Origin of the sequence: Streptomyces sp. AC550_RSS872, assembly GCF_019049285.1 — a bacterium.
Lineage (GTDB): Bacteria > Actinomycetota > Actinomycetes > Streptomycetales > Streptomycetaceae > Streptomyces.
On record NZ_JAGMUL010000169.1, the window covers coordinates 1 to 115,343 of the forward strand.

The window sequence follows — 115,343 nt, forward strand, 5'->3', positions numbered from 1 at the left end:
GGGTCGGGAGGGGGTGGTGCCGGGGGGGGCGGTGGTGCGGGGTGTCGCGCGGGGTGTTACGCCGCTGAGCCGGGAAGGCCGCTCAGCGCCTTGGCGGCCCGTTCGGTGATCTCCTCCGGGCTGCCGGCGACATCCACGGCGACTCCGGCCTCGTCGGCCTGGAGCGGCTGAAGCGTGGCGAACTGCGAGTCCAGCAGCGCGGTCGGCATGAAGTGCCCCTGCCGGTGCGTCATCCGGTCCTCGATGAGCGGCCGGTCACCGGTGAGGTGCACGAACACGACCCCGGGCGCGGCGGCCCGCAACCGGTCACGGTACGACCGCTTCAGCGCCGAGCAGCTGACCACCCCGCCGAGCCCGGCCCGCTCGTGCGCCCAGGCGCCGATGGCGTCGAGCCACGGCCACCTGTCGCCGTCGTCGAGCGGCGTGCCGGCTGACATCTTGGCGATGTTGGCCTGCGGGTGGAAGTCGTCGCCCTCGGCGTACGGGACGCCGAGCCGGGCCGCGAGCAGGGGACCGATGGTGGTCTTGCCGGTGCCCGCGACGCCCATGACCACGACGACATGGAGGGTACTCATCGCTGCCTCACTGTCTGCTGTCTTCGTCGACACGTGATGTCGACGCAACTGAAACTCATTAGGTACGACGAATTCAAGCCCCTGTGACATATAAGTCTGACTTTTTGATCGCGTGATCTGCCCCGTACGCTGAGTGCATGAGCACAACGGGCCGGGGGCTGCACGGCCAAGTACTGGAAACCCTCGGCCCCGCGATCACGGCCGGCGAGTACCCGCCGGGCAGCGTTCTGCGCACCGACGAACTGGCGCAGCGCTTCGACGTCTCCCGCTCGGTGATGCGCGAGGCGGTCCGCGTCCTGGAGTCCATGCACCTGGTGGAGTCCCGCCGCCGCGTGGGTGTGACCGTCCGCCCCGAGGCCGAGTGGAACGTCTACGACCCCCAGGTCATCCGCTGGCGCCTGGCCGGCGCCGACCGCCCCCGGCAACTGCGCTCACTCACGGTGCTGCGCTCGGCGATCGAGCCGGTGGCGGCGGGCCTGGCCGCGAAGCACGCGACGGCCGACCAGTGCGCCGAACTCACCGAGTGCGCCCTCGGCATGGTCGCCCACTCCCGCGGCCACCAACTGGAGGGCTACCTCATCCACGACGTCGCCTTCCACCGCGTCGTCCTCAACGCCTCCGGCAACGAGATGTTCGCCCGCCTCGGCGACGTCGTCGCCGAGGTCCTCGCGGGGCGCACCCACCACGAGGTCATGTTCGAGGATCCCGACCCGGCCGCGGTCACCCTGCACGTCCAGGTCGCCGAGGCGGTCCGCGCCGGCGACGCGGTCCGCGCGGAACACCTGACCCGCGAGATCACCATGGGCGCCCTCCAGGAACTGGACATCCTGGCGCCGTAGACCTACTGGTCGAGGAACTCCCCGTCCACGTACACCCAGGCCCCGTCCACCCGCTCGAACCGGCTCCGCTCATGCAGCGACCCGCCCCGGAACGAGGCCCGGAAGGTCACCGTCCCCGTGGCGTGGAACGCCGAACCGTCCTCCGTCTCCAGGATCTCCAGCCCGGTCCACCGCATCCCCGGATCGAGCTCCAGCCGCGCGGGCCGCGTCCGCGGGTGCCAGGTGCGCAGCAGATACGCCACATCGCCCTTGACGAAGGCGCTGTACCGCGACCGCATGAGCGCCTCGGCGGTGGGCGCGGCCGCTGTGCCACCGTGACAGCGGCCGCAGCAGTCGGCGTACGTCTGGGGCAGCCCGCACGGGCAGGAACGCGAGGTCATGCCCGCCATTCTGCCAAGCGGCTCCGCTAGGGGGTGTTTCGAAAGTCCCGCACAGCACCCACGGCGCCCGGCACGCACCCTCGCCGCACCGGCCAAAGGCCCAAGTACGTCCAGTACGAGGGCCTTCGTCCGGCGCGCCGAGGGCACGCACCGGACACCGCGGGCACCGCGCGGGACTTTCGAAACACCCCCTAGACGGCCGCCCGCGTCTCGGCCCCGGGCAACGGCGGCAGCGCCGCCTCGTGCACCCACGCCCGGAACAGCTCGTCCACCGGCTCGGTCGCGAAGCGGGCCACGTGCGAGGCGAAGGCAGCCGTCGTCACGGTCCCGTTCCGGTGCAGCCCCGCCCAGGCCCGGAGCATCCGGAAGAAGGCGTCGTCCCCGAGCGCGCAGCGCAACGCGTGCACGGTGAGTCCGCCGCGCTCGTACAGCCGGTCGTCGAACATCGACTTGCGCCCCGGATCGGCCAGCCGCAGGTCCTGCGGCAGCGTCGACAGCAACCGGTGTGCTGCGGCGGCGAGTTGCTGCGCGCTACGGCCGCCGGACCGCTCCGACCACAGCCACTCGGCGTACTTCGCGAGCCCTTCGTTCAGCCAGATGTTCCGCCAGTCGGCGATGGAGACGCTGTTACCGAACCACTGGTGGGCGAGCTCGTGCGCGACCAGTCGCTCCGAACCCCGCGCCCCGTCCACGTGGTTGGCGCCGAACAGCGACAACCCCTGTGCCTCGACGGGTACATCGAGCTCCTCCTCGGTCACCACGACCGCGTACTCGTCGAAGGGGTACGGCCCGAACAACTGCTGGAAGAGGTGCATCATCTGGGGCTGCCGAGCGAAGTCCCGCGAGAACTCCGGCAGCAGATGCGCCGGAATGTGCGCGTGCTGCGGCACCCCGCCCAGGCCCGGGTCGGCCAGCACCACGGTCTGGTACTTGCCGATCGCCAACCCCACCAGATAGCTGGAGGTCGGCGCCGACTGCTCGTACACCCAGGTGGTCGTGGACGCCTTCGTCGTCCGGGTCAGCAGGCGCCCGCCCGCCACCACCGCGTACGCCGACGGCGTGGTGATCGAGATCTGGTACGAGGCCTTGTCGGCGGGCCGGTCGTTGCACGGGTACCAGGACGGCGCCCCGATCGGCTGGCTCGCCACCAGCGCCCCGTCCTCCAGCTCCTCCCAACCGAGCCCGCCGAAGGGGCTGTTCACCGGCTTGGGGTTGCCCGACCAGTGCACCTCGACCGTGAAGGCGGCTCCGGCGCGGATCGGCTTGGCGGGGCGCACCCGCAGCCGTCCGCCGCGATGCGTGTAGTGGGGCTGTCGTCCGTCGACCCGGACCCGCCCGATCCTGAAGTCGGCCAGGTTCAGCACGAACTCGGTGAGCGGCGCCCGTCCCGCGATGGCGTTGATCCGGGCCGTCCCCGAGAGCCGGTTCGGGCCCGGCCGGTAGTCCAGGGCGAGCTCGTACCGGTGCACCCGGTAGCGGGGGTCGCCGTGCTCCGGGAAGTACGGGTCCGCGCCCGCCGCCTGCTGAACTGCCACTGCTGTCTGTGCTCCCTGCGCCGTACTGCTGCCACTGAAGTGCCGGCCCTCCGCCTCCGGCCCCGAGTGGGCCGCGCTCAGGGACGCCATGCCTCGATCGGATTGCCGAGCCAACGGGTGTCGTCGGGCACCGACTCCGCCGCCATGACGAGCGACGCGGGACCCAGCGTCGTACGGGCCCCGATCGCGCTGCCGGGCAGGACGATCCCGCCAGGACCCAGCGTCGCGCCCTCACGGAGGACCACAGTATCCGTCCGCAAGATCCGGTCGTGGAAGAGGTGTGTCTGGAGCACACAGCCCCGGTTCACGGTGGCCGCGTCCTGAAGCGTCACCAGATCCGTCTCCGGCAGCCAGTAGCTCTCGACCCACACGCCCTTGCCGATCCGCGCCCCGAGCCCGCGCAGCCAGGCCGTCATGACCGGCGTACCCGGCACGGAACCCGCCAGCCACGGCACCGCGAGCACCTCGACGAAGGTGTCCGCCAGCTCGTTGCGCCATACGAAGGAGGACCACAGCGGGTGCTCCCCGCTGCGGTGCCGCCCCACGAGCAGCCACTTGGCCACGATGGACACCAGCCCCGCCACGGCCCCGGCCCCCAGCAGCACCAGCCCGGACAGCAGCGGCGCCCACACCCCCAGCGCGCACAGCGCGGCGATCGTCAGCACCGCAAGACCCGCCGAGCAGAACACCGGCACGATCCGGCACAGCTCCACCAGAGCGCGCGCCCACAGCAGCCCGGCCGACGGCTCGTACGTCCGGCTCTGGTCACCGTCGGCCGCCGCCCGCGGCAGCTTCACCGGCGGCAGCCCCAGATACGACGTGCCCTTCTTGGCCTTCTTCGGCGTCGCCGACAGCACCCCGACCAGGCCGCCGTCCGGCACGGAACGCCCCGGCGCGGTCATCCCCGAGTTCCCCAGGAAGGCCCGCCGCCCGATCTCCGCCCGCCCGATCCGCATCCAGCCACCGCCGAGCTCGTACGGCGCGGTCAGCGTGTCGTCGGCGAGGAACGCGCCCTCGCCGACCGTCGTCAGACTCGGCAGCGCCAGCACCGTCGACACCTCGGCACCCCGCCCGATCCGCATCCCGAGCAGCCGCAGCCACACCGGCGTGACCAGCCCGGCGTACAGCGGGAACAGCGTCTCGCGCGAGCGGTCCATCAGCTGGGTGACCGTCCAGGCCTGCCAGCCGACCCGGCTGTGCGTCGGGTGCGTGCCCTCGCGCAGACCGAGGCTCAGCAGCCGTACGGCTACCAGGATCAGCACGGCGTACGCCAGCCCGAAGGCGAGCGTCGCCGGTACGAGCGCCAGTGCGGCGCCCGTCAAAGGCGCGTCCGGCGTGAAGAACACCTGGGCCACCAGGAAGGCGGCCGCGCCCGCCAGCACCGGCAGCGCGGTCAGCGCGAATCCCGTGATGCCGTACATGACACGCCAGTACGTCCCACGCCGCGGCCGTTCCTTGGGCCAGTTGCGCTTGGCCTTGCCCAGCTTGACCGCGGGCGCGCCCGCCCAGCGCTGACCGGTGGGAACCTGCCCCGTGACCGCCGAACCGGGCGCCACCTCGGCCCGCTTGCCCACCCGGGCCCCGGGAAAGAGCATGCTGCGCGTACCGACGACGGCATGCGCGCCCACCTTCACCGCGCCGATCTCCAGCCGGTCCCCGTCCAGCCAGTGCCCGGACAGGTCCACCTCGGACTCGACGGCCGCGCCCCGGCCCAGCTTGAGCAGCCCGGTGACCGGCGGCAGCGAGTGCAGGTCGACATCGGGTCCGACCTTGGCGCCCAGCGCCCGCGCGTACCGCTCCAGCCACGCCCCGGTCAGCGAGGTCGCGCCGCTGAACTCGGCCAGCCGCTCTGCCGTCCACAGCCGCACATGCACACTGCCACCGCGCGCGTACCGGCCCGGTTTCACGCCCCTGAGCAGCAGCCGCGCGCCCCCGGCGGCCAGCGCGAGTCGCCCCGGCGGACTGAACAGGACCACGGCTGCGACCGCGATGAGCCACCAAGGCGCTGTCGGCAGCCACCCATGGGCGGGCAGCAGATTCCCGAGCGCGGCCAGCGCGACGGTCCAGCGCAGCCCGAGCAGCGTGAACAGCGGAAGGAGAAGCAGGACCTGGAGCACCTGCGCGCGCCTCGGCACGGGGGCGATCACCCGCTCCGCCCCGTCGTCCTGCGCGGACTCCTCGAGCCGTCGGGCCAGCTTCCGCAGCACCGGCTGCTGGTAGATGTCCAGGACGGCCGAGCTCGGATACCGGGTCCGCAGCCGTGTCGTCAGCTGCGCGGCGGCCAGACTGCTGCCGCCGATCGCGAAGAAATCGTCGGAGGCGCTGGTCACGGGGATGCCGAGCACCTCGGTCCACTGCTCGGCGAGCCAGGCCTCGGTGCCGTAGAGCTGCTCGGCCGGACCACCACCGCCGCTCTCCAGGCCCTCCAGCGGCCACGGCAGAGCATTGCGGTCCACCTTGCCGCTCGTGCGGGTCGGCAGGTCCTCGACCGGCGCGAGCAGCGGCACGAGCGCCGCGGGCAGCTCCGCCCGCAGCTTCTCCACCGCCGCCGCCTGGTCCCAGCCGTCCTGGGTGACGACGTACCCGACGAGCAGCTGATTGCCACTGCGAGCGGTCCGCACGGCGGCGGCCGCCCCGGCCACCCCCGGCAGCGCCTGCAACGCGGCGTCCACCTCACCGAGCTCGATCCGCCGCCCGCCGAGCTTGATCTGCTCGTCCGCCCGCCCGAGGAAGACCAGCCCCTCGGGCTCCGCCTTGACCAGGTCGCCACTGCGGTACGCCCGCTCCCAGCCCAGGGATTCCAGCGGGGCGTACTTCTCCGCGTCCTTCTCGGCGTCGAGATACCGCGCGAGGCCCACCCCGCCGATCACCAGCTGCCCACTGCCGCCCATCGGCACGAGCTCGTCGGCCTCGTCCACGACGGCCAGCTCCCAGCCGTCCAGCGGCAGTCCGATCCGGATCGGCTCCTCGCCGCTCATCAGCGACGCGCAGGCCACGACGGTCGCCTCGGTCGGCCCGTACGTGTTCCAGACCTCGCGCCCCTCGGTCACCAGCCGCTGCGCCAGCTCGGGCGGACAGGCCTCGCCGCCGAAGATCAGCAGGCGTACGTCGCCCAGGGCCTCGGGCTCCCAGAGCGCGGCGAGCGTCGGCACGGTCGACACGACCGTGATCTCCTGCTCGACCAGCCACGGTCCGAGATCGGCACCGCTCCTGACCTGCGAGCGCGGCACCGGCACCAGACAGGCGCCGTACCGCCAGGCCAGCCACATCTCCTCGCAGGACGCGTCGAACGCGACCGAAAGACCCGCCATGACCCGGTCCCCGGGCCCGATCGGCTCCTCGGTGAGGAACAGCGCGGCCTCGGCGTCCACGAACGCGGCGGCACTGCGGTGCGAGACGGCGACGCCCTTCGGCTTCCCGGTGGAGCCGGACGTGAAGATGATCCACGCGTCGTGCTCGACGCCGGGGCGGGCGGCGGCGGCCTCGGACGTGCCGTGCACGGCGATCTCGTGCCCGGCCCCGATCACGGCCCGTACGTCCGCCTCCCCGAACACCAGCTCGGCCCGCTCGTCCGGGTCCTCGGCGTCGACGGGGACGTATGCGGCACCGGCCGCGAGCACGGCGAGGATCGCGATGTAGAGGTCATTGGTCCCGGACGGCACCCGCACGCCCACCCGGTCTCCCAGCCCGACCCCCGCCGCGGCGAGCCTGCGCCGCAGCCGCTGCACCTCGACGGCCAGCGCCCGATAGGTGAGGCTGGTCGTGCCGTCGTCGAGAGCGGGCTCGTCCGGATACGACCGTACGGACGCCTCGAAGACGTCGACGAGGGTGCGCGCAGAGGCCGCCGGACCCCCGGAAAAACGTGCCGTGTCGCCGAACTTCTCGCGGATCTCTTCGTCGAGCAGGCCGAGAGCGCTGCTCTCGTGAATGGCTGCCATCCGGTCCTCGCGTCTCGATCCCGGATGCCTCCGGGGCGCTGGCGGGCCCGCAGGTTCGCCTGGGGTTGTCCGGCTCCAGCTCCGTAACAAGCCGGAAATTTTAGTACGACGCTAGGTTCGCGGCCCCTGGTTCACCACTTGGTAGGCCCGTTCGGGGTGTTCCGATCGGTGGTGGACCTGCGTTGACCTGGTGATCTTCGACGGACGAGACATGCCCCACACAGTGGGTGAGGGTCCGTGAACAGGGCGTCCGGATGGCCCAGTCCGGGGTGCGGTGAAGCTCCTGCTCAGCGGCAATGGACACGAGCCGCACAGGGTGTCGCGGCCGGTGTCCCGATACCGGAGGACGGATGTCGAACCCACCACAGGGCCGTCGTGCGGGCCGGGTGCTGCGGAGCACTGTCTCGGCCGTGCTGATCGTCCTCGCGTGCGTCCTGGCCCCCGTCACCGTGATCACGGTGTGGGTGCACGACATCGCCCTGGACACCGACCGCTACGTCAAGACGATGAAGCCGCTCGCCACCGACCGCGACATCGAGGACGCGGTGCGCCACCGGCTCGTCGACGCGGTGGACGTCCGCGTGAACGGCAAGCAGATCACCACCGACATCGCGAACTGGCTGAAGTCGCAGGGCCTGCCGCCCCGCGCGGCCGACGCCCTCAAGACACTGGCCCCCCAGGTGGACGAAGCCGCCCACGCCGCCGCGGACCGGGTCGCGAAGCGTTTCGTCGAGAGCGACCGGTTCGAACGGCTGTGGGTCACGGCGAACCGGACCGCCCACTCGGCCGTGGTGCATGCCCTCACAGGGAAGGGACGTGGGCCGATCGGCGTCGAGGAGGGCACCGTGACCCTTGACGTCGGAACCGCCGTGGAGCAGGTCAAAAAGGAACTGGAGGACGCCGGCGTGCAACCGGCGGCCAAGATCCCGGATGTCGAGAAGCAGGTGGTCCTGTTCCAGTCCGACGAACTCGACCAGTTCCAGGACGCGGCGCACGCCCTGGACCTGGCCGGCTACTGGATGCCGGTGATCACCGTGCTGCTCGGGGCGGCGGGAGTCCTGCTGGCCCACCGGCGGCGCCGCGCACTGGCCAAGGCGGCCCTGGGAGCGGCGGTGGGCTGTCTGATCGTCGCCATCGGCCTCGTCGTCGCCCGCCGGTACTACCTGGACCATCTCCCGCCGAGCGTCCTGTCCGAACCTGCGGCGGCTGCCGTCTTCGACACCCTTCTGCGCTTCCTGAAGGACACGCTGCGCACGGTCATCGTGCTCGGTGTGATCATCACCCTCGGCGTCTACCTCGTCGGACCGGGCCGGCTGCCGCGCGCGGTGCGCGGCCGGTCCGAACGCGGTGCCGACTCCGCGGCCCGCTGGGCGGACACGCACGGCATCACCACGGGCCGGGCCGGGACCTGGACCGAGGACAACCGGAAGTGGCTCACGATCGGAGCCCTGCTGGTGATCGCGCTGGTGTTCGCGCTCTGGAACGACCCCACGACCCTGACGGTCCTTGTCCTGGCGATCATCCTGCTCGCGGCACTCGCGGTGATCGCCCTGCTGGCGGCGGACGGCCGAAGAAGGGCCGAAACGGCCCCGGAAAAGCAAGAAACCCCTGATTGACAGGGGTTTCGCTGGTGTCCGAGGGGGGACTTGAACCCCCACGCCCGATAAAGGGCACTAGCACCTCAAGCTAGCGCGTCTGCCATTCCGCCACCCGGACAAGGTGTCTGTCGTGCGGGGTTTCCCTCGCGGCGACAGAGAAAACACTACCAGGCTTTCGAGGGTGTCCGATCACCCCCCGTCGCGGCGTTAACGGCGTGTGACGGGACGCGGCCGGTCTTGGGCCGGGGAGCGCGGAGGGGCAGGATGAGGGGGACCACCAGCAGCAACAGCGCGGGAGGAAGCAGCGTGAGCGAGACGGACACGGCCAGGGGCGTCACCGGCGAGGACGAGGTCGTGGACCTCTGCCGCGAGCTGATCCAGATCGACACCAGCAACTACGGCGACCACTCGGGACCCGGTGAGCGCAAGGCGGCCGAGTACGTCGCCGAGAAGCTCGCCGAGGTGGGCCTCGAACCGAAGATCTTCGAGTCCCACCCGGGACGCGCCTCCACGGTGGCCCGGATCGAGGGGGAGGACCCGTCCCGGCCCGCGCTGCTCATCCACGGCCACACCGACGTCGTACCGGCCAACGCGGACGACTGGACCCACCACCCCTTCTCCGGCGAGGTCGCGGACGGATGCGTGTGGGGGCGCGGGGCCGTCGACATGAAGGACATGGACGCGATGACCCTGGCGGTCGTACGCGACCGGCTGCGCAGCGGGCGCAGGCCGCCGCGGGACATCGTGCTCGCGTTCCTCGCCGACGAGGAGGCCGGCGGCAAGTTCGGCGCCCGGTTCCTCGTCGACAAGCACCCGGATCTCTTCGAGGGCGTGACCGAGGCGATCAGTGAGGTGGGCGGGTTCTCGTTCACCGTGAGCGAGCAGCGGCGGCTCTATCTGATCCAGACGGCCGAGAAGGGCATGCACTGGATGAAGCTGACCGTGGCCGGCACGGCGGGGCACGGCTCGATGATCCACCGGGACAACGCCATCACCGAACTGTCGGAGGCCGTCGCCCGGCTGGGCCGGCACAAGTTCCCGGTGCGGGTCACCAAGACCACCCGGGCCTTCCTGGACGAGCTCGGCGACGCCCTCGGCACCGAGCTGGACCCGGAGAACATGGAGGGCACCCTCGCCAGGCTCGGCGGTATCGCCAAGCTCATCGGCGCGACCCTCAGCAACACGGCCAACCCCACCCAGCTCGGCGCCGGCTACAAGGTCAACGTCATCCCGGGCGAGGCCACCGCACACGTCGACGGCCGCTTCCTGCCGGGGTTCGAGGAGGAGTTCCTCGCCGATCTCGACAAGATCCTCGGCCCGAACGTACGGCGCGAGGACGTGCACGCCGACAAGGCCGTCGAGACCGGCTTCGACGGGGCGCTCGTCGCGGCGATGCAGTCCGCGCTGGTCGCCGAGGACCCGGCGGCCAAGGCGATCCCCTACATGCTTTCCGGCGGAACCGACGCCAAGTCCTTCGACGACCTGGGCATCCGGGGCTTCGGCTTCGCTCCGCTGAAGCTGCCGCCGGAGCTGGACTTCGCGGGCATGTTCCACGGTGTCGACGAGCGGGTACCGGTGGACGGGCTGCAATTCGGGGTCCGGGTGCTCGACCGGTTCATCGATGCGTCCTGAATTGGCCCGCTGAAAGCACACTTCGGTATTCGACCAGACGTACTGGCCGTGACCGGGGCGAGTGAACGCGCTCATCAGGTCGTAGCCCTATTAGTTCCTCCTCGTTACAGGTGATGCGATCAGCTACTTGTGATCGCATTGCCAACAAGGAGGAATAATGATCAAGAAGGTCGTCGCTGCTGCGGCTGCCACCAGTGGGCTGGTTCTCGCGGGCGCGGGCCTGGCCGTTGCCGACTCGGGAGCCCAGGGTGCCGCGGTGCACTCCCCGGGCATCCTGTCGGGCAACGTCGTCCAGGCGCCGGTTCACGTCCCCGTGAACGTCTGCGGCAACACGGTCTCCGTGATCGGGCTGCTGAACCCCGCCTTCGGCAACACCTGCATCAACAAGTGACGTTGTGTCTCGCCCTGTGAAAAGGGCTGAGCCCGTCGGCCCCGGAGCGTGCGCCATGCGCTCCGGGGCCGACCGGCCTTTCGGGACGTCGGTCGATTTTCCGGCGTCCTTTCTTCGGATCTTCGGAACAAGGTCGAAGGCAGGTATTCAGCAATGCGACAGGTCACCCGCAAGGGCCTGATGACCGTGGCGGCAGCGACCGGCATCGTCGCAGCCGCGGGCGGCGCCGCCCACGCGACCGGCTCGGCCGCGCACGGCTCCAGCTCGAACTCGCCCGGCGTGCTGTCGGGCAACACGGTGCAGGCACCGGTGCACGTGCCGGTCAACGTCTGCGGCAACACCGTCGACGTCGTCGGAGTGCTCAACCCGGCGAGCGGCAACAGCTGCGCCAACACGGGCGGCGGCCACGGCTTCGGGGGCGGCTCGGGGGCGTCGGCCGACGGACACGCCACTGACTCGCCCGGCGTCGCCTCCGGCAACCACGTCGAGGCGCCGGTCCATGTGCCGGTCAACGTGTGCGGCAACAGCGTCGACATCATCGGCATCGGCAACGCCACCGAGGGCAACGACTGCACCAACAACGGCGGCGGGGGCCACCAGAACCCGCCCGGGTCGCCGGAACAGCCGGGCAACCCCGGCAACCCCGGTAACCCTGGCCATCCCGGCAACCCCGAGCAGCCGGGCAACCCAGGCAACCCGGAGAACCCCGGCAACCCCGGAAACCCGCAGGACCCCGCCGAGCCGAGCCACCCCGGTTCCCCGAGCACGCCGCCCAGCACGGGCGGCGGGACGCCGGGCGGCTCCTCGCACGGCAACCAGCCGGGCGCGCACTTCGTCACCCAGCCCCGGGGTGAAGCGGAGCTCGCCCGCACCGGCAGCGACCTGCCGATGGGCCTCGCCCTGCCGGTCGGCGCGGGCGCGCTGCTGGCGGGCACGGTGCTCTACCGCAAGGCACGGCCTTCGGCGTAGCGCTCTGCCGTCCGGCGGGAAACGGAGCGGGCCCCGCCTCGGCGGGGCCCGCTCCCGTGTGGTCTCTGCTGTTGTCCCCGTCTCGCTGTCTGTCGCCTCAGCTCACCATGTGGCCCGCACCTGGCGGATGATCCGGCGCCGCAGCCGCACCTTGCGGCTGCCGTCGCGCAGCAGGCTCAGGCGGTCCAACTCCCAGTGTCCGTACTCGGCATGGTCCGTCAGCAGGCGTGTGGCGTCCTTGCGGGAGACCCCGCGCGGTACGTACACGTCGACAAATTCGTATTCCGGCATCGCATCTATTGTGCGGGCTGGGGCCCGGTACGGATAGCGTCTGCACTATGTCTGATGCTGTGCAGCCCACCGCTGCCGAGGTACGCGCCGCCGCCGAGGCGGTCAAGACCGCGCTCGACCGCCACCTGGCCGCGGTCGAACGCCGGTCGGGTGAGGACGACCCGGCCGTCTACGAGGCGTTCAACGAGCTGGCCTCGGCCGCCGAGACCTACGACGAGCTGCTCTACGACCGCTACGACGAGGTCACGCCCTTCGAGATCCCCGGTGCGGAGGACGCGCTGCCGCCGTACACCGGCCCCGAGGAACCGAACGCGCTGAGCGTGCTGATCCGCCGCGACTACGCCGTGGCGGAGCCGCAGCGGCTGCTGGCGCAGGCCCAGCGGGTCGAGGCGGCGGACTACGACGAAGGCGCCGACGCGGATGCCTCCGGCACGGTGCACGGGGCGCTGGGCACGCTGTTCGGCGAGTTCGAGCCGGACGAGATCGCCTCCCGGCACAAGGAGTTCGGCCTGGAGGAGGGCGACTCCACGCTGTGGGTGATCGCGTCGGACGACCAGACCGACCCCGGCGAATGGCTGGAGGCGCCCTTCGAGGGGGTCGATCCGCAGCGGGTGGTCTGCCGCTTCGACGTCAGCGCGGTGTTCGACGACGACCTCGACGACGAGTTGGACGACACTGACGACGACAGCGACGCGGAATCCGACGACGACCTCGAAGACGAGCTCGACAGGGATCTGGACGAGGGCGACCTCGAACCGTTGGACGCGGATCGCTGACGCGGATTACGGCTGCTTTCGACGGCGGCGGTCACGGATTGGTTCCGTGAGCGCCGCCGTTGGCATGTGCGGGGCGCGATGGACACGGTCGCGCCTTTGGTGGCCTCGGGGGTGGGGCGGGTGGTGGCCGTGGGGGGCGCAGTTCCCCGCGCCCCTGGGGGTCGGCCGGCGCGCCGTCTCTCCCAGTCCGGGCGTCAGCCGGTCGACGGCAGCAGCGGTCCGAGCAGGAGGGCGAGGCGGGTCGTGCGCGGCTTCGCCGGGACCTCGGCGACCGCTCGGGGCAGGGCCTGCTCCACGCCGTGGACCACGGACAGATGGCGGTCGGCCCGGCCGAACGCCGTGTAGACCCAGGGTCGGTTCAGTGTCTGCGCGGCATCGCCGGGCAGCACCACGACCACGGCGGGCCAGCGGGCGCCCGCCGCCTGGTGCGCGGTCAGGGCCCAGCCGTGCCGTACGGACTGCTCCACCCGTTCCTTCGGTACGACGACGGCCTCGCCCGCGCAGGACAGGTGCAGCCCCTCGCCGTCGGCCTTCACCACCTGGCCCGGCACCGTACGGCCCGGAGCGGGCGAGTACGCGACGCGGTCACCGGGGTCGAAGCCGCCGAAGCGGCCGGGGCCGGGGTTGAGCCGTTCCTTGAGCGCGGCGTTGAGGGCGCGCGTGCCGGCCGCGCCGCCGTGGCCCGGGGTGATCACCTGGGTCTCCTCGGCCGGGATGCCGATCGCCCGCGGCACCGAGTCCGCGACGAGCTGCACGGTGCGGTGCACGGCCTCGCCCGCGTCGCGCACCGGCACGATCACGACCTCCTTGCCGGGCGCCTCGACCTGGTTCAGCTCGCCGACGCCGATACCGGACACCAGCTCGCCCAGCGGGCCGGGATCCGGCAGCCGCGAGGCGATCTGCGGACAGACCCGCGCCGCCAGCAGATCGGCGAAGACCCGCCCGGGCCCCGCCGACCACAGCACCGCGGGATCCCCGGCCAGCACCAGCCGGGCCCCGTCCGGCAGCGACTCCGTGAGCAGGGCCGCCGTCTCCACGTCCAGCTGCGGCGCGTCGAGCAGGACGAGCAGATCGAGGTCGAACGCACCGTCCGCGTCCCGGCCGGGCCCTTCGGCACCGGAGAGCAGACCGGCCACGGTGCCTGCGCCGGGCCCGTCCAGCAGCGTCGAGAAGCGGTCCCGGCCGACCGGGCTGTGCGTGGCCGCCCACGCCCGCAGCCCGAGGGCGTGCGCCGCGTGCAGCAGGGCCGCCGGTTCGGCCTGGGACGCCGGCCCGCCGGTGTGCAGGACCAGTCCATGGGCCGCGGCGGCGCGGATCAGGTCGGCTGCGGAGCCCGCGGCGTTCGCCGCCCGCTCCCACTCCTCGGCCGAACCGTCCTGCTTCGGCGCCGAGTTGATCAGTCGGGCCAGTCCGTCGGCGAGGCTCTCCTCCGCGAGGGCGTACCGCTCCAGGCCGACGAGGACACGGACCGGCCGCTCCTCGTCCTCCTCCGCCTCGTCGTCCCCCCGTGGAGCCGAGGCGCCGGGCTCGGCCAGGGCGTCCTGGAAGGCCAGGGCCTCGCCCTCGGCCAGGGTGTGCTGCACGGCCGCCTCGGCGTCGGGCACACCCCGCTGGGCCAGTGCGGCGGTGAGCGTCGGCATCTCCAGGGCCGTGTGCCCGGCCGCGGCCGCCTGCTCCAGGAGCCAGACGGTGACCGCCCGCCCGCGCCGCTCGTCGTCGGGTCCGCACTCCGCGCCGAGCAGCGCCCGCGCGAAACCGTCGGCCTGCTCGGTCCGTACCCCGGCGACGCGCAGCAACTGCCAGGGATCCGCGCGCAGTTGATCCGCCGCGCCCTCGCCGAGCGCCGCGGCGACCTGCGGGGCGAGCGTCTGGGGGGCACCGCCGTCGGCCAGCACACGCTGCACCGACTCGACGGTCTCCGGTGCGGGGCCCGCGGGCGCTTCGGCCGCCACGGGATGTGGTGGACGCACCGGTCCCGGGGCGGGACGGCGCGGTGGCTCCGGCTCGCTGAACACGGTGGCGACGGGCTTTGCGCCGCTCTCCACGGCCCGGACGGCGGCGAGCAGATCGGCGGCCTTCCCGCTGAGCTTGGTCCCGCTCTCGACGGGCCCCTGCTTCTCGGCCTTCCGCCGCTCGATCCGCTCCCGCTCGACCCGCTGAGCGGCAAGCTCGGCCTCGGCCGCGGACAACTGCGCCGCGGTGTCGCCGTCGCCGTCCTCGGACGTGGCTTCCGCCCCGGCATCCTCAGCAGCGTCAGCAGCCTCAACGCCCTCGCCGCCGCCGGCATCCGCGGCTTCGGCCCCGGCGTCCTCCGTCGCGGCCCCCGGTGTCCCCGGCTCGGTGTTCTCCGTGGTCTCGGGCGGCTCCGTGCTCACAGCGTGCTCCAGTCGTGATCGGGATAGCGGTGCACCGGCGCCGACACGTCGTCGAGCGCCCGGCAGATCTCGTCAGGAAGACTAAGGGCCTCCACTGACAATGCCGCCGTGAGCTGCTGCGCGTTGCGCGGGCCGATGACGGGCGCGGCCACGCCGGGCCGGTCGCGGACCCAGGCCAGGGCCACCTGGAGCGGGGTGACGGCCAGCCCGTCGGCCGCCGTCTGCACGGCGTCCACGATGCGGCTCGCCGTGTCGTCGAGATACGGCGCGACGAAGGGCGCCAGATGCTCCGAGGCGCCGCGGGAGTCGGGGGGAGTGGCATTGCGGTACTTCGCCGTCAGGACGCCCCGGCCGAGGGGTGAGGACGGGAGCAGGCCGATACCCAGGTCCAGCGCGGCCGGCAGCACCTCGCGCTCCACACCGCGCTGGAGCAGTGAGTACTCCAGCTGTGTGCTCGCCAGCCGGGTCCGGGTGCCGGGCGCCGCCAACTGCCAGGTCGCCGCCTTGGCGAGCTGCCAGCCGCAGAAGTTGGAGACGCCGGCATAGCGGGCCCGGCCGCTGCTGACCGCCAGGTCGAGGGCCTGGAGGGTCTCCTCCAGCGGCGTGTCCGGGTCGTAGGCGTGAATGTGCCAGACGTCGACGTAGTCCGTGCCGAGCCGGGCCAGCGAGGCGTCCAGCGCGGAGAGCAGGTGGCCGCGCGAGCCGTCGAACCGGCGGTCCGGGTCGGGCACGCTGCCCGCCTTCGTCGAGATCACCAGGTCCCGACGCGGGACCAGCCCTTCTATGAGCCTGCCGAGCAGGTACTCGGCCTCCCCGTCGCCGTACACGTCGGCCGTGTCGACGAGGCTGCCGCCCGCCTCCCAGAACGTTTTCAACAGGTCCGCGGCATCATGCTCGTCGGTGTCCCTGCCCCAGGTGAGGGTGCCGAGCCCGATCCGGGACACGCGCAGGCCGGTGCGGCCGAGATGCCTCTGCTCCATGAACGCCGAGATTACTGGCCAGAACCTGCCCTGTGGGGGCCTGTGGATAAGCAGTTTTCAGGACGGTCACCGGGGATCCGCACGGCCGTCGGGGCGACGGCCGCCACACCGGCCTCCCCTGGGGACGCCCCCCGCGCTATGGTCAGGCCCACAAGGGACGTTACTGATCGGTAAGGGGATCGGCCATGCAGCTCGGGATCAACCTCGGCTACTGGGGTGCCGGAATGGACGCGGACAACCTCGCCGTCGCGCAGGAGGCCGACCGGCTGGGGTACGCCGTGTGCTGGGCAGCCGAGGCGTACGGCTCGGACGCGGCCACCGTGCTGAGCTGGGTCGCCGCCCAGACCGAGCACATCGACGTCGGCTCCGCCATCTTCCAGATCCCGGCCCGCCAGCCCGCGATGACCGCGATGACGGCCGCGACCCTGGACTCGCTCTCCGGCGGCCGCTTCCGCCTCGGCCTCGGCGTCTCCGGACCGCAGGTCTCCGAGGGCTGGTACGGCGTCAAGTTCGACAAGCCGCTGGCACGCACGCGTGAGTACGTCGAGATCGTCCGCAAGGCCATGACCCGCGAGCGTCTCTCCTACGAGGGTCAGCACTGGACGCTGCCCCTGCCCGGCGGCCCCGGCAAGCCGATCAAGCTGACCGTGCACCCCGAGCGCGAGCACATTCCGCTCTACATCGCCGCCATCGGCCCGAAGAACCTCGAACAGACCGGTGAGATCGCCGACGGCGCCCTGCTGATCTTCCCCTCCGCCGAGCACCTCGAGGACACCACGATCAAGTACCTGCGCGCCGGGCGCGAGAAGGCCGGCAAGACCCTCGACGGATTCGACGTCTGCCCGACCCTGCCGCTCGCCGTCGGCGACGACAAGGACGTGGCCACGCTCGCCGACACCTTCCGTCCCTACACCGCGCTGTACGTCGGCGGGATGGGCAGCCCGAAGCAGAACTTCTACAACCAGCTCGCCCAGCGCATGGGATACGAGAAGGAAGCCGCCGAGATCCAGACCAAGTACCTCTCCGGCGACAAGCAGGGCGCCGCCGCGGCCGTCCCGCAGGACCTGATCGACAAGACGGCGCTGCTGGGTTCCGTCGACCGCATCGCCGACCGGATGAAGGCCTACGCCGCGGCCGGGGTCACCACCCTGTCCCTCGCACCCGCGGGCTTCACCCTCGACGAGCGGCTCGCCTCGCTCCGCGCCGGCACCGAGGCCCTGGAGCGCGCCGGGCTCGCGTAGCACGCGCCGGCACCGGGACGCCGTACGGTCCGGGGGGTTTCAGCGGCCGTGGTGGGGGCTCGGGGGTCTTCCCCGCCACGGCCGTCACGCAGCACAACGCGCGCGTGCCCCACCCGGTTACGCCCCCGTCGTGACCCCGGTGGTCATTCTTTTGGCGGAGTTGTCCGACACAGCTGTTGCAGCACCTCTCTCGCCGCATTTGACTCGTTCTTTGCGGAATCCTGCGGCGTCCTGAAGAGAGGTGCCCCACGATGCTTTCGGCCAAGAGTCTGTTCCAGGAGATCCTCGACAACGACGAGTCCTTCCGGCTGTTCTGCTCCATCGCGGCCAGCGGCGAGTCCCAGGGCGGCTGGGAGAACACGCGGATCGCCGCGCTCGTCCCGGACAGCGAGCGCGCTCTCGCACCCAAGATCACCCGGCACGGGGTGGACGAGGACAAGCACGGGCGGATCTTCAACGCCCTGATGAAGAAACGCGGCCTGAAGTCCGTCCCCGTCCCGCCCGAGACCGACTACACGATGCTGCTGGAGCAGCACGGCATCGGCCTCGCCCACGAGAAGCTCAAGGGCGAGGAGGCGCTCACCGTCCAGGACGTCGTCACCTACCTGTCGCACAGCCGGGTCACCGAACAGCGCGCCTCCGAGCAGATGGACCTGCTGCGCAAGCACTTCGCCGACCACCCCGACCTCGGCCGCGCGGTCAGGATGATCTCGGCCGACGAGGACAACCACCTCGCCTACTGCCACGAGGAACTCCTGCGCTTCGCCGCCCAGGGGCACGGCCGGGCCATCCAGCGGACGCTGCGCGAGTGCGCGCTCGCCGAGATCCGGATCTACCGGGACGTCAGCCTCGCGGTCATGGGCCACATGGGCCGCATCCTCGGCTGGTCCCGTCCCAAGGCGGCCGTGCTCGCCGCGGGCATCCACGCCGTGTACGCCTGGGAGCGGGCGGCCGGCTGGCGGCGCATGGTGTCCCTGAAGATGCCGGAACGCCGGGACGCCCTCGGCGGACCTGCCACCTCGGCACCCGAGTTCGCCTGACCGCATCTACGGACTTACAGCCAGCCCCGGCGTTTGAACAGCCGGTACAACAGCACCTCCAGGGCGGCCATGCCCGCGATCAGCAGCGGATACGACCCCGTCCAGCGCAGCTCGGGCATGTGCTCGAAGTTCATGCCGTAGATCCCCGCGATCATCGTGGGGATCGCGGCCATGGCCGCCCACGCGGAGATCTTCCGCACGTCGTCGTTCTGCCGGACGCTCATCTGCGCCAGATGCGCCGCGAGAATGTCCGAGACCAGCCGGTCCAGACCCTCCACGGCCTCGTTCACGCGCGTGAGGTGGTCGCTGACGTCGCGGAAGAAGGGCTGTGCCTTGTCGTGTACGAAGGGCACGCGCGCGCCGATCATGCCGGTACCGGCGAGCCGGGACAGGGGCTGTGCGAGCGGGCCGGTGGCCCTGCGGAACTCCAGGATCTGCCGCTTGAAGGCGTAGATACGGGACGCGGTGTGCCGTGAGCCGCCGCCGATCGGCGAGAACACCTCGGTCTCCAGCTCCTCCAGGTCCGTGCCCAGTTCGCCCGCCACGTCCACGTAGTGGTCGACCACCGCGTCGGCGATCATGTACAGCACCGCCGTGGGGCCGTGCCGGAGCATCTCCGGCTCGTGTTCGAGACGGCTGCGTACGGCCCCCAGTGGCGCCTCCTCGCCGTGCCGGACGGTCACCACGAACGAGTCGCCGACGAAGACCATGACCTCGCCGGAGGAGACGATGTCGCTCTTCGCCTCGTACCCGACCGGCTTGAGGACCATGAACAGCGAGTCGTCGTAGACCTCCAGCTTGGGCCGCTGGTGCGCCTTCAGGGCGTCCTCCACGGCCAGCGGGTGCAGCCCGAACTCGTCGGTGACCTTGTCGAACTCCTTCTCCGTGGGCTCGTACAGGCCGATCCAGACGAACGCGTCGCCCCGCAGACGGCACAGATCCAGGGCGTCGGAGAAGTCCGCCGGCCCCTGCGTCCGACGCCCGTCCTCGTAGATGGCGCAGTCGACGATCACGGAGCGTATTCTCCCGCCATCCCCTCGCGAGCGCACCCGGTCGTATGCCTACGCTGGGCCGCATGCCCACCCTGATCCTGGTCCGCCACGGACGTTCCACCGCCAACACCGAGGGAATCCTCGCCGGGTGGACGCCCGGTGTCGCCCTCGACGAGCGCGGGGCCGCGCAAGCCGCCGCACTGCCCGGACGGCTCGCCGCGCTGCCGGTCTCCGAGGTCGTCACCAGCCCGCTCCAGCGCTGTCAGGAGACGATCCGGCCGCTGCTGGAGGCCCGGCCGGAACTCACCGCGCACACCGACGAGCGGATCGGGGAGTGCCACTACGGCGACTGGTCCGGACGCAAGCTCGCCGAGCTGGGGGACGAGCCGCTGATGGAGGTCGTCCAGGCGCATCCGTCGGCCGCCGCGTTCCCCGGCGGCGAGTCGATGCGTGCGATGCAGACCCGGGCCGCGGAGGCCGTACGCGAGTGGAACGCGCGCGTGGAGCGCGATCACGGTGCCGACGCCGTGTATCTGATGTGCTCGCACGGCGACGTCATCAAGTCCCTCGTCGCGGACGCACTCGGTCTTCATCTCGACCTCTTCCAGAGGATTTCCGTTGAACCGTGTTCCATCACCGCGATCCGCTACACACGCCTGAGGCCGTTCCTCGTACGCCTCGGGGACACCGGTGATTTCGCGTCCCTCGCCCCGCGCGAGGAGCCGCCGGCCGGCGACGCGACGGTCGGGGGCGGCGCGGGCGCACCGTGATCGTCCGGCGCAGTAGGGTGAAGCGGTCGAAGCAGCGCTGTACTCACGATTCCCATGGAGACAGGACGTGTCCCGTCAGGTGTTCCTCTACGACCCCCCGGACCGCTTCGTGGCCGGTACGGTCGGACTGCCCGGGCGCCGTACGTTCTTCCTTCAGGCCACCGCAGGCTCCCGGGTGACCAGCGTGGCCCTGGAGAAGACCCAGGTCGCCGCCCTCGCCGAGCGCATGGACGAACTGCTCGACGAGGTCGTACGGCGTAGTGGCGGCAGCGCCGCCGTCCCCGCCATGGCACCGAGCGAGGTCGCCGACACCGCCCCGCTGGACTCCCCCGTGGAGGAGGAGTTCCGCGTCGGCACCATGGCGCTCGCCTGGGACGGCGAGGAGCAGCGCATGATCGTCGAGGCGCAGGCCCTCGTGGAACTCGACGCCGACTCCGAGGAGGACCTCGCCGAGGCCGAGGAACGCCTCCTCCAGGACGAGGAGAACGGGCCCCCGATGCTGCGGGTCCGGCTCACCGGCGCGCAGGCGAGGGCCTTTGCCAAACGCGCCCTGGACGTCGTCAACGCGGGGCGGCCGCCGTGTCCGCTGTGCAGCCTCCCGCTCGACCCGGAAGGACACGTATGTCCGCGCCAGAACGGATACCGCCGCGGAGCGTGACCTCGGTGGAACTGCTCACCGAGGGCGAGCTGACCGTGCGCGGACGCATCCGCGAGGCGTCCAACGCGGCGCTGTTCTGCACGGTCGCGTACGAGGGGCAGGAGGCGTCCTGCGTGTACAAGCCGGTCGCCGGTGAGCGGCCGCTGTGGGACTTCCCCGACGGGACGCTCGCACAGCGCGAGGTCGCGGCCTACGAGGTCTCCGAGGCGACCGGCTGGGGGCTCGTGCCGCCCACCGTGCTGCGGGACGGGCCCTACGGCGAGGGCATGGTCCAGCTGTGGATCGAGGCGACGCCCGAGGCCGAGCTGCTCGCCCTGGTCGACGGAGCGGAGCCCGAGCCCGGCTGGAAGGCGATCGCCTTCGCCGAGGTCGGCGAGGGGAAGACCGCTCTGCTGGTGCACGCCGACGACGAGCGGCTGCGGCGCATGGCCGTCCTCGACGCTGTGATCAACAACGCCGACCGCAAGGGCGGGCACTTGCTGCCCACCGAGGGCGGCCGGCTGTACGGCATCGACCACGGCGTCACGTTCAACGTCGAGAACAAGCTGCGGACCCTGCTGTGGGGCTGGGCGGGCGAGCCGCTGGCAGGGGAGGCCGTCGAGGTGCTCGGCGCCCTGCGGGAGGGGCTGAAGGAGGGCGGCGACCTGGCCGTGCGCCTGACCGGGCTGATCACCGCCGCCGAACTGGAGGCCACCCGCGCGCGCGTGGAGGCGCTGGTGACCTCCAGGCAGCATCCGGAGCCGAGCGGGGAGTGGCCGGCCATTCCGTGGCCGCCCGTTTAGCGGGACACTGCATGGAATGCCGTATCGCGCAAGAAGGCCTTACCGGCCATCCGGCCTGGTCCGGTTCGTATCCGGAACATCCGTCCGGTTAGGCTCATGACATGTATGCCTGGCCCGCTTCTGAGGTCCCCGCCCTGCCCGGTCAGGGCCGCGACCTGAGGATCCACGACACAGCGACCGGGGGTCTTGTCACCCTTGACCCCGGTCCCGTCGCCCGTATCTACGTCTGTGGCATCACGCCGTACGACGCCACCCACCTGGGACACGCGGCGACCTACAACGCGTTCGACCTCGTGCAGCGCGTGTGGCTCGACACCAAGCGGCAGGTTCACTACGTCCAGAACGTCACCGACGTCGACGATCCGCTGCTGGAGCGGGCCGAGCGCGACAACATCGACTGGGTCGCCCTCGCCGAGAAGGAGACCGCCCTCTTCCGCGAGGACATGACCGCCCTGCGCATGCTGCCCCCGCGGCACTACATCGGCGCGGTCGAGGCCATACCCGGCATCGTGCCGCTCGTCGAGCGTCTGCGGGACGCCGGCGCCGCCTACGAGCTCGACGGGGACATCTACTTCTCCGTCGAGTCCGACCCGAACTTCGGCAAGGTCTCGAACCTCGACGCCGCCGCGATGCGGCTGCTGTCCGCCGAGCGCGGCGGCGACCCGGAGCGGGCGGGGAAGAAGAACCCCCTCGACCCGATGCTCTGGATGGCCGCACGGCCCGGCGAGCCCAGCTGGGACGGCGGTTCGCTCGGCCGCGGCCGGCCCGGCTGGCACATCGAGTGCGTCGCCATCGCCCTCGACCACCTCGGCATGGGCTTCGACGTCCAGGGCGGCGGCTCCGACCTCGCCTTCCCGCACCACGAGATGGGCGCCTCGCACGCCCAGGTGCTGACCGGCGAGTTCCCCATGGCCAAGGCGTACGTCCACGCCGGCATGGTCGCCCTGCACGGCGAGAAGATGTCCAAGTCCAAGGGGAACCTGGTCTTCGTGTCGCAGCTGCGGCATGAGGGCCTCGACCCGGCAGCCATCCGGCTCGCCCTCCTCGCCCACCACTACCGGGCCGACTGGGAGTGGACCGACCAGGTGCTCCAGGACGCCCTCGCCCGCCTCGACCGCTGGCGTGCCGCCGTGTCCCGGCCCGACGGCCCGTCCGCCGAGGCGCTCGTCGAGGAGATCCGCGAGGCCCTCGCGAACGACCTGGACGCCCCGGCCGCGCTCGCGGCGGTCGACCGCTGGACCGCCGCACAGGAGGAGAGCGGCGGCACGGACACCGGCGCCCCCGGTGTCGTGTCGCGGGCCGTGGACGCGTTGCTGGGCGTCGCCCTCTGACGGCTGGAGCATGAGAGAGGGGCGCTTCCTCCCGGTGGAGGAAGCGCCCCTTTCGTTCACCTGCCGGTCAGAGCTTGCGGATCTGGATGCTCCGCAGGATCTGCGGCGAGCCGCTGTCCCAGACGCCGATCACCTGGTGGCCGAACGCGAAGGCCTCCTGGACCTCGTCGTGGGTCTGCGGGTTCGGGTGGTTGAGGACCCGGAACACGTTGTTCGGGAAGCGCAGGAAGAGCTGCTGCGGCTGCCCCGGCAGCGGCTGCACGATGTCGATGTAGCCGTTCGCCACACCGGCCTGGAAAACCTGGGACTGCACCTGCTGGGAGATCTGCTGGAGCGCGGCCTGGGTGACCTGCTGAAGCAGCTGCATCACCTGCTGCTCGACCTGCTGTTGCTGCTGGTCGCCCTGGTGCTGGCCCAGCTGTTGCAGCAACTGCTGGAACGGCTGCTGCTGGCCGAGCTGCTGGAGCTGCTCCAGGGAGCCGCTCATGTAGCCCTGCTGCTGCCCGAACGGCTGCTGCTGGTACGGAGACGTGCTGGGGAACTGCTGGCCCTGCTGTTGTCCCATGTGACTCATCTGCGGGGTGGTGCTCATGCGGTTGTCACCTTCCCTTGATGTGATGGGTTCCCTTGATGTGATGGGCTGCGTCAGCCGGTGATCACCAGGCCGACGATCTCGTCGTCCGAGAACCACACTCGGACTTCGGGCCGTCCCCCCGCGAAGGCGGTGTGGACCGCCTGGCGGATCTCCGGGGACGGATGGTTGAGGTTCCGCCAGCCACCGGCCACGAACAGCCGGAGCCTGGGCGGAAGTTCGCGGGGGTAGGGCAGGAGCTCGTCCCAGTAGCGTTCGGCGAGGCCGGAGCCGACCGCCTGCGGCACCAGACGGTTGACCGCCGCCTTGATGTCGGGGCGGTTGCCGATCCGCTGGGAGGCGGGCCGGCCCGGCGCGTCCTGCTGCGGGGAACCCGTCGCCCGCAGCACCGCGCGGGCACGTTCCGGGGTCATCGGCGGCTGGCCCGCGGCGTTGAGCATGCCTTGCAGCGCGGCCAGCGCGCCGACCACGACCGGGGCGGCGGACGACGTCCCCGAGAACGTGTCGGTGTACCAGGCGATCTCCTCGGGCCCGCCCTGAAGATCGCCGGGCCGGTCCCAGAAGCCGCCGGTCGTCGTCACCTCGCGCCCCCAGCCCTGGGCGTCCACGCGGGCGCCGTAGTTGGAGAACCCGAGCCGTGAGCGGTCCGGGCCGTGGTCGCGGCCGTGGGTGCCGGGCGGCGGGGCGCCCGCGCCGACCAGGACGGCACCGGAGGTCGGATTGGACGGGTTGAAGGGGTTGCGCCACGACTCGGGGAACCCGTCCGGGCGGCGCTCGTAGACGGCGTCGTCCAGCGACTCGGCGCCGTTGCCCGCGGCGGCCACCACGAGGACGCCCTTGGCGGTGGCGTAGCGGACGGCGGCGAGGTCGTCCGGCCACCACTCGAGAGCGATGTAGCCGCGCTGGTCGTCGCGCTCGGCGTACTCGAACCGGGGCCCCGGGCGGTGCAGTTCGATCAGCACGATGTCGCCGGGGCCCAGCCGCTCGGCCGCCGCGTGGATCGCGGGCGCCGTGCCGATGCCCTGGAAGGAGGCGGCGGCCGTCACCGTGTCGGGAACGATGCCGGTGATGCCGCACCCGCCCCGGTCGCCGCCGATCACCCCGATCACGGCGGTGCCGTGGTTGCGCCAGGCGAGGTCGGCCAGCGGGGTGCCGACGACGACGCCGGCCAGCTTGGCGGCCAGATCCTCGTGGCCCAGCTGCCAGGAGCCCTCCACGTCGATCACGGTGACGCCCTGACCGGTGCCGCCGGGCCGCTGCCAGGCCCAGTGCGCGTCGACGCCCTCGGGCGCGGGCCGCAGATAGCCCTGCCGGCCGCTGTAGTCGGGGGTGAGCGGCGAGCCCTCCTTCAGACGCCCGCTCTCCTCCCCGACCTGCCCGATCGAGGCCGGCACCGCACCCGGCTTCACATACGCCGTGTCGATCCCCGGCAGCGCGGCGATACGGGCCCGCAGCTCCTCGGCCCGGCTCTCCCCGCCGCGCACCCGGTAGAACAGCGCCAGGTCCGGCACGTACTCGGCGGCGGCCTGCGGGGCGGCGGCCTGCATCAGCCGCTCCTCGCTGCCGAACAGCGGCTCCAGCGCGAGTTGTTCGTCGCTGAGGAACATGTCGAGGGCCGACACGTCGGCGCCCGCCGCCGACCGGACGCCTTCGGCCCGGGCCCGCAGCCGGGCCTCCGGCCGGGCGACGACGATCAGCTCCTGCTCGGCTCCTCGATAGGTGAATCCCGCTCCGTCGGGCCCCGGCCCGGACGCTCCCGGGCCCTGCGCCGGCTCTGCCTGATCGGTCATCGTCTGCCGCTCCCTTCGGTTCCAGCGGATACCAAGTGCGGGTGGTGCGGCGCGCCTTCGGGGGACAACCAAGCACGCCCGGCCCGGTCCGTCCAGACCTGTTTCGCCAAGTCGGTTTGGAACAAGTTGAATTGGGCAACGTGTGCAATCCGGCGTGAAAGAGATGTCACGGCCCAATCGGGCCAGATGTGTTCAGTCGTTGTCGAGAGGCTGTCTGCGGCTGCGGGGGAGCACGGCGTGTGGTGGGGTGGAGGAGTCAGTTGACCGTTGGACCAGCTGCTGGCCGGTCCTGTCCGCGGAAGGACGCACAGTGGCCCCCGAACACCGCTCCTTCGCACCTCACCTCAGCCGCCGGAGACTCCTCACGGCAGGCGCCGCCACAGCCGGTGCCGTGCTCGTCGGATCGGCCGGCGCCCCCGCCACCGCGGCCGGAAGGACCCGGCCCGCCGTGATCCACCTCCCGGACGGCTTCCGCCCGGAGGGCATCACCATCGGCGGCGGACCCTACGCCTACCTCGGCTCGCTCGGCGACGGCTCGATCTACCGCGCCGACCTGCGCACCGGCGAGGGCGGCATCATCTCGGCCGGACCCGGCACACCCTCGGTCGGCCTCAAACTCGATCACCGGGGACGCCTGTTCGTCGCCGGACGCGGCCAGGGCGCCCGCGTCGTGGACGCCCGCACCGGCGAGATCCTCGCCTCCTACGTCCTCACCTCGGCCACCCCGACATTCGTCAACGACGTGTTCCTGGCCCCGCGCACGGCCTGGTTCACCGACTCCTACCAGCCCGCGCTGTACGCCCTGCCGCTCGGCCGGCACGGCGAACTGCCGGACGCGGACGACGTCGTGGCGATCACCCTGAGCGGCGACTGGAGCCAGGTCCCCGGCGAGGTGGTGAACGCCAACGGCATCACGAGCACCCCCGACGGCTCCGCGCTGCTGGTCGTGCAGTCCGGGGTCGGCGGACTGCACCGTGTGAACCCGCGCACCGGTGTCACCCAGCTCGTCGACCTCGGCGACGCGGCCCCGCTCACCAACGGCGACGGACTGTTGCTGACCGGGCGCACGCTGTACGTCGTCCAGAACCGGCAGCACGCCATCGACGTGTTCGGGCTCGCCGCCGACGGCCGCAGCGGCGCCTTCCAGCGCCGTATCACCGACCCGCTCTTCGACGTGCCGACCACGGCGGCCGCGTACCAGGGCCGCCTCTACCTGCCCAACGCGCGCTTCACGACGACACCGACACCGGAGACGACGTACGACGTGATCTCCGTGCCCGCGTGAGGATCCTGCCCGCGTGACGATCTCGCCCGGTGACGAAGAGGGCGGTGCGCAGTCCGCGCACCGCCCTCTTCGCAGCCGTTCCGGTCGTCCGGTCGTTCAGTCGTCCGACGACTCGTCGTCGTCCGCGTTGCCCGGCTTCGGTGGTTTCGGCGGCTTGGTGCGGCCGCTCGGATTGTCCCTCAGGAAGGGGCCGGGGGACTCCCCGCCGTCCGCCGTGGCGTGTCCGCCGGGTGTCGGGCCGCCGCCGTCCCGGCGTCGCAGATACCGCTCGAACTCGCGGGCGATCGCCTCGCCCGACGCCTCCGGCAGCTCCGCGGTGTCCCGGGCCTCCTCCAGCGACTGCACGTACTCCGCGACCTCGCTGTCCTCGGCGGCCAGCTGGTCCACGCCGACCTGCCAGGCGCGCGCGTCCTCGGGCAGCTCGCCCAGCGGGATGCGTACGTCGATCAGGTCCTCCAGCCGGTTGATCAGGGCCAGCGTCGCCTTCGGGTTGGGCGGCTGCGAGACGTAGTGCGGCACGGCGGCCCACAGGGACACCGCCGGGACGCCGGCGTGCGTGCACGCCTCCTGGAGGACTCCGACGATGCCCGTCGGGCCCTCGTACTTGGTCTCCTCCAGGTCCATCCGCTGGGCCAGGTCCGCGTCGGACGTCGTCCCGCTGATCGGGACCGGACGCGTGTGCGGGGTGTCGCCGAGCAGGGCGCCCAGGATGACCACCAGCTCCACGCCCAGCTCGTGCGCGAAGCCGAGGAGTTCGTTGCAGAACGAGCGCCAGCGCATGGACGGCTCGATACCTCGGACGAGTACGAGATCACGCGGCTTCTCGCCGCCGACGCGGACCACCGACAGCCTGGTCGTGGGCCAAGTGATCTTGCGGACGCCCGCGTCCATCCACACCGTGGGGCGGTTCACCTGGAAGTCGTAGTAGTCCTCGGCGTCCAGCGCCGCGAACACCTCGCCCTTCCATTCCCTGTCCAGATGCGCGACCGCGGTGGAGGCGGCGTCGCCGGCATCGTTCCAGCCCTCGAACGCGGCCACCATGACCGGGTCGATCAGCTCGGGAACCCCCTCGAGCTCGATCACCCAGTGCCTCCTTCCGACGTGCCCTCGCTTGACCACCCAACCTTACGGCGTGCGGCGGGGGCGCCCGCAGCCCCCTTGCACGGGGGAGTGAACGGATCACTGCCCCGTTCGCCACCGGGGAACACCCCCCGGGGGCCTCACTCACAGAGTGGACCGCAGCCACTGCTCCACGCTCGCGATGTGCACCGTCGCCCACGACCTCGCCGCCTCCGCGTCCCGGTCCCGCAGCGCCGCCAGGATCGCCCGGTGCTCGTGCAGGGTCCGGCTGACCGCGTCCTCCTGGGTCAGCCCGCGCCAGATGCGCGCCCGCGTCGTCGGCCCCGACAGGCCGTCCAGGAGCGAGCACAGCACCGAGTTCCCCGCGCTCTGCACGATGCCCCGGTGGAACTCCAGGTCGCAGGCGACGAGTTCCTCCACCGACGGATCGTTGCCGAGCTTGTCCAACTGGTTCGCCAGCGCGCTCAGTTGCTGCTCGCTGATCCGGGACGCGGCCATCGCCGTGGCAGCCGGCTCCAGGATGCGGCGTACGGCGAGGAACTCCAGCACCGTGTCGTCGCGGTGGAAGTCGACGACGAAGCTCAGCGCCTCCAGCAGCAGCTGCGGATCCAGGCTCGTGACATAGGTGCCGTCGCCCTGCCTTACGTCCAGGATCCGGATCAGCGACAGGGCGCGCACGGCCTCCCGCAGGGAGTTGCGGGACAGGCCGAGGTCGGCGGCCAGCTCGCTCTCCTTGGGGAGCCGGTCGCCGGGGCGCAGCGCGCCTGAGACGATCATGCCCTTGATCTTCTCGATCGCCTCGTCGGTGACTGCCATGGCCGCCCTCCCGTCGTTCAGGATGTCGTACGAGACATCCGACGTCTCAGCCACATTATGCGGCCTGATCAGACGAGCGCCTCCAGGTCCGCGATCACCGTCTCCTCGTCCAGCGTCGTCAGCACTCGGTCCCTCATCAGCACCCGCCCGTCGACGACCGTGTCCCGCACGTCCGCCGAGTGCGCCGCGTACGCCAGGGCGGACCAGGGATCGTGCAGCGGACGCAGATGCGGCGCGCTCAGGTCGAGCACGATCAGGTCGGCCCGCTTGCCGGCCTCCAGCGAGCCCAGCTCGGCCCCGAGCCCCAGCGCCCGCGCGCCCTCGGCCGTCGCCATGCGTACGGCTCGCTCGGCGCCGACGGCCGTGGGGTCGCCGCCCGCCTTGTGCACCAGCGCCGCCTGCCGCAGCGCGCCCAGCACGTCCAGGGTGTTGGAGCTGACGGCCCCGTCCGTGCCGAGCCCGACGGTCACCCCGGCGCTCAGCAGCCGGGGCACCGGCGCGATGCCGCAGCCCAGCTTCAGGTTCGACACCGGACAGTGGGCGACGGAGGTGCCGGTGCGGGCGAGTGCCGCGATCTCCGGTCCGGTGAGCTCGACGGCGTGGGCGAGCAGCAGGTCGGGGCCGAGCAGCCCGAGGGAGTCGAGCAGCTCCACCGGGCGTTTGCCGTGGCGGGCCTCGACGGTGGCGACCTCGGTCGCGTTCTCCGCGGCGTGGATGTGCAGCAGGGCCCCGAACTCCCGCGCCAGGGCGGCGATCTCGGTGAGCTGGGCGGGGGAGAGGGTGTAGGTGGAGTGCGCGAAGACGACGGGACGCACGCCGTTACGCGCCGGACCCCGGGCCTGAAGATCCCGGCGGGCCCATGCCATCCGCTCCTCGTAGGCGAGCCTGTCCGGCGGCTCCGGCACGTCCATGAAGGTGGGCCCGGTCAGCAGCCGCCAGCCCGCCTCACGGGCCGCCCGCTCGGCCGCCTCGTGGAACCAGTACATGTCCAGCGCCGAGGTCACCCCGGCCCGCACGCTCTCGGCCACCGCCACCCGCACCGCCGCCGCCACGTTCTTCGGCGCCAGCAACTCGGCCTCCCAGCGCAGCACCCGCTCCAGGAAGCCCTGGAGCGTGACGTCGTCGGCTCGGCCGCGCAGCAGGGTCATCGCGAGGTGGGTGTGCGTGTTGATCAGACCCGGAAGGACGAGACAGCCCGCGGCGTCAATGACCTCCCGCGCCGTGAACCGAGTACACAGCTCTCCGGCGGAACCGACGGCGACGATCTCGCCCTCCCGCACGGCAACCGCCCCGCCCCGTACGACGGTTCCGGTGTCGTCGACGGTCAGGACGTCACCGCCGTGCACCAACAGGTCCACCGCGCTCACGCCGCGCTCCCCTCCGCCAGCAGCCGCAGCGCCTCCAGTGACACCACCGCTCCCCGCTGCACACCGGCCGCCACGACCTCCCGGTGCGGGTTGTACCCGCCGGTGGCGTCTTCGTCGACGAGTTCGTCGGCGTTGGCGCCGTCCACGACCAGCACGCCTCCGGCGACCAGCCCGCGCAGCGAGGCCGTCACCAGCAGCGCCGACAGCTCCATCTCGATCGCCGCGAGCCCGGCACCGTCGTACGAGAACAGCGGCAGCGGCCCCGGCTGGAACGCCGCCCGCGTCCACACGATGCCCCGATGGTGCGGGGCGCCCGCCTCGCGCGCGGCCCGCTGTAGCGCCAGCACCGCTTCGGGGGCGGCCACCGCCGGGTACTCCGGCGGCAACAGCTGCTGGGTGACCCCGTCGTCCCGTACGGCCGCCTCCGCGATGACGAGATCGCCGTCGCCGATCCCCGGCCGCATCGCACCCGCCGTACCGAACCGCAGGAAGGTGTGGACTCCCGCGTCCGCCAGCTCCTGGAAGATCAGGATCGCGCCCGGACCGCCCACCCCGTGCGAGGCGACGGTGACCGGCACGCCCTTCCAACTCCCGCTGAACACGCGGTACTCGCGGTGATGGGACACCTCCTGCGCACCGTCCAGCAGAGCGGCGACGGACGCCGCGCGCGCCGGGTCGCCGACGACGAGCGCGTGCGCGGGGAGTCCGGCGCGGGGTATGCGGGTGACGGGCAGCAGGTCCTGGGGGAGGTTCTGGGGCAGATCCTGGGTCATGTGGCGGCTCCGGAAGGGCGGATACGGCGACGGCGGCGGGCCGTCGTGAGGAAGAGGGCGCCGAGCGTGACGACGTACGGCGCGGCGTCGGTCGCCTGCTGCGGCAGACCGAGGCCCTGGAGACGGAAGCCGGCCGCCTCCGCGAGGCCGAACAGCAGGGCGGCCAGCAGGACGCCGACGGGCGCGGCCCGGCCGAGCATGACGGCGACGACGGCGATCCAGCCCCGGCCCGCCGTCATGTTCTCGGTGAACAAGGTGACGTTGCCGAGCGCGAGTTGGGCGCCGGCCAGCCCGCACAGGACACCGGAGGTCAGGATCGCCCCGTACTTGTACGTGACCGGGCTCACCCCGAGCGTCGCCGCCGCGTCCGGGGCCTCGCCGACCCCGCGCAGCCTGAGCCCCCACACGTGCCGGGACAGCAGCACCGCGGCCACCGCGACCGCCGCCCACGACAGGTACGCGAGCGGGGTGAAGCCACCGACCAGCGGGAGCCCGGCGAGTGACGGGTCGTCGAAGGTGCCCTGCACGCCGAAGACCGTACGCAGCAGGAAGCCGGTCAGGCCGACGGCCAGGAGATTCATGGCCACGCCGAGAACAACCGCGTCCCCGCGCAGCGTCACCGCACCCACGGCCAGGATCAGCGAGTACGCCGCCGCCGCGAGCGCCGCCGCCGCCACGCCGAGCCAGGCGCTGCCGGTGAACCAACTCGTCGCCACCGCCGTGAAGCAGCCCATCAGCATCATGCCTTCGAGGCCGATGTTGAACACGCCCGCCCGCTCGCAGATCGCCCCGCCGAGCGCGGCCAGCAGAATCGGGGTGAGCGCGCGCAGCGCCGACATCAGCAGATCGGAGTCGAAGAACATCACACCGCCTCCTTACGACGGTCGAGCCGGCGCCCGGGGAAGCGCAGCCGGGCCGCCAGGAACACGATCACGATCGCCTGGAGCACCTGCGTCAGCTCGCGCGGCACCTCGGTCGTCCGCTCCATCGCCAGCCCGCCGACCTGGAGGACCGCGAAGAAGAACGCGGAGATCACCGTGCCGACCGGGGCCGCCATGGCCAGCAGCGCGGCCGTCAGACCCGTCCAGGTGTAGCCCGGCGCGGTGAGCGAACCGTCGACGAAGCGGTAGGGAAAGCTCAACACCCCGATCGCGCCCACGAGTCCGGCGAGCGCGCCCGAGACGGACATCAACTTCAGCGTCAGGCCCCGGCGTTCGACACCGGCGTAGGCCGAGAAGCGCGCGTTGAGGCCCGTCATGCGTATTTCGTACCCGATGGCCGTGCGCCGATCCGTGAACCAGTAGGCGGCCGCCGCGAGGGCGACGAGCACCAGCCCGACGGTCACGGTCGAGTCGCCGAACGCGGGCAGCTCCACCCCGCCGGGCATGGCCCGGGTCTGCGGGAGGCTGGAGCCGGGCTCCTTGAGCGGATAGCGGGCCAGATAGGAGGCCAGCGACACCGCCGGGTAGCTCAGCAGCAGGCTGCTGACCAGCAGCGGGACGCCGAGGTGGTTCTCGCACAGGGCGGCGAGGGCCGCGTAGCCGGCGCCGGCCGCCATGCCCGCGAGGAGGGCGAGGACGACGGTCAGGGGCGCGGGCAGCGGCGAGTACAGGCCGGTCACGGCCGCGGTGATGCCGCCGAGCACCATCTGTCCGTCGCCGCCGAGGTTGATGAGCCGGGCGCGCAGCGGGATCGCCAGGGCGAGCGCCATGCCGAGCACGCTGGTGGCCGTGGTCAGGGTCGAGCCGATGCCGTCGGCGCCGAGCGCGCCGGTCAGGACCGCCTCGTAGGCCGTGAGCGGGTCCGCGCCGGTGCCGACGAGGAAGAGCGCGCCGATGAGGACGCCCGCGAGCACGGAGAAGGTGACGGGGGAGCGCAGGGCTCCTGCGATGCGTTGTGAGTTCATGTCAGTCGGCGGCTTCCACTCGTGCGCTCGTCCCGCCCGCCATCGCGAGCCCCAGCGTCCGTTCGTCCGCCTCGGTCTTGTCGTAGGTCGCCGTGATCCGGCCCTCGTACATCACCAGCACCCGGTCCGCGAGCCCTCGGATCTCGCTCAGCTCGGCCGAGACGAGGAGCACCGCGTGACCGGCGTCGCGGTAGGCGATCAGCTGGTCGTGGATGTTCTGGATGGCGCCGATGTCGACCCCGCGCGTGGGCTGCTCGACGAGCAACAGCGGGGCGTCATGGGCGAGTTCACGGCCGATCAGCAGCTTCTGGAGGTTGCCGCCGGACAGGGCGGAGGCCGGCGCCTCGGGGGCGGACGCCTTGATGCCGAAGCGCTCGATGAGGCGCCGCGCGTGGGCGCGGACGGCCGCGGGCCGCAGCAGGCCGCGGGAGGACAGGGACGTACGGTGGTGACCCATCGCGAGGTTGTCCGCGACCGATGCCGCCGGTGCCGTACCGACGGCGTGCCGGTCCTCGGGGACGTACGCCAGGCCCTTGAGGCGGCGTTCGGTGGCCGAGGCGTGGGTGATGTCGTCGTCCTTGAGGGTCACTCGCCCGGCTGTGACCGGCCGCAGCCCGGCCAAAGCCTCGATCAGCTCGCTCTGCCCGTTGCCGGCGACACCGGCGATGCCGACGATCTCGCCGGCGCGGACGGAGAGCGTGATGTCGTGCACGGCGTCGGCGGACAGGCCCGTCGTGTCGAGAACCACCTCGCCCGGGGCGCCCGGCGCATGGATGCGGTCCAACTCGACCGCGCGGCCCGTCATCGCGGCCGCGATCTCGTCGGCGGACGTCTCCGCGGTGACCAGCCGGGCCACGACCCGCCCGTCCCGCAGGACGGTGACGTGGTCGCTGCCCTCCAGCACCTCGCGCAGCTTGTGCGTGACAAGGATCACCGTACGGCCCTCGGCGGCCAGCGACTTGAGCACCGCGAACAGGGCGTCGGCCTCGGCCGGCGTCAGCACGGCGGTCGGCTCGTCGAGGATGAGGGTCCGGGCGCCCCGGTGCAGCAGCTTGAGAATCTCCACGCGTTGACGCAGCCCGACCGGCAGGTCCCCGACCCGGGCGTCCGGGTCGACGAACAGGCCGTGCTGCTCGGCGAGTTCACGCACCCGGCGGCGGGCGGCGGCGCGGTCCACCAGGCCGAAGCGGCGCGGCTCGGCGGCGTACACCACGTTCTCGGCGACGCTCAGCGAGCCGAACAGCTTGAAGCTCTGGTGCACCATGCCGAGCCCGGCGGCCATGGCGTCGGCGGGGCTGGCGAAGTCGACGTCCCGCCCGTCGATACGGATCGTCCCGGCATCCGGGACCTCCATGCCGTAAAGCACCGACATGAGCGTCGACTTGCCCGCGCCGTTCTCGCCCATGAGCGCGTGGATCTCGCCTCGGCGGACGGTCAGGTCGACGGCGTCGTTGGCGAGCGTGCCGGGGAACCGCTTGGTGATGCCCCGGAGCTCGACGGCGACATCGGCCGGACCGGCGCCCCCGTCGACCTCAGCTCGCGGCGGGGTCATCGACCGTCAGCTTCCCGGCGACGATCTGGTCGCGCAGCGCCTCGACCTGCTTCAGGACGTCCTTGTGCTCGGCGATGACGCACTTCGACGAGTCGACGCCGGCCTCCAGACCGGTCAGGCTGATGCCGCCCTCCTTCAGGCCGTACGAGACGGTCGTGCCCGTCTTTCCGGCCAGGACCGCATCGATGCCCTTGTCCACGGCGACGTCCGTGCGCTTGATCACGTTGTCGACGACCGTGCCGGGCGCCGAGAGGCACTGGTTGACGTCGACGCCGTACGCGAACGCGCCCTTGGCCTTCGCCGCCTCGAAGACGCCGTAGTTGCCGGCCGCGGCGGCCGCCATGATCTGGTCGTAGCCCTTGGCGAGCAGGGTGTTCGCCTGCTCCTTGGCGCGGGCCGAGTCGTCGAAGGGGGACTGTCCGCCGACGAAGCGCGTCGACGTCTCCGTACTGGCGGCGACCTTCTTGGCGCCGGCCGCGAACGGGTCGCTGTAGCGCCGGAACTGGGGCGTGTCGAGGACGTCGACGGCGCCGACCTTGCCGGACTTGCTGAGCAGGCCCGCCTCGGCACCCGCGAGGAAGACGCCCTCGTGCTCGCGGAAGACCGCGCAGCTGACGTTCTTGTACGTCTTCGTCGTGCAGGCGTCGACGATCAGGAACTGCTGCTTCGGGTTCTTCTCGGCCTGCTGGGCGACGAGGTCGGCGAACTCGAAGCCGACCAGCACGACGACGTCCGGCTTCGCGTCGACGGCCGCCTGGACGTTCTGCTGCTGGGAGGCGGCGTCCGTGGACTCGTAGACCTTCTGCGCCCCGTCGTGCCGCTTCGCCGCGTCCTTGATGCCGCTGACGGCGAGCTTCAGGAACTCGTTCTGCCCGACGGCGTCGGGGGTGACCAGCGTGAACGACTTTCCGCTGGCGCCGCGCGCACTGTCGGAGGCGTCCTTCTTGGCGGCGGCGTTGCAGGCGGTGGCCGCGGTCACCACGAGCGCGGTGGTGGCGGCGAGTTGCAGGGAACGACGGAGTCTGCGGGGCATGGGGACCTTCCCTGGAAGCCGGCGGGGAACGGCAAGGCGCGCTCGGCGATGAACGCGAAGTGAGAGGGGCGACGCCTGGAGAGGCTGAGGTGGGGGCGGCTCAGCGGGGACAGCCGTCGCCGGCACAGCGGCCGAAGTCGAGGTAGCGGCGCTTGGTGAGCAGCACACGTCCTCCTCGTATCGGCCTGCGGGCTGTGCGGGTGGATGGACTGTACACCTGGCGTTCGGACGTGCGCTCGACTGTCTCGAACTGTGGTTTCTCAAGGTCATGTACGGTGGCGAATCACCCACGGAGCAGTAGGAGTGTCCTCTGATGTCCCAGGAAATCCGGTCCGGGTCCGAGGAATTGCGTGCCGTCCAATGGACCGGAACCAGCCTCGCGCTGATCGACCAGACCGTGCTCCCGCACCGCACCGAGTCGATGGACGTCCGTGATGTGGACACCCTGGTCGACGCGATCCAGCGGCTCGTCGTGCGCGGCGCGCCCGCGATCGGTGCCGCGGGCGCGTACGGCGTCGCGCTCGCGCTGCTCCAGGGCGAGCGGGAGGGCTGGTCGGCCGACGAGACACGCGCGGCCGTGGCCCGCGTCCGCGAGGCCCGGCCCACCGCGGTCAACCTCATGGTGTGCGTCGACCGCGTCATGACCCGCTTCGCCGAGGGTCTCGACGCGGTGCTGGAGGAGGCCGCCGCCGTCCAGCGCGAGGACGTCGAGGCGAACCGTGCCATGGGTGCGTGCGGCGCCGACTGGCTGCTCGAACGCGTCGGTGAGGACCGGCCGTTGCGCGTCCTCACCCACTGCAACACCGGCGCTCTCGCCACGGCCGGCTGGGGCACGGCGCTCGGCGTCATCCGCGAACTGCACGCGCGCGGCCGTCTGGAGGTCGTGTACGCCGACGAGACGCGCCCCCTGCTCCAGGGGTCCCGCCTGACCGCCTGGGAACTGGTCCAGGAAGGCATCCCGCACTACGTCCAGGCCGACGGCGCCGCGGCCGGCACCATCCTGCGGTGCGAGGTCGACGCGGCTGTCGTCGGCGCCGACCGCATCGCCGCCAACGGCGACACCGCGAACAAGGTCGGCACCGTGGGCGTCGCCCTGGCCTGCGCGGACGCCGGGATCCCGTTCCTGGTGGCGGCGCCCACGACCACCGTCGACCTGGCCACGAAGACCGGCGACGACATCCACATCGAACTGCGCGGCGAGGACGAGGTGCTGGAGTGGGGCGGTGTACGGACGGCTCCGGCCGGCTCGCGCGGCCACAACCCGGCGTTCGACGTCACGCCGGGGCGCCTGGTGACCGGGCTGGTCACCGAGCGCGGGGTGCTTGAGGTGTCGGCCGGGGAGCTGCCGGGGGAGCGGCTGCGCTGACGTCTCCGGGCGAGGACACCGACCTATACTCCGAACCCATGACCGACGCTGCGACCTCCCCGGATGCGGATCTGGTCGGCGCACTGAAGGCGCTGGCCAACCCGGTGCGCCTGCAACTGCTGGCCTGGCTGCGCGAGCCCGAGCGGCACTTCTCGCAGTACGAGGCGATCGCGGATCCGGCCGAGGTCGGGGTCTGTGTGAGCCACATCCAGGCCAAGGCCGGGCTGGCCCAGTCGACGGTGTCGGCGTACCTGGCCGAACTTCAGCGGGCGGGTCTGGTGCGGGCGACGCGGGTGGGCAAGTGGACCCACTACAAGCGGGACGAGGAGCGCATCGCCGAGCTGGTCGCCCGGCTCGGGCGGACTCTCTAGCGGCGAGAACTCGCCGTCCTGGCAGGCCTGTTGGAATTCGTATCGAGAATCTGCGATATTCCGATACATGATGAACCTGGGGACCTTCGGCATCTACACCTTCGACTTCGAGCACCAGCCCGCCGCGCGGGTGCGTGACTCCGTACAGGAGCTGGAACAACTGGGCTGGCGGGCGGTGTGGTTCCCCGAGGTGGGCGGGCGTGAGGCGCTCACCCAGGCCGGCTATCTGCTCGCCTCGACCGAGCGGCTGCACGTGGTCAACGGCATCGCGCAGATCTGGTCGCGGGAGGCGGGCGCGACCCACGCCGCGAGCGCGCTGCTGGCCGACGCCTACCCGGGACGGCATGTCCTGGGTCTGGGATTCGGCGGAGCGCGACCGGGCGTCAAGCCCCTGGCGGCCATGGCCGGGTACATCGACGAACTGGACGCCCTCGCGAAGGAGTCGTCCGTGCCCGCGCCGCGAACCCCGGTACGCCGCATCCTCGCGGCCTACGGCCCCAAGATGCTCGCCCTGGCCCGGGACCGCTCCGCCGGCGCCCACACCTACCACGTCAACACGGCCCACACCGCCCAGGCCCGGGAGATCCTCGGCCCCGACGCGTTCCTCGGCGTCGAGCACGCGGTGCTCCTGGAGCGGGACCCCGACACCGCCCGCGCGACAGCACGCGAGCACCTGCGGCCGTACCTCGGCACCCCTTACAACATCGCCAAGTTCCGCCGCCTCGGCTACACCGACGAGGAGATCGCGCACGGCGGCAGCGACCGCATCGTGGACGACCTCGTGTTCTGGGGAGACCTGGACACGGTGGTGGACAAGCTCCAGGCCCACGTCCGAGCGGGTGCCGGCCATGTCGCCGTACAGGTCATCGGCACCGAACCCGGCGGCTCCGCGATGCCGCACTGGCGGCGACTCGGCGAGGCGCTGCTGCCGTGAGTGGGCTGGTCACCGTCCGGCCGCCGGTACGCCTCGACATAGCGGCCCCCGGCTAGCGCTGGGCGAGCTCCAACTCCAGCAGCCACTCCACCACTTCGGTGTGGTGCCGGGCCTGGCGCGGGTTGTCGCCCCAGACGTAGAGGCCGTGTCCGGCCACGACCACCGCGGGCATACGGGGGTCGCGCGCGGCCTCCAGGCGGTCGCCCAGGACCTTCATGTCCTGGCTGTTGGCGATGACCGGCAGGAGCACCTCGACGTCGTGGGCGGGCTGACCGACGCCCTTGAGCATCTCCAGGTCCTTGAACACGATGCCACCGGGCTCACGGCGGCCCATCGCCACGGACGCGACCGTGTGGACGTGGACCACGGCCCCGGCCCCGGTCAGTGCGGCCACGCGCGCGTGGAGCTCGGCCTCGGCTGACGGCTTGCCGCCCTTGACCGCGGACCCCTGCCCGTCGACCAGCACCACGTCCGCGGGCGTCAGTTCGCCCTTGTCGTGACCGCTGGCCGTCACCGCCAGCCGCAACGGCTCGCGGGACAGCACCACGGACAGGTTGCCGGAGGTGCCCCGCATCCAGCCGAAGGACGCGAACCGGGCGGACTCGGCGGCCAGGACCGCGCCCGCCTCCTCAAGGTCGAGTTGGCTGATGTCGGCGGTCACGTGCTGCTCCCGGAAGTGGTGATGGTGATCTCGTCGAACGTCCCCGCCGGCGCGTGGTCGCCGACGCCCTGCTCGTAGTACGGCTCCCCGGGCCGCCGGACCCCGACCGTCCGCCAGCCCGCCGCGCGGGCAGCGTCCAGCTCGCCTGGGCGGTCGGAGAGGAAGAGCAGACGGGCGGGCCCGATGCGGGTCGACTCCGCGATTCGGCGGTACGACTCCGGCTCCTGCTTGGGGCCCGCGTTCTCGGTGTCGTACAGACCGGAGACGAGCGGCGTCAGATCGCCGTCCGGGCTGTTGGTGAACCACGCCCGCTGGGCGGCCACCGACCCGGACGAGTAGACGTACAGCCGTACGCCCGCCGCGTGCCACGCGCGCAGCCGCGGTACGACGTCGTCGTAGAAGTGCGACACGAGGTCACCGCGCGCGAAGCCCTCGGACCAGATGATGCCCTGGAGCGTCTTCAGCGGGGTGGCCTTGCGGTCCTCGTCCAGCCAGGTGTTGAGGGTCTTCTCGATCCGTACGGCGTCGGCGTCCGGCTCGCCCGTCAGCTCCCGCACCTGGTCGACGGCCCGCGCCACCTCCGGATCGTCGCCGCGCTCGGTGAGCAGCGCGGCGAACCGCGAGCGCGAGTACGGGTACAGCACGTCCACGACGAACCCGGTGGCACTCGTGGTGCCCTCGATGTCGAGCACCACGGCGTCCACGTCGAACCGAAGCTCCCGCACGGTCACGCCGCGGCCCTGTCGGCGTCGTAGCCCGCCGCGATCGTGTCGTAGTCCGGGAAGCGGGAAGCGATCGTGGAACCGGTGAAGTTGCCGATCCAGCCGTCCTCCTCGTGGAAGAAGCGGATCGCGGTGAACGACGGCTTCGTGCCCATGTCGAACCAGTGCGTGGTGCCGCGCGGCACGCCGAGCAGGTCACCCTTCTCGCAGAAGACGGCGTGCACCTCGCCGTTCACATGGAGATAGAAGATGCCGGAGCCGGAGACGAAGAAGCGCACCTCGTCATCGTCGTCGTGCGTGTGTTCCTGGAGGAACTTCTCGCGCGCGGCCTTCGCCTTCGCCGGGAACTCCGGGTCGTCGCTGGGGTGCAGGCCCAGCACGTCGACGGTGGTGAAGCCCTCCTCGGCGTTGAGCCGGTCGATCTCCGGGCCGTACGCCGCGAACACGGTCTCGCTGTCCGCGTCGAACGGGACGTCCTCGCGGACCGGCCACCGCTCGTAGCGCACGCCCAGCGGCTTCAGCGCCTCGGCGATCTCGGCGGGGTCCGAGGTGCGGCGGACAACGCTCTCCGGTCCGGACTCGGGCCAGGTCGTCAGCAGGGTCATGGGTGCAACTCCTGGAACTGGAAAGGGGGCCGGGTACCGAGACAAGCACCCGGGAGGGGAAGTGAGGAAGGGCGCAGCGGCGGGAAGGCCGGGCGGTACTGGTCAGCCGCGACACATCGCGCCGGGACAGCAGCGCATGCGGGGCATGCGGATCGCTGTCGCACGGGGTGTCGTCATCAGGGCCTCACTGTGCCGGTGGGGGTGCCGGACGTGCCGGTTCGGGTGCCGGTCTGCGGTGATCGTAACTCCGTGTTGACGCCGTCGAGGCGTCAACCGGGTGTGACGTACTCGTTGTCTCACGTGATGAGAAACCGCTTGCATCGCTTTGACGGGTGGCTGAAGTCGTTCCAACTCCCCACTCCGCTGACGGACCTGCAGACCCTGTCGGCCGGACCCGCCCCGGCGTCGCGGCGTGCGCTGCTGCTGGGGCGTGAACTGACCGTGAGACTGCGAGGAGTTGACGAGACCGGAGCACGTGCGGGTCGAGGAGTCCGTACTCGGCCGCCTTGACGGGCGGCGGCACAGGAGCGCGCGGGACCTCGTCCTCGCTCAGGCGTCGCAGGAAGGGGAACCCGCCGGGCGCGAGCAGGTCGGCCATGTCAGCGTCGGTGATCGTCACGCCCGCACGACAGCGGCGGCACCGGCCTCGACGCCCGCAGATGTCCGGCAGGCGACGCGCGGGCCAGGCATGCGAAAGGGGCGGCTCCGTCGGCGTGGAGCCGCCCCTTCCGGTGGTGGCCGGCCCCGGTGCGGAAGAACGCGGGGTGGGCCGCCCTCGTGCGGTCCGGCCTGGTCAGGGGAGTGGCCGGACCTGACACCGGGGGAGGCTCATCCGGCGAAAACCCCCCTCGGTGCCCGCGAGGCTCACTTCTTGTCGAGCAGGTCCTGCACCTTGGCCCGGACGTCGTCCGTCGCAAGCCCCCGGATCGTCAGGGTCGTCCGGCGGCGCAGTACGTCGTCCTGCGTCTCGGCCCACTCGTTGTCCCGGGCGTAGACGACCTGGGCCCAGATCTCCGGGGCGTCGGGGTGGACGCGCTCGCCCAGCTCGGGGTTCTCGTTGGCGATGCGGGCGATGTCGAAGGCCAGCGAACCGTAGTGCGTGGCCAGGTGCTTGGCGGTGTCGGCCGCCATACGCGGGCCGGGCGCCGGGCGGTCGGTCAACAACCGGTGGGCGACCGCGCGCGGGTTGGCGATACCGGGCAGCGGCAGCTTCTTCGGCAGTGAGGCGATCGGCTCGAAGTCGTCGCCCAGCGGGGCGCCCGGCAGCGCCTCCAGCTTCTTCATGATGGTGCGGCCGATGTGCCGGAAGGTGGTCCACTTGCCGCCCGCGACGGACAGCATCCCGCCCCGGCCCTCGGTCACCACGGTCTCGCGCTTGGCCTTCGCGGTGTCACCGGGGCCGCCCGGCAGCACCCGCAGCCCAGCGAACGCGTACGTGATCAGGTCCCGGTCCAGCTGCTGGTCCCGGATGGAGAACGCGGCCTCGTCCAGGATCTGGGCTATGTCCTTGTCGTTGACCGAGACGTCAGCCGGGTCGCCCTCGAACTCCTCGTCCGTGGTGCCCAGCAGCAGCATGTCCTCCCAGGGCAGGGCGAACGTGATGCGGTACTTGTCGATCGGGGTGGCGAGGGCCGCCTTCCAGGGCGCCGTCCGCTTCAGGACCAGGTGCGCGCCCTTCGACAGCCGGATCGACGGGGCGGCGTTCGGGTCCTCCATCTTGCGCAGGTGGTCGACCCAGGGGCCGGTCGCGTTCAGCACGAGACGGGCGTTCACGCCGAACTCGTCGCCGGACAGGCGGTCCTTGAGGTCCGCGCCGGTCACCCGGCCCTTGGTGAAGCGCAGGCCGGTGACCTCGGCGTGGTTGAGCACGACCGCGCCCGCCTCGACGGCCCCGCGGACCGTCATCAGCGCCATGCGCGCGTCGTTCATCTGGTCGTCGCCGTACACGGCCACGGCCTTGAGGTTCTCGGTGCGCAGCTCGGGCACGTCCTGCGCGGCCTTGGCCGGCGACAGCAGGTGTCCCACTCCGTCACCGAACGCGGAGAGCGCGGAGTAGGCGAAGACGCCCGCCCCGAGCTTCGCGGCGCCGTGCGGCCCGCCCTTGTACACGGGGAGGTAGAACGTGAGCGGGTTCGCCAGGTGAGGGGCCACCTGGCGGGAGACCGCACGGCGCTCGAAGTGGTTCTCCGCCACCAGCTTCACCGCGCCGGTTTGCAGGTAGCGCAGACCGCCGTGGAGCAGCTTGGAGGAGGCGGAGGAGGTGGCGCCGGCGAAGTCACCGGCGTCGACCAGAGCCACCCTGAGGCCGGACTGCGCGGCGTGCCAGGCGGTGGAGATGCCCAGGATGCCGCCGCCGATCACGAGAAGGTCGTACGACGCCTTGGCGAGCTGCTCCCGGGTCTCGGCGCGGCTCGGGTTGGAGCCGGAGGCCGGGCGCGTACCCAGGGCAGGCACGGACTGCAGGGTGGTCTGACTGGTCATTTCGGGTTCTTGCTCCTCATCAGAGTTCGAGAGCTGGCGAGAGCTGCTCTCAGCTCTCGTCGTCCTCGAGCCAGCCCATGGTCCGCTCGACGGCCTTGAGCCAGTTCTTGTACTCACGGTCGCGGGTCTCCGCGTCCATGCGGGGGGTCCACTCGGCGGCCCGACGCCAGTTGGCGCGCAGCTCGTCGGTGCTGGACCAGAAGCCGACGGCGAGACCGGCGGCGTAGGCGGCGCCGAGGCAGGTGGTCTCGGCGACCATCGGGCGCACCACAGGGGCGTCGAGGAAGTCCGAGAGGGTCTGCATCAGCAGGTTGTTGGAGGTCATACCGCCGTCGACCTTGAGGGCCACCAGCTCGTCGCCGGAGTCCTTCACCATGGCGTCGGCGATCTCCCGGGTCTGCCAGGCGGTGGCCTCCAGGACGGCGCGTGCAAGGTGCGCCTTGGTGACGTACCGGGTCAGACCGGCGATCACACCACGGGCGTCGGAGCGCCAGTGCGGGGCGAACAGGCCGGAGAACGCAGGCACGAAGTAGGCGCCGCCGTTGTCCTCGACGGAGAGCGCGAGCGTCTCGATCTCGGCGGCGGTGGAGATCAGACCCATCTGGTCGCGCATCCACTGCACCAGCGAGCCGGTGACGGCGATCGAGCCCTCCAGGGCGTAGACCGTCGGCTGGTCACCGATCTTGTAGCCGACGGTGGTCAGCAGGCCCGCGTACGAGTTGATGATCTTGTCACCGGTGTTCATCACCATGAAGGTGCCGGTGCCGTACGTCGACTTGACCTCGCCCTCGGAGAAGCAGGTCTGGCCGAACAGGGCCGCCTGCTGGTCACCGAGCGCGGAGGCGACCGGGATGCCGCCGAGCAGCTCGCCCAGCTTGCCGCCGGTGACCTCGCCGTAGACCTCGGCGGAGGAACGGATCTCGGGCAGGATCTGAAGCGGCACGCCGATCGACTCGGCGATCTTCTCGTCCCACGCCATGGTGTGCAGGTTCATCAGCATGGTGCGGGAGGCGTTGGTGACGTCGGTGACGTGCTTGCCGCCGTTGACACCGCCGGTCAGGTTCCAGATGACCCAGGTGTCCATGGTGCCGAAGAGGATGTCGCCGGCCGCGGCGCGCTCCTTGAGGCCCTCGACGTTGTCCAGCAGCCAGCGGGCCTTGGGACCGGCGAAGTAGGAGGCCAGGGGCAGGCCGGTCTCACGGCGGAAGCGGTCCTGGCCGACATTGCGGCCGAGCTCCTTGCAGAGCGCGTCGGTGCGGGTGTCCTGCCAGACGATGGCGTTGTGGACGGGCTCACCGGTGTTCTTGTCCCACAGCACGGTGGTCTCGCGCTGGTTGGTGATGCCGATGGCCTTGATGTCGTCGCGGGTGATGCCGGCCTTGGCGATGGCGCCGGCGACGACCTCCTGGACGTTGGTCCAGATCTCGGTCGCGTTGTGCTCGACCCAGCCCGGCTTCGGGAAGATCTGCTCGTGCTCCTTCTGGTCGACGGAGACGATCCGGCCGTCGCGGTCGAAGACGATGCAGCGGGACGAGGTGGTGCCCTGGTCGATGGCGGCGATGAAGGGGCCGGCGGTGTGGGCGTCGGTCACTGTTAGCTCCTGGAAGTTCCGTGGTTATGGGGCTTTACGTACGGCGCGCGCTGAGAGTTTCGGAACTGATCACCCGAACGGGTGAAGCTCGCTGCTCCTAGGCGAAAGCGACGTTGTAGATACCTGCCGCGATGGCGCCGCCGATCAGCGGGCCGACCACCGGGATCCAGGCGTAGCCCCAGTCGGAACCGCCCTTGTTGGGCAGCGGCAGAAGGGCGTGGACGATACGCGGACCGAGGTCACGGGCCGGGTTGATCGCGTAACCGGTCGGGCCGCCGAGCGACAGACCGATGGAGACGACCACGAGTGCGGTGATCAGGCCGCCCAGGATGCCGAGGCCGTTGCCGGCGTCGTTCAGGCCCTGGGTGAGGACGGCGAGGACCAGCACGACGGTGCCGATGACCTCCGTGGCGAGGTTCTGCACCGCGTTCCGGATCTCGGGGCCGGTGGAGAAGATGCCCAGGACCGGGCCGGCGCCCTTCTCCTGGGCTTCGACGGCCTTGGCCGTGGTGGCCTGCGCACCCGGACCGCCGACGATCTCCTTGTCGGTGAGGTGGGCGTGGAACTGGCCGTAGTAGGCGACCCAGACCAGGGCCGCACCGATCATGGCGCCGAGCAGCTGTCCGGCGAAGTACGTCGGAACATTGCTCCAGTCGTTGTCCTTGATCGCGAGAGCGACCGTCACGGCCGGGTTCAGATGGGCACCGGACAGCGGCGCCGAGGTGTAGACGGCCGTGAGTACTGCAAAGCCCCACCCGAAGGTGATGGCGAGCCAACCGGCGTTGCGAGCCTTGGAGGCCTTCAGCGTGACGGCGGCGCAGACGCCCCCGCCGAGCAGGATGAGTATGGCGGTACCGATGGTCTCGCCGATGAAGATGTCGGAGCTGGACACCCGCGACTCCTTTGTCCTTCGTCCAGGGAAGCCGAACCCCGGGTCCCTCCGGTGGTTCGCATTGCCCTCGGGGGTGAGAGCGATACCGGTCCTTGGCGTTGTCACACTCTAGCGCGTATTGCCGGTAGGTGTTCGGCAATGCCGACCGATGGACGGGAGTCTTGCCCCGGCGTCGCATGTGCGTCAAGAGCTCTGTCGTTGAATGCGCGATCGTTGTCGGTTGTGTTGATTTATCGACATGGGGACAGTCCTGGCCGGGGCACGACGAAGGCCGGAACGTTCTTCGGCGTCCCGGCGGTCACTCCCGTCCCGTACGAGGTCCTACGGGGCCTCAGAACCGACCGGCGCCCAGATCCCGCGACACCGCGCGAGCGCAGTCCCGCACCGCCGCGATCAGCTCGGGACGCAGCTCGCCGTCCCGGCACAGCCGCTCCACGGCGCCGGTGATGCCGACGGCGCCGACCGGCATACGGCGCCGGTCATGGATGGGGGCGGCCAGGGAGGCGACACCCTCCCAGGTCTCCTCGACGTCCGCCGCGTAGCCACGCGCGCGTGTCAGGTCGAGGAGATGCTCGAAGCGGTCCAGCTCGCACACGGTCCGGTCGGTGAAGGCCTTGCGGTCGGCCTCGATCGCCTCGCTGTGCGCGACCGGGTCGTACGCCGACAGGACCTTGCCCAGCGCCGTGGAGTGCAGCGGCTGCATGACGCCGATCTCCAGCACTTGCCTGCTGTCGTCAGGCCGGAAAACGTGGTGGACGATCAGCACCCCTTGCTGGTGCAGAACGCCCAGATAGACGCTCTCCCCGCTGGACCGGGCCAGGTCGTCCGTCCACACCAGCGCGCGTGCCCGCAGCTCGTGCACGTCCAGGTAGGTCGTGCCCAGGCGTAGCAGCTCCGCGCCCAGCTGGTAGCGCCCGGAGGCGTCGTCCTGCTCCACGAAGCCCTCCTGCTGGAGGGTGCGCAGGATTCCGTGGGCGGTGCCCTTGGCGAGGCCCAGCGAGGAGGCGATGTCCGACAGGCCGAGGCGTCGCTCGCCGCCTGCGAGAAGCCGCAGCATCGCGGCCGCCCGTTCGAGCGACTGGATGTTCCGTGCCATCGCCGTACTGCCTCCGTCCCCTTCGACCGTCGACATCGCGACGTCGCTGCCGCCGTTCGGCAATGTCGAACACTACCGGTCGATGCCGACCTCCCGCTAATGGTCCGGCGCCATCCGGCTGCTTCTCTTGTGTCACACGTATCCGGTGAGCGCCCTCGCCGTCGTCCGCGTCCGCCCCGTGGACGGCCTGACCCTTCCGCCGCGGTCCCGGCTACGCTGGCGGGGTGCGCCCACCGTGGAACGTCACGCAAGGGTGCAAAGCCGACAGCCGTCGCATTCCAGGGAGCCCTTACATGGCCTCGTTGCCACCGACCCCTTCCGCCGACAGCCGGACCCGTGTGTCCGCCCTCCGCGAGGCGCTCGCCACCCGTGTGGTGGTCGCCGACGGAGCGATGGGCACCATGTTGCAGTCCCACGAGCCCACCCTCGAGGACTTCGAGAACCTCGAAGGGTGCAACGAGATCCTGAACCTGACCCGGCCGGATATCGTCCGTTCGGTCCATGAGGCGTACTTCGACGCGGGCGTGGACTGCGTCGAGACCAACACCTTCGGCGTCAATCACTCGGCCATGGCCGAGTACGACATCGCCGACCGGATCTACGAGCTGTCCGAGGCGGGCGCCCGTATCGCCCGCGAGACGGCCGACGCGTTCGGCGCCCGCGACGGCCGACAGCGGTGGGTCCTCGGCTCGATCGGACCCGGCACGAAGCTGCCGACCCTCGGCCACATCGGCTACGGGACGCTGCGGGACGGCTTCCAGGCGAACGCCGAGGGCCTGCTCGCCGGCGGCGCCGACGCCCTGATCGTGGAGACCACACAGGACCTGCTCCAGACGAAGTCGTCGATCCTGGGCGCCCGGCGCGCCATGGAGGCGACCGGCACCGAGGCCCCCCTGCTGGTCTCGATGGCCTTCGAGACGACCGGCACCATGCTGCTCGGCTCCGAGATCGGCGCCGCGCTGACCGCGCTGGAGCCCCTCGGCATCGACATGATCGGCCTGAACTGCTCGACCGGCCCCGCCGAGATGAGCGAGCACCTGCGCTACCTCGCCCGGCACTCCCGCACCCCGCTGCTGTGCATGCCGAACGCCGGTCTGCCGATCCTCACCAAGGACGGCGCCCACTTCCCGCTCGACCCCGAAGGCCTGGCCGACGCCCAGGAGACCTTCGTACGGGACTACGGCCTGAACCTCGTCGGCGGCTGCTGCGGCACGACCCCCGAACACCTCAGGCAGCTCGTGGAGCGGGTCCGGGAGGCCACGCCCGCACAGCGGAACCCGCAGCCCGAACCCGGCGCCGCCTCCCTCTACCAGACGGTCCCGTTCCGCCAGGACACCTCCTACCTCGCCATCGGCGAGCGCACCAACGCCAACGGCTCCAAGAAGTTCCGCGAGGCCATGCTGGACGGCCGCTGGGACGACTGTGTGGAGATGGCCCGCGACCAGATCCGCGAGGGCGCGCACATGCTCGACCTGTGCGTCGACTACGTGGGCCGCGACGGCGTCGCCGACATGGAGGAGCTCGCCGGCCGCTTCGCCACCGCCTCCACCCTGCCGATCGTCCTGGACTCCACCGAGGTCGACGTCATCCAGGCCGGACTGGAGAAGCTCGGCGGCCGGGCGGTCATCAACTCCGTCAACTACGAGGACGGCGACGGCCCCGAGTCCCGCTTCGCGAAGGTCACCAAGCTCGCCCGCGAGCACGGCGCCGCCCTGATCGCGCTGACCATCGACGAGGAGGGCCAGGCCCGCACCCCCGAGAAAAAGGTCGAGATCGCCGAACGGCTGATCGACGATCTGACCGGCAACTGGGGCATCCACGAGTCGGACATCCTCATCGACACCCTGACCTTCACCATCTGCACCGGTCAGGAGGAGTCCCGGGGGGACGGCATCGCCACCATCGAGGCGATCCGCGAGCTCAAGCGCCGCCATCCGGACGTCCAGACCACCCTCGGCCTGTCCAACATCTCCTTCGGCCTCAACCCGGCCGCCCGCATCCTGTTGAACTCCGTCTTCCTCGACGAGTGCGTCAAGGCGGGCCTGGACTCGGCCATCGTCCACGCCTCGAAGATCCTGCCGATCGCCCGCTTCAGCGAGGAAGAGGTCCAGACGGCCCTCGACCTGATCCACGACCGCCGCGCCGAGGGCTACGACCCCCTCCAGAAGCTGATGCAGCTCTTCGAGGGCGCCACCGCCAAGTCCCTCAAGGCCGGCAAGGCCGAGGAACTCGCCGCCCTCCCGCTGGAGGAGCGCCTCAAGCGCCGCATCATCGACGGTGAGAAGAACGGCCTGGAGGCCGACCTCGACGAGGCCCTCCAGGACACGCCCGCCCTGGACATCGTCAACAACACCCTGCTGGACGGTATGAAGGTCGTCGGCGAACTGTTCGGCTCCGGCCAGATGCAGCTGCCGTTCGTCCTCCAGTCCGCCGAGGTGATGAAGGCCGCCGTCGCCTACCTCGAACCGCACATGGAGAAGTCCGACGCCGACGGCAAGGGCACCATCGTGCTGGCCACCGTGCGCGGCGACGTCCACGACATCGGCAAGAACCTCGTCGACATCATCCTGTCCAACAACGGCTACAACGTGGTCAACCTGGGCATCAAGCAGCCCGTCTCCGCGATCCTGGAGGCCGCCGAGGAGCACCGCGCCGACGTCATCGGTATGTCCGGTCTGCTGGTCAAGTCCACGGTGATCATGAAGGAGAACCTGGAGGAGCTCAACCAGCGCGGCCTCGCGGCGAACTACCCCGTCATCCTCGGCGGCGCCGCCCTCACCCGCGCCTACGTCGAGCAGGACCTGCACGAGCTGTACGAGGGCGAAGTCCGCTACGCCCGGGACGCGTTCGAGGGCCTGCGCCTGATGGACGCCCTGATCGGCGTCAAGCGGGGCGTGCCCGGAGCGAAGCTGCCCGACCTCAAGCAGCGCCGGGTCAGGAGCGCCACCGCCACGGCCGTACTGGACGAGCGCCCCGGGGACGGAGGCGGCCGCTCCGACGTCGCCACCGACAACCCGCTGCCCGAGCCGCCGTTCTGGGGCACCCGCGTCATCAAGGGCATCCAGCTCAAGGAGTACGCGTCCTGGCTCGACGAGGGCGCCCTCTTCAAGGGCCAGTGGGGCCTGAAGGAGGCCCGCACCGGTGAGGGCCCGTCGTACCAGGAACTCGTCGAGACCGAGGGCCGCCCGCGGCTGCGCGGACTGCTCGACAGGCTCCAGACGGAGAACCTCCTCGAAGCGGCCGTGGTCTACGGCTACTTCCCGTGCGTATCCAAGGACGACGACCTGATCCTCCTCGACGAGCACGGCAACGAACGCACCCGCTTCACCTTCCCGCGCCAGCGCCGCGGCCGCCGGCTGTGCCTCGCGGACTTCTTCCGCCCGCAGGAGTCCGGCGAGACCGACGTCGTGGGCCTCCAGGTCGTCACCGTGGGCTCCCGGATCGGCGAGGAGACCGCCCGGATGTTCGAGGCCAACGCCTACCGCGACTACCTCGAACTGCACGGCCTGTCCGTGCAGCTGGCCGAGGCGCTCGCCGAGTACTGGCACGCCCGGGTGCGCTCCGAGCTGGGCTTCGCCGGCGAGGACCCGTCCGACATCGAGGACATGTTCGCGCTGAAGTACCGCGGCGCCCGCTTCTCCCTCGGCTACGGCGCCTGCCCCAACCTGGAGGACCGGTCCAAGATCGCCGACCTGCTCCAGCCCGAGCGCATCGGCGTCCACCTGTCCGAGGAGTTCCAGCTGCACCCCGAGCAGTCCACGGACGCGATCGTCATCCACCACCCGGAGGCGAAGTACTTCAACGCACGCTGACCTGACCGCCCCGGCGGGTCATCCGTGTCACCCGTGTGCCCCGAGGCACACGCGTTGAACCAGGCGATTCAAGGCGACCCGTCGTACACTGGACGGTCCACCGCAGGCCGGTTCCCTCCGTGGGAACCGGCCTGATCGTCCCTTCAAGGAGGTACGTGGATGACCAGCACGGTCCCCGCGCCAGTAACCCGTACGGCCGACGGCTCGGCCTTGCAGGCCGTCCTCCTCGACATGGACGGAACCCTGGTGGACACCGAGGGCTTCTGGTGGGACGTAGAGGTCGAGGTCTTCGCCGGCCTCGGCCACACCCTCGACGACACCTGGCGCCATGTCGTGGTCGGCGGCCCGATGACCCGCAGCGCGGGGTTCCTCATCGAGGCCACCGGGGCCGACATCACCCTCGCCGAGCTCACCGTCCTGCTCAACCAGGGCTTCGAGGACCGTATCGACCGCGCCCTGCCGCTGATGCCGGGGGCGGCCCGGCTGCTGGCCGAGCTGGCCGAGTACGAGATCCCCACGGCCCTGGTCTCCGCCTCGCACCGGCGCATCATCGACCGGGTCCTCACCACGCTCGGCCCGCAGTACTTCGCGCTGACCGTCGCCGGCGACGAGGTGACGCGCACCAAGCCGCACCCGGACCCGTACCTGTTCGCCGCGGCCGGACTCGGCGCCGACCCCACCCGATGCGCGGTCGTCGAGGACACGGCGACCGGCGTCGCCGCCGCCGAGGCCGCGGGCTGCCATGTGGTGGCCGTGCCCTCGGTCGCACCGATCACCCCGGCCGCCCGGCGCACCGTGGTGACCTCCCTGGAACAGGTCGATCTCGCATTTCTACGCGGCCTGATGGTGGCCTGATGGATGGCCCGATGGATGGCCCGATGGTCGTCTGATGACGGCCTGACAACGGAAATAGGGTCGGCGTTCACCCAGAGTGCAACGCCGTTAGCCGGGGGAATTCCGCAAAGGAATTCGAATCCCGTGCGATGGCTGAATTCCGGTGCACACCAAGACCGTTCAGTTTGTGACGTTCGACACTCACAAGAGGGTCGACAGGCGCCCAGCCCTGTGGTGATGACCCTCCCACGAGGGCTTCAAGCGCACCTTTGTGTCCCGATTGATGGATCGGTGCACGAATCCTTCCCCCATCAGGTTTCCGGTGCGTCCGCGACCGGTCTCACAGCGTGATGGGTTCTCAACTCCGGCGGCGGCGAACTTTCCTGCGGGCGCGGACTAACCTCGTCGCGAGAACATCGCCCTACCCCGTGACCCCGCTGCGACACCCCTGCATGCCGGGTACACGGAGTCGACAGCTGGAGAAACCCGAGCATGAACCGCAAGACTTTGGTGCTGCCGGCCGTCATCGGCCTGCTCGCGCCGGTTCTCGCCGCCTGCGGCGGAACCGACAGCGGCAGCGACGGCGGCGACGCGATCGTCGTCGGCACCACGGACGCGTTCACTGCCTCGAAGGACGCTCCCGCACCCCTCGACCCGGCCTACGCCTACGACGTCGGCACCTGGAACATCCTGCGCCAGACCGTGCAGACCCTCATGGTCCAGCCGCGCGGCGACGGCGACCCGGTTCCCGAGGCCGCCCAGAGCTGCGGCTTCACCGACAGCGGCAACGAACGCTACGCCTGCAAACTGCGCCAGGACCTCAAGTTCGCGAACGGCGACCCCATCACCGCGGACGACGTGAAGTACTCCATCGACCGCGCCCGCTCCCTGAAGGCCGACAGCGGCGTCTTCGCACTGCTGTCCACCATCGACACCGTCGAGACCCAGGGCGACCGCGACGTCATCTTCCACCTCAGGACCGCCGACGCCACCTTCCCGTTCAAGCTGTCCACCCCGGTCGCCGGCATCGTCGACCCGGACGTCTACGCCAAGGACAAGCTGCGCGACGGCTTCGAGGCCGACGGCTCCGGCCCGTACACCCTCCAGGCCGAGGTCAAGAACGACAAGCTGGTCTCCGCCGTGTTCACCAAGAACCCCAACTACAAGGGGAGCCTGACGGTGAACAACGACAAGGTCGAACTGCGCAACTTCGCCGACGCCGACGAGATGGGCACCGCCCTCGAAAAAGGCGACATCGACCTGATGACCCGCACCATGTCGCCCGAGCAGATCAAGAAGCTGTCGGCCGACTCCGACGACAGCGTCGACCTCGTCGACATGTCCGGCCTGGAAATCCGCTACCTGGCCTTCAACACCAACGACCCGAGCGTACGCAGCAAGGCCGTCCGCCAGGCGATGGCCCAGATCATCGACCGCGGCGAACTCGTCTCCAAGGTCTACGGCTCCCAGGCCGAACCGCTGTACTCGCTGGTCCCCGCCAGCGTCACGGGCCACTCCAACGCGTTCTTCAACAAGTACGGCGACCCGAGCGCCGCCAAGGCCAAGTCGCTGCTGGAGAAGGCCGGCATCACCACCCCGGTGAAACTGACGCTGCACTACACGACCGACCACTACGGCTCGGCCACCAAGAAGGAGTTCGAGCTGCTGAAGAAGCAGCTGGACGACAGCGGCCTGTTCGACGTCGACATCGAGGGCACCCCTTGGGCGGCTTTCCGCCCCGCCGAGCAGAAGGGCGAGTACGAGGTCTACGGCATGGGCTGGTTCCCCGACTTCCCCGACGCCGACAACTTCCTCGCGCCCTTCCTCGACAAGGACAACTTCCTCGGCTCGCCGTACGCCAACAGCGCGATCCGCAACAACCTCATCCCGGAGTCCCGCCGCGTGGCCGACCGACTGTCGGCGTCCGGAAGCCTGACCGACATCCAGGACATCGTGGCCAACGACGTCCCCGTGCTGCCCCTGTGGCAGGGCAGGCAGTACGTCGCCGCCGGCGACGACGTCACGGGCACGGCCTACGCGCTCAACTCCTCCTCGACCCTTCAGCTGTGGGAGCTCGGCCGTGGCGTGAGCGGCTGACGTCTCCCTGCGCCCGGCGCCACGACCAAGGCGCCGGGCCGGCCCGGGATCCAGGACTTCGGCCCGGGTTCCACACAACCGACGACAAGGCACTCGTACGTGAACATGCGCAACCAGTGGCCGGTCCTGCCCGTCGTGGCAGGGCTGGCCTCCGGCCTGCTGACCGGCTGCGGAACGGAGACGGGCGATACCGGGGGGACCGGCACCTCGGTGGTCATGGGGATGTCCGACGACGTCCTGGCCACCGACCCCGCCTCCGGCTACGACCCCGGCTCCTGGCTGCTGTTCAACAACGTCTTCCAGTCGCTGCTCAGCTTCCCCAAGGGCGCCACCGAACCCCAGCCCGAGGCCGCCGAGCAGTGCACCTTCTCCGACACGGAGACCAAGGTCTACAAGTGCACCCTCAGAGACGGCCTCAAGTTCAGCAACGGTGACGCGCTCACCTCCGAGGACGTCAAGTTCTCCTTCGACCGCATGCTGAAGATCAACGACCCCGAAGGTCCCGCGGTCATGTTCCCCACGCTCGACAAGGTGGAGACACCGGACGACAAGACGGTCGTCTTCCGGCTCAACACCCCGGACGCCACCTTCCCGAGCAAGATAGCCTCCGGCGCCGGCTCCATCGTCGACCAGGAACAGTACGACGCGAAGGGCCTGCGCGCGGACAACGCGGCGGTCGGCTCCGGCCCGTACAAGCTCGACTCGTTCAACGACGAGGAGGCCGTCTTCTCCGTCAACGAGAACTACAAGGGCACCGCGAAGGTGCAGAACTCCGGCGTCACCCTGAAGTTCTTCCACGGCGACCAGGACGCCCTGAAGAAGGCCCTGAGCGCCCGTGAGGTCGACATCGCCTACCGCGGCCTCACCGCGGGCGACATCGCCGACATCGAGAAGTCCGGCGCCGACTCCGGCGTCGAGGTCGTCGAAGGCAGCAGCGCCGAAGTCCAGCACCTCGTCTTCAACATGGACGACCCGGTCGCCGGAAAGCTCGGCGTCCGCAAGGCCATCGCCTACCTGATCGACCGCGACGCCCTCATCAAGGACGTCTACGAAGGCACCGCCAGCCCGCTGTACTCCATCATCCCGGCCGGCATCGGCGGCCACAGCACGGCCTTCTTCGACACCTACGGCGCCCGGCCCTCCAAGGCCAAGGCCGCCGCCGCGCTCCAGGACGACGGCATCACCGGCAAGGTCAAGCTGACCCTCTGGTCCACCCCGTCGCGCTACGGCCCGGCCACCGACCAGGAGTTGAAGGCCATCGCGCAGCAGCTCAACGCGAGCGGCCTGTTCGACGCCGACGTGCAGTCCGTCGCGTTCGACCAGTACGAGAAGGACATCGCCGCCGGCAAGTACGGCGTGTACGTGAAGGGCTGGATCCCGGACTACCCGGACGCCGACAACTTCACCTCACCCTTCTTCGGCAAGGGCAACGTGCTGAGCAACAACTACAGCAACAAGGCCATCACCGGCTCGCTCATCCCGCGCACCTCCGCCGAGAGCGACCGCTCCGCCACCGACGACGAGTTCAACCAGCTCCAGGACATCGTGGCCAGGGAGCTCCCCGTCCTCCCCGTCTGGCAGGCCAAGCAGTACGCCGTCGTCCGCGACAACGTCTACGGCCTGGAGTACTGCCTCGACGCCTCCACCGTCTTCCGTTTCTGGGAACTCAGCAAGGGCTGACAGACGGTCGCACCCGCCTACGCACGCGGAGGGCGCCCCTTCTCACAAGGGGCGCCCTCCGCCGCGTCAAGGCAGGCTCCTACTGTGCGCCGGGGCGCACCAGCCCGCTCTCGTACGCATACACCGCGGCCTGCACCCGGTCACGCAACCCCAGCTTGGTGAGCACATGGCCCACATGCGTCTTCACCGTGGTCTCGCTGACGAACAGATCCGCGGCGATCTCCGCATTGGACAGGCCCCGCGCCACCAGCTTCAGCACCTCCACCTCACGATCGGTGAGCGTGTGCAGGGTGTCCGGAACCGGCTCGTCGCCCGACGGCAGATGCGTGGCGTACTTGTCGAGCAGCCGACGCGTGATGCTCGGGGCGAGCATCGCCTCCCCTGCCGCGACCACACGGATCGCCTGCACCAGCTCATTGGCCGGGGCGTCCTTCAGCAGAAACCCGCTGGCCCCCGCCTTCAACGCCTCCACCACATACTCGTCGAGATCGAAAGTCGTCAGCACCAGCACCTTCGCCGGGCCGTCCCGCCCGGGCCCGGTGATCTGCCGGGTCGCCTCGACACCGTCCATCCGAGGCATACGGATGTCCATCAGAACCACGTCGGGCTGCAGGGCCCGCACCTGGTCGAGGGCCTGAAGGCCGTCGCCGGCCTCGCCCACGACCGCGATGTCCTGCTCCGCCTCCAGAATCATCCGGAAGCCGGTACGCAGTAGCGGCTGGTCGTCGACCAGTAGGACGCGGATGGCCACGTAAGTCTCCTTCGCTAGTCCGGCCCCATTCTGCCCTGCGGCCCGTCCCCGGACTCGCCCGCCCTGACCGGCAGCGACTGCACACCCCGGGGGGCATCCCCCGCACCCCCGGCCGAATCCGGGTCGGCCACCGCCACCGCCAGCGGATACGGCGGGGGAGTGCCGCCGAATTCCGGGCAGTGCGCCTGGTGATCGCACCAGCCGCACAGCTTCGTCGGCCGCGGCCGCCACACTCCTGTCTCCGTCGCCTCGCGGATCGCCTCCCACAGCGCCAGCAGCTTGCGCTCGACCCGCTCCAGATCGGCGAGGACGGGGTCGTACGTCAACACGTCACCACTGCCGAGATAAACGAGCTGGAGCCGGCGCGGGACCACCCGCTTCAGCCGCCATACCACGAGCGCGTAGAACTTCATCTGGAACAGCGCGCCCTCGGAGTACTCGGGCCGGGGCGCCTTGCCGGTCTTGTAGTCGACGATCCGCACCTCACCCGTCGGCGCCACGTCGACCCGGTCGATGATGCCGCGCAACCGCAGCCCCGAATCCAGCTCGGCCTCGACGAACAGCTCACGCTCGGCGGGCTCCAGCCGGGTCGGATCCTCCAGCCCGAACCAGCGCTCGACAAGTCGCTCCGCCTCACCCAGCCACGCCGCCAGCCGCTCGCCCTCCGGATCGTCCGCGAACAGCTCCACGACCTCCGGCCTGCTCTCCCGCAGCCGGTCCCACTGCCCGGGAATCAGCGACTTCGCACGCGGCGCCGTCCGCTCGGCCGCCGGGGCGTCGAAGAGCCGCTCCAGCACGGCGTGCACCAACGTGCCCTTCGTCGCCGCCGCACTCGGCTTCTCCGGCAGCCGGTCGATCACCCGGAACCGGTACAGCAGCGGGCACTGCATGAAGTCACTCGCACGCGAGGGAGACAGCGAGGTCGGCGGTATGGCACGGGCGACGGCGGCCGCATCACCCGCCGTGGCCGCGCCCGCATCCCCCTCGGCCGTCGCCACCGTCGTACCGTCCGCTCCCGCCGGGCACTGGTCCGTCACCGGCCCGGTCGCCGACGCGACATCACCGCCGCAGTCCGCCGCGGCACCCTCCGTGCTCGTCTCCATGCCCACAGACCTTACGGCCCGCCACTGACAGTGACCCAGCCGCGGCCGTTACGGCTGGGACAGCCGGGGAAACAGAGAGGGGTGCCGGGGCGGAACACGCCGCGACGGCCGCATACCATCGACCCAGACCCATCCGCCCAGCAGGCGCGGACGACGCTTCGAACGAGGGGACACCGTGGACGAGAGCGGCGGGAGCGGGCAGCCGCGGTCCGGCACCGACGAGTCGACCGAGCGCCGATCGACCGAGCGCCGAACAGACCGTACGGCCCCGGCCGCCGACCCCACACACCCCGACCCGGCCCCGGCCGCCGAACAGTCCCCGGACGCCCGGCCCTTGGACACCGACCGGGACGACACCGCGCCCGAAGCCGCCCAGCCGCCGCCCCACGCGGAGGACCACTCGCAGGACGAGCCCCCGCGGGGCACGGACGGCGACGACGCCGCCACCGACGGCGCGGCCCCCCAGCAGGCGCAGCAGGCGCAAGGCGGCCCCTCCAGCGACTCCCCGGTCCCACCGAGCCCAGGCGACAGCCCTTCGGGCCCCACCCCACCGGCGCCGTCCGAACCCCGGTCGCAGCAGCCCCCCACCACGCCCTACCCCCACCACACCCCAGACCCCGACGCCCACGACCGCACCCTCGCCCACTCCGGCCCCACAAAGAACCAGCCGCCCCAGCGCCCCCAGGAACCCCGAGGCGGGCTCCTCATGGGACGCCCCTTTGGCGTGCCCGTGTACGTCGCCCCCAGCTGGTTCCTCGTCGCCGCCCTCATCACCTGGGTGTTCGGCGGACAACTCGACCGCGTCCTGCCCGAGCTCGGCGCCGCCCGCTACCTCGTCTCCCTCTTCTTCGCCGTCGCCTTCTACGCCTCCGTCCTCGTCCACGAACTCGCGCACACGGTCGCCGCACTCCGTTTCAAGCTCCCCGTGCGCCGCATCCAGCTCCAGTTCTTCGGCGGAGTCTCCGAAATCGAGAAGGAGGCCGAGACACCCGGCCGCGAATTCGTCCTCGCCTTCGTCGGACCGCTGCTCTCCCTCGCCCTCGCCGGCGTCTTCTACGCCGCCATGCAGCCCGTCGAACCCGGCACCGTCCCCGGCGTCCTCCTGGCCGGCCTGATGATCTCCAACCTCATCGTCGCCGCCTTCAATCTGCTCCCCGGACTCCCCCTCGACGGCGGCCGTATGCTCCGCGCCATCGTCTGGAAGATCACCGGCAAACCCATGACCGGCACCATCGCCGCCGCCTGGGTCGGCCGCGCCCTCGCCGTCGCCGTCCTCATCGGCCTGCCCTGGCTCACCCAGTCCGGCGCCCTCGGCTCCGACGCCGTCGACAACGTCGGCATGGACACCGTCATGGACGCCCTGCTCGCCGCCATCCTCGCCGCGATCATCTGGACCGGCGCCGGCAACAGCCTGCGCATGGCCCGCCTCCGCGAACACCTCCCCGAACTGCGCGCCCGCACCCTCACCCGCCGCGCCGTCCCCGTCGAGACCGACACCCCCCTCTCCGAAGCCCTGCGCCGCGCCAACGCCGCGGGAGCCCGCGCCCTCGTCGTCGTCGACGCCGACGGCAATCCCCTCTCCCTCGTCCGCGAGGCCGCCATCGTCGGCGTACCCGAACACCGCCGCCCCTGGGTCCCCGTCAGCGGCCTCGCCCAGGACCTCACCGACGGCATGCGCGTCTCCGCCGAACTCGAGGGAGAAGACCTGCTCGACGCCCTCCGGGCCGCCCCCGCCACCGAATACCTGGTGGTGGAGGAGACCGGCGAGATCTACGGCGTCCTGTCCGCGGCCGACGTCGAGCGCGCCTTCGTCAAGGCAATGGCCCGCCCCAGCTGACACACCCGCTCCCCATGTAGCGGGCTCGGCGCTTCCCCATGGTCGGCGGCCCCCCGAAACGCCGGTAGGCTGGTCACATGTCCGAACCGACCGGTGCCGCCCGCAGGCGCGGGCCCTTCAAGGTCGGGGACCAGGTTCAGCTGACCGACCCCAAGGGCCGCCACTACACGTTCACGCTCGAAGCCGGGAAGAACTTCCACACCCACAAGGGTTCCTTCCCGCACGACGAACTGATCGGCGCACCCGAGGGCAGCGTTGTCCGCACCACCGGTAACGTCGCCTACCTCGCGCTGCGCCCCCTGCTCCCCGACTACGTCCTGTCCATGCCCCGCGGGGCAGCCGTCGTCTACCCCAAGGACGCCGGACAGATCCTCGCCTTCGCCGACATCTTCCCCGGCGCCCGCGTCGTCGAGGCCGGCGTCGGCTCCGGCTCGCTCAGCAGCTTCCTGCTGCGTGCCATCGGCGACCAGGGCATGCTGCACAGCTACGAGCGCCGCGAGGACTTCGCCGAGATCGCCCAGCAGAACGTCGAGCGCTATTTCGGCGGCCCCCACCCCGCCTGGCAGCTCACCGTCGGCGACCTCCAGGACAACCTGAGCGACACCGACGTCGACCGCGTCATCCTCGACATGCTCGCCCCCTGGGAATGCCTGGAAGCGGTCTCCAAGGCCCTCGTCCCCGGCGGCATCGTCTGCTGCTACGTCGCCACCACCACCCAGCTCGCCCGGACCGTCGAGTCCATCCGCGAGATCGGCTGCTTCAACGAGCCGACCGCCTGGGAGACGATGATCCGCAACTGGCACATCGAGGGCCTCGCCGTCCGCCCCGACCACCGCATGATCGGCCACACCGGCTTCCTGCTCACCGCCCGCCGCCTCGCCGACGGAGTCGAGCCCCCCATGCGCCGCCGACGCCCCGCCAAGGGCGCCTACGGCGAGGACTACGAAGGCCCCAACGCCGACGGCGGCTCCGGCCGCTGACACGGCCCCACACCGCGCACAACGTACAAGCGCTGTGGTCGAGTTCCCGGAACACCACCGGGAACTCGACCACAGCGCCTTTCTGTTGACACCGGATGCCCGACAACCCGCAGATCCGAACGTCGCACAAACACCCGCACGCCCCCCGCGCCCCCCCGACCACCGCACACCGGCACCCGAACTCCACACCCCGCCGTTCCCCCGCACTGTGACGTGTGGCACCATGCTGGCCACCCCCACCGGCACAGCCCTCACAGGAGACGCTCCTAGTGCAGCAACCCGCCGTCCCGGAACTGGCACACACCCACACCCGCCCCATCCACTGGCTCGCCACCGCCACAGCGGTCGCCGGCGTCGTGGCCCTGTCCTCGGTCCTCCAGCCCAACTCGGCGACAGCCGCCCAGACCGCCGGCCCGGAGACCGGACACGCCCCCGCCGCCCTCGCACCCCCCGACCCGGCCGGCGTCGACCTCCCGCTCGAATGCGGGCCCGTAAAGGCGGTCGTGGTGAAAAAGGCCACCGGAGACCTCGACGGCGACGGCAACCCCGAAACCGTGGCCGTCGTGCACTGCGACGCCCCCATGGGCACCCCACCCGACGGCCTCTACGTCCTCACCCGAGCCACCGAGACGGCCACACCCCGCGTCGTCGCCACCCTCGTCGACCCCAAGGACAGCACTACCGTCAGTGACATCACCGTCCGCGACGGAGCCGTCGTCGCCGACCTGCTCAGCTACTCCTCCGACGACGTACCCCGCTGCTGCCCCGACGTGAAGAACAGCGCGAAGTGGCAGTGGAAGAACGGCACGTTCGTCCGCTCGACACCCGCAGGAGCCCACAGCGTCTGATCCACGCCACCAGCGCGTGTGAGAAATCAGACAGTCGTAACACCCCGTACACGCAAGGTCACTCGGCGTCCGGACCGAACATCTCGACCTTGTCCGAAACGCGACGTACATGGATGCACTCGCCCGGACACTCCTTCGCCGAATCCACCACATCCGTGAGAAGCGGCAACGGCACGGGCGTTGTCGCCCCCTCCACCTGCAACAGCTCGTCGTCCGCGCCCTTCACATAAGCCAGACCATCGATGTCCAGCTCGAACACCTCCGGCGCGTACTGGGCACAGATACCGTCACCGGTACACAGAGCCTGGTCGATCCAGACCTCCAGTGCCACGCCATCGACCCCGGCCGCCTGCTCCACGCTCATCTCTCCTGCCATCCGCTTACGTCGAGCCGAACGGGAATCCGGCCAGCTCTGACGGGTGTTGAACGCTTCGAGCCTACCTGCGGCGGCTTCCCAATCATGTTCGGTGGGTATTCCCCTGGCGTGAGGGAGAGCGCAAGGGTGAAGATCGGACACACCCCGACAGTCTTTGTGATCTAGGGGTTTCAATCGACACCCACCCAGGTAGGGTCTGGAAGCGTCCAGCTCCCCTTGGAGGAGGTGAGGACCGTGGCAGCCCACGACGACGACATGAACCGCGGCATCCGCCCGGGACGAGGGTCCGACGACCCGGCCGGGCAGATCGCCTACCTTGAGCAGGAGATCGCCGTCCTGCGACGCAAGCTCGCCGACTCTCCGCGGCACACGAGGATTCTCGAAGAGCGGATCGTCGAGTTGCAGACCAACCTGGCCGGCGTATCCGCACAGAACGAGCGACTCGCCAACACGCTCCGTGAGGCCCGCGACCAGATCGTGGCCCTCAAGGAAGAAGTCGACCGGCTCGCACAGCCGCCGGCCGGCTTCGGTGTCTTCCTGCAAGCCAACGAGGACGGCACCGCCGACATCTTCACCGGAGGCCGCAAACTCCGCGTGAACGTCAGCCCGAGCGTCGAACTCGACGACCTCAGGCGCGGCCAGGAACTGATGCTCAACGAAGCACTCAACGTGGTCGAAGCCATGGAATTCGAGCGCGTCGGGGACATCGTCACCCTCAAGGAGATCCTTGAGGACGGCGAGCGCGCCCTGGTGCTCGGGCACACCGACGAGGAACGGGTGGTACGGCTCGCCGAGCCGCTGCTGGACGTCACCATCCGACCCGGCGACGCCCTCCTGCTCGAACCCCGCTCCGGCTACGTCTACGAGATCGTCCCCAAGAGCGAAGTCGAGGAACTCGTCCTCGAAGAGGTCCCCGACATCGGCTACGAGCAGATCGGCGGCCTGGGCGGCCAGATCGAGATGATCCGCGACGCCGTCGAGCTGCCGTACCTCTACCCCGACCTGTTCAAGGAGCACGAACTGCGCCCGCCCAAGGGCGTCCTGCTCTACGGACCGCCCGGATGCGGCAAGACACTCATCGCCAAGGCCGTCGCCAACTCGCTGGCCAAAAAGGTCGCCGAAGTCACCGGCCAAGCCACCGGCAAGAGCTTCTTCCTCAACATCAAGGGCCCCGAACTCCTCAACAAGTACGTCGGCGAAACCGAACGGCAGATCCGACTCGTCTTCCAGCGCGCACGTGAGAAGGCCAGCGAGGGCACACCCGTCATCGTCTTCTTCGACGAGATGGAATCCCTCTTCCGCACCCGCGGCTCAGGCGTCAGCTCGGACGTGGAAAACACCATCGTCCCCCAGCTGCTCGCCGAGATCGACGGCGTGGAAGGCCTGCAGAACGTGGTCGTCATCGGTGCCTCCAACCGCGAGGACATGATCGACCCCGCCATCCTGCGCCCCGGCCGACTGGACGTGAAGATCAAGATCGAGCGCCCGGACGCCGAAGCCGCCAAGGACATCTTCGGCAAGTACCTCACCGAGCGCCTCCCACTGCACTCCGAAGACATCGGCGAACACGGCGGCAGCAAGGCGACGACGGTCCAGAGCATGATCCAGACCGCTGTCGAACAGATGTACGCCGAATCCGAGGAAAACCGCTTCCTGGAAGTCACCTACGCCAACGGCGACAAGGAAGTCCTCTACTTCAAGGACTTCAACTCCGGCGCCATGATCGAAAACATCGTCGGCCGCGCCAAGAAAATGGCGATCAAGGACTTCCTCGAACACAACCAGAAGGGCCTGCGCGTCTCCCACCTCCTCCAAGCCTGCGTGGACGAGTTCAAGGAGAACGAAGACCTGCCCAACACCACCAACCCCGACGACTGGGCCCGCATCTCCGGAAAGAAGGGCGAACGGATCGTCTACATCCGCACCCTCATCACCGGAAAGCAGGGCGCAGACACCGGACGCTCCATCGACACGGTGGCAAACACCGGTCAGTACCTGTAAAACACAGGGCGGCTGCGGGTGCCCCCACCGGGCATCCGCAGCCCACTGTTTTTCCGGCCACCGCCGGCACGAACGCGAGCAACGCAATGACGCAAATGATCTCCCCACCAGCGCAAAGGCGTTCTAGGCTCTTCCATACCGCCGAGTCGCGCAGTGCGGGGACGGGCACCGCACACGCACCGGAGCGCCAGCGGTACTTGAGCGGCACCCCCGACCGAGGGCGCCGCCGGGCAAGGAGGGCCGCATGACCGTACGGCGAGTAATGGGCATCGAGACGGAGTACGGGATCTCCGTCCCCGGCCACCCCAACGCCAATGCCATGCTCACCTCATCCCAGATCGTCAACGCCTACGCGGCGGCGATGCACCGGGCCCGACGAGCCCGCTGGGACTTCGAGGAGGAGAACCCGCTGCGCGACGCGCGAGGCTTCGACCTCGCCCGCGAGGCCGCCGACTCCAGCCAGCTCACCGACGAGGACATCGGCCTCGCCAACGTCATCCTCACCAACGGAGCACGCCTCTACGTCGACCACGCACACCCCGAATACAGCGCCCCCGAGGTCACCAACCCCCGGGACGCCGTCCTCTGGGACAAGGCCGGCGAACGCATCATGGCCGAAGCCGCCGAACGCGCCGCACAGCTCCCCGGCGCCCAGCCCATCCACCTCTACAAAAACAACACCGACAACAAGGGCGCCTCCTACGGCACGCACGAGAACTACCTGATGAAGCGGGAAACCCCCTTCTCGGACATCGTGCGCCACCTCACCCCCTTCTTCGTCTCCCGCCAGGTCGTCACCGGCGCCGGCCGAGTCGGCATCGGCCAGGACGGCCACGAGCACGGCTTCCAGCTCAGCCAGCGCGCCGACTACTTCGAAGTCGAGGTAGGCCTGGAGACGACTCTCAAGCGCCCGATCATCAACACCCGGGACGAACCCCACGCCGACGCGGAGAAATACCGCCGCCTCCACGTGATCATCGGCGACGCGAACCTCTCGGAGATCTCGACGTACCTGAAGCTGGGTACGACGGCCCTCGTCCTGTCGATGATCGAGGACGGCTTCATCGCCGTGGACCTCGCCGTCGACCAGCCCGTCCGCACCCTCCACCAGGTCTCCCACGACCCGTCACTCCAGCGGCTCATCACCCTGCGCAGCGGACGCACACTCACCGCCGTCCAGCTCCAGATGGAGTACTACGAGCTGTCGCGTAAGTACGTGGAGGAGCGCTTCGGAGCGGACGCGGACGAACAGACCAAGGACGTCCTGTCCCGCTGGGAAGACACCCTGAACCGCCTGGAGCGGGACCCCATGAGCCTGTCCGGCGAACTGGACTGGGTCGCCAAGCGAGAACTCATGGAAGGCTACCGCCGCCGCGACGACCTCGACTGGGACGCCGCCAAACTCCACCTCCTCGACCTCCAGTACGCCGACGTACGCCCCGACAAGGGCCTCTACAACCGCCTCGCCGCCCGAGGCCGCATCAAGCGCCTCATGACCGAGGAATCCGTCGAACGGGCCAAGACCAAGCCGCCCGAGGACACCCGCGCCTACTTCCGCGGCCGCTGCCTCGAGCAGTACGCCGACGACGTCGCCGCCGCCTCCTGGGACTCCGTCATCTTCGATCTCCCCGGCCGCGACTCCCTCCAACGCGTTCCAACCCTCGAACCCCTTCGCGGAACGCGAAATCACGTCAAGGAGCTCCTGGACCGCTGTCGCACCGCAGAAGACCTGGTCAGGGTCCTGTCAGGCAGCTGAGGGGTACACGAACGACACAGACCGGACGTCGGCCGAACAGGGTGGAAAACCCGGCGTCCGGGAATCATCGAGATGGCCCCCGTACGTTGCAGAAACTGCGGGGCCGATGTCAGACCCGGCTTGTAGGGTCTGATCATCACCGATCGGCAGGAAAGCCGACCTGCCGACCATGTCGGGCGAAACGAGCGGGGTGAGGGATATGGCAACCAAGGACACCGGCGGCGGACAGCAGAAGGCCACGCGCTCTACCGAGGAGGTCGAGGAGCAGGCTGCGGAGACGCAGGCTTCTGAGGACCTCAAGGAGCGGCAGGAGAAGCTGAGCGACGACGTCGACTCGGTTCTGGACGAGATTGACGACGTACTCGAGGAAAATGCCGAGGATTTCGTGCGTTCATTCGTGCAAAAGGGTGGGCAGTAAAGGAATTCAAACCGCTTCGCCTTCGGATTGAAGGTTGCGGGGGATGAGGGTGACTGAGGATCCGAGCGCGAAGCAATGCACTGGCTGCAAGCGAGACTTGCCTCCTGAGGCATTCGCACGAGACAGGAACCGCCGTGACGGCCTGCAGGTGCGGTGCCGGGAGTGTGTAGCGGAGTACAGCGCTGCGCACTACCGGCGCCGCCGGGAAGCCGTGGGGAAGTCGGTTCGGGAGAAGGTGGACGCACCGGCCGGGCATAAGCTCTGCCGGACATGCGGTGAGATCAAGCCGCACAGCGAGTGGCATCGCAACGCCACTGCATCCGATGGCCTGTCGACGCGGTGCAAGGCGTGCCGGGCCATCCAGGGGCGACAGGACCATCTGAAGCGGCAGTACGGACTCACGGAAGCCGAGCGCGACGAGTTGCTCGCCTCTCAAGGGGGCGTCTGCTGCATATGTTTGGCGGCTGTGCCTGAGCATGTGGATCACTGCCACGAGACGGGTAGGGTCCGTGGCGTACTGTGCTTCAGCTGCAACGCCGCACTGGGGCAGTTCAAGGATCGGCCCGACGTTATAAGGCGGGCTGCTGCTTACGTGGAAGGAATCGCGTGGAAGCCAACACTCGTAGCACCGGGCGTCTACCAGCTGCCTTCCTGACGCCTGGGTCGTCCTCGTTCATGGACTTTCTCTCGGAGCACCAGCCGGAGATGTTGCCCGGTAACCGTCAACTCCCGCCGACGCAGGGCGTGATCGAGGCGCCGCACGGCACCACGATCGTGGCTGTGACGTTCCCCGGCGGTGTCGTGCTCGCCGGTGACCGGCGGGCGACCATGGGTAACGTCATCGCGCAGCGGGACATCGAGAAGGTGTTCCCTGCCGACGAGTACTCGGCCGTGGGTATCGCGGGTACCGCCGGTCTGGCCGTCGAGATGGTGAAGCTGTTCCAGTTGGAGCTGGAGCACTTCGAGAAGGTCGAGGGTGCGCAGCTGTCCCTCGAAGGTAAGGCGAACCGGCTGTCGACCATGATCCGGTCCAACCTCGGTATGGCGATGCAGGGACTGGCCGTGGTGCCGCTCTTCGCCGGTTACGACGTCGATCGGGACAAGGGGCGGATCTTCTCCTACGACGTGACCGGTGGTCGTTCGGAGGAGCAGGGGTACGCCGCCACCGGTTCTGGTTCGATCTTCGCGCGTGGTGCCATGAAGAAGCTCTTCCGTGCTGACCTCACCGAGGCCGAGGCCACGACGCTGGTGGTGCAGGCCCTGTATGACGCGGCTGACGACGACTCGGCGACCGGTGGTCCCGATGTCGCCCGCCGGATCTATCCGATCGTCACGGTGATCACCGACGATGGTTTCCGCCGGCTCGGCGACGACGAGTCGTCCGAGATCGCTCGTTCCATTCTGGAGCGGCGTCTGGAGCAGCCTGACGGCCCGCGGGCCGCGCTGCTGTAGCGGCGGGGTTCGGTCTTTTTCTAGGTGATCCTGTGACTTCGACAGAAAGGGACGGATAACCGGTGTCGACGCCGTTCTACGTCTCCCCCCAGCAGGCCATGGCCGACCGGGCGGAGTACGCCCGTAAGGGCATCGCGCGTGGTCGCAGCCTGGTTGTGCTGCAGTATGCCGATGGCATCGTGTTCGTCGGTGAGAACCCGTCCCGTGCGCTGCACAAGTTCAGTGAGATCTATGACCGGATTGGTTTTGCGGCCGCCGGCAAGTACAACGAGTACGAGAATCTGCGGATCGGTGGTGTGCGGTATGCCGATCTTCGTGGTTACACCTATGACCGTGATGACGTGACCGCGCGTGGTCTCGCCAATGTCTATGCGCAGACGCTGGGCACGATCTTCTCTTCGGCGGCGGAGAAGCCGTATGAGGTGGAGCTGGTTGTCGCCGAGGTGGGTGAGACGCCTGAGGGTGACCAGATCTATCGGTTGCCGCATGACGGGTCGATCGTGGATGAGCACGGTTCGGTGGCCGTCGGTGGTAATGCCGAGCTGATCAGTAATTTCCTTGATCAGCGGCATCAGGACGGTATGAGTCTGGCCGAGGCTCTGAAGCTCGCTGTGCAGGCGCTGTCGCGTGAGTCGAACGGTACGCAGCGGGAGATTCCTGCGGAGCGGCTTGAGGTCGCGGTGTTGGACCGTACGCGTCCGCAGTCGCGGAAGTTCAAGCGGATCGTGGGTCGTCAGTTGGCGCGGCTGCTTGAGGCCAATGGGGCGTCCACTGAGGCCGAGAGTGCGGAGAACGGGGAGGATTCCGAGGAGTCCGACAGCTCCGAGGAGTAGTCCCAGCCTGTCTTGTTTACGCCTGTGCCCCGGCCGGATCGCCCGGCCGGGGCACAGGCGTGTTTCTGGGCCGGGCTACGGCGTGCTGGGCGGTGCTGTGGAGCCTCGGACGACGAGCTCGACGGGGATGTCGCCCGCTTTGGGTTCGCGGCCTTCCAGGACGGCCAGGAGGGCTTGCATGCCGCGTTCCCCGAAGAGCTCGGCGTCCAGGCGGACCGTTGTGAGTTCGGGGTCGATGGCGGTGGCGAGGGCGAGGTCGTCGAGGCCGGTGACGGAGAGGTCGTCGGGGATGCGGAGGCCGAGGCGGCGGGCGGCTTTGTAGGCGCCGGCGGCGAGTTTGTCGTCGTCGCAGACGATGGCGGTGGGGCGGGGGCCTGGGGCGGAGAGTGCGGTTTCGGCGGCGGTGCGGGCTTCGTTGATGGAGATGGGTGCGCGGACGGTGAGCAGTGATGTGCCGGGGATGTCGCCGAGTCGTGCGGCGAGTTCGTGGGCGCGTACTTCGAAGGTCCAGGACGCGATGTCGGCGGCGAGGTGGAGGAAGCGTCGGTGGCCGAGGCCCAGGAGGTGGTCGGTGACCTGGCGGATACCGTCGGTGATGTCGAGGTTGACTGTGGCGGCGCCGTGGCTGCCTGCGGGGTCGCTGTCGAGCATGACGAGGGGGAGCTGGTCGCCGCGGATGGCGGTGAGGGCGTCGGCGGCCATGGAGGAGGCGATGACGCCGTCGAGGGCGGTCTGGGCGGAGGCGAAGGGGTCGCGGGCGGGGCCGATGCCTTCGGGGGAGGGGTAGAGGACGACGCCGAAGCCGTGTTGTGCGGCGATGCGGGCGGCGCCGGTGTAGACGCCGGCGAAGAATTCGGTGGTGAGGGCGGGGACGACGAGCAGGACGGTGCGTGTGTGGCCGAGGCGTAGGTTGCGGGCGGCGAGGTTGGGCCGGTAGCCGAGTTCGCGGGCGGCTTGGCGGACGCGTTCGGCGGTGGTTTCGGAGACTCGGCCGCGCCATTTGTCGCCGAGTACGAGGGATACCGCGGCCTGGGAGACGCCTGCTGCTTGGGCTACGTCTCGGCTGGTGGGGCGGGTGCTGCCGTGTGCCACCGTCCGCCTGCTCCTTCGTCTGGACTCGTGAACAGCGCACATGGTACGTATGACGGAGGACGTTATACGTAAAACCTATGCGGAGGGCGGCCCGGCTGATGAGTGGCGCATACCTGGAGGTCCTCAGGGCGAGGCATGCCGCCCGGCTGCTCGTCGGCACGCTCGTGGGCCGGCTGCCGAACGCGGTGGCCCCGCTGGCGATCGTGCTGTTCGTGCGCGCGGAGGGGGGTTCGTACAGTCTGGCCGGGGGTCTGGCGGCGGTCTACGGGGTGGCCAACGCGGTGGGGCAGCCGCTGCTGGGGCGGCTGGTGGACGTGTACGGGCAGCCGCGGGTGCAGCTGCCGGCGGCGGTGGCCTCGGCTGTCGCGATGGCGGGGTTCGCCTTCGTGGGCGTCGGCGCGCTGCCGCTCGCGTATGCGGCTGTGGCGGCCGCCGGGTTGTTCACTCCGCCTTTGGAGGGCGGCTTGCGGGCGCTGTGGTCGTCGGTCCTGCACAAGGAGGGCCAGGTGCACACGGCGTATGCGATGGACGCGGTGGCGCAGGAGGTCATGTTCACGATCGGCCCGCTGCTGCTGACGCTGTGTGCGTCGTTGTGGTCGGCGCAGGCGGCGCTGCTGGTCCTGAATGTGATCGGGGTGCTGGGTGCGCTGTCGGTGGTGGTGTCGCCGCCTTCGCGTGCGTGGCGTTCGGAGCCGCGTGAGGCGCACTGGCTGGGGGCGCTGCGCTCGCCGGGACTGCTGGCGATGCTGGCCTCCTTCCTGTTCATCGGGATGGCGATGGGGTCGATCGCGGTCGCGGCGGTGTCGTACGCGGACGACAACGGCGGTGACGTGGTGTACGGCTGGTTGATGGCGGGCGTGGGGCTGGGTGCGCTGGTCGGTGGTGTGGTGTACGGGGCGCGGCAGTGGGCTGGTGAGCCGGCGCGGCGACTGCGGTTGCTGGTGGCGTTTCTGGCGGTGTGTTATCTGCCGTTGATGCTGATGCCGGGTGTGGTCGCGATGACGTTGCTGGCGGTGCTCGCGGGGGTGTTCCTCGCGCCGTGCATCGCGTGTGCGTTCGTGCTCGTGGACCGGCATGCGCCGCGGGGGACGGTCACCGAGGCGTTCTCGTGGCTCGTGACGACGTTCACCGTGGGTGCGTCGGTGGGAACGGGCCTGGCGGGGCCGGTCGTCGAGGCGGGCGGGGCGCTGTGGGGGTTCGCCGTGCCGGGCGCGGCGGGGGTGGTGTCGTTGCTGGTCCTGCTGGCCACGGGGCGGGTCCTCGCAGCTCCCGCCAGGGGTGCGGTGGTTGCGGCTTCATCGGAAAATGATCCAAACCGTGCTGTCGAACCCCGTTTCAGCTCGGGGGATCGGGCGTAATGTTCAGTCATGGACCGCCGCATTTTCGGGCTGGAGAACGAGTACGGCGTCACGTGCACGTTCAGGGGACAGCGCCGCCTGTCGCCTGACGAGGTGGCGCGGTACCTCTTCCGCCGTGTCGTGTCATGGGGCCGTAGCAGCAATGTCTTCCTGCGGAACGGCGCCCGCCTCTATCTCGACGTGGGATCGCATCCGGAATACGCGACACCGGAATGTGACAACGTGACCGAACTGGTCACCCACGACAAAGCAGGCGAGCGCATTCTCGAAGGACTCCTGGTGGACGCCGAACGACGCCTGCACGAGGAGGGAATCGCGGGCGACGTCTACCTCTTCAAGAACAACACCGACTCGGCGGGCAACTCGTACGGATGCCACGAGAACTATCTGGTGGCACGCCATGGCGAGTTCTCCCGGCTCGCGGACATCCTCATCCCGTTCCTGGTTACCCGGCAGCTCCTGTGCGGCGCCGGGAAGGTGCTGCAAACTCCGCGTGGCGCGGTGTACTGCGTCAGTCAGCGGGCGGAGCACATCTGGGAGGGCGTCTCCTCGGCGACGACGCGTTCCCGGCCGATCATCAACACGCGTGACGAGCCGCACGCGGATGCCGAGCGTTACCGTCGCCTGCATGTGATCGTGGGCGACTCGAACATGTCCGAGACGACCATGCTGCTGAAGGTCGGTGCGACCGATCTGGTGCTGCGCATGATCGAGGCGGGCACGGTGATGCGGGATCTGACCCTGGAGAACCCGATCCGGGCGATCCGCGAGGTCAGCCATGACATCACCGGTCGCCGCAAGGTGCGCCTGGCCAGTGGCCGGGAGGCGTCGGCGCTTGAGGTGCAGCGCGAGTACTACGAGAAGGCCGTGGACTTCTGTGAGCGCCGTGGCATCCGTACGGGCACGGTCGAGCAGGTCCTGGAGCTGTGGGGCCGCACGCTGGACGCGATCGAGGCGGAGGACCTCGACCGGATCGGTACCGAGATCGACTGGGTCATCAAGTACAAACTGATCGAGCGGTACCGGGCCAAGCACAACATGACCATGTCGCATCCGCGGGTCGCGCAGATAGACCTCGCCTACCACGACATCCACCGTCGTCGTGGTCTGTACTACCTGCTGGAGAAGAAGGGGCAAGCGGCTCGTATCTGCAACGACTTGAAGATCTTCGAGGGCAAGTCGGTTCCGCCGCAGACCACTCGGGCCCGGCTGCGCGGTGATTTCATCCGCAGGGCCCAGGAACAGCGTCGGGACTTCACCGTCGACTGGGTTCATCTCAAGCTCAACGACCAGGCGCAGCGTACGGTCTTGTGCAAGGACCCGTTCCGTTCGGTGGACGATCGGGTGGAGAAACTCATCGCCGGTATGTGAGCGTCGGGTTCCGGCGGGTTTTCCGGAACGCAACGCGGGCGCCGTACGTTTCCCGTACGGCGCCCTTCTCACGCCGTAGAGTTGCGCGCACGCCATCCACAAGATCGACCGATTACGAGGCTCTCACCGTGCGCCGACGCTCACTTCTCATCGCCGTACCCGCAGGAATGGTCACGCTCGCCGCATGCGGCGATGACAAGGACGACAAGGCGAGTGACAGTGCGTCGCCCTCGGCTCCGGCGACATCGGCGGTTCCGTCGCCGAAGATCGTGGACGGTCCGCTGCCGGCGATCACCGCGGGCACGAAGTTCGGGGAGAAGCCGACGGTCGCCAAGGGCAGCGGCGATCCGTCGAAGGACCTGGCGGTCAAGACGGTCATCGCGGGCAACGGCAAGACGGTGGCGGAGAACGACTTCGTCGTGGCCAACTATCTCGGGCAGATCTGGGCCACCGGCAAGTCCTTCGACAACTCCTACGACACCAAGAAGCCGCTGCTCATCAAGCTCGCCGAGGGCAGTGTCATCGCCGGCTGGCGGTACGGCCTGGCGGGGCGCAAGGCGGGCAGCCGCGTCCAGATGGCCATTCCGCCGACCTGGGGGTATGGCCCGCAGGGCAACGCGGACGCGGGGATCAAGGGCACCGACACGCTGGTCTTCGTCATCGATGTCCAGGAGGCGTTCAACGCCAAGAGTTCGGCGAAGGGCGAGGCCGTCGCCCAGGACGACGCCGATCTGCCGAAGGTCGGCACGAACACCGACGGCAAGGCGCCCTCCCTGACCGTCCCCAAGACGGACGCGCCGACGAAGCTGGTGACGGCGTATGTCCTGGAGGGCGACGGTGCCGAGGTCAAGGCGGAGCAGACCGTCCTGTGCCAGTTCAAGGGCGTGGTCTGGGACAGCGGCAAGGAGTTCGAGTCGAGCTACCGGCAGGGACAGCTGAGCCAGTTCGCGCTGCCCCAGATGGAGCAGGTCGTGAAGGGCCTGGCGCAGGGTTTGAGGGGTAAGAAGGTGGGCAGCCGGGTGCTGGTCGTCGTACCCCCGGACCTGGCCTACGGCGACACCCCGCCGAGTGGCGGTGTCATCAAGAAGGGCTCCACGCTGGTCTTCTCGGTCGACATCCTGGCGGCGATGTAGCCCGGTCCGGATGTAAGACTGTGCTGTTGCCTTTCCACAAGAAGCAGGAGCGTAAGACGTGAGCATCGACAAGCCCGAGATCGACTTCCCGGGCGGCGAGCCCCCGGCGGACCTCGAGATCAAGGACATCTGGGAGGGCGACGGCGCGGTTGCGCAGGCGGGCCAGACCGTCACCGTGCACTACGTGGGTGTCGCCTTCAGCACGGGCGAGGAGTTCGACGCGAGCTGGAACCGCGGTACGCCGTTCCGTTTCCCGCTCGGTGGCGGCCGTGTCATCAAGGGCTGGGACCAGGGCGTGCAGGGCATGAAGGTCGGTGGCCGTCGCCAGCTGACCATCCCGGCCCACCTCGCCTACGGCAACCAGAGCCCGACTCCCGCGATCAAGCCCGGCGAGACCCTGATCTTCGTGGTCGACCTGCTCGGCGTCTGATCGTCGTGTCCGACGGTCGCTTCCGGTCGGCGCACGGTTGATCGGCGTACGACCGGACCCGACTACCTGGGGCCCATGCCTGTCCGGGCATGGGCCCTCGGCTTTTGCCAGGCCACCGCGGAGCGGTACGGTCATCGTCCGTAAGCACCATAGGGAAGGCGAAGGGCGTCGATGGCCATTGCCAAGGCCGAGCGGCTCATGAACCTGGCGCTGTGTCTGCTCGGGACGCGGCGGCCACTGAGCAAGCGCGAGCTGCGTGAGTCCATCGAGGCCTATCTGGAGGCCGGCTCCGACGACTCCTTCAACCGGATGTTCGAGCGCGACAAGGATGATCTGCGCGAGCTCGGCCTGGTCATCGAGACGGTGGAGAACCTGGACGGCGAGGTCGGCTATCTGGCCCGCCGGGACAGCAACCGCCTCCCGCCCATCACCCTGGACGCCGAGGAGGCCGCCGCTCTGGGGCTGGCCGCGAAGGTGTGGCAGCAGGTCCGGCTCGCGGGCGCGGCCAGCGGCGCCCTGCAGAAGCTGCGCGCGGCCGGGCTGCCCGAGGATGTCGACCCGTACGAGGCGCATGGCGCGCTGGAGCCTCGTATCCCGGTGCACGAGGCCGCGTTCGAGCCGCTGATGCTGGCCTGCCGCGACCGTCGCCCCGTCCTCTTCGACTACCGCAAGGCCACCGCCGCCCGCCCCGAACCCCGGCATGTCGAGCCGTGGGCGCTGGAGTGCTGGCGCGGCCACTGGTATCTGGCGGGCTGGGACCGTGACCGCGGCGCCGAGCGGGTGTTCCGGCTGTCGCGGATCACGGGCAAGGTGCGTTCGCGGGGCGCGCGGTTCACCGCGCCGGTCCCCGATGTCGTCACCGTGCGGGAGACCGTGGCGAGTTGGGCGGGGGAGACCGCCGACCGCTCCGCGCTGATCCGGCTGCGTACGGACGCCGGGTACCCCCTTCGGGCGAAGGCCACGGCGGTGCGGGAACTCGGGGACGGCTGGGACGAGTTGGAGATTCCGTACGGCCACGGGCTGGATGCGTGGCTGGTGGAGTTCGGGCCCGATGTGGTGGTCCTGGAGCCCGCGGAGCTGCGGGCCGACGTGGTGGACCGGCTGCGTGCCGTGGCCAAGGGCTGAGGGGGAGCGGAGCGACACAGTGGCAGGCAAACCGGTTCGACCCGTCAACGCCATCGACCAGACCCGGCGGATGCTCTCCCTGGTGACGTATCTGAGGGAGCGTCCCGGTGCCCGCGTCGAGGACGTCGCACGTGCCTTCGGCATCTCCGAGGACGAGCTGGTCTCGGACCTCGACGTGCTGCCCATGTGCGGCACCAGCTTCCGCGGCGGCGATCTGCTCGACATCGACACCGACGGCGAACGCATCTGGTGGCACAACCCCGACGACGTCGCCGAGCCACTGCGGCTCGCCGCCGACGAGGCCACCGCGCTGCTGGTGGCCGCCCGGGCCGTGTCCACGCTGCCCGGGCTGCGCGAGAGCGACCGGCAGGCGCTGCTGCGGGCGACCGCCAAGGTGGAGGCAGCGGCCGGGGAGGCGGCCGGCGCCAGCTCCCGGCTGTCGGTGACCTTCGAGGCCGAGGGCGGCGTCTTCGCCGACGTCGACCGGGCGATCTCCGAGCGGCGGCGGCTGTGGATCCGCTACTACTCACCCGCCCGGGACGAGGTCACCGAGCGTGAGATCGACCCGATCCGACTCGTCAGCGTCGGCCACACCTACGTCGAGGCCTGGTGCCGGCGCTCCGAGGCGCGTCGCACCTTCCGGCTCGACCGGGTCGCCGAGATCAAGATCCTGGACGAGCCGTCCGCGCCGCCCGAGGTCGAGCTGCGGGACCTGTCGGAGGGGCTGGTACAGCCCGCAGCGGAGGATCCCGAGGTCGTCGTCGAGGTCGGGCCCGGCGGACGCTGGGTTGCCGAGTACTACCCGCACGACAGCGCCGATGAGCTGGCGGACGGCGGGCTGCGTATCACTCTGCGTACCCCCGACCCCGCGTCGCTGCGGCGCCTGGCGCTCCGGCTCGGACGTGACGGCCGTATCGTCTCGCCCACCGAGCTGGCCGACAGCGCCCGGCAGGCGGCCCGCGAGGCGCTGGCGGCGTACGACGGGGTCGAGACGCGAGGCGCTCACGGGGCGCACTCGATACCGGACGGGCAGTAGCACAGGCCGGCGGGACAGGCAGCTCGGCAGGCAGTGGGACAAGCGGTGCGACAGGCGGGAGCAGGACTTTGAGCGAGTCGGCGACGTCCGGGGTGCGGGAAGTGACGGTGGCGTCCGCGTTCGCCGGGATGAGAAGCGTCTCCCCGGTGCTGTTCAAGGCGGGCTGCCCGGACTGCCGGGGCCGTTTCGAGCTCACCGCGGGCGCCCTTCGACTCGCCATCGGCGCGACCAGCCGTACGACGTTCTACTCCTTCACCTGTCCCGAGTGCGGCGCGTCCGTCCGCAAGCCGGCGGGGGAGCGGATCGTCGAGCTGCTGACGGGCGGCGGGGTCAGCACCCTGCGGCTGCACTCCACGCTGTAGGACGGTCTAGGCTCGGCGTCATGTTCTGGCCGATGTTCGCGGTAGCTGTGGGTTTTCTGGGTCTCGTGGTGCTCGGCGTGCTCGCCGTGCGGGTCTTCCTGGAGGCACAGCGCCTCGGCCGGCAGGTCACGGACTCCGCGCGACGCATCAGCAGCGCGGCGGAGGACCTGGAACGGGCGACCGCGAGTGCGGCCCGGGCTGTGGACTCGCTGTAGTTCGCTCAAGGATTCGGTGTGAGAGCTGCGTCGCGTGCGTTTTGGGCCACTTCGCCCTGTCAACTTGCCGCCCCCGCCAGGTACGCTGCGGATTGCGGCCCCGAGAGCGAGGCGCGGGCCCGCGGACTGGGAGTATGCACAGGGATTGTCTCGCGTTCACCCCTGAGCGTTACGATCGCTGGCAGCACGGTGGTCGGATGAATGTCCGACCTGCCGGGTAATCGGACCATGTCGCCTCGGTGAAGAAGGTATACAGCTATGGGTAGGCTCGGCCCCACCGAGATCATTCTGATCCTCGTAGTCATCATCCTGCTGTTCGGCGCCAAGAAGCTCCCGGACATGGCCCGTTCCCTCGGCAAGTCGGCTCGCATCCTCAAGAGCGAGGCCAAGGCGATGAAGGACGAGGACAAGTCCGCCGCCCCGGCCGACCCGCCGAACAACAACACCGGCGACCAGCAGCCCCCCGCCCAGCGCATCATCCAGGCCGCCCCCGGCGACGCGACGAACGCTCGCCCGGTCAACGAGCCGACGGACACCACGAAGCGCTGACGCAGGGCCGGTGACCTCCGGCCCGCCGCACGAGATGGGAACGTGGGTTGCTGAAGTCTGCCCGCAAGAAGGAGAAGGATCCCGAGGGGCGGATGCCCCTCGTGGAACACCTTCGTGAGCTCCGCAACCGGCTCGCGAAGGGCATGCTGGCGATCACGGTCGTCACCATCGTGGCCGCCTTCTACAACGCGGAACTCATGAAGTTCCTCTCCGATCCGGTGCCTCGCTGTACCACGGGACTCGGTGAGACCACGGGCGGTGCCTGCGCGGTCGTCGCGTACACCGACCTGCTTTCTCCCTTCACGACCACGGTGAAGGTGAGCCTCATGGCGGGCATCGTTCTGTCCAGCCCTGTCTGGCTCTATCAGCTGTGGGCGTTCGTCGCCCCGGGTCTGCACAAGAGCGAGCGCAAGTACACGTACTACTTCGTGGCCGCAGCGGTGCCGCTGTTCTTCGGGGGCGCCTGGCTCGCCTACACGATCATGCCGATCAGCATGCGTGTCCTGCTGGGCATCACGCCCGACGGGTCGGCGAACATCCTGCCGATGGACAAGATCCTCGACTTCAGCGTCCGGATGGTGCTTGTCTTCGGTGCGGCCTTCGAGCTTCCCTTGCTCCTGGTCATGCTCAACCTGACGGGCATGGTGACAGGACGCCGGATGCTCGGCTGGTGGCGCGGCGTCGTGATGGGTGTCTTCGTCTTCGGCGCTGTGGCGACTCCCACCACCGACCCCATCGGCATGATGGCTCTCGCCGGCCCGATCGTCATCCTTTACTTCATGGCGGTGGGCTTCTCCATCCTGAACGACCGACGCCGCCGCCGTAACGATCCCGACGCCGAGCTCGACGACGACGAGGCCTCTGACCTCGATCTGACCCCCGAGAGCATCGACGAGGTCGAGACCGTCTCCGCGAGCCGGGCGCTGCCCGAGCAGGCGAGCACGGAGCGGGTCAACGGCTACGACGACGTGACCTGAGAACAGATGTCTTGAGGCCGATGCGGCCGGGGCGCCTACGGGGCGCACCCGGTCGCTTTCGCTGTGCGGCCGTGAGCTGCGGGGATCCCGGGTTCGTCGAGTGCCGATCCGGATAATGATCGTCCTGTTGTCAGTGGCGCCCGGTACGCTCGAAAGCACGATGACAGAGGACCTCTCACCGGCCGAGCGGTACGCGGCAGCACGCAGGCGCGCTGTCGAGCAGGCCACCGCGCTCGCCTCCTTCCGCGAGATGTACGACTTCGGCCTCGACCCCTTCCAGATCGAGGCCTGCCAGGCACTCGAGGCGGGCAAGGGCGTACTGGTGGCCGCGCCCACCGGCTCCGGCAAGACGATCGTCGGCGAGTTCGCCGTCCACCTCGCCCTGATGCAGGGCAAGAAGTGCTTCTACACGACACCCATCAAGGCGCTGTCCAACCAGAAGTACGCCGACCTGTGCCGCCGTTACGGCGACGGCATGGTCGGTCTGCTCACCGGCGACAACAGCATCAACTCCGACGCCCCGGTGGTCGTGATGACGACCGAGGTGCTGCGGAACATGCTGTACGCCGGGTCGCAGACCCTCCTCGGCCTCGGCTATGTGGTCATGGACGAGGTGCACTACCTCTCCGACCGCTTCCGCGGCGCCGTATGGGAAGAGGTGATCATCCACCTTCCCGAGTCGGTCACGCTCGTCTCACTGTCGGCGACCGTGTCGAACGCCGAGGAGTTCGGCGACTGGCTCGACACCGTCCGCGGTGACACCGAGGTGATCGTCTCCGAGCACCGGCCCGTACCCCTGTTCCAGCACGTGCTCGCCGGACGCCGGATGTACGACCTGTTCGAGGAGGGCGAGGGCAGCAAGAAGGCGGTCAACCCCGACCTCATGCGGCTGGCCCGGATGGAGGCCACCCGACCGTCGTACCAGGACCGCAGACGCGGCCGGAACATGCGCGAGGCCGACCGGGAGCGAGAGCGCAGACAGCGCTCCCGGGTGTGGACGCCGGGGCGCCCCGAGGTCATCGAACGCCTCGACGCCGAGGGGCTGCTGCCCGCCATCACCTTCATCTTCAGCCGCGCCGCGTGCGAGGCCGCCGTACAGCAGTGCCTGTACGCCGGGCTCAGGCTGAACGACGACGAGGCGCGGGAGAAGGTGCGGGCCCTCGTCGAGGAGCGCACCGCGGCCATCCCGTCCGAGGATCTGCATGTCCTTGGCTACTACGAATGGCTGGAAGGCCTGGAGCGCGGCATAGCCGCTCACCACGCGGGCATGTTGCCGACCTTCAAGGAGGTCGTCGAGGAACTGTTCGTCCGCGGCCTGGTGAAGGCCGTGTTCGCCACCGAGACGCTGGCGCTGGGCATCAACATGCCCGCCCGGTCAGTGGTGTTGGAGAAGCTCGTCAAGTGGAACGGCGAGCAGCACGCCGACATCACCCCCGGTGAGTACACGCAGCTGACCGGCCGTGCGGGCCGCCGCGGCATCGACGTCGAGGGCCACGCCGTGGTGCTGTGGCAGCGCGGCTCCAGCCCCGAGCACCTCGCGGGACTGGCAGGTACGCGCACGTACCCGCTGAAGTCCAGCTTCAAGCCGTCGTACAACATGGCGGTCAACCTGGTCGAGCAGTTCGGCCGGCACCGTTCGCGCGAACTGCTGGAGACGTCGTTCGCGCAGTTCCAGGCCGACAAGTCGGTCGTCGGGATCTCCCGGCAGGTGCAGCGCAACGAGGAGGGGCTGGAGGGCTACAAGGAGTCCATGACGTGCCACCTCGGCGACTTCGAGGAGTACGCGCGACTGCGCCGCGAACTCAAGGACCGCGAGACCGAGTTGGCCCGCGAGGGCGCGGCACAGCGGCGCGCGGAGGCCGCCGTCGCGCTGGAGAAACTCAAGCCGGGCGACGTCATCCATGTGCCGACGGGCAAGTACGCCGGTCTCGCGCTGGTGCTGGACCCCGGTCTGCCCGCCGGCCGGTCCAACGGCCACCGCGGCTTCGAGCACCACGACGGCCCCCGCCCGCTGGTCCTGACCGCCGAACGGCAGGTCAAGCGGCTGGCGTCCATGGACTTCCCGGTACCCGTCGAGGCCTTGGAGCGGATGCGGATCCCCAAGTCCTTCAACCCGCGCTCCCCGCAGTCCCGTCGGGACCTCGCCTCCGCACTGCGCACCAAGGCGGGGCACATCCCGCCCGAGCGGCACCGCAAGCGGCGCTCCCAGGCGGCGGACGACCGGGAGATCGCCCGCCTGCGCAAGGACATCCGCGCCCACCCCTGCCATGGCTGCAACGACCGTGAGGACCACGCCCGTTGGGCCGAGCGCTACCACCGGCTGCTGCGGGACACCTCGCAGCTGGAGCGCCGTATCGAAGGCCGTACGAACACCATCGCCCGTACGTTTGACCGCATCGTGGCGCTGCTGACCGAGCTGGACTATCTGCGCGGCGACGAGGTCACCGAGCACGGCAAGCGGCTCGCCCGGCTGTACGGCGAACTCGACCTGCTGGCCAGCGAGTGCCTGCGGGAGCGGGTGTGGGAGGGCCTCGGCCCGGCCGAACTGGCCGCCTGTGTCTCGGCGTTGGTGTACGAGGCGCGGGTCGGGGACGATGCGATGGCGCCGAAGCTGCCTTCGGGCAAGGCCAAGGCGGCGCTCGGTGAGATGGTGCGGATCTGGGGGCGGCTCGACGCCCTTGAGGAGGACTTCCGGATCACGCAGAGCGAAGGGGTCGGGCAGCGTGAGCCGGATCTCGGGTTCGCCTGGGCCGCGTACATGTGGGCCAGCGGCTCGGGGCTCGATGAGGTGCTGCGCGAGGCGGAGATGCCGGCCGGGGACTTCGTGCGGTGGTGCAAGCAGGTGATTGATGTGCTGGGGCAGATCGCGGCGGCTTCTCCTGCGGAGGGCTCCACTGTGGCCAAGAGTGCGCGTAAGGCTGTTGATGGGTTGCTGCGGGGAGTTGTGGCCTATTCGTCCGTGGGGTGAGGGGTTCGTCGGCGGGGGCGGGTTCGTTGTGGCTTGTCGCGCAGTTCCCCGCGCCCCTACCCGGCTTGCACTCGTCGTGTCTCAGGATGTGCGGGTGAGAATGACCAACTGCTGGGTTGCTCGCGTCATTGCCACGTAGCGGTCCACCGCTCCCTCGATGCCCTCGCCGAAGGTCTGTGGGTCGACCAGGATCACCAGGTCGAATTCGAGGCCCTTCGACAGCTCTGGGGTCAAGGACTTGACGCGGTCCGTCGGGTGGAACTCGGGGGCGCCGATCACACAGGCGATCCCCTCGGTGTGCTCGGCGAGCCAGGTGCGGAGGATCGCGTCGAGTTCCGTAGCGGCTCCATGGACGACCGGGACGCCGGTGCTGCGGATGGACGTCGGTACGTTCGCGTCCGGGAGGGCGGTGCGGATGACCGGCTCGGCCGCCGTCATGATCTCTTCCGGGGTCCGGTAGTTGATGCTCAGGGACGTCAGGTCGATGCGGCCGAAGCCGACTCGTTCGAGGCGTTCCCGCCAGGACTCCGTGAAGCCGTGCCTGGCCTGGGCGCGGTCGCCGACGATGGTGAAGCTGCGGGACGGGCAGCGCAGCAGCAGCATCTGCCATTCCGCGTCGGTGAGTTCCTGGGCCTCGTCGACGACGATGTGCGCGAACGGTCCGGCGAGCAGGTCGGGGTCGGCGGTGGGCAGGGCCGAGTCGTCGACCAGGGAGTTCTGCATGTCCTGCCCGTGCAGCATGATCAGGACGCCTTCGCCGTCGTCGTAGCTGTGGGCTGCGAGGAGGTCGTCGACGACCCTGCCCATGCGCTCGCGTTCGGCGGCGACGGTGGCCTCGTGGCGGCGTTTGCGCCGAGAGGCCTCGGGGTCGCCGAGCCGCTGACGTGCCGCGTCCAGGAGCGGCAGGTCGGACACCGTCCAGGCCTGGGCGTCCGCGCGCTGGAGGCGCTGGACCTCCTCGCGGCTGAGCCAGGGGGCGCACATCCGCAGGTACGCGGGCACCGACCACAGATCGCCGACCAGGTCCGCCGCTTCGAGCAGCGGCCATGCGCGGTTGAAGGCCGTGAGCAGCTCCCTGTTCTGCGTCAGTGACCTGCGCAGCAGGCCGGGCGAGACGTCGCCGTCCTGTGTCGAGGCGTCGCCTTGGTGTTTGTCCGCCAGGATCGTGAGCAGTTCCTCCCACACCTGGTCGCGCGCCTCGTTGTGCGGAGTACCGGGTTCCGCCGCCTCGAACGCCACGGCCCAGTCGTCGGAGCTGAGCCAGACATCCGACCAGTGGGTCGTGACCGTCATCCCCTTGACGGGCGGCTCCTCGTAGAACCGGACGGCCTTCTCGATCGCCTTCACCAGGTCCGCGGACGACTTCAGACGGGCCACCTCGGGGTCGGCCTCGACGGTCGCCGTGGCGCCCTCGGCGACGAGGTCACGCAGGATGCAGGTCTGCACGCCCTCCTCTCCGAGGCTGGGCAGGACGTCGGAGACGTAGGCCAGGTACGGGCGGTGCGGACCGACGAAGAGCACGCCGCCCCGGCGGTGACCGAGGCGGGGGTCGGAGTGGAGGAGGTAGGCCGAGCGGTGCAGGGCGACGACGGTCTTGCCGGTGCCCGGGCCGCCGTCGACGACGAGGGCGCCCCGGGATCCCGCGCGGATGATGGCGTCCTGGTCGGCCTGGATCGTGCCGAGCACGTCCCGCATCCGGGGTGAGCGGTCGCTGCCCAGGCTGGCGATGAAGGCGGACTGGTCGTCGAGGGCTGCGTGGTGCCCGCCGAACCCGTCCGAGGCGAACACCTCGTCCCAGTAGTCCCCGATCCGGCCTTCGGTCCAGCGGTACCGGCGGCGGCTGGCCAGCCCCATCGGGTTGGCGTGGGTGGCGCCGAAGAACGGCTCGGCGGCCGGGGAGCGCCAGTCGAGCAGCAGACGCCGGCCGGTGCTGTCCGTCAGGCCGAGGCGCCCGATGTACACGGGCTCGGCGTCGTCCGCGCCGACCATGTGTCCCAGACACAGGTCCAGGCCGAAGCGCCGCAGGGTGCGCAGACGCGCGGTCAGCCGGTGGACCTCGATGTCCCGGTCCATGGCCTGCTGGCCCTTGCCGCCGGGCGCCCTGCGTGCGGCGTCGAGGCGGTCGGTGAGTTCGGCGATCGACTGTTCGAGGCACTCCGCGATGGCCGCGAAGTGCTGCTCGTCACCGGCGATCAGGATCGGGTCCGCCTTGGGGGAGAGGCGATCGGGGAGGTCGAACGCGCTGGTGGTCAGGCGTTTCAAGAAATCAGCTCCGAAAGTGGGGTGGTCGATTGCGGTGTTGCGGTGTTGCGGTGTGCGGCCTCGCGGCCAACGGCCTCGCGGCCTCGCGGCCTGTGGTCTTGCGCGGCGCGAGGCGCCTGGACGTTCACGCGGTGCGCGCGGGGCTGCCCGTTCCCAGACTGGCTGTCGCCGGACTGGCTGTCGCCGGACTGGCTGTCCCGGACGGGCTGCCCCCGGACTGGCTGTCCCGGACGGAGCTGTCCTCAGAAGGCCCCGTTGAGCAGCAGCCTCGCGGCCACGTCCGTCCCGTCGGTGCGGATCGTCGCCGCCACGGCGGCCGCACGCGTGCGGGTCTCGGGCGTGAGCGCCGCCTCGACCGCGGCGGACAGGGACTCCAAGGTCGGCGTCGGACCGTCGTGCGCCGCGCCGATGCCGAGGTCGGCGACCCGGCCGGCCCAGTACGGCTGGTCCGCCAGCTGGGGCACGACGACCTGGGGTGCGCCGGCCCGGGCGGCCGTGGTCGTCGTCCCCGCGCCGCCGTGGTGCACGACGGCGGCCACCCGGGCGAACAGGGCCTGATGGTTGGCCTCGCCCACGGCGAAGCAGTCGTCCTGGTCGTCGATCAGGGCGAGGTCGGCCCAGCCGCGGGAGACCAGGACACGACGGCCCTGGGCGCGTACCGCGTCGATGGCCACTTGTGCCGCGTCCGTCGAGGCGTGCAGGGGCATGCTGCCGAAGCCGACGTACACCGGCGGGGTGCCGGCGTCCAGGAAGGCCTCGAGCTCGGCCGGCAGCGGGCGGACGTCGGGTGCGATCCACGCACCGGTCTGGACGGCGTCGAGGCCCGGCATCCCGTGCAGCGGGTCCAGGACCGGGTCCGTCGCCACCCACGGCCGGTCGCCGAAGACGTGGTCGCGGACGTGGGCCACCGGTGGCAGACCCATCGACGCCCGGTTGGTGTTGAGCGCCTCACCGAACAGCGCGTCGATGCTCTGGGCGTCCAGCTCCCACAGCGCCCGGTTGTCCGTCACCTCCGGGGGGAACGGGCGACCCCGGTAGGCGAGCGGCGGGCGCTGCGGCGACGGCAGCGTGAGCTGCTGGAACGTCACGGACACGGAGGGGATGCCCAGTTTCTCGGCCACCGACCGGGCACCGGCCGCGGCCGGCATCATGCCGGTCGCCACCAGCACATCGCATCCCTTTGCCGCCGCGGGCATCACCTCGAACTGGCCGGCGATCACCTCGGCCGCACGCTGGGGCATCGAGGGCGGCACCACCGCCTTCGTCAGCGCACGCGCCGACGGGCCGACCGGCACCAGCGGCACGTCGACACCGGCCAGCCGCCGCGCGAAGTCCTCGTCCGGCGGAGCGCACACCCGCACCTGAGCGCCGAGCTCCCGCAACCGCACCGCGAGCGCGACCATCGGCTCGACGTCCCCCCGTGACCCATAGGTCGACAACAGCACACGCACTTCGCGACTCCCCGTTTCCGCAGGTCTTTTTGGCTTAGGCCGGAGATTCTGCGGTACGACGGGGGCCTTGCCGCAAGCCCCCCGGTGCGCTATAAGTTGAGAGTGGCAAGGGGTCGGAGACCTCCTTGCCTTTCTTTTTGCGTCCGCGGCAGGCCGGACGTCCCCGGAATCCGATCTTCACCCGTCACGGTGAGTGTTTCTCGTACACCCGTACGCCATCACGCAGCGTGTACGAATGTAATCCGAGCGTATAAATGAGGCCGAGCGTACTACCGCCGCGCACCCCATTTCAGGTGCTTGCCGAATATGACACAGCGATGATCCGGTCGGACTAAGCTCGCCCGCAGCGCACCGAGTTGAGGTGTAATCGTGCGCTTGTTCCCCAATCATGCAGAAGAGTCCGACATACCCATGACATTCCCCCATGCAAGCTCCCCCTACACCCACCCGATTCGTTTCAGAGGGCCCACATGGTGAGCGTTCAATCCCCGCCCACTCGGCGTGAACTCCCGTACGCGCGCGTGCTGTTGCTGCCGGCCATAGCGATGGCCGCGGCGACCGGAGCCGCCGTCGCCGTGGTGACGGAGCCGGCCCGGACGGCCGTCGGCGTGTGCGGTGCCGTGGCCATGCTGCTGGTGCTGGTGTCCGCGGCCGAAGTCGTGCGCCGCGGCCGCGCCCTGCGGGATCTGCGGGCCGAGCATGCCCGTCACGCCGCGTATCTGGAAGGGCGCATCGCCGCCCACGACGAGCAGATGAACCGCCTCGCCACGGAGATCACGCCCGCCGCGATCGACCGGCTTCAGCGCGGCGCCTCCACCTATGAGGTGATGCGCGATCTCGCCAAGCTCGACCCGTCCTACGCCCATCTCTCCCGGGCGGAACTGACGTTGGTGCGGTCGATGCTCGACATCGTCGACCACCAGGAAGCGCTCCGCGACTCCGCCCAGCGCTCGTTCGTCAACATCGCTCGGCGCGTCCAGGCGATCGTGCACCAACAGGCCGTGGAACTCCGGGAGATGGAGGAGGACCACGGCCGTAACCCCGAGGTCTTCGACGACCTGCTGCGCATCGACCACGGCACCATGCTGATCGGCCGTCTCGCCGACTCGATCTCCGTGCTCGGCGGCGGCCGACCGGGCCGTCAGTGGCCCGAACCAGTCCCGCTGTACAGCGTGTTGCGCGGCGCCATGTCCCGGATCCTGGAGTACCGCCGCATCAGCCTGGACTCCATCGTCCAGGTCAACATCGCCGGCATCTCCGTCGAGCCGATCATCCACGCCGCGGCCGAACTCCTCGACAACGCCACCCGCTACTCGCCGCCGCAGACCAAGGTGCACGTCACCGCCACCGAGGTGCAGACCGGCATCGCGATCGAGATCGAGGACTCCGGCGTCAGCCTGAGTGAGGAGGCCCGCGCCCGGGTCGAGGGCATGCTGGAGCGTGCCAAGCAGGGCACCGACCTCCAGGACATCGGCGAGTCCCCGCGCCTCGGCCTCGCCGTCGTCGGCCGTCTCTGCACGGCCTTCAACATGCAGGTCTCGCTGCGCTCCTCCGCCTACGGCGGTGTGCGCGCCATCCTCGTGGTGCCGCGCGAGATGATGACCAACGACCCCGCGCCCGGACTCGCCCACGGCATCGGCGCCGGGGCCGCGCCGAAGGCCGACCCCGACGCGCTCGAGGGCCCCAAGCGCGCCCCCAAGAAGCGGCGCCCCACCAGCCCGAAGATCACCGCCGCCATGGCCTCCATGGAAGACGACGCCCCCGTCGTCACCGAATGGACCGCGGGCGGGCTGCCCCAGCGCCGCAGCCGGGTCAAGACCCCGCTCAGCAAGCGCATCGCCGAGCAGGCGGCCATCGAGCAGGCGGAGCGCGAGGGCAGGCCGACCATCTGGTCCACGCCCAAGCCGGACCCCGAGCCCGAGCCGGCGCAGGACGAGTCCGTCCCCGGTGCCTGGGTCGAGGCGTTCTGGAACGGCCTCAAGGACAAGCCCGACCCGCTCACGCTCAAGCCCCGAACCCAACCCGCCCAACCGGCCCGCCCCGAGGCCGACGACGAGGGGGACACCAAGTGATCCAGCAGCGCGCCAACTTCGACTGGATGCTCAAGGAGCTCCACGACGGCGTACCGGGCATCGAGATGATCGTCGTGCTCTCCGCCGACGGTCTGCGCATCGCCCGCTACGGCGGTGACCCGGACACCGCCGACCGTGTCGCCGCGGCGTGCGCGGGGCTACAGAGCCTGGCGAGCGCTGTCGCCACGGAGATCCCGAACAGCGACGGCAAGATGAAGATGGTCCTCATCGAGATCAACGGGGGCTACTTCTATCTGATGGCCGCCGGCGCCAACGCCTATCTCGCCGTGCTCTCCGACACGTTCGCCGAACCCGGCCGGATGAGCAACCGCATGTCCGACCTCGTCGCCCGCATCGGTGCCCATCTCACCAGTCCGCCCAGGCGGAACGGGCAGACCGTATGACTCCTCCGCAACGCCAGCGGCGAGTCCCCAAGGAACAACCGCCTTCGCCACCCCCCGGGCCCGGGAAGCAGAAGAACCCGGAGCGGCTCTTCGTGGTCGCCGGACCGGACGGTGGCGAGCGCGACGGCGACCTCGACCTCGTCACGTTAATCGTGGCGCGCGCCGACCCCCCGCCCTCCGCCACGCCCGAGCAGACGGCGCTGCTCCGGCTCTGTTCCACCCCCCTGTCCGTGGCCGAGCTGTCGGCCTACCTCAACCTGCCGTTCAGCATGATGACGGTGCTGCTCACCGACATGCTGACGGCCGGACTGGTGACGGCCCGCAACCCGATCGTGCGCCAGTCCGTCGCCGACCGTTCAATCCTCGAAGCGGTGATGCATGGACTTCAAAGGCTCTGACACCGTCCCCGGCCCCCGGACCGAGGACCAGCTGCCGCACACGGCCGAGGCCGCGGTCAAGATCGTGATCGTGGGCGGCTTCGGTGTCGGCAAGACGACCATGGTCGGCTCGGTCAGCGAGATCAGGCCGCTGACCACCGAAGAGACCATGACGCAGGCGGGCATCGGCGTCGACGACAACTTCGGCTCGGACACCAAGACGGCCACCACCGTCGCGATGGACTTCGGTCGCATCAGCATCACCGAGCAGCTCGTGCTGTACCTCTTCGGCACCCCGGGCCAGGAACGCTTCTGGTTCCTGTGGAACGGGCTGTTCGACGGTGCGCTGGGCGCGGTCGTGCTGATCGACACCCGCCGCCTGGAGGTCAGCTTCGACGTCATGGGGCGGCTGGAGGAGCGCGGGGTGCCCTTCGTGGTGGCCGTCAACACCTTCCCGGACGCGCCCCGTTACCCCGTTGCCGAACTCCGTACGGCGCTCGACCTGCCCGAGGAGATCCCCATCGTCGAGTGCGACGTACGCCGCCGGGCCTCCAGCCGGGACGTCCTGATGACCCTCATGCGCTTCCTGCACGCGCTGGCCATGGCGAAGGCCCCCGCCTGAGCCGCACGCCCCCCTCTCACTCTCTGTAGACCGGATTCACCTCAGCTTCGGAGCGACCATCGTGACGCCTGAATCCCTCTTCCCGACCGGTACGGACGACCCCACGGTCGCCCCGCCCCCCGGCTGCCCCGCGCACGGCATCGGCCCCGGCGGACTGCGCCGGCTGTACGGCCCCGACGCGGAGGACCTGGGAGCCGTGTACGAAAAACTCCGCGCCGAGCACGGCCCCGTGGCTCCCGCCCTGCTGCACCAGGACGTGCCGGTCTGGGTGGTGCTCGGCCACGCCGAGAATCTGCACATGGTGCGCACTCCTTCGCAGTACTGCCGTGACACCCGGCAGTGGAGCGCCCTACAGGACGGCACGGTCAAGCCCGACCATCCGCTGATGCCGCACTTCGCCTGGCAGCCCATCTGTAGTCACGCCGAGGGCGACGAGCATCTGCGGCTGCGTGGTGCCGTCAACGGCGCCATGTCGACCATCGACCACCGGGGCATCCGCCGCTATATCAACCGCGCCACCCAGCATCTCGTCAACGAGTTCTGCGAGGAGGGCGGGGCCGAGCTGGTCAGTCAGTTCGCCGAGCACCTGCCGATGGTGGTGATGTGCGAGATCCTCGGCATGCCCGAGGAGTACAACGACCGCATCGTGCAGGCCGCCCGCGACATGCCCAAGGGCACCGAGACCGCCATCGCCAGCAACGCGTACCTCATGGACGTCCTGATGCGGCTCACCGCCCGCCGCCGGGCCGACCCCAGGGACGACTTCACCAGCCACCTGATCAACCACCCGGCGCGGCTCACCGACGACGAGGTCGGCCAGCACCTGCGTATCATCCTGGTCGCCGCGTACGAGGCCACCGCCAACCTGATCGCCAACGTGCTGCGGGTGGTGCTCACCGACCCGCGGTTCCGTGCCCAGCTCAGCGGCGGCCAGATGACGGTGCCCGAGGCGGTCGAGCAGTCCCTGTGGGACGAGCCGCCGTTCAGCACCGTGCTTCCCTACGTCGCCAAGCAGGACACGGAGCTGGGCAACCAGCGCATTCGCAAGAGCGACGCTCTCATCCTCGGCATCGCGCCGGGCAACGTCGATCCGCGCGTCAGGCCCGACCTCACCGCCAACATGCAGGGCAACCGCTCCCACCTCGCCTTCGGCGGTGGCTCCCACGAGTGCCCGGGGCAGGACATCGGCCGCGCCATCGCCGAAGTCGGCGTCGATGCGCTGCTGACCCGCCTGCCAGACGTCCAACTCGCCTGCGAGGAGGACGAGCTGTCCTGGCGGGCCACCATCTCCAACCGGCACCTGGTGGAACTGCCGGTGAAGTTCGCGCCCAAGCCCCAGCAGGACGTCATGGCGCAGCCCGCGCACCCGCTGGCGACGCAGCGTTCCAGTACATGGCCGATCAGCACGCCACAGCCGGTCGCGGTGCCTCCGGAACCCGCCCCCGCGGCCACGGCTCCGGCGCCGGCCCCTGAACCGGCCGATCGGCCGGGACTGTTCCGGCGCATCCTGCGCTGGTGGCGCGGCGAGTGAGCCGACCGGGCGTCGGGGCTACCCGGCCCACTCGTCGTACGACGACCAGGCCCGCAGCGCACGCGGGCTGACGAACCGGTGCTCCCGCCCCGTGACCGGATCGGTGAACTCCAGCACCCGCGCCAGCAGTTGCAGCGGACGCCGGAAGTCACCGGCCGGCACGGGGCCGGTCACCACCGGATAGAGGGGATCGCCGAGGATGGGCACCCCCAGGGCGCTCATGTGCACCCTCAGCTGGTGTGTCTGCCCGGTACGAGGTGTCAGGCGGTAGCGGGCACGACCGTCCCGGTGTTCCAGCAACTCGACCCGGCTGACCGCGTTGGGCTCACCCTCGACCTCACGGGCCGCGAGGACCCCGCGCTCCTTGACGATCCGGCTGCGCACGACGCGCGGCAGGTCCAGCGCGGGATCGTACGGGGCCACCGCCTCGTACTCCTTCGCCACCCGTCTGTCGCGGAACAGGGACTGGTACGCGCCGCGCTCCTCCGGTCGCACGGTGAACAGCACCAGCCCAGCCGTCAGCCGGTCCAACCGGTGCGCCGCGCCCAGCGTCGGGAGGCCCAGTTCCCGTCGCAGCCGCGCCAGGGCCGTTTCGGCGACATGGCTGCCGCGAGGCGTGGTGGCCAGGAAGTGGGGCTTGTCGGCCACCACCACGTGCTCGTCCTGGTAGACGACGTCGACCGCGAACGGCACCAGCTCCTCGTCGGGCAGCTCCCGGTGGAACCACACGTACATCCCCGGCGCGTACGCCATGTCCCGAGGCACCGGCCGCCCGGCGGCGTCCACGATCCGCCCCGCGTCGAGCATCCCGTCGATCACGTCGGCTCCGGCTGCGAGTCGCGCCACGAGATGATCCCGCACGGTCGCCCACTCGTCCCCGGCCGGCAATCGCACGCGCACCGGATCGATCCCGCCGCGCTGCGGCAGGGGGGAGGGCGGGGGTGGCGTACGGCGTCTCATCGGGACCCAGCCTACGAGGGGGCCCGGACGGCGAGGGACGAGGCGGCGCCTGAACGGGCGCTGCGGCTTCCCTGGGACGGTGCAGCGCGTCCAGTCGCTTGCACCGTCCCACGAGACAGAGTCGCTCCCGCCGGAAGCAGGGGGACGCTATGGAGACACCGGTGTGAGGTTTGCGGGGTGGAGCTGACCGGTCAGATTCGGGCTCAGGTCGTTCGCGGTGCGTGGGGAATAGCGGCCGTTGTTGCGGCTCCAGTCGTAGCTGCCGCGAATCCACGTGAACATGGCGGTCGCATAGCGTTGGACCTTCTCGGCCTCCGTGCCGGTGAGCCCGAGCCGGGAGCAGAACAGGGGAATCTGTCGCGTCTGCTCGAAAAGCTGACTGACTGCTGTCTGGACGAGGGCGACGGCCAGCTTGATGGCTTCCTGCCGGGAGCAGCGGTGTTGCCGCACGAGGCAGTGAACCAGGTTGGGATCGCCTCGCGCGTCGTCGTTCTCCAGGGACATCACCTCGTTGATGAGTTTGACGGCATCGACAGCTGCTCGGCGCATCGAATCCAGATGGCTGCTGTGCCAAATGATCTGTGGGATCTCGAAGTGCCCCACCCTTTCGGCCAGGTCGAGCGAGGGAATCAGCCCCAGGGTGCGGTGCCCTATCCGCATACGGGTGGCAAAGTCCCGGGGGGCCCATGAGCGACGGTCGATTTCCTCCGTGAGGTTTCCCGACAGATAGTCCACCCAGTTGTGGGCGGCCCGTACCTGCCATTCCTCGGACATGCCCCTCTTGGCTCGACGCCACAGGTCCGCGAAGGCGCTCACCAGAGGTGCGCCGTGGTGTGTGCGCCGCGCCGACGGGTGGGTGATGAGTGCGATGAGTTGCTGACACACGTCGACCGCTTCATCGGCCTGGCGCCCCTCGGGGACATCAAACAGGTCGTCGAACAGGAAGAACCAGCCCATGGTGTCAAAGGCCAGGTCCAGATCGTCGCCGGCGGCGTCCGGGTAGCTGTAGGCGGCGAGGTCCGCCACCGCCGAGAACGCGTAGCGGCGGGCGGCACTATGCCCCAACACCAGTTTCTGTTGGCGCATCCATTCCAGATTGCGTTGCCTCGCGGCTGCCAAACCGGCGTTCAGCCGGGGCGGGATGGGTAAATCGATGGTGACGTTCTGGGGCATGGCTCTCTCCCAGTTTCTGCCTCAGCATGCTTATTGGCTCAAGGGGTCGGGTCGTCGTCGACCGAGGTGAGCGCAAGGCGCCGTCCCGGATGCCGGTGAGCCTGCGACGGACCCGGGCGGGATCGGCCGACGGACGCAGGGGACCACCAGGGGCACGCGCACCAACCGGGATGCGGGCTGACGGTACTGGCGCTGACCGTACTGGCGGTGACCTGAAACATCCGCGCCCGCCCACGGGTACCGCCCCAGGCGACTGGCCAGGAGCAGAGCCTTTCATGTTGCCCTCCGAGTGACGGAGTCGACCGAAACCATGAACTACGCGCTGTGCTCCATACGCTGCGACTGCGGCGTGGCTGAGTTGTGTACGAAGGAGCCCGCTGCCTGAACCGGTCGAGCGGGGCCTCGTCAACCGCGTGCCCGGACGTGTCGTCGGCCGAGGCCTTCGAGACGACCGCCGAACGGCGCAGATAATCGGTGGTCACCACCGCCACGACCGCGGCGTCGGCGACGCGGTCGTGGATCTCGTCCACCTTCCAGTGCGCCTACCGGTTTAGTCAACTGTCCGAGGCTGAATACAGCTGAACGCAAGTGACCATTCCGGGGCGAATCCGGGCCGCCGAATGATCGACCTCGGCTGGCTCCCGACCCCGTCGACCCAGCCTGCTCGGCGTGGCGATCCCATGTCGCACTGCCGACCGTCGCGGCCATCGGGACACCCCCCACGGGCCCCGGGTGCGACACCCTCATGCCGTCAACTCTCCCTGACAGCCCACCTCTTCGCACCATGCGATGGTTTCCGGCCGCGGGAAAGGGTGTACATCCCGGCGCACGGAGCGGACTACGGGGCAGCCGGCCGCGCGGCCTCACGCCCCTTTGTCCGGTGCGCCTGCTGTACCAGGCGTCTTTGGGGCGGTCGGGCGGGGCGCGTTCGTCGCAGTATCCGGGCACGCCAAAAGGGGCGGCACCTTGAACGGCGTTCTTCTTGAACGGCGTTCTTGAGGTGCCTCCCCTTCGCGTATCGCCCTCTTCGCTTCTCGACGCAGGGCTACGCGGCCGGTGCCGCGCCCTCCTGCTCCGCCTCGATCCGGGCGTTCCAGTCGCGCTTGGAGGCCTGCCAGCCGTCCTCGTCGTGGCCGAGCCGCCAGTAGCCGGAGATCGACAGGTCCTCTCGGGCCACACCGCGCTCGACCCGCAGCAGCTGGCGCAGCTCCTTCACGAAGTGCGCCTCGCCGTGCACGAACGCATGCACCCGGCCCTCGGGGAACTCCAGCGCGCGTACGGCCTCGACCAGCGCCTCGCCGACGGGGCGGGTGCCGCGGTGCAGCCAGACGACCTCGACGTCGGAGTCGATCTTCTGCTCCTCCTGGGGGCCGGCGACCTCCACGAAGGCGTACGCCGTGGCGCCGTCGGGCAGGGACTCCAGGGAGCGGGCGATGGCCGGCAGCGCGCTCTCGTCACCGACGAGCAGATGCCAGTCGGCGGCCGGGTCGGGGGCGTAGGCGCCGCCGGGGCCCATGAAGCGCACGGTCTCGCCGGGCTGGGCGCGCATCGCCCACGGGCCGGCCAGGCCCTCGTCGCCGTGCAGGACGAAGTCCAGGGTCAGTTCACGGTGCTCGGGGTCCCAGGCCCGCACGGTGTAGGTCCGCGTCACCGGCCACTGCTCGCGCGGCAGCTCCTCGCGGATCCGCTCCAGGTCGAAGGGCTCGGGATAGCTCACGCCCTCGGGGGAGAACAGCATTTTCACGTAGTGGTCCGTGCAGGTGTCCGCCGCGAAGTCGGCGAGCCCCTCGCCACCGAGCACCACACGCTGCATGTGCGGGGTCAGCCGTTCGGTACGGACGACCTGCGCGGAGTGGGGCCTGCGCGGCTTGCGGGCAGGGCGTAGCGCCATCACTGGCCTCCCTCGTTCCAAGCTTAGGTTTACCTAAGTTAGCACCTCGTCCCGGAGAATGCCGCTATGACTCGTTCATGAAAGGGCGCATGTCGCGCACGCGGACGCACGCAAGGTACGAATTCCCCGCGCCGCGATCCCCATTCACCCGTCCCGAACGCCCTTCGGGCCCGTCAAGCCCCTCCTGCCCCTCCTGCCCTCCTGCCCTCCTGCCCTCCTGCCCTTCACGCCCCCAGGGTCCCCAGCAGACGCTGAAGCGACCCGCCCAGTCCCCACCGCAGCGCCAGCTCGTCCAGCGCCGCCGGATCCCGGGGCGTCCGCGGCAGCGTCGTGTCCACGTCGGGCAGCGGAACATCGCCCGCGACCCGCACCACCGTCGGGGCCACGGCGACGTACGCCCGTGACTCGTCCAGCCGCTTGCGCTGCGAGGGCGTGAGCTTCGCCTTCGGGTCGTCGACCGCCGCCATGATCCCAGCCAGGTCACCGAACTCGGCCAGCAGCTTCGCCGCCGTCTTCTCGCCGATGCCGGGCACGCCCGGCAGACCGTCGCTCGGGTCGCCCCGCAGCAGCGCCAGATCCGCGTAACCGCGGCCGTCGACGCCGTACTTCTCGCGCAGCCATGCCTCGTCGGTGAGCTGGAGGGTGCCGACGCCCTTGAGCGGGTACAGCACCCGCACCCCCCGCGCGTCGTCCACCAGCTGGTACAGGTCGCGGTCGCCGGTGACGATGTCGACCGGGCCCTTCGCCCGCCCGGTGAACGTGCCGATGACGTCGTCCGCCTCGTACCCCTCGACGCCCACCCGCGCGATGCCGAGGGCGTCCAGGACCGCCTCGATGACCGGCACCTGCGGGGACAGCGTGTCGGGCACCTCCTCCTCGTCCGGACCCACCTCGTGCTCCTCGGCGACGCGGTGTGCCTTGTAGGAGGGGATCAGGTCGACCCGCCACTGGGGTCGCCAGTCGGCGTCCATGCAGGCCACCAGCGCGTCCGGGCGGTGGTCCTTGACCAGGCGGTCGATGAAGTCGAGGAGTCCGCGCACGGCGTTCACCGGCGTGCCGTCCGGGGCCTTCACGGAGTCCGGGACGCCGAAGTAGGCGCGGAAGTAGAGCGAGGCGGTGTCGAGGAGCATCAGTCGTCCGGTCACGCCACGCATCATGCCGTACGGCACTGACAGTGGCTCCCTGGTCAGCAGCGCGTTGCCACCCCGCCGGGTTTCTGTGGGCTGGACCACTTGTGCGTTTGTGTCCGGGGAACCAGGGCAGGCGCCGCCCCGGAAGCGTCGCCCCCTGCGCAACTGTTGCGCCAGTCGCTCCCTTCCCTTTGCCGTCGAGACAAGAGGTACCCGTGTCAGCAAGGCTTGAGGCCGAACATCTGTACAAGGTGTTCGGGAGACGACCGGACGAGGCTGTCGAACGGCTCCGCCACGGGGCCGACCGGGAGGAGCTGCGCGCCGACGGCACCACCGCCGCCGTGATCGACGCCTCCTTCACCGTGGAACCAGGCCAGATCTTCGTCGTCATGGGCCTGTCCGGATCCGGCAAGTCCACGCTGCTGCGCATGCTCAACGGACTCCTGGAGCCGACCGCGGGTCACGTCCGCTTCGACGGCCAGGACCTGACCGCGATCGGCGACCGCGAGCTGCGCGAGGTCCGCGCGAACAAGATCAGCATGGTCTTCCAGCACTTCGCGCTCTTCCCGCACCGCAGCGTGCTGGAGAACGCCGCCTACGGTCTGGCCGTGCAGGGCGTGCCCCGCGCCGAGCGCGAGAAGCGCGCCGGCGAGGCGCTGGCCCTGTGCGGACTGGCCGGCTGGGAGAAGTCCTGGCCCGACGAGCTGTCCGGCGGTATGCAGCAGCGCGTGGGCCTCGCCCGCGCCCTGGCCACCGACGCCGACCTGCTCCTCATGGACGAGTCCTTCAGCGCGCTCGACCCGCTGATCCGCCGGGACATGCAGGACCAGCTGCTCCAGCTCCAGCAGACCCTGAAGAAGACGATCGTCTTCATCACTCACGACCTCAACGAGGCCATGCGCCTGGGTGACCGCATCGCGGTCATGCGGGACGGCCGTATCGTCCAGACCGGCTCGGCGCAGGACATCCTCCTGCGCCCGGCCAACGACTACGTCGCCTCCTTCATCCAGGACGTCGACCGTTCCCGCGTGCTGACCGCGGCGGCCGTCATGGACGAGGACATCGCCGGCGACGAGGTCGGATGCGGCTGCGAGACCGCGACGACTGACACCCCGTTCACCGAACTCTGCGCGATCAGCGCCCGTCTGACGCACCCCGTGGCCGTCCTCGACGAGAAGGGGAAACTCGTCGGGCGCGTACCGAGACAACGGCTGATCGGCTTCCTCGGCGACCAGCAGGGCGAGCCCGCGCCCTGCGACGACCCGCGCGATTCCCGCGACGGGAAGGTGACCGCCCATGCCTAGGCTCCACTTCGGTGACTGGATAGAAGACCTGGTGGGCTGGCTCCAGTCCCACCTGACCTGGCTGTTCGACCTCGTCAACACGGTGCTCGGCGGCATGTACGACGGGGTCGACACGGTCCTCGGCGGCGGCGAGCCGCTGCTCATGGCCGGCGTCCTCGCGGTGATCGCGTGCTGGCTGCGCGGACTGCTGCCCGGTGCGCTGGCCTTCGCCGGCCTCGCCCTGATCGACTCGCTCGGGCTGTGGGACGACGCGATGGACACGCTCTCGCTCGTCCTCGTCGCCTCGGTGGTCACCATCGTCCTCGCGGTGCCGCTCGGCATCTGGGCCGCCCGCAGCGAGCGGGTCGGCGCCCAGCTGCGGCCGGTGCTCGACGTCATGCAGACGATGCCGGCGTTCATCTACCTCATCCCCGGCGTCATGTTCTTCGGAGTCGGCACCACCCCCGGCCTCCTCGCGACGATCATCTTCGCCATGCCCCCGGGCGTGCGCATGACCGAGCTGGGCATCCGGCAGGTGGACGGTGAGCTGATCGAGGCGGCCGAGGCGTTCGGCACCAGCCCGCGCAGCACCCTGGCCCGCGTCCAGCTGCCGCTCGCGCTGCCGACGATCATGGCCGGGGTCAACCAGGTCATCATGCTGGCCCTGTCGATGGTGGTCATCGGCGGCATGGCCGGCGCCGGCGGCCTCGGCGAGCAGGTCTACTCCGCGATCACCCAGCTCAAGGTCGGCCTGGCCGCCGAGAGCGGGGTCGCCGTGGTCATCCTCGCGATGTACCTGGACCGGATGACCGGGGCGCTGGGCCAGCGGGTCTCCCCGCTCGGCCGCCGGGCCGCCGCCAAGGCGGCCGTCGCCGCCGCGGGCCGCTTCCGGCTCGCCCACTACAAGCCGGGCGGCGCTGTGGCGGTCGTCGGCGTCGTGATCCTCGCGCTCGTCGCGGGCGGCATGAACCTGGCCGGCTCAGGGAGCAGCCAGGAGGCCGGGGCCGGCACGAACGTCGGCCAGGGCAAGAAGATCAACATCGGCTACATCCCCTGGGACGAGGGCACCGCCACCACATACCTGTGGAAGGAGCTCCTGGAGCAGCGCGGCTACGAGACCGACGTCAAGCAGCTCGACCCCGGCCCGCTCTACTCGGGCGTGGCCCGCGGCGACATCGACTTCCAGACCGACGCCTGGCTGCCGACCACGCACAAGGCGTACTGGGACAAGTACAGCTCCCAGCTCGACGACCTCGGCTCGTGGTACGGGCCGACGTCGCTGGAGCTGACGGTGCCGTCGTATGTGAAGGGTGTCGATTCGCTGGCTGACCTGAAGGGTCGGGGCAAGGAGTTCGGCGGGAAGATCATCGGCATTGAGGCGAGTGCCGGGATGATGGGGACGCTGAACAAGTCGGTGCTGAAGGCGTACGGCCTCGAGGGCGAGTACAAGGTGGTGTCGTCGAGTACGTCGTCGATGCTGGCGGAGCTGGACCGGTCGATCAAGAAGCGTGAGCCGGTGGTGGTCACGCTGTGGTCGCCGCACTGGGCGTACGGCAAGTACGACCTGAAGAAGCTCAAGGATCCCGAGGGTGCCTGGGGCAAGGGCGAACAGATCCACACCGTCGCGCACAAGGGCTTCGCGAAGAAGGACCCGACCGTTGCGAAGTGGCTGAAGGACTTCAAGCTCACCGAGCAGCAGCTGACCGGCCTGGAGAACGACATCCGCGCCGCCGGCGAAGGCCGTGAGCAGGACGGTGTCCGCACCTGGCTGAAGAAGAACCCCGGCCTGGTGAACAAGCTCGCCCCGGTCGCCGGCGCCGCGAAGGCGCAGGGCAAGGACGCGGGCAAGACTGTCGACATGGGCTACTTCCCGTGGGACGAGGCCATCGCCGCCACCTACCTCTGGCAGAACATCCTGGAGGACCGCGGCTACAAGCCGAACGTCAAACAGCTCGACCCCGGCCCGCTCTACACCTCGCTCGCCCAGGGGCAGATGGACGTACAGCTGGACGGCTGGCTGCCGACCACGCACAAGGAGTATGTGGACCGCTTCAAGGGGAAGTTGGAGGACCTCGGCTCGTGGTACGGGCCGACGTCGCTGGAGCTGACGGTGCCGTCGTATGTGAAGGGTGTCGATTCGCTGGCTGACCTGAAGGGTCGGGGCAAGGAGTTCGGCGGGAAGATCATCGGCATTGAGGCGAGTGCCGGGATGATGGGGACGCTGAACAAGTCGGTGCTGAAGGCGTACGGCCTCGAGGGCGAGTACAAGGTGGTGTCGTCGAGTACGTCGTCGATGCTGGCGGAGCTGGACCGGTCGATCAAGAAGCGTGAGCCGGTGGTGGTCACGCTGTGGTCGCCGCACTGGGCGTACGGCAAGTACGACCTGAAGAAGCTCAAGGATCCCGAGGGCGCCTGGGGCAAGGGCGAACAGATCCACACGGTGGCCAAGAAGGGCTTCGGCCAGGAGTTCCCCGAACTCAGCGGCTGGCTCAAGGACTTCAAGCTGACCGAGGAACAACTCGCCTCACTGGAGGTGGAGATCCAGAAGGGCGGCGCCGGAAACGAGAAGGAGTCGGCACGCCGTTGGATGGACGCTCACCCCGGGATCGAGGACGAGCTGGCGCCAGTGGCGGGATAGCTCCACGGGTCTTGCCGTGGACACAGTGGGACACGGACACGGACACGGACACGACACGGACGCGGACACCGGGTGCGGGATTCATGCGTAGGTGAATCCCGCACCCGTTCTGTATGCCCGGTTCCGTGTGCCATACCGCCGGCGCGCGCCCATGCTGACACCTGTCCGCGCCCACGAGAAGGATCCGGCCAACCACAGAGCGCTACGCCACGCCCCCGGCTCTCCCCGCCTCTCCCTCCCGGGCCGGGCACGCCACCCGCACCCACCCGCACCCACCAGGGAACACGGGAAGCCGCCGCAGCATTGAGATGAACACGGGATACTGGTGCTGAACGGGGGTCAGCGGTGACGCGGGGGCGGCCTGCGCGTTCCGGGGTTCGATCCGGCTGGCGCGAACCCATGGGTCGTACTCCCCCTGACGTGTCGTCGATGTGACGGGCGCATGAAACGGTTTGCCGAACATGCGTAGGGTGCAGAGAACTCAACAGAAGGTGTGCGCCGGGCGACGGGCGCGAGGGCAGCGGACCGACTAGCCAAGGAGGGAGCCGGAGCGATGGGCGACCACAAAGAACAGCCCCTTCGGGTGGGCGCGGCCGTGCGGCGTCGACGCCGTGCGCTGGGCCTCACCCTCGCTGTCGTGTCCGAGCGCTGCGGCCTGTCCGTGCCCTTCCTGAGCCAGATCGAGAACGACCGGGCGCGCCCCAGCAGGACCTCCCTCGAAAAGGTCGCCGACGCGCTGCGTACGACCGCCGTCGAACTCCTCGCCGCCGCCGACCCGGCGTGCAGCGTCGACGTGGTCCGGGCCGAGGCCACCGAGCTGGCGCCGGAACCACGGGCACGTTCCCTGGTGCGCGGTCACCATCAGATGCACGCCTCGGAGTTCACCGGCGACCATGACGCGGGCCGTGAATTCCAGTACCGCAACGACCAGTTGATGTACGTCGCCGACGGCGCCGTGGAGATCGAGGCCGAAGGCCGCGCCTACCGCCTGGGCCGGGGCGACACCCTGTACCTCACCGGCGGAGTGCGCCACCGCTGGCGGGCGACGGTGCCGGACACGCGGGTGGTCGTCGTCGCGGTGGCCGAGCACATCGAGGCGGTCCGGGACCGGCCGGGGCGCTGATGCGCGTCGTCTCGCTCGTGCCGTCCCTGACGGAGGCCGTGGCCGTGTCGGCCCCCGGTGTCCTGGTCGGCGCGACGCACTGGTGCAGCCACCCGGCCGACCTGGACGTCACCCGCGTAGGCGGCACCAAGAACCCCGACGTCGACCGGATCCTCACCCTCGCCCCCGACCTGGTGCTCGCCAACGAGGAGGAGAACCGCGAGCCCGACCTCGCCGCCCTCCGCGCGGCCGGCGTCGAGGTCCTGGTCACACAGGTGCGGGACGTACCGCAGGCCTTCCGCGAACTGGCCCGCGTACTGGACGCCTGCGGTGCCCCGGCCCGCCCGCACTGGCTGGACGAGGCGGAGGACACCTGGTCGTCGCTGCCGGTCCCGGCACGCCGTACGACAGCCGTGGTCCCGATCTGGCGCCGCCCGTGGATGGTGCTGGGCAGCGACACCTTCGCGGGCGACGTCCTGTCCCGCCTGGGCGTCGACCACCTCCACGCGACCCACGAGGACCGCTACCCCCGCCTCCCCCTGGACGACCTGCGGACACCGGCCCCGGACATCGTGGTCCTCCCCGACGAGCCCTACCGCTTCACGGCCGAAGACGGCCCCGAGGCGTTCCCCGGCCTGCCCTGCGCGCTGGTCAGCGGGCGGCACCTGACGTGGTACGGCCCGTCGCTGGCCGAGGCGCCGCGGGTGTTGGGCGAGGTGCTGCGGGCGGCTTGCCGTTGAGGGGGCCGGGTGTGTGCGTGTGGTGGCGGTGCGTTGTCGGGGGTGGGTCTTTGTGGGCGGCGGCTGACGTGGGGCGGGGTGTCGCTGGTGGAGGTGTCGCGGGTGTTGGGTGAGGTGCTGCGGGCAGTCTGCCGTTGAGCAGGCCCTGGGCGGTGCGCACGGCGGCGATGGTCCAGGCTGCGACGAGTACGCCGTACAGGCCGAGGGCGAGGGCCTCGTAGACGACGAGTCCGGTGTGCCGTGCCAGGGCCTCGGCGCCGGTGACGCAGGTGCCGACCGGGAAGGTGAACGCCCACCACGTCATCGTGAAGCCCATGCCGCGCCGTCGGGCGCGCAGGACGTGGGCGGTGGCGAGAGCGGACCAGAGGAGGGCGAAGCCCATGACGGGGACGCCGTAGAGGACGGCGAGGAGGCCGAAGGCCTCGCTGTACGGGGGCGGGAGAACTCCGGGCGCCACGTCCGCGAACGCGCTGACGGCGGTGGTGGACTGCCCGAGCGGGCCCAGCACCAGGAACAGGGTCGGGGTGAGAGCGAGGGGGAGCGGGCCGCCGGTGATCAGGCGGGCGAAGACCAGCGGCAGCATCAGCAGGGTGGCCAGGAGACTCAGCCCGAACATCGCGAAACACGCCAGGAGCAGCGTCTCCCGGGCCTGCCCGGGCGGCAGATGCGGCACCAGGAGCGGGCCGAGCGCGGCGGACACCATCGGCGCGACGAGCGGCAGCAGCCATACGGGCGTGGCCTGCGACGGTTCCACGCGATGGCGTACGGCCATGAGGTACGGGACGGCGACGGCGGCCGCCAGTCCGATGGCCGTACCGACGCTGAACAGCAGGGCGTCGAGTAGGACCGCCGCACCTGCGCCGATCCAGTCCCCGCCGACGGTGATCGCGCCGCCGCCGACGGCCAGCAGTGCCATCGCCAGGCAGCCGTAGAAGGGCGCCGTGGCCGGGTCGAGGAGGTGGTCGCGGGCCTGGTCGCGGTGGTGGGTCCAGTGCAGGGCGCGGGCGGCGAGGAGGGTGAGCAGCAGGACGAGGGAGAGCGCCCAGACGGCCGTGCAGGCGGTACGCAGGCCGGGGACGTGGACCGGCAGCCCGGCTCCGGCGGTGGCGACGGCGGCGGTGCCCATGACGGCGGCGTACCAGTTGGGTCCGAGATGGCGGACGGCGGTGACCATGGGATCAGCGTCGTGGGGTCTGTCATCTCCCACCAGGGAGTTTGCCTCTATGGCGACATAAACTGGGCTTATGACTCAGTCGGCGGAGGGGCAGTTTCGCACGGGATCCCTGGCACATCGGGTCCCCGATCTCGGTGCACTGGAGCTGTTGCTGGCGGTGGCCCGGCTAGGCAGTCTCGGTGGGGCGGCGCGGGAGCTGGGGATCACTCAGCCGGCGGCGAGCAGCCGGATCCGGTCGATGGAACGCCAGTTGGGGGTGGCCTTGGTGGACCGGTCACCTCGGGGCTCCCGGCTCACGGACGCCGGGGCGCTGGTGACGGACTGGGCGCGGCGTGTCGTGGAGGCGGCGGAGGCGTTCGACGCGGGGGCGCAGGCGTTGCGGGACCGGCGGGACTCGCGGCTGCGGGTGGCGGCGAGCATGACGATCGCGGAGTACCTGCTGCCGGGGTGGCTGCTCGCGCTGCGCGCCCAGCGGCCGGACACGGCGGTGTCTCTGCTCGCCGGGAACTCGGCTGCCGTCGCGGAGCGGTTGCTGGCGGACGAGGCGGACTTGGGGTTCGTGGAGGGGTTGAGTGTGCCGACGGGGCTGGACTCCGTGGTGATCGCTCACGACAACCTGATCGTGGTGACGGCGCCGGGGCATGTCTGGGCGCGGCGGCGGCGGCCGTTGGATGCGTCGGAGTTGGCGGTGACCCCGTTGATCCTTCGGGAGAAGGGGTCGGGGACCCGGCAGGTTCTGGACGCGGCGTTGGGTGGGTTGGCGCGGCCGCTGATCGAGCTGTCGTCCACCACGGCGGTGAAGGCGGCCGCGGTGGGTGGGGCGGGGCCGGCGGTGCTGAGTGAGCTCGCGGTGGGGGAGGAGCTGTCGATGCGGCGGTTGGTGAGTGTGCCGCTCGCGGACGTGTCCCTCGCGCGGGACCTGCGGGCGGTGTGGCCGACGGGCCACCGCCCGGTGGGCCCGGCCCGAGACCTGCTGTCCCTGACCCGCGGCTAGTTCCTCGCCCCCGCCGCCCCTACCCGTCCCGTCCCTGGGGGCTGCGCCCCCAGACCCCCACTGTCGGCCCTCCGGGCCTCGTCCTCAAACGCCGGACGGGCTGAAAGATCCAGGCCCGGCGTAGCCCCCTGTGGGTGGGTGGGGGTTCGGGACGGTGGTGGCCTTGTCCTCGAACGCCGGACGGGCTGGGAGGTCCAGGCTCGGTGTAGTCCCCTGTGGGTGGGTGGGGGTTCGGGATGGTGGTGGTCTCGTCTTCGAACGTTGGAGGGGCTGGCAGGTCCAGGCCTGGTGTAGTCCCCTGTGGGTGGGTGGGGGTTCGGGACGGCGGTGGCTTTGTCCTCGAACGCCGGATGGGCTGAAAGATGCACGCCGGGCCGGTAGATCCAGCCCCTCCGGCGTTGGAGGAGCGGGGTCTGGGGCGGAGCCCCAGAAGGATGGGACGGGTAGGGGCGGCGGGGGCGAAAACCTTGGTCAGCCGCCGCCGGCCGCCCGCACCAAACCCCCCATCACCCGCACATCCTCCCCCATCTCCGGATGCCACTGCACCCCCAACACCCACCCCCCGGACGCCAGTTCCACCGCCTCGACCGTCCCGTCGCCCGCGTACGCCGAAGCGACCAGACCCTCACCCAGCCGATCCACGGCCTGATGGTGGTACGTCGGAACCGAGGTCTCCTCCGGCACGACACCGGCGTACAGACTCCCCGGCACCGGCTTCACGGTGTGGCTGCCGAAGACACCGACGACCTCGGCGTGCCCGTCGATGTGCTGGACCAGCGTGCCGCCGAGGGCGACGTTCAGGAGCTGCATGCCGCGGCAGATCCCGAGCAGAGGCACACCCGCGGCCAGCGCCGCGTCGATCAGGGCCAGCTCCCAGGCGTCCCGCGCCCGCGCAGGCGGCCCGGTCCGCGGCTCACGCTCCGCGCCGTAGCGGACCGGCTCCACATCGGGCCCGCCCGCGACGACCAGCCCGTCCAGCCGGGCGACCACCGCGCACGCGTGTGCCGGATCGTCCGGCGGGAGCATCGCGGCGAGGCCGCCGGCCCGCTGCACCAGCCGGGGGTAACCGGCCGGCAGCAGGGCGGCCTCCAGCTCCCACACGCCCCACCGCACCCCGGGCTCCAGATAGGTGCTGACACCGATCAGCGGCCTGGCCACAGCAACTCCCTCACAGCTCGCTACCTCAGTCCCGTGCCAACTCTGCCTCGGCCGCCGCCAGCGCCGCGAACTCCTCCTCCGGCGCCTTCGCCACCAGACGCTTACGGCTGTAGAGGCCGAAGTAGGCGAGCGCCACCACGTACACCACCAGCGCGATCACCGCCGCCGTCACGTCCACCAGGAAGGTGGCCACGAGTGCCGCACAGGCCAGCACCAGGGCGACCGAGGACGTCAGTACCCCGCCCGGCGTACGGTACGGCCGCGGCAGCTCCGGCTCGCGGCGGCGCAGCACGATGTGGGAGAGGGACATCAGGGCGTAGGAGATCGTCGCGCCGAAGACCGCGATGTTCAGCATCCGGGCGCCGTCGCCGGACACCGCCGCCAGCAGGAAGCCGATCGTGCCGGGCACGAGCAGGCCCAGGTACGGCGCCTTGCGGCTGCTGGTGAGGGAGAGGAAGCGGGGCAGGTAGCCCGCGCGGGACAGGGCGAACAGCTGGCGCGAGCCCGCGTAGATCAGCGAGAAGAAGGAGGCCACCAGGCCCGCGAGGCCCGCGTAGTTCACGATCCGGCTCAGTGTCGTGGCCTCGCCGTTCGGCTGGAGCGCCTCGACCAGCGGGTTGCCCGCCTCCTGGATCGCCGCGGAACCGCGCGCCCCGGCCGCCGCGAAGAACGTGACCACCGCGAGGACCACCAGAATGCCCATCGACCAGCGGATCGCCTTCGGCAGCGTACGGGCCGGCTCCTTGGTCTCCTCGGCGGCCAGCGGCACCCCCTCCACGCCCAGGAAGAACCACATGCCGAACGGGAACGCCGCCCAGATGCCGAGCAGGCCGTAGGGCAGCCAGGAGTTCGACCCCGCAGCCGACGGGTCGACCGGGATGTCGTCCAGCGAGCCGGGGGAGAATTCGGGCAGCGCCGCCAGCGCGAACACGATCAGGGCCGCCACCGCGATGCCGGTGACGACGAAGCTGAAGCGCAGCGCCTCGCCGACGCCCCAGAGATGGATGCCGAGGAAGATCGCGAAGCAGACCAGGTACACCGGCCAGCCGGACTCCAGGCCGAACAGGCCCAGCGACTCGACGTAGTCGCCGATGAAGATGACGATGGCGGCGGGCGCGAGGACGTACTCGATGAGGATCGCCGTACCGGTGAGGAAGCCTCCCCAGGGGCCGAGGGCGCGGCGGGCGAAGCCGTAGCCGCCGCCCGCCGTGGGCAGGATCGAGGACAGCTCGGCCAGTGCGAACACCATGCAGGCGTACATCGCACCCATGAGCACCATGGCGATGGCCAGGCCCCCGAAGCCGCCTTCGGCCAGGCCGAAGTTCCAGCCCGAGTAGTCGCCGGAGACGACGTAGGCGACACCGAGACCGGTCAGCAGCACCCAGCCGGCGCTGCCGCGGCGCAGGGTCCTGCGCTCCAGATAGTCGTCCCCCTCGGGGGCGGGCGTACCCGGTGTGCCGGGTGAACTGGTGGATTCCAGGGACATGGGCAGACTCCCACGGGGCGGCGGACAGGAGATCTTTCCGGGCACGGTGGGGTCGACCGAGCTCCGGTTCAATGGAGTGGATCCACACCTTTGCGGGGTCGGTGGGGGGAAGGCAATACCCGTGCGTTAATCGCCCGTAAATCCTTGGCTCACCGCGAGCCGGGCCGAGCGGAGCCGAACCGCGCCCACCCGGTGCGGGAGGGGCTCAGCCGAGGAAGCCCCGCAGCAGCGCCGCCGTCCCCCCGCAGTGCTCACGCATGATCTCCCGCGCGCACTCCGCGTTGCCCTCGATCACCGCTTCCACGAGCGCGGTGTGCTGGCGTTGCGAGTGCTCCAGATTTCGGACGAGGAGCGGGATGCAGTCGAGCAGGTCGTTGACCGTCGCCCGTACGGCCGCGTACTGGGCGGTGAGCGTGGGGGAGCCGGACAGCTCGGCGAGCGTCAGATGCAGCAGGGTGTCCAGGCGGCGGTACTCGGCGAGCGGGGCGTCGTGCGTGCGTGCCAGTGCCTCGCGGAGCCGGTCGGCCTGCTCCTCGTCCAGCCCGTGCGCGGCGCACAGTCCGGCCGCGCCCACCTCGAGCACCTCGCGGAAGCGCAGGGCGTCCTCGACGTCGACGTCCTTCAGGCGGCGGCGCAGCTCCTCCTCGCCGGGGGTGTCGGGGCGCGGCAGCACGAACGTGCCGCCGTAGCGTCCGCGCCGCGACTCGACCAGGCCCTGGTCCTGGAGGACCTTCAGCACCTCGCGCAGCGTCACCCGGCTGATCCCCAGCCGGTCGGCCAGCTCGCGCTCGGCCGGGAGCCGCTCGCCGCCCGGCACCAGGCCGAGCCGGACGACCTGGAGGATCTGCTCCAGCGCCTCCTCGAAGCCGTTGCCGGCCCGCACCGGCCGCAGCACCGACGTCAGCCGGTCGTCCGCCCCCGGCGCCCCCGGCGCCCCCGGCGCTCCGGATGCCCCGGCCGCCCCCTGTTCCGTGCCCGCCTGCGACATATGGCCGTACCCCCTTCCCAAGCAATGGTCATCAGTCATACCTTATGGCTCCCGGCTGACCGAAGTAGCCGAATGGAGGCTCTCCCGTGGCAGACCGCACACCCCCGCTGAGCGTCGAGGAGCTGCACGCCCTCGTCGCAGGCGGTGAGATCGACACTGTCGTCCTGGCCTTCCCCGATATGCAAGGGCGGCTCCAGGGCAAGCGGTTCGCCGCCCGCTTCTTCCTCGACGAGGTGCTCCACCACGGCACCGAGGGCTGCAACTACCTCCTCGCCGTCGACACCGAGATGAACACCGTCGACGGCTACGAGATGTCCTCCTGGGACCGAGGCTACGGCGACTTCGCCATGCACCCCGACCTGGCCACTCTCCGCCGCGTCCCCTGGAATGCCGGTACGGCCATGCTCGTCGCCGACCTGGCCTGGGAGGACGGCTCGCCCGTGGTGGCCGCGCCCCGCCAGATCCTGCGCCGCCAGCTGGAGCGCCTCGCCGAGCTCGGGTACACCGCCAAGGTCGGCACCGAGCTGGAGTTCATCGTCTTCAAGGACACCTACGAACAGGCCTGGGACGCCAACTACAGAGGGCTCACGCCGGCGAACCAGTACAACATCGACTACTCGGTGCTCGGCACCGGACGGATCGAGCCGCTGCTGCGCCGTATCCGCAACGAAATGGCGGGCGCCGGCCTCACCGTCGAGTCCGCCAAGGGCGAGTGCAACCCGGGCCAGCACGAGATCGCCTTCAAGTACGACGACGCCCTGGTCACCTGCGACCAGCACGCCATCTACAAGACCGGCACCAAGGAGATCGCCGCCCAGGAGGGCGTCTCGATCACCTTCATGGCCAAGTACAACGAGCGCGAGGGCAACTCCTGCCACATCCACCTCTCGCTCGCCGACGCCGACGGCAACAACGTCATGGCGGGCACCTCCGACGACCCCGGCGGCATGTCCGAGGTCATGCGGCACTTCCTCGCGGGCCAGCTGGCCGCGCTCCGGGACTTCTCCCTCCTCTACGCCCCCAACATCAACTCCTACAAGCGGTTCCAGCCCGGCTCCTTCGCCCCGACCGCCGTCGCCTGGGGCCACGACAACCGCACCTGCGCCCTGCGCGTCGTCGGCCACGGCCGCTCGATGCGCTTCGAGAACCGGCTCCCCGGCGGCGACGTCAACCCGCACCTCGCCGTCGCCGGACTCGTCGCGGCCGGCCTCTACGGCGTCGAGCAGAAGCTGGAGCTGCCCGAGCCCTGCCCCGGCAACGCCTACGCCGCCGGCTTCGAGCACGTCCCCACGACCCTGCGCGAGGCCGCCGAACTCTGGGAGAACAGCCCGATCGCCAAGGCCGCCTTCGGCGACGAGGTCGTCGCCCACTACCGCAACATGGCGCGCGTCGAGCTGGACGCCTTCGACGCCGCGGTCACCGACTGGGAGCTGCGCCGCTCCTTCGAACGCATGTGAGGCCCTCCTTGTCCGACCAGCTCCAGGTACTGAATCCGGCCACCGAAGAGGTCATCGCCACCGTCCCCGCCGCCACCGCGGCCGACGTCGACGCCGCCGTCGCACGGGCCTCGAAGGCGCAGTCCGCATGGGCTGCCCTCGCGCCCGGCGAACGCGCCCGGATGCTGCGCCGGTTCGCCGTCGCCGTCGACGAACACCTCGAAGAACTCGCCCGGTTGGAGGTCCGCGAGGCCGGGCACACCGTCGGCAACGCCCGCTGGGAGGCGGGCAACGTCCGCGATCTGCTCGACTACGCGGCCGGGGGAGTGGAACGGCTGACGGGGCGCCAGATCCCGGTCCCCGGCGGCCTGAACATCACGATCCTCGAACCGCTCGGCGTCGTCGGCGTCATCGCGCCCTGGAACTTCCCGATGCCGATCGCGGCCTGGGGCACGGCCCCGGCGCTCGCGGCCGGCAACGCGGTCATCCTCAAGCCCGCCGAGACGACCCCGCTGACGGCTCTGCGGCTGGCGGAGCTGGCCCTGGAGGCGGGGCTTCCCGAGGGGGTCTTCCAGGTGCTGCCCGGCCACGGGCCCGTCGCGGGCAACGCGCTCGTCGAGCACCCGGGCGTCGCGAAGATCGTCTTCACCGGGTCGACGGCCGTGGGCAAACAGGTGTGGGCGAAGGGCTCGGCGCTCCTCAAGCGCGTCACCCTCGAACTCGGCGGCAAGAGCCCCAACATCGTCTTCGCCGACGCCGACCTCGAAGCCGCCGCGGCCGCCGCCCCCATGTCCTTCCTCGACAACTCCGGCCAGGACTGCTGCGCCCGCACCCGCATCCTCGTCCAGCGCTCCGCCTACGACCGCTTCCTCGACCTGCTGGCCCCCGCCATCGAGGCGGTGACGGTCGGCGACCCGGCCGACGAGAAGACCGACATGGGCCCGCTGATCTCCAAGTCCCAGCTGGAACGGGTGCGTTCGTACGTCGACCAGGGCGCCGAGGGCATCCGCGGCAAGGCACCCGAAGGCCCCGGCTTCTGGTTCCCGCCGACCGTCCTCACCGGCGTCGACGCACACGCGCGCGTGGCTGTCGAGGAGGTCTTCGGGCCCGTCGCCGTGGTCCTTCCCTTCGAGGACGAGGCGGAGGCCGTCGCCCTCGCCAACGCCACCGACTACGGCCTCTCCGGCTCCATCTGGACCCGTGACGTCGGCCGTGCCCTGCGCGTCTCCCAGGCGGTCCGGGCCGGCAACCTGTCCGTCAACTCCCACTCCAGCGTCCGCTACTGGACCCCGTTCGGCGGCTTCAAGCAGTCCGGCATCGGCCGCGAACTGGGCCCGGACGCCCTGACCGCCTTCACCGAAACCAAGAACGTCTTCATCAGCACCGAAAGCACGGAAGGCCCCGCACAGTGACCGAAGCAAACGTGTGCCGTCGCCTCGTCGGCCGTACGGCCGTCATCACCGGAGCCGGCAGCGGCATCGGCCTCGCCACCGCCCGCCGCCTCGCCTCCGAGGGCGCCCACGTCGTCTGCGGCGACGTCGACGAACAGCGCGGCAAGGCCGCCGCCGAGGAGGTCGGCGGGACCTTCGTCAAGGTCGACGTCACCGACGCCGAGCAGGTCGAGGCGCTCTTCAGGACGGCGTACGACACCTACGGCAGCGTCGACATCGCCTTCAACAACGCCGGTATCTCGCCGCCCGACGACGACTCCATCCTGGAGACCGGCCTGGAGGCCTGGAAACGCGTCCAGGAGGTCAACCTCACCTCCGTCTACCTGTGCTGCAAGGCCGCCATCCCCTACATGCGCCGGCAGGGCAAGGGCTCCATCATCAACACGGCGTCCTTCGTGGCGAGGATGGGCGCCGCCACGTCCCAGATCTCGTACACGGCCTCCAAGGGCGGCGTCCTCGCCATGTCCCGCGAGCTGGGCGTCCAGTTCGCCCGCGACGGCATCCGGGTCAACGCCCTGTGCCCGGGCCCGGTCAACACCCCGCTCCTCCAGGAACTGTTCGCCAAGGACCCCGAGCGCGCCGCACGCCGCCTGGTCCACATCCCGGTCGGCCGCTTCGCCGAGGCCGAGGAGATCGCCGCCGCCGTCGCCTTCCTGGCCAGCGACGACTCCTCCTTCGTGAACGCCACCGACTTCCTGGTCGACGGCGGAATCTCCGGGGCGTACGTCACGCCGCTGTAGGCCGCCCTACAGTGGCCGGAATGAGCAGCACTCCTCCGCCCGGCTGGTACCGCGACCCCAAGGCCCCGCATCTGGAGCGCTGGTGGGACGGAACGGCCTGGACCGAGCACCGGCGCGCTCCCGAACCCTCGGGACCGCCGGTGCCCGGGCCGTCTGCGGGGCCGCCGTCCGCCGGTGATGCCGCGGGGCGGCGGTCCAAGGTCGTCGCTCTCACCGCCGCCGGAGCCGTCCTGGTCACCGCGATCGTCACCGGCGCGATCGTGCTCGGCAAGGACGACGGCGCGGAGGTGACCACCGCACCCACCCTCGCGGCCTCGGAGTCCACCTCCCGCGAGCCGAGCACCGACACACCCACCCCGACCCCGACCCCCACCCCGTCGGAGTCCACCTCGGAGCCCTCCGACGAGGACCCGGCCGTCGTCGTGGACCAGCTCAACGGCATCACCCTGCCGTTGCTCACCGGCTGGGTCAGACCGCGCGGCCTCGCCGAGGCCGACGTCCTCATGACCACCGACGGCACTTACGACTGCCCCGCCGACTTCGGCTTCTGCCGGCACGGCAAGGTCATCTCCCGCACGGCGAGCACGGACGACGGGACCTCCCCGGAGGCCCTCGCCAAGGCCGACATCCAGGACGCGGCCGACGAGGCCTACGACCGCGACAGCGTCGGCCGGCGCCCCTTCGGCGGCATCAGGTCCCACGAGGTCGTCAAGTCCGGACCGGCACAGGTGGCGGGCCGCGCCGGGTACTACGTGCGCTGGCGGGTCAGGACGGCCGAGGGACCCGGCGGATACGTCCAGTCACTCGCCTTCCCGTCCCGCGTCGGCACGGAGGCGCCGGTCGTCGTCCGCTACGTCTTCGACGCGGGCGAGGACGGGCCGCCCCTGGCCGACATGGACCGCCTGACCAAGGGCATCCGGTCCACGTCGGACTGAGCGACGGGACCGGACCGGACCGGGCTATCGGGCTACCGGGCTACCGGGCTACCGGGCTAGAGGAACGTGTGGCCCTCGCCCCGGTACGTCGGTACGGCCCCCGTCACCGAGTCGCCCTCGACGAGATGCAGCGTGTCGAACCGCTCGCACAGCTCACCGGCCTTGGCGTGCCGGAACCACACCTTGTCGCCGAGCAGCAGATCGTCGGCCGGGGAACCCATCAGCGGCGTCTGCACCTCGCCGGGCCCCTCCTGGGGGTCGTACCGAAGCCCCTCCGGCAGATACGGCACCGGCAGCCGGTCGGGTCCCGCCGCGCCCGAGGCCGGATACCCGCCCCCGAGGACGGTCACCACCCCGACCCCCGGCCGGCGCACGACGGGCTGGGCGAACAGCGCGGCCGGACGCCCGCTGAAGGACGTGTAGTTGTCGAACAGCCGCGGCACATACAGCCCCGACCCGGCCCCGATCTCCGTCACACAGTCCTCGGCGGCCGTGAACTGCACACTGCCCGTCCCGCCACCGTTGACGAACTCGAGACCCGGCGCCACGGCCCGGACGGCCCGCACCACCTCGGCCCGCCGCTCGGCGAGTTCCCGGCGGGCGGCGGCCTGCATCAGCCGCACGGCACGCGACCGCAACGGCCGCCCCGCCACGGAGTCCCCGACCCCGGCGATATGGCCCTCGTACGCCATGATCCCGACCAGCTCGAACCCCGGCCGCCCGGCGACGAACCGGGCCATGTCGGCGACCTGCACGGGGGAGTGCAGCGGCGAACGCCGGGCGCCGACGCGTACCCGCCCGCCGAGCAGCTTCAGCGAGGTGTCCAACTCCAGGCAGACCCGCACCACTTCTCGCCCGCCGTCCCGGGCCTCGTCGATGAGCCGGAGCTGCGCCGGGTCGTCGATCATCACGGTGACGGCGGAGGCGAGCTTGGGATCACTGGTCAGCTCGGCGAACCCGGCCTTGTCGGCGGACGGATAGGCGAGCAGGACGTCGTCGAAGCCGGACCGTGCCAGCCACAGGGACTCGGCGAGGGTGAAGGACATGATCCCCGCGAACCCGTCCTTCGCGAGGACGCGTTCCAGCAGGGCTCGGGAGCGTACGGACTTGCTGGCGACGCGAATCGGCTTCCCGCCGGCCCGGCGGAGCAGGTCGTCCGCGTTGGCGTCGAAGGCGTCCAGGTCCACGATCGCGAGAGGGGCGTCGAGATGGGCGGTGGCCCGGTCGTAACGGGCCCGGTCGGCGGCGCGCGCAGTCATGAACGAAGCCTCCCATGCAGGATTACCGCAGGGTAGGGGGATGTTCCGGGCAGATGCACACGGGGTCCCGGACTGGTTCCCGTTCGCCCAGGATCAACCCGTAGAGTGACGCGCACGCATGTGGGGAACGTTCCCGGGCGCACAGTCGCCGGGATGACGCTTCTCCTGTGCGGGTATGCGTGCCTGGTCGGAGGAGTCCGTGCCGGGCCGGGGCAGGCAACACGGAACGACGGCCCGCGGACGGGATCGGGCCCGGGACATGAGGAAACGGGGGGTGCATGAGCACGGAAGCGCGGCGCGCCCCCATCCCCCCACGTCCGGCGACACCCCCGCCCCCTTCCGCCCCGCCCCGCCCCACGGTCCCGCCGAGACCCGCGGAGCCGCCGAGGGCCGACGACGCCCAGGGTGAGCAGACGGACGCCCCCGGGACACGTGCCCCACGGACCCCCGGCGACGCTCCCCGGACGACCGGCCCCGGTCACCCCGGCTCCGCCTCCTCCGGTGCGCAGCCTCTCCCTGACCTGCGTGTCCCGGCCTCGGGAGACAGTCCCCCCACGGCCCCGCCGCCCCGGGCCTCGGCCCGCTTCCCGGACACGCCGCCCACGGCGGGTTACCCGGAGAGTGGCGGTTCGTTGCACCGCGAGAACGCCGGCCGGACCGCAACCGGCGCCACCCCGCCCCGCCCGGCCGACCGGCCCGCGACTCCCCGCCGTACGAACGCCCCCGCCGAGACCGCGGCCGAGACCACCTTCCGTCTCCGCCCCATCCGGACGGAGCCGTCCCGCGAGCCCGGCAACCCCCCGTCGACCCCAGGGAGCCCGGCGGGCACGCCCCCCGGCACGGGCGCCGCCCACGGTTCGCCGGGCACACCGCCCCAGCCGGGCTCAGGCCGCCCGGCACAGGGCTCCGCCGGCCCACCCCGGCAGTCGGGCTCCGAGCCCGCACAGGGCTCCGCCGGCCTGCCCTGGCAGTCGGGCTCCGGGCCCGCACAGCGTTCCGCCGGTACGCCCCCGCAGTCGGCCGGTGGAGCCGGCCAGAGCGCTGTAGGCATGCCCCCGAAGCCGCCCAGCCACTCCGGCGCCGCCCCCGCTCAGCGCCCCGCCTCCGTCCCGCTGCCGCCACAGCGCCCCATGCCCGAGCCCTCCGCCGACGGCCACGGCTCCGCCGCGTTCGCCCCTGACCCGTCGTTGTCCTGGAGCGCCCCGATGGCGCCGGGCGGGGCGCCGGGAGCCGGGCGGCCCGTCGTGTCGTTCGGTCAGCCCGAGGGGTACGACGAGCAGACGCGCCCGCGGCCCCTGGGCGTGCGGATCCCCCCGCGGCTCGCCGCGGCGGCCGCCTGTGTCGTGCTCGGGCTGGGACTCATCGGCGGGGCCGTGACCGGGAGTTGGCTGATCGGCGACTCGGGCGACGGCGACGCGCAGGACACCTTCGCCACGGCCGGAAGCCTGTGGCACAGCATCCCCGTCGACCGGCTGTTCCCGCCCACCGTCACCGGGCAGGGCGCGGGCCCCGGCGGCGCCGACCGGATCTGGACGCGGATCGCCGTCGCCCCGGACACCGGCTGCGCGCACGCCTTCGACCCACTGCTGCGCAGGGCCCTCGCTCCCGTCGGCTGCCAGCGCCTCCTGCGCGCCACCTACACCGACGCCACCCGGAGCTACGTCACCACCGTCGGCCTGCTCTTCACCACCGCCGACGCCGCCGGGATGCGCTCGTTCGACACCAGCTTCACCAAGGAGGGCCTCGACCGCCGTACGGATCTGATGCCCCGCCCCTACTCGTCGAAGGGCACCCTGGCCGCCGGATTCGGCGACGAACAGCGCGCCTCCTGGACCCTCTCCGTCCTCACCGACGCCCCCGTCGTCGTCTACGCCGTCTCCGGCTGGGCCGACGGCCGTACCGTCGACGAGCCCGAGCCCGCCGAGGAGGCCATGAAGCCGGGCGCCACCACGTCCGTGGCCCAGGCCGGCCTCGGCCACGAGGCGCAGGGTCTCGCCGACCGCGTCGAACGCGCCCTGCGCAAGAACGTCGGCCCGTCCACGGAGCAGTCGTCGTGACCAGTGCTGTGAAGACCTCCATGGCCCGGCGGACCGGCCCTCTCGCCGTCCTCCTCGGCGCCTGCCTCGCCGTCCTGCCGTCCACCGCCGCGCACGCCGACTCCATACGCGCCCAGCAGTGGACCCTGGACGCCATGCGTACCGACGAGGCCTGGCAGACCACCAAGGGCAAGGGCGTCACCGTCGCCGTCCTCGACACCGGCGTCGAGGCCGACCACCCCGACCTCGTCGGCAACGTCCTCGAAGGCAAGGACATGGTCGGCTTCGGAGCCGAGCGCGGCGACCGCGCCTGGGCCCGGCACGGCACCGCGATGGCCGGCATCATCGCCGGCCACGGACACGGCGCCGGAGGCGGCGACGGCGTCATGGGCATCGCCCCCGAGGCGAAGATCCTCCCCGTCCGCGTCATCCTCGAGGACGGCGACCGCTCCCGCGCCAGGGCCCGCAGCACCCGCGGCAACGCCCTCGCCGAAGGCATCCGCTGGGCTGCGGACCACGGCGCCGACGTCATCAACCTCTCCCTCGGCGACGACTCCAAGTCCGCCCACCCCGAAGCGGGCGAGGACGAGGCCGTGCAGTACGCCCTGAAGAAGGGAGCCGTCGTTGTCGCCTCGGCCGGAAACGGCGGTGAGAAGGGCGACCACATCTCCTTCCCGGCCGCCTACCCGGGCGTCATCGCCGCGACCGCCGTCGACAAGTTCGGCACCCGCGCCTCCTTCTCCACCCGCCGCTGGTACGCCACGGTCAGCGCCCCCGGCGTCGACGTCGTCATCGCGGACCCCGACCACAAGTACTACAAGGGCTGGGGCACGAGCGCCGCGGCCGCCTTCGTCTCCGGGGCGGTGGCCCTGGTCAAGGCCGCCCATCCCGGCCTGACCCCGGCCCAGATCAAGAAGCTCCTGGAGGACACGGCGCGCAACGCCCCGGCCGACGGCCGCGACGACTCCCGCGGCTACGGCTTCATCGACCCGGCCGCGGCCATCGAGAAGGCCTCCCGCCTGAAACGGGAGAACCTGGAGCCGGCGGGGTACGGCGAGGAGTACTTCGGCTCGGGCCCCGACGCCGCCAAGTCGGATGACGACACGACGAGTTGGACGGCCCCGCTGGCGGGAGGCGCCGGCGCCCTCCTGCTGGTGTGGGCGGTCGTCCTGTGGCGCGGCCGCCGCGGACGCCACGACTTCTGACGACCGGGACAGGACCCGCTACGACACGGCCGTGGCGGCCACAGACGCGGTGGGGGTGGTGGCCACGGACGCGTCCTGCCCGGCGAGCAGCGACACCGCCGCCACCGCCGCCGCCTCGACCAGCGCGATCCCCTCCGCCTGCGTCGCGTTGCCGTCCGACAGGACGGCCACCAGACAGTCCCGGCCGTCGACCGCCACCCGCCCGACGCTGTTGATGTCCCACAGCCCCGTCGCCGTACGCGGCAGCCACCCGTTCTTCAACGCCCACCCGGACCCGTCGCCCGCCGCCGACACCCCCCACCGCTGCCCTGCCGCGATCCGTCCCATCAGCCCGCTCAGATACGCCCGCGAGTCCTCGCTCAGCTCCGAGTCCTCCCCGAACACCTGCCGCAACAGCCGGAGTTGATCGACCGCGGTGGTCTGCGTCAGCCCCCACAACATCCCGTCGCCGCCCTCGGTCCGCGTGAGCCCGAGACGCTCGTTCGCGGCGTCCAGCCCTTGGGCCTGCCCGATCGCCCGCCACAGCTCCGACGCGGAGGCGTTGTCGCTGTCCTCGATCATCGCGGTCGCGTACGCCCTCTCCGCCGCCGTCAGCCGCCGCCCCGCGTCCTGCGCCTGAAGCAGCAGGGCCGCCAGGATGTCGACCTTGACGATGCTCGCCGTGTCGAAGGCCCGGTCCCCGTACGAGGCGCTCGCACCGGACGCCAGGTCCAGCACCGCCACCGACACCTCGACGCCCTCGGGGACCTCCACCCCCTCCAGGGCCGTCGCCAGCAGCCCGTCGCGGTCCACCGCCGGCCGCGCCACAGACTCCACCGAAACCTCCTCGCTCGGCGACGGCGTCACCGCCGCCGACGACGATACGGCGCTCGTCCCGGCGTGCGCCCGGGCCTGGACGTACACCGTCCCGGCGGCCGTGGCGCCCACGACGGCGACCGCGGCGAGGGCCCCGTACACCAGCGAGCGGCTTGCGGACGGACGAGTGCGGCGGGCTCTGGAGGACTCCATGCCGCGATCGTCGGGGCGGCGACTGTGCGGGTCGTTAGGCGGACGTTAGATGTGCGTCAGGGAAATCCGAGATTCCGGTGAAACGCGTCACAGCCCGGTTTCCAGGCCCGCACAAGCACAGCAGCATCCCCCCGATAGGGTCGGTGACCGTGGCGAACAAGAACATTCCCGACTCTCCCTTCTCCGACGACGACGGCTCCGCCTCCCCCCGGCTGAGCGCCGCGCTCGCCGCCTGGGCCGAGGACCGCACCGCCGAAGGCCCGGTCCTGGAGGCCCTCAAGGAGGCCCGGCTGCTCGTCCCCGTCGTGGCCGTGCTCGGCGAGGTCGAGGAGGACGAGAACGGGCTGCGCCGCGAGAAGACCAGCGACATGGCCGTACCGACCCTGAAGGCCGGCGACCGCATCGCCCTGCCCGCCTTCACGTCCACCGAGTCGCTC

Annotated in this window: 99 protein-coding genes and 1 tRNA gene (1 of these 100 running past the window's edge); 57 read left to right on the forward strand and 43 right to left on the reverse strand. The window is 70.5% G+C overall.

Annotation, left to right across the window (positions count from 1 at the left end; translation table 11 throughout):
* Positions 1–56 precede the first annotated feature (56 nt).
* On the reverse strand, positions 57–575 hold the full coding sequence (locus tag KUM44_RS38265) for a gluconokinase (protein WP_217214382.1): 519 nt from the start codon (positions 573–575) through the stop codon (positions 57–59).
* A gap of 137 nt (positions 576–712) precedes the next feature.
* Here KUM44_RS38265 and KUM44_RS38270 point away from each other — a divergent pair, with 137 nt between their 5' ends.
* The gene (locus KUM44_RS38270) at positions 713–1,414 is read left to right on the forward strand and encodes a FadR/GntR family transcriptional regulator (RefSeq protein WP_217214383.1); all 702 of its coding nucleotides are present in this window, start codon (positions 713–715) and stop codon (positions 1,412–1,414) included.
* A 2-nt stretch (positions 1,415–1,416) separates the two neighbouring features.
* On the opposite strand, the gene KUM44_RS38275 is transcribed toward KUM44_RS38270, so the two are convergent.
* From KUM44_RS38275 to KUM44_RS38285, 3 genes are all read right to left on the reverse strand, one after another.
* Positions 1,417–1,794, reverse strand: a complete 378-nt coding sequence (locus KUM44_RS38275) for a YchJ family protein (protein ID WP_217214384.1) — start codon at positions 1,792–1,794, stop codon at positions 1,417–1,419.
* Positions 1,795–1,985: 191 nt separating this feature from the next.
* Entirely contained in the window at positions 1,986–3,329 is a 1,344-nt protein-coding gene (locus KUM44_RS38280) for a M1 family metallopeptidase (RefSeq protein ID WP_217214569.1), read from the reverse strand.
* 77 nt (positions 3,330–3,406) lie between these two features.
* Positions 3,407–7,267 carry a Pls/PosA family non-ribosomal peptide synthetase gene (locus tag KUM44_RS38285; RefSeq protein WP_217214385.1) on the reverse strand — a complete coding sequence of 1,287 codons (3,861 nt, stop codon included), beginning with the start codon at positions 7,265–7,267 and terminating at the stop codon, positions 3,407–3,409.
* A 350-nt stretch (positions 7,268–7,617) separates the two neighbouring features.
* On the opposite strand from KUM44_RS38285, the gene KUM44_RS38290 reads away from it, so the two are divergent.
* The gene (locus KUM44_RS38290) at positions 7,618–8,883 is read left to right on the forward strand and encodes a hypothetical protein (RefSeq protein ID WP_254390725.1); all 1,266 of its coding nucleotides are present in this window, start codon (positions 7,618–7,620) and stop codon (positions 8,881–8,883) included.
* A gap of 12 nt (positions 8,884–8,895) precedes the next feature.
* Here the strand turns inward: KUM44_RS38290 and KUM44_RS38295 are convergent.
* Positions 8,896–8,983 (reverse strand) — tRNA-Leu (locus KUM44_RS38295).
* A gap of 188 nt (positions 8,984–9,171) precedes the next feature.
* Between KUM44_RS38295 and KUM44_RS38300 the strand changes: the two genes are divergently transcribed.
* From KUM44_RS38300 to KUM44_RS38310, 3 genes are all read left to right on the forward strand, one after another.
* A complete protein-coding gene (locus KUM44_RS38300; protein WP_217214386.1) occupies positions 9,172–10,497 on the forward strand; it encodes a M20/M25/M40 family metallo-hydrolase in 1,326 nt (441 codons plus the stop codon).
* A gap of 157 nt (positions 10,498–10,654) precedes the next feature.
* Positions 10,655–10,888 carry a chaplin ChpH gene (gene chpH, locus KUM44_RS38305; RefSeq protein WP_217214387.1) on the forward strand — a complete coding sequence of 78 codons (234 nt, stop codon included), beginning with the start codon at positions 10,655–10,657 and terminating at the stop codon, positions 10,886–10,888.
* Between the two features lie 153 nt (positions 10,889–11,041).
* Entirely contained in the window at positions 11,042–11,857 is an 816-nt protein-coding gene (locus tag KUM44_RS38310) for a chaplin (RefSeq protein ID WP_217214388.1), read from the forward strand.
* A 102-nt stretch (positions 11,858–11,959) separates the two neighbouring features.
* On the opposite strand, the gene KUM44_RS38315 is transcribed toward KUM44_RS38310, so the two are convergent.
* Positions 11,960–12,148: a DUF5703 family protein gene (locus KUM44_RS38315; protein ID WP_030053310.1), complete on the reverse strand. Its 189-nt coding sequence runs from the start codon at positions 12,146–12,148 to the stop codon at positions 11,960–11,962.
* A 47-nt stretch (positions 12,149–12,195) separates the two neighbouring features.
* Between KUM44_RS38315 and KUM44_RS38320 the strand changes: the two genes are divergently transcribed.
* A complete protein-coding gene (locus KUM44_RS38320; RefSeq protein WP_217214389.1) occupies positions 12,196–12,924 on the forward strand; it encodes a hypothetical protein in 729 nt (242 codons plus the stop codon).
* 194 nt (positions 12,925–13,118) lie between these two features.
* Here KUM44_RS38320 and KUM44_RS38325 read toward each other — a convergent pair whose 3' ends face one another.
* Together KUM44_RS38325 and KUM44_RS38330 are read right to left on the reverse strand one after the other, a co-directional pair.
* On the reverse strand, positions 13,119–15,299 hold the full coding sequence (locus tag KUM44_RS38325) for a helix-hairpin-helix domain-containing protein (protein WP_217214390.1): 2,181 nt from the start codon (positions 15,297–15,299) through the stop codon (positions 13,119–13,121).
* Positions 15,296–16,279, reverse strand: coding sequence for an aldo/keto reductase (locus KUM44_RS38330; RefSeq protein ID WP_217214391.1), 984 nt, complete (start codon positions 16,277–16,279; stop codon positions 15,296–15,298). Before KUM44_RS38330 ends, KUM44_RS38325 begins: the two co-directional genes overlap by 4 nt.
* A 185-nt stretch (positions 16,280–16,464) precedes the next feature.
* On the opposite strand from KUM44_RS38330, the gene KUM44_RS38335 reads away from it, so the two are divergent.
* Together KUM44_RS38335 and KUM44_RS38340 are read left to right on the forward strand one after the other, a co-directional pair.
* Positions 16,465–17,520 (forward strand): LLM class F420-dependent oxidoreductase, encoded by a 1,056-nt coding sequence (locus tag KUM44_RS38335; RefSeq protein WP_217214392.1) that lies wholly within the window; start codon positions 16,465–16,467, stop codon positions 17,518–17,520.
* A gap of 251 nt (positions 17,521–17,771) precedes the next feature.
* Positions 17,772–18,560: a ferritin-like domain-containing protein gene (locus KUM44_RS38340; protein WP_217214393.1), complete on the forward strand. Its 789-nt coding sequence runs from the start codon at positions 17,772–17,774 to the stop codon at positions 18,558–18,560.
* A 14-nt stretch (positions 18,561–18,574) separates the two neighbouring features.
* Here KUM44_RS38340 and KUM44_RS38345 read toward each other — a convergent pair whose 3' ends face one another.
* On the reverse strand, positions 18,575–19,573 hold the full coding sequence (locus KUM44_RS38345) for a magnesium and cobalt transport protein CorA (protein WP_217214394.1): 999 nt from the start codon (positions 19,571–19,573) through the stop codon (positions 18,575–18,577).
* A gap of 62 nt (positions 19,574–19,635) precedes the next feature.
* On the opposite strand from KUM44_RS38345, the gene KUM44_RS38350 reads away from it, so the two are divergent.
* From KUM44_RS38350 to mshC, 4 genes are all read left to right on the forward strand, one after another.
* Positions 19,636–20,322 carry a histidine phosphatase family protein gene (locus KUM44_RS38350; protein ID WP_217214395.1) on the forward strand — a complete coding sequence of 229 codons (687 nt, stop codon included), beginning with the start codon at positions 19,636–19,638 and terminating at the stop codon, positions 20,320–20,322.
* Positions 20,323–20,389: 67 nt separating this feature from the next.
* On the forward strand, positions 20,390–20,980 hold the full coding sequence (locus tag KUM44_RS38355) for a DUF3090 domain-containing protein (protein WP_217214396.1): 591 nt from the start codon (positions 20,390–20,392) through the stop codon (positions 20,978–20,980).
* Entirely contained in the window at positions 20,944–21,762 is an 819-nt protein-coding gene (locus tag KUM44_RS38360; protein WP_217214397.1) for an SCO1664 family protein, read from the forward strand. The genes KUM44_RS38355 and KUM44_RS38360 overlap by 37 nt, the downstream gene beginning before the upstream one ends.
* 101 nt (positions 21,763–21,863) lie before the next feature.
* A complete protein-coding gene (mshC, locus tag KUM44_RS38365) occupies positions 21,864–23,093 on the forward strand; it encodes a cysteine--1-D-myo-inosityl 2-amino-2-deoxy-alpha-D-glucopyranoside ligase (protein WP_217214398.1) in 1,230 nt (409 codons plus the stop codon).
* A 67-nt stretch (positions 23,094–23,160) separates the two neighbouring features.
* Here the strand turns inward: mshC and KUM44_RS38370 are convergent, their stop codons facing one another.
* Together KUM44_RS38370 and KUM44_RS38375 are read right to left on the reverse strand one after the other, a co-directional pair.
* Positions 23,161–23,685 (reverse strand): hypothetical protein, encoded by a 525-nt coding sequence (locus tag KUM44_RS38370; protein ID WP_217214399.1) that lies wholly within the window; start codon positions 23,683–23,685, stop codon positions 23,161–23,163.
* 53 nt (positions 23,686–23,738) lie between these two features.
* The gene (locus KUM44_RS38375; protein WP_217214400.1) at positions 23,739–25,475 is read right to left on the reverse strand and encodes a S8 family peptidase; all 1,737 of its coding nucleotides are present in this window, start codon (positions 25,473–25,475) and stop codon (positions 23,739–23,741) included.
* A 310-nt stretch (positions 25,476–25,785) separates the two neighbouring features.
* Here KUM44_RS38375 and KUM44_RS38380 point away from each other — a divergent pair, with 310 nt between their 5' ends.
* Positions 25,786–26,760, forward strand: coding sequence for an SMP-30/gluconolactonase/LRE family protein (locus KUM44_RS38380; protein WP_217214401.1), 975 nt, complete (start codon positions 25,786–25,788; stop codon positions 26,758–26,760).
* A gap of 96 nt (positions 26,761–26,856) precedes the next feature.
* Here the strand turns inward: KUM44_RS38380 and KUM44_RS38385 are convergent, their stop codons facing one another.
* The 8 genes from KUM44_RS38385 to KUM44_RS38420 form a co-directional block, all read right to left on the reverse strand.
* Complete coding sequence (locus KUM44_RS38385) at positions 26,857–27,843, reverse strand: PAC2 family protein (RefSeq protein WP_217214402.1); 987 nt, start codon at positions 27,841–27,843, stop codon at positions 26,857–26,859.
* A gap of 141 nt (positions 27,844–27,984) precedes the next feature.
* Positions 27,985–28,656: a FadR/GntR family transcriptional regulator gene (locus KUM44_RS38390; protein WP_217214403.1), complete on the reverse strand. Its 672-nt coding sequence runs from the start codon at positions 28,654–28,656 to the stop codon at positions 27,985–27,987.
* Between the two features lie 68 nt (positions 28,657–28,724).
* Complete coding sequence (locus KUM44_RS38395) at positions 28,725–30,023, reverse strand: amidohydrolase (RefSeq protein ID WP_217214404.1); 1,299 nt, start codon at positions 30,021–30,023, stop codon at positions 28,725–28,727.
* Complete coding sequence (locus KUM44_RS38400) at positions 30,020–30,796, reverse strand: nucleoside phosphorylase (RefSeq protein WP_217214405.1); 777 nt, start codon at positions 30,794–30,796, stop codon at positions 30,020–30,022. The genes KUM44_RS38395 and KUM44_RS38400 overlap by 4 nt, the downstream gene beginning before the upstream one ends.
* Positions 30,793–31,659, reverse strand: a complete 867-nt coding sequence (locus KUM44_RS38405; RefSeq protein WP_217214406.1) for an ABC transporter permease — start codon at positions 31,657–31,659, stop codon at positions 30,793–30,795. The genes KUM44_RS38400 and KUM44_RS38405 overlap by 4 nt, the downstream gene beginning before the upstream one ends.
* A complete protein-coding gene (locus KUM44_RS38410) occupies positions 31,659–32,702 on the reverse strand; it encodes an ABC transporter permease (protein ID WP_217214407.1) in 1,044 nt (347 codons plus the stop codon). Before KUM44_RS38410 ends, KUM44_RS38405 begins: the two co-directional genes overlap by 1 nt.
* A 1-nt stretch (position 32,703) precedes the next feature.
* Positions 32,704–34,254, reverse strand: a complete 1,551-nt coding sequence (locus tag KUM44_RS38415) for an ABC transporter ATP-binding protein (RefSeq protein ID WP_217214408.1) — start codon at positions 34,252–34,254, stop codon at positions 32,704–32,706.
* Positions 34,235–35,287 (reverse strand): BMP family ABC transporter substrate-binding protein, encoded by a 1,053-nt coding sequence (locus KUM44_RS38420; RefSeq protein WP_217214409.1) that lies wholly within the window; start codon positions 35,285–35,287, stop codon positions 34,235–34,237. Before KUM44_RS38420 ends, KUM44_RS38415 begins: the two co-directional genes overlap by 20 nt.
* Before the next feature lie 313 nt (positions 35,288–35,600).
* On the opposite strand from KUM44_RS38420, the gene mtnA reads away from it, so the two are divergent.
* From mtnA to KUM44_RS38435, 3 genes are all read left to right on the forward strand, one after another.
* On the forward strand, positions 35,601–36,653 hold the full coding sequence (gene mtnA, locus KUM44_RS38425; protein ID WP_217214410.1) for an S-methyl-5-thioribose-1-phosphate isomerase: 1,053 nt from the start codon (positions 35,601–35,603) through the stop codon (positions 36,651–36,653).
* Between the two features lie 38 nt (positions 36,654–36,691).
* Entirely contained in the window at positions 36,692–37,024 is a 333-nt protein-coding gene (locus KUM44_RS38430) for a helix-turn-helix transcriptional regulator (RefSeq protein ID WP_062722735.1), read from the forward strand.
* 67 nt (positions 37,025–37,091) lie between these two features.
* The gene (locus KUM44_RS38435; protein WP_217214411.1) at positions 37,092–37,958 is read left to right on the forward strand and encodes a TIGR03620 family F420-dependent LLM class oxidoreductase; all 867 of its coding nucleotides are present in this window, start codon (positions 37,092–37,094) and stop codon (positions 37,956–37,958) included.
* A 52-nt stretch (positions 37,959–38,010) separates the two neighbouring features.
* Here KUM44_RS38435 and mtnB read toward each other — a convergent pair whose 3' ends face one another.
* The 7 genes from mtnB to KUM44_RS38470 all read right to left on the reverse strand — a co-directional run bounded on the left by mtnB (position 38,011) and on the right by KUM44_RS38470 (position 46,006).
* Positions 38,011–38,619, reverse strand: a complete 609-nt coding sequence (gene mtnB / locus KUM44_RS38440; RefSeq protein ID WP_217214412.1) for a methylthioribulose 1-phosphate dehydratase — start codon at positions 38,617–38,619, stop codon at positions 38,011–38,013.
* Positions 38,616–39,350, reverse strand: a complete 735-nt coding sequence (gene mtnC, locus KUM44_RS38445; RefSeq protein WP_217214414.1) for an acireductone synthase — start codon at positions 39,348–39,350, stop codon at positions 38,616–38,618. The genes mtnB and mtnC overlap by 4 nt, the downstream gene beginning before the upstream one ends.
* On the reverse strand, positions 39,347–39,946 hold the full coding sequence (locus KUM44_RS38450) for an acireductone dioxygenase (RefSeq protein WP_217214415.1): 600 nt from the start codon (positions 39,944–39,946) through the stop codon (positions 39,347–39,349). Before KUM44_RS38450 ends, mtnC begins: the two co-directional genes overlap by 4 nt.
* A gap of 864 nt (positions 39,947–40,810) precedes the next feature.
* Positions 40,811–42,427: a glycerol-3-phosphate dehydrogenase/oxidase gene (locus tag KUM44_RS38455; RefSeq protein ID WP_217214416.1), complete on the reverse strand. Its 1,617-nt coding sequence runs from the start codon at positions 42,425–42,427 to the stop codon at positions 40,811–40,813.
* 49 nt (positions 42,428–42,476) lie between these two features.
* Positions 42,477–44,018 (reverse strand): glycerol kinase GlpK, encoded by a 1,542-nt coding sequence (glpK, locus tag KUM44_RS38460; protein ID WP_217214417.1) that lies wholly within the window; start codon positions 44,016–44,018, stop codon positions 42,477–42,479.
* 97 nt (positions 44,019–44,115) lie between these two features.
* The gene (locus tag KUM44_RS38465; protein WP_217214418.1) at positions 44,116–44,910 is read right to left on the reverse strand and encodes an MIP/aquaporin family protein; all 795 of its coding nucleotides are present in this window, start codon (positions 44,908–44,910) and stop codon (positions 44,116–44,118) included.
* 331 nt (positions 44,911–45,241) lie between these two features.
* Entirely contained in the window at positions 45,242–46,006 is a 765-nt protein-coding gene (locus KUM44_RS38470) for an IclR family transcriptional regulator (protein WP_217214419.1), read from the reverse strand.
* Between the two features lie 293 nt (positions 46,007–46,299).
* Between KUM44_RS38470 and metH the strand changes: the two genes are divergently transcribed.
* The 4 genes from metH (at position 46,300) to KUM44_RS38490 (ending at position 54,429) form a co-directional block, all read left to right on the forward strand.
* Positions 46,300–49,818: a methionine synthase gene (metH, locus tag KUM44_RS38475; RefSeq protein ID WP_217214420.1), complete on the forward strand. Its 3,519-nt coding sequence runs from the start codon at positions 46,300–46,302 to the stop codon at positions 49,816–49,818.
* A 159-nt stretch (positions 49,819–49,977) separates the two neighbouring features.
* Positions 49,978–50,673, forward strand: a complete 696-nt coding sequence (locus KUM44_RS38480) for an HAD family phosphatase (RefSeq protein ID WP_217214421.1) — start codon at positions 49,978–49,980, stop codon at positions 50,671–50,673.
* Between the two features lie 471 nt (positions 50,674–51,144).
* Entirely contained in the window at positions 51,145–52,749 is a 1,605-nt protein-coding gene (locus KUM44_RS38485) for an ABC transporter substrate-binding protein (RefSeq protein ID WP_217214422.1), read from the forward strand.
* 99 nt (positions 52,750–52,848) lie between these two features.
* Positions 52,849–54,429, forward strand: coding sequence for an ABC transporter substrate-binding protein (locus KUM44_RS38490; RefSeq protein WP_217214423.1), 1,581 nt, complete (start codon positions 52,849–52,851; stop codon positions 54,427–54,429).
* Positions 54,430–54,508: 79 nt separating this feature from the next.
* Here the strand turns inward: KUM44_RS38490 and KUM44_RS38495 are convergent, their stop codons facing one another.
* Positions 54,509–55,180: a response regulator transcription factor gene (locus KUM44_RS38495; protein WP_062722719.1), complete on the reverse strand. Its 672-nt coding sequence runs from the start codon at positions 55,178–55,180 to the stop codon at positions 54,509–54,511.
* 14 nt (positions 55,181–55,194) lie between these two features.
* Positions 55,195–56,283 (reverse strand): RecB family exonuclease, encoded by a 1,089-nt coding sequence (locus KUM44_RS38500; RefSeq protein WP_217214424.1) that lies wholly within the window; start codon positions 56,281–56,283, stop codon positions 55,195–55,197.
* A gap of 175 nt (positions 56,284–56,458) precedes the next feature.
* On the opposite strand from KUM44_RS38500, the gene KUM44_RS38505 reads away from it, so the two are divergent.
* The 3 genes from KUM44_RS38505 to KUM44_RS38515 all read left to right on the forward strand — a co-directional run bounded on the left by KUM44_RS38505 (position 56,459) and on the right by KUM44_RS38515 (position 59,948).
* The gene (locus KUM44_RS38505; protein WP_217214425.1) at positions 56,459–58,120 is read left to right on the forward strand and encodes a site-2 protease family protein; all 1,662 of its coding nucleotides are present in this window, start codon (positions 56,459–56,461) and stop codon (positions 58,118–58,120) included.
* A gap of 77 nt (positions 58,121–58,197) precedes the next feature.
* Positions 58,198–59,100, forward strand: coding sequence for a tRNA (adenine-N1)-methyltransferase (locus KUM44_RS38510; RefSeq protein WP_217214426.1), 903 nt, complete (start codon positions 58,198–58,200; stop codon positions 59,098–59,100).
* Between the two features lie 269 nt (positions 59,101–59,369).
* On the forward strand, positions 59,370–59,948 hold the full coding sequence (locus KUM44_RS38515) for a hypothetical protein (RefSeq protein WP_217214427.1): 579 nt from the start codon (positions 59,370–59,372) through the stop codon (positions 59,946–59,948).
* A gap of 58 nt (positions 59,949–60,006) precedes the next feature.
* On the opposite strand, the gene KUM44_RS38520 is transcribed toward KUM44_RS38515, so the two are convergent.
* On the reverse strand, positions 60,007–60,312 hold the full coding sequence (locus tag KUM44_RS38520) for a ferredoxin (protein WP_217214428.1): 306 nt from the start codon (positions 60,310–60,312) through the stop codon (positions 60,007–60,009).
* 246 nt (positions 60,313–60,558) lie between these two features.
* On the opposite strand from KUM44_RS38520, the gene arc reads away from it, so the two are divergent.
* From arc to prcA, 6 genes are all read left to right on the forward strand, one after another.
* Positions 60,559–62,325 carry a proteasome ATPase gene (arc, locus tag KUM44_RS38525; RefSeq protein WP_217214429.1) on the forward strand — a complete coding sequence of 589 codons (1,767 nt, stop codon included), beginning with the start codon at positions 60,559–60,561 and terminating at the stop codon, positions 62,323–62,325.
* Positions 62,326–62,569: 244 nt separating this feature from the next.
* Positions 62,570–64,081, forward strand: coding sequence for a depupylase/deamidase Dop (dop, locus tag KUM44_RS38530; protein ID WP_374202118.1), 1,512 nt, complete (start codon positions 62,570–62,572; stop codon positions 64,079–64,081).
* Between the two features lie 199 nt (positions 64,082–64,280).
* Positions 64,281–64,499 (forward strand): ubiquitin-like protein Pup, encoded by a 219-nt coding sequence (locus tag KUM44_RS38535; protein ID WP_019757212.1) that lies wholly within the window; start codon positions 64,281–64,283, stop codon positions 64,497–64,499.
* Positions 64,500–64,542: 43 nt separating this feature from the next.
* Positions 64,543–65,154: an endonuclease VII domain-containing protein gene (locus KUM44_RS38540; protein WP_217214430.1), complete on the forward strand. Its 612-nt coding sequence runs from the start codon at positions 64,543–64,545 to the stop codon at positions 65,152–65,154.
* Positions 65,106–65,951 carry a proteasome subunit beta gene (gene prcB, locus KUM44_RS38545; RefSeq protein ID WP_217214432.1) on the forward strand — a complete coding sequence of 282 codons (846 nt, stop codon included), beginning with the start codon at positions 65,106–65,108 and terminating at the stop codon, positions 65,949–65,951. Before KUM44_RS38540 ends, prcB begins: the two co-directional genes overlap by 49 nt.
* Positions 65,952–66,013: 62 nt before the next feature.
* Entirely contained in the window at positions 66,014–66,784 is a 771-nt protein-coding gene (gene prcA / locus KUM44_RS38550; RefSeq protein WP_217214433.1) for a proteasome subunit alpha, read from the forward strand.
* A 75-nt stretch (positions 66,785–66,859) separates the two neighbouring features.
* On the opposite strand, the gene KUM44_RS38555 is transcribed toward prcA, so the two are convergent.
* Positions 66,860–67,918 carry a LacI family DNA-binding transcriptional regulator gene (locus tag KUM44_RS38555; RefSeq protein ID WP_217214434.1) on the reverse strand — a complete coding sequence of 353 codons (1,059 nt, stop codon included), beginning with the start codon at positions 67,916–67,918 and terminating at the stop codon, positions 66,860–66,862.
* A gap of 56 nt (positions 67,919–67,974) precedes the next feature.
* Between KUM44_RS38555 and KUM44_RS38560 the strand changes: the two genes are divergently transcribed.
* The 11 genes from KUM44_RS38560 (at position 67,975) to KUM44_RS38610 (ending at position 79,400) form a co-directional block, all read left to right on the forward strand.
* The gene (locus KUM44_RS38560; RefSeq protein ID WP_217214435.1) at positions 67,975–69,234 is read left to right on the forward strand and encodes an MFS transporter; all 1,260 of its coding nucleotides are present in this window, start codon (positions 67,975–67,977) and stop codon (positions 69,232–69,234) included.
* 9 nt (positions 69,235–69,243) lie between these two features.
* A complete protein-coding gene (gene pafA / locus KUM44_RS38565) occupies positions 69,244–70,605 on the forward strand; it encodes a Pup--protein ligase (protein WP_217214436.1) in 1,362 nt (453 codons plus the stop codon).
* A 128-nt stretch (positions 70,606–70,733) separates the two neighbouring features.
* A complete protein-coding gene (locus tag KUM44_RS38570) occupies positions 70,734–71,738 on the forward strand; it encodes an FKBP-type peptidyl-prolyl cis-trans isomerase (RefSeq protein ID WP_217214437.1) in 1,005 nt (334 codons plus the stop codon).
* A gap of 58 nt (positions 71,739–71,796) precedes the next feature.
* Positions 71,797–72,168 carry an FKBP-type peptidyl-prolyl cis-trans isomerase gene (locus KUM44_RS38575; RefSeq protein WP_030053355.1) on the forward strand — a complete coding sequence of 124 codons (372 nt, stop codon included), beginning with the start codon at positions 71,797–71,799 and terminating at the stop codon, positions 72,166–72,168.
* A 171-nt stretch (positions 72,169–72,339) separates the two neighbouring features.
* Positions 72,340–73,293: a YafY family protein gene (locus KUM44_RS38580; RefSeq protein ID WP_217214438.1), complete on the forward strand. Its 954-nt coding sequence runs from the start codon at positions 72,340–72,342 to the stop codon at positions 73,291–73,293.
* Between the two features lie 19 nt (positions 73,294–73,312).
* Positions 73,313–74,329, forward strand: a complete 1,017-nt coding sequence (locus KUM44_RS38585; RefSeq protein ID WP_217214439.1) for a YafY family protein — start codon at positions 73,313–73,315, stop codon at positions 74,327–74,329.
* A 68-nt stretch (positions 74,330–74,397) separates the two neighbouring features.
* A complete protein-coding gene (locus tag KUM44_RS38590; RefSeq protein ID WP_217214440.1) occupies positions 74,398–74,691 on the forward strand; it encodes a CpXC domain-containing protein in 294 nt (97 codons plus the stop codon).
* A 20-nt stretch (positions 74,692–74,711) separates the two neighbouring features.
* Entirely contained in the window at positions 74,712–74,906 is a 195-nt protein-coding gene (locus KUM44_RS38595) for a hypothetical protein (protein WP_217214441.1), read from the forward strand.
* A 258-nt stretch (positions 74,907–75,164) separates the two neighbouring features.
* On the forward strand, positions 75,165–75,455 hold the full coding sequence (tatA, locus tag KUM44_RS38600) for a Sec-independent protein translocase subunit TatA (protein WP_217214442.1): 291 nt from the start codon (positions 75,165–75,167) through the stop codon (positions 75,453–75,455).
* Between the two features lie 47 nt (positions 75,456–75,502).
* Positions 75,503–76,432: a twin-arginine translocase subunit TatC gene (tatC, locus tag KUM44_RS38605; RefSeq protein ID WP_234764755.1), complete on the forward strand. Its 930-nt coding sequence runs from the start codon at positions 75,503–75,505 to the stop codon at positions 76,430–76,432.
* 115 nt (positions 76,433–76,547) lie between these two features.
* Complete coding sequence (locus KUM44_RS38610) at positions 76,548–79,400, forward strand: RNA helicase (protein WP_217214573.1); 2,853 nt, start codon at positions 76,548–76,550, stop codon at positions 79,398–79,400.
* Between the two features lie 81 nt (positions 79,401–79,481).
* Here the strand turns inward: KUM44_RS38610 and helR are convergent, their stop codons facing one another.
* Positions 79,482–81,662: an RNA polymerase recycling motor ATPase HelR gene (gene helR / locus KUM44_RS38615; protein WP_217214443.1), complete on the reverse strand. Its 2,181-nt coding sequence runs from the start codon at positions 81,660–81,662 to the stop codon at positions 79,482–79,484.
* A gap of 242 nt (positions 81,663–81,904) precedes the next feature.
* Complete coding sequence (locus tag KUM44_RS38620; RefSeq protein WP_217214574.1) at positions 81,905–83,107, reverse strand: glycosyltransferase; 1,203 nt, start codon at positions 83,105–83,107, stop codon at positions 81,905–81,907.
* Positions 83,108–83,583: 476 nt separating this feature from the next.
* Here KUM44_RS38620 and KUM44_RS38625 point away from each other — a divergent pair, with 476 nt between their 5' ends.
* The 5 genes from KUM44_RS38625 (at position 83,584) to KUM44_RS38645 (ending at position 88,119) form a co-directional block, all read left to right on the forward strand.
* Entirely contained in the window at positions 83,584–85,185 is a 1,602-nt protein-coding gene (locus tag KUM44_RS38625) for an ATP-binding protein (protein ID WP_217214444.1), read from the forward strand.
* Positions 85,182–85,589: a roadblock/LC7 domain-containing protein gene (locus KUM44_RS38630; protein ID WP_062722698.1), complete on the forward strand. Its 408-nt coding sequence runs from the start codon at positions 85,182–85,184 to the stop codon at positions 85,587–85,589. Before KUM44_RS38625 ends, KUM44_RS38630 begins: the two co-directional genes overlap by 4 nt.
* Positions 85,586–85,987, forward strand: coding sequence for a DUF742 domain-containing protein (locus KUM44_RS38635; RefSeq protein WP_217214445.1), 402 nt, complete (start codon positions 85,586–85,588; stop codon positions 85,985–85,987). Before KUM44_RS38630 ends, KUM44_RS38635 begins: the two co-directional genes overlap by 4 nt.
* Positions 85,968–86,588, forward strand: a complete 621-nt coding sequence (locus KUM44_RS38640; RefSeq protein WP_062722696.1) for an ATP/GTP-binding protein — start codon at positions 85,968–85,970, stop codon at positions 86,586–86,588. Before KUM44_RS38635 ends, KUM44_RS38640 begins: the two co-directional genes overlap by 20 nt.
* A gap of 61 nt (positions 86,589–86,649) precedes the next feature.
* Positions 86,650–88,119, forward strand: coding sequence for a cytochrome P450 (locus KUM44_RS38645; RefSeq protein WP_217214446.1), 1,470 nt, complete (start codon positions 86,650–86,652; stop codon positions 88,117–88,119).
* An 18-nt stretch (positions 88,120–88,137) separates the two neighbouring features.
* Here the strand turns inward: KUM44_RS38645 and KUM44_RS38650 are convergent, their stop codons facing one another.
* The 5 genes from KUM44_RS38650 to KUM44_RS38665 all read right to left on the reverse strand — a co-directional run bounded on the left by KUM44_RS38650 (position 88,138) and on the right by KUM44_RS38665 (position 93,297).
* Complete coding sequence (locus KUM44_RS38650; RefSeq protein WP_217214448.1) at positions 88,138–89,079, reverse strand: RluA family pseudouridine synthase; 942 nt, start codon at positions 89,077–89,079, stop codon at positions 88,138–88,140.
* A gap of 147 nt (positions 89,080–89,226) precedes the next feature.
* Positions 89,227–90,252, reverse strand: coding sequence for a pentalenene synthase (locus tag KUM44_RS38655; RefSeq protein ID WP_217214449.1), 1,026 nt, complete (start codon positions 90,250–90,252; stop codon positions 89,227–89,229).
* A 38-nt stretch (positions 90,253–90,290) separates the two neighbouring features.
* Complete coding sequence (locus KUM44_RS46320) at positions 90,291–90,782, reverse strand: DUF6192 family protein (RefSeq protein WP_308402819.1); 492 nt, start codon at positions 90,780–90,782, stop codon at positions 90,291–90,293.
* Positions 90,783–91,297: 515 nt separating this feature from the next.
* A complete protein-coding gene (locus KUM44_RS38660) occupies positions 91,298–92,143 on the reverse strand; it encodes a siderophore-interacting protein (protein ID WP_217214450.1) in 846 nt (281 codons plus the stop codon).
* A gap of 224 nt (positions 92,144–92,367) precedes the next feature.
* Complete coding sequence (locus tag KUM44_RS38665) at positions 92,368–93,297, reverse strand: 5'-3' exonuclease (RefSeq protein ID WP_254390753.1); 930 nt, start codon at positions 93,295–93,297, stop codon at positions 92,368–92,370.
* A 191-nt stretch (positions 93,298–93,488) separates the two neighbouring features.
* On the opposite strand from KUM44_RS38665, the gene KUM44_RS38670 reads away from it, so the two are divergent.
* The 4 genes from KUM44_RS38670 to KUM44_RS38685 all read left to right on the forward strand — a co-directional run bounded on the left by KUM44_RS38670 (position 93,489) and on the right by KUM44_RS38685 (position 99,036).
* The gene (locus KUM44_RS38670; protein WP_217214451.1) at positions 93,489–94,577 is read left to right on the forward strand and encodes a glycine betaine/L-proline ABC transporter ATP-binding protein; all 1,089 of its coding nucleotides are present in this window, start codon (positions 93,489–93,491) and stop codon (positions 94,575–94,577) included.
* The gene (locus tag KUM44_RS38675; protein ID WP_217214452.1) at positions 94,570–97,194 is read left to right on the forward strand and encodes an ABC transporter permease/substrate binding protein; all 2,625 of its coding nucleotides are present in this window, start codon (positions 94,570–94,572) and stop codon (positions 97,192–97,194) included. The genes KUM44_RS38670 and KUM44_RS38675 overlap by 8 nt, the downstream gene beginning before the upstream one ends.
* Positions 97,195–97,747: 553 nt before the next feature.
* Positions 97,748–98,317 carry a helix-turn-helix domain-containing protein gene (locus KUM44_RS38680; protein ID WP_217214453.1) on the forward strand — a complete coding sequence of 190 codons (570 nt, stop codon included), beginning with the start codon at positions 97,748–97,750 and terminating at the stop codon, positions 98,315–98,317.
* The gene (locus KUM44_RS38685; protein ID WP_217214454.1) at positions 98,317–99,036 is read left to right on the forward strand and encodes a helical backbone metal receptor; all 720 of its coding nucleotides are present in this window, start codon (positions 98,317–98,319) and stop codon (positions 99,034–99,036) included. Before KUM44_RS38680 ends, KUM44_RS38685 begins: the two co-directional genes overlap by 1 nt.
* Here the strand turns inward: KUM44_RS38685 and KUM44_RS38690 are convergent.
* The gene (locus KUM44_RS38690; RefSeq protein ID WP_217214455.1) at positions 98,948–100,210 is read right to left on the reverse strand and encodes a TDT family transporter; all 1,263 of its coding nucleotides are present in this window, start codon (positions 100,208–100,210) and stop codon (positions 98,948–98,950) included. The two genes, KUM44_RS38685 and KUM44_RS38690, sit on opposite strands and share 89 nt — an antisense overlap.
* Before the next feature lie 70 nt (positions 100,211–100,280).
* Between KUM44_RS38690 and KUM44_RS38695 the strand changes: the two genes are divergently transcribed.
* Positions 100,281–101,204 (forward strand): LysR family transcriptional regulator, encoded by a 924-nt coding sequence (locus KUM44_RS38695; RefSeq protein WP_217214456.1) that lies wholly within the window; start codon positions 100,281–100,283, stop codon positions 101,202–101,204.
* A gap of 471 nt (positions 101,205–101,675) precedes the next feature.
* Here the strand turns inward: KUM44_RS38695 and KUM44_RS38700 are convergent, their stop codons facing one another.
* From KUM44_RS38700 to KUM44_RS38710, 3 genes are all read right to left on the reverse strand, one after another.
* A complete protein-coding gene (locus KUM44_RS38700) occupies positions 101,676–102,362 on the reverse strand; it encodes a gamma-glutamyl-gamma-aminobutyrate hydrolase family protein (RefSeq protein WP_308402820.1) in 687 nt (228 codons plus the stop codon).
* Between the two features lie 25 nt (positions 102,363–102,387).
* On the reverse strand, positions 102,388–103,848 hold the full coding sequence (eat, locus tag KUM44_RS38705) for an ethanolamine permease (protein WP_217214457.1): 1,461 nt from the start codon (positions 103,846–103,848) through the stop codon (positions 102,388–102,390).
* A gap of 205 nt (positions 103,849–104,053) precedes the next feature.
* A complete protein-coding gene (locus KUM44_RS38710; protein WP_254390728.1) occupies positions 104,054–104,836 on the reverse strand; it encodes a FadR/GntR family transcriptional regulator in 783 nt (260 codons plus the stop codon).
* Between the two features lie 86 nt (positions 104,837–104,922).
* Between KUM44_RS38710 and KUM44_RS38715 the strand changes: the two genes are divergently transcribed.
* The 4 genes from KUM44_RS38715 to KUM44_RS38730 are packed head-to-tail and all read left to right on the forward strand — an operon-like array spanning position 104,923 to position 109,398.
* Entirely contained in the window at positions 104,923–106,293 is a 1,371-nt protein-coding gene (locus tag KUM44_RS38715; RefSeq protein ID WP_217214458.1) for a glutamine synthetase family protein, read from the forward strand.
* An 8-nt stretch (positions 106,294–106,301) separates the two neighbouring features.
* Positions 106,302–107,684, forward strand: a complete 1,383-nt coding sequence (locus KUM44_RS38720; protein ID WP_254390729.1) for an aldehyde dehydrogenase — start codon at positions 106,302–106,304, stop codon at positions 107,682–107,684.
* Positions 107,681–108,463: a 3-oxoacyl-ACP reductase gene (locus KUM44_RS38725; protein ID WP_217214460.1), complete on the forward strand. Its 783-nt coding sequence runs from the start codon at positions 107,681–107,683 to the stop codon at positions 108,461–108,463. Before KUM44_RS38720 ends, KUM44_RS38725 begins: the two co-directional genes overlap by 4 nt.
* 20 nt (positions 108,464–108,483) lie before the next feature.
* Positions 108,484–109,398: a DUF2510 domain-containing protein gene (locus KUM44_RS38730; RefSeq protein WP_217214461.1), complete on the forward strand. Its 915-nt coding sequence runs from the start codon at positions 108,484–108,486 to the stop codon at positions 109,396–109,398.
* A 56-nt stretch (positions 109,399–109,454) separates the two neighbouring features.
* Here KUM44_RS38730 and KUM44_RS38735 read toward each other — a convergent pair whose 3' ends face one another.
* A complete protein-coding gene (locus KUM44_RS38735; protein WP_217214462.1) occupies positions 109,455–110,657 on the reverse strand; it encodes an amino acid deaminase/aldolase in 1,203 nt (400 codons plus the stop codon).
* A 1,049-nt stretch (positions 110,658–111,706) separates the two neighbouring features.
* Here KUM44_RS38735 and KUM44_RS38740 point away from each other — a divergent pair.
* Positions 111,707–112,714 carry a hypothetical protein gene (locus KUM44_RS38740; protein WP_302186108.1) on the forward strand — a complete coding sequence of 336 codons (1,008 nt, stop codon included), beginning with the start codon at positions 111,707–111,709 and terminating at the stop codon, positions 112,712–112,714.
* A gap of 20 nt (positions 112,715–112,734) precedes the next feature.
* On the forward strand, positions 112,735–113,898 hold the full coding sequence (gene mycP / locus KUM44_RS38745) for a type VII secretion-associated serine protease mycosin (RefSeq protein WP_217214579.1): 1,164 nt from the start codon (positions 112,735–112,737) through the stop codon (positions 113,896–113,898).
* Between the two features lie 18 nt (positions 113,899–113,916).
* On the opposite strand, the gene KUM44_RS38750 is transcribed toward mycP, so the two are convergent.
* On the reverse strand, positions 113,917–114,906 hold the full coding sequence (locus KUM44_RS38750) for a serine hydrolase (protein WP_217214463.1): 990 nt from the start codon (positions 114,904–114,906) through the stop codon (positions 113,917–113,919).
* A 149-nt stretch (positions 114,907–115,055) separates the two neighbouring features.
* On the opposite strand from KUM44_RS38750, the gene KUM44_RS38755 reads away from it, so the two are divergent.
* A protein-coding gene (locus tag KUM44_RS38755; RefSeq protein WP_217214464.1) for an SseB family protein crosses the window boundary here: on the forward strand, positions 115,056–115,343 show its beginning. It continues 444 nt past the right edge of the window; the window shows 288 of its 732 coding nt (coding positions 1–288); the start codon lies at positions 115,056–115,058; the stop codon falls past the right edge of the window.

Coding starts and splice junctions, on each gene's coding strand:
- KUM44_RS38555 (WP_217214434.1), bottom strand. CDS start 67,918: ATGTGCGCTGTTCACGAGTCCAGACGAAGGAGCAGGCGGACGGTGGCA.
- KUM44_RS38540 (WP_217214430.1), top strand. CDS start 64,543: ATGAGGGTGACTGAGGATCCGAGCGCGAAGCAATGCACTGGCTGCAAG.
- KUM44_RS38750 (WP_217214463.1), bottom strand. CDS start 114,906: ATGGAGTCCTCCAGAGCCCGCCGCACTCGTCCGTCCGCAAGCCGCTCG.
- KUM44_RS38485 (WP_217214422.1), top strand. CDS start 51,145: ATGAACCGCAAGACTTTGGTGCTGCCGGCCGTCATCGGCCTGCTCGCG.
- pafA (WP_217214436.1), top strand. CDS start 69,244: ATGGACCGCCGCATTTTCGGGCTGGAGAACGAGTACGGCGTCACGTGC.
- KUM44_RS38730 (WP_217214461.1), top strand. CDS start 108,484: ATGAGCAGCACTCCTCCGCCCGGCTGGTACCGCGACCCCAAGGCCCCG.
- KUM44_RS38420 (WP_217214409.1), bottom strand. CDS start 35,287: ATGCCCCGCAGACTCCGTCGTTCCCTGCAACTCGCCGCCACCACCGCG.
- KUM44_RS38410 (WP_217214407.1), bottom strand. CDS start 32,702: ATGAACTCACAACGCATCGCAGGAGCCCTGCGCTCCCCCGTCACCTTC.
- KUM44_RS38320 (WP_217214389.1), top strand. CDS start 12,196: ATGTCTGATGCTGTGCAGCCCACCGCTGCCGAGGTACGCGCCGCCGCC.
- tatA (WP_217214442.1), top strand. CDS start 75,165: ATGGGTAGGCTCGGCCCCACCGAGATCATTCTGATCCTCGTAGTCATC.
- KUM44_RS38265 (WP_217214382.1), bottom strand. CDS start 575: ATGAGTACCCTCCATGTCGTCGTGGTCATGGGCGTCGCGGGCACCGGC.
- chpH (WP_217214387.1), top strand. CDS start 10,655: ATGATCAAGAAGGTCGTCGCTGCTGCGGCTGCCACCAGTGGGCTGGTT.
- KUM44_RS38675 (WP_217214452.1), top strand. CDS start 94,570: ATGCCTAGGCTCCACTTCGGTGACTGGATAGAAGACCTGGTGGGCTGG.
- KUM44_RS38740 (WP_302186108.1), top strand. CDS start 111,707: ATGCCCCCGAAGCCGCCCAGCCACTCCGGCGCCGCCCCCGCTCAGCGC.
- KUM44_RS38520 (WP_217214428.1), bottom strand. CDS start 60,312: ATGAGCGTGGAGCAGGCGGCCGGGGTCGATGGCGTGGCACTGGAGGTC.
- KUM44_RS38435 (WP_217214411.1), top strand. CDS start 37,092: ATGATGAACCTGGGGACCTTCGGCATCTACACCTTCGACTTCGAGCAC.
- KUM44_RS38370 (WP_217214399.1), bottom strand. CDS start 23,685: ATGAGCACCACCCCGCAGATGAGTCACATGGGACAACAGCAGGGCCAG.
- KUM44_RS38450 (WP_217214415.1), bottom strand. CDS start 39,946: ATGACCCTGCTGACGACCTGGCCCGAGTCCGGACCGGAGAGCGTTGTC.
- mtnA (WP_217214410.1), top strand. CDS start 35,601: ATGTCCCAGGAAATCCGGTCCGGGTCCGAGGAATTGCGTGCCGTCCAA.
- KUM44_RS38690 (WP_217214455.1), bottom strand. CDS start 100,210: ATGGTCACCGCCGTCCGCCATCTCGGACCCAACTGGTACGCCGCCGTC.
- metH (WP_217214420.1), top strand. CDS start 46,300: ATGGCCTCGTTGCCACCGACCCCTTCCGCCGACAGCCGGACCCGTGTG.
- KUM44_RS38580 (WP_217214438.1), top strand. CDS start 72,340: ATGGCCATTGCCAAGGCCGAGCGGCTCATGAACCTGGCGCTGTGTCTG.
- eat (WP_217214457.1), bottom strand. CDS start 103,848: ATGTCCCTGGAATCCACCAGTTCACCCGGCACACCGGGTACGCCCGCC.
- KUM44_RS38625 (WP_217214444.1), top strand. CDS start 83,584: ATGGTGAGCGTTCAATCCCCGCCCACTCGGCGTGAACTCCCGTACGCG.
- KUM44_RS38350 (WP_217214395.1), top strand. CDS start 19,636: ATGCCCACCCTGATCCTGGTCCGCCACGGACGTTCCACCGCCAACACC.
- KUM44_RS38400 (WP_217214405.1), bottom strand. CDS start 30,796: ATGACCCAGGATCTGCCCCAGAACCTCCCCCAGGACCTGCTGCCCGTC.
- KUM44_RS38270 (WP_217214383.1), top strand. CDS start 713: ATGAGCACAACGGGCCGGGGGCTGCACGGCCAAGTACTGGAAACCCTC.
- KUM44_RS38640 (WP_062722696.1), top strand. CDS start 85,968: ATGGACTTCAAAGGCTCTGACACCGTCCCCGGCCCCCGGACCGAGGAC.
- KUM44_RS38665 (WP_254390753.1), bottom strand. CDS start 93,297: ATGCGTGGCGTGACCGGACGACTGATGCTCCTCGACACCGCCTCGCTC.
- KUM44_RS38360 (WP_217214397.1), top strand. CDS start 20,944: ATGTCCGCGCCAGAACGGATACCGCCGCGGAGCGTGACCTCGGTGGAA.
- KUM44_RS38275 (WP_217214384.1), bottom strand. CDS start 1,794: ATGACCTCGCGTTCCTGCCCGTGCGGGCTGCCCCAGACGTACGCCGAC.
- KUM44_RS38315 (WP_030053310.1), bottom strand. CDS start 12,148: ATGCCGGAATACGAATTTGTCGACGTGTACGTACCGCGCGGGGTCTCC.
- KUM44_RS38560 (WP_217214435.1), top strand. CDS start 67,975: ATGAGTGGCGCATACCTGGAGGTCCTCAGGGCGAGGCATGCCGCCCGG.
- KUM44_RS38375 (WP_217214400.1), bottom strand. CDS start 25,475: ATGACCGATCAGGCAGAGCCGGCGCAGGGCCCGGGAGCGTCCGGGCCG.
- KUM44_RS38535 (WP_019757212.1), top strand. CDS start 64,281: ATGGCAACCAAGGACACCGGCGGCGGACAGCAGAAGGCCACGCGCTCT.
- KUM44_RS38500 (WP_217214424.1), bottom strand. CDS start 56,283: ATGGAGACGAGCACGGAGGGTGCCGCGGCGGACTGCGGCGGTGATGTC.
- KUM44_RS38695 (WP_217214456.1), top strand. CDS start 100,281: ATGACTCAGTCGGCGGAGGGGCAGTTTCGCACGGGATCCCTGGCACAT.
- KUM44_RS38430 (WP_062722735.1), top strand. CDS start 36,692: ATGACCGACGCTGCGACCTCCCCGGATGCGGATCTGGTCGGCGCACTG.
- KUM44_RS38340 (WP_217214393.1), top strand. CDS start 17,772: ATGCTTTCGGCCAAGAGTCTGTTCCAGGAGATCCTCGACAACGACGAG.
- KUM44_RS38480 (WP_217214421.1), top strand. CDS start 49,978: ATGACCAGCACGGTCCCCGCGCCAGTAACCCGTACGGCCGACGGCTCG.
- KUM44_RS38660 (WP_217214450.1), bottom strand. CDS start 92,143: ATGGCGCTACGCCCTGCCCGCAAGCCGCGCAGGCCCCACTCCGCGCAG.
- KUM44_RS38455 (WP_217214416.1), bottom strand. CDS start 42,427: ATGACCAGTCAGACCACCCTGCAGTCCGTGCCTGCCCTGGGTACGCGC.
- KUM44_RS38655 (WP_217214449.1), bottom strand. CDS start 90,252: ATGCCCCAGAACGTCACCATCGATTTACCCATCCCGCCCCGGCTGAAC.
- KUM44_RS38415 (WP_217214408.1), bottom strand. CDS start 34,254: ATGACCCCGCCGCGAGCTGAGGTCGACGGGGGCGCCGGTCCGGCCGAT.
- KUM44_RS38405 (WP_217214406.1), bottom strand. CDS start 31,659: ATGTTCTTCGACTCCGATCTGCTGATGTCGGCGCTGCGCGCGCTCACC.
- KUM44_RS38285 (WP_217214385.1), bottom strand. CDS start 7,267: ATGGCAGCCATTCACGAGAGCAGCGCTCTCGGCCTGCTCGACGAAGAG.
- KUM44_RS38680 (WP_217214453.1), top strand. CDS start 97,748: ATGGGCGACCACAAAGAACAGCCCCTTCGGGTGGGCGCGGCCGTGCGG.
- KUM44_RS38290 (WP_254390725.1), top strand. CDS start 7,618: ATGTCGAACCCACCACAGGGCCGTCGTGCGGGCCGGGTGCTGCGGAGC.
- KUM44_RS38610 (WP_217214573.1), top strand. CDS start 76,548: ATGATCGTCCTGTTGTCAGTGGCGCCCGGTACGCTCGAAAGCACGATG.
- KUM44_RS38330 (WP_217214391.1), bottom strand. CDS start 16,279: ATGGAGCAGAGGCATCTCGGCCGCACCGGCCTGCGCGTGTCCCGGATC.
- KUM44_RS38310 (WP_217214388.1), top strand. CDS start 11,042: ATGCGACAGGTCACCCGCAAGGGCCTGATGACCGTGGCGGCAGCGACC.
- KUM44_RS38635 (WP_217214445.1), top strand. CDS start 85,586: ATGACTCCTCCGCAACGCCAGCGGCGAGTCCCCAAGGAACAACCGCCT.
- KUM44_RS38510 (WP_217214426.1), top strand. CDS start 58,198: ATGTCCGAACCGACCGGTGCCGCCCGCAGGCGCGGGCCCTTCAAGGTC.
- mycP (WP_217214579.1), top strand. CDS start 112,735: ATGGCCCGGCGGACCGGCCCTCTCGCCGTCCTCCTCGGCGCCTGCCTC.
- KUM44_RS38650 (WP_217214448.1), bottom strand. CDS start 89,079: ATGAGACGCCGTACGCCACCCCCGCCCTCCCCCCTGCCGCAGCGCGGC.
- KUM44_RS38470 (WP_217214419.1), bottom strand. CDS start 46,006: ATGGCACGGAACATCCAGTCGCTCGAACGGGCGGCCGCGATGCTGCGG.
- mshC (WP_217214398.1), top strand. CDS start 21,864: ATGTATGCCTGGCCCGCTTCTGAGGTCCCCGCCCTGCCCGGTCAGGGC.
- KUM44_RS38735 (WP_217214462.1), bottom strand. CDS start 110,657: ATGACTGCGCGCGCCGCCGACCGGGCCCGTTACGACCGGGCCACCGCC.
- KUM44_RS38710 (WP_254390728.1), bottom strand. CDS start 104,836: ATGTCGCAGGCGGGCACGGAACAGGGGGCGGCCGGGGCATCCGGAGCG.
- KUM44_RS38390 (WP_217214403.1), bottom strand. CDS start 28,656: ATGGCAGTCACCGACGAGGCGATCGAGAAGATCAAGGGCATGATCGTC.
- KUM44_RS38335 (WP_217214392.1), top strand. CDS start 16,465: ATGCAGCTCGGGATCAACCTCGGCTACTGGGGTGCCGGAATGGACGCG.
- KUM44_RS38595 (WP_217214441.1), top strand. CDS start 74,712: ATGTTCTGGCCGATGTTCGCGGTAGCTGTGGGTTTTCTGGGTCTCGTG.
- KUM44_RS38685 (WP_217214454.1), top strand. CDS start 98,317: ATGCGCGTCGTCTCGCTCGTGCCGTCCCTGACGGAGGCCGTGGCCGTG.
- dop (WP_374202118.1), top strand. CDS start 62,570: ATGACCGTACGGCGAGTAATGGGCATCGAGACGGAGTACGGGATCTCC.